The 111,803-nt window shown below is 69.1% G+C and carries 109 protein-coding genes and 11 pseudogenes (1 of these 120 only partly in view); 59 read left to right on the top strand and 61 right to left on the bottom strand.

The window, feature by feature from the left end; all coding sequences use genetic code 11:
- Window positions 1-457, top strand: the 3' end of a protein-coding gene (locus ACFWBY_RS11015; protein ID WP_385333125.1) for an FAD-dependent oxidoreductase. Its footprint begins 791 nt before the window's first position; the window shows 457 of its 1,248 coding nt (coding positions 792-1,248); its start codon lies beyond the left edge, outside the window; the stop codon is at window positions 455-457.
- 86 nt (window positions 458-543) lie between these two features.
- Here the strand turns inward: ACFWBY_RS11015 and ACFWBY_RS11010 are convergent, their stop codons facing one another.
- Window positions 544-699 (bottom strand): hypothetical protein, encoded by a 156-nt coding sequence (locus tag ACFWBY_RS11010; protein ID WP_385333127.1) that lies wholly within the window; start codon window positions 697-699, stop codon window positions 544-546.
- A 41-nt stretch (window positions 700-740) separates the two neighbouring features.
- On the opposite strand from ACFWBY_RS11010, the gene ACFWBY_RS11005 reads away from it, so the two are divergent.
- From ACFWBY_RS11005 to ACFWBY_RS10980, 6 genes are all read left to right on the top strand, one after another.
- Entirely contained in the window at window positions 741-2,177 is a 1,437-nt protein-coding gene (locus ACFWBY_RS11005) for an FG-GAP repeat domain-containing protein (RefSeq protein WP_385333129.1), read from the top strand.
- A gap of 171 nt (window positions 2,178-2,348) precedes the next feature.
- On the top strand, window positions 2,349-2,609 hold the full coding sequence (locus ACFWBY_RS11000; protein ID WP_385331750.1) for a hypothetical protein: 261 nt from the start codon (window positions 2,349-2,351) through the stop codon (window positions 2,607-2,609).
- Complete coding sequence (locus tag ACFWBY_RS10995) at window positions 2,606-2,986, top strand: hypothetical protein (RefSeq protein WP_385331753.1); 381 nt, start codon at window positions 2,606-2,608, stop codon at window positions 2,984-2,986. The genes ACFWBY_RS11000 and ACFWBY_RS10995 overlap by 4 nt, the downstream gene beginning before the upstream one ends.
- Before the next feature lie 210 nt (window positions 2,987-3,196).
- Complete coding sequence (locus ACFWBY_RS10990) at window positions 3,197-3,847, top strand: TetR/AcrR family transcriptional regulator (protein ID WP_385331755.1); 651 nt, start codon at window positions 3,197-3,199, stop codon at window positions 3,845-3,847.
- Entirely contained in the window at window positions 3,837-4,454 is a 618-nt protein-coding gene (locus ACFWBY_RS10985; RefSeq protein ID WP_385331758.1) for a hypothetical protein, read from the top strand. Before ACFWBY_RS10990 ends, ACFWBY_RS10985 begins: the two co-directional genes overlap by 11 nt.
- Window positions 4,447-5,055 carry a GNAT family N-acetyltransferase gene (locus tag ACFWBY_RS10980; RefSeq protein ID WP_385331760.1) on the top strand — a complete coding sequence of 203 codons (609 nt, stop codon included), beginning with the start codon at window positions 4,447-4,449 and terminating at the stop codon, window positions 5,053-5,055. Before ACFWBY_RS10985 ends, ACFWBY_RS10980 begins: the two co-directional genes overlap by 8 nt.
- 339 nt (window positions 5,056-5,394) lie before the next feature.
- Here ACFWBY_RS10980 and ACFWBY_RS10975 read toward each other — a convergent pair whose 3' ends face one another.
- Both ACFWBY_RS10975 and ACFWBY_RS10970 read right to left on the bottom strand, forming a co-directional pair.
- Window positions 5,395-6,021 (bottom strand): hypothetical protein, encoded by a 627-nt coding sequence (locus tag ACFWBY_RS10975; RefSeq protein WP_385331763.1) that lies wholly within the window; start codon window positions 6,019-6,021, stop codon window positions 5,395-5,397.
- Window positions 6,015-7,526 carry a hypothetical protein gene (locus tag ACFWBY_RS10970; protein WP_385331765.1) on the bottom strand — a complete coding sequence of 504 codons (1,512 nt, stop codon included), beginning with the start codon at window positions 7,524-7,526 and terminating at the stop codon, window positions 6,015-6,017. Before ACFWBY_RS10970 ends, ACFWBY_RS10975 begins: the two co-directional genes overlap by 7 nt.
- 225 nt (window positions 7,527-7,751) lie before the next feature.
- Here ACFWBY_RS10970 and ACFWBY_RS10965 point away from each other — a divergent pair, with 225 nt between their 5' ends.
- Window positions 7,752-8,060 carry a transposase gene (locus ACFWBY_RS10965; protein WP_385331767.1) on the top strand — a complete coding sequence of 103 codons (309 nt, stop codon included), beginning with the start codon at window positions 7,752-7,754 and terminating at the stop codon, window positions 8,058-8,060.
- Window positions 8,061-8,996: 936 nt separating this feature from the next.
- Here ACFWBY_RS10965 and ACFWBY_RS10960 read toward each other — a convergent pair.
- The 3 genes from ACFWBY_RS10960 to ACFWBY_RS10950 form a co-directional block, all read right to left on the bottom strand.
- Complete coding sequence (locus ACFWBY_RS10960; protein WP_385331770.1) at window positions 8,997-9,242, bottom strand: hypothetical protein; 246 nt, start codon at window positions 9,240-9,242, stop codon at window positions 8,997-8,999.
- An 840-nt stretch (window positions 9,243-10,082) separates the two neighbouring features.
- Complete coding sequence (locus tag ACFWBY_RS10955; RefSeq protein ID WP_385331772.1) at window positions 10,083-10,628, bottom strand: hypothetical protein; 546 nt, start codon at window positions 10,626-10,628, stop codon at window positions 10,083-10,085.
- Between the two features lie 319 nt (window positions 10,629-10,947).
- Window positions 10,948-11,262 carry a hypothetical protein gene (locus ACFWBY_RS10950; RefSeq protein ID WP_385331775.1) on the bottom strand — a complete coding sequence of 105 codons (315 nt, stop codon included), beginning with the start codon at window positions 11,260-11,262 and terminating at the stop codon, window positions 10,948-10,950.
- Window positions 11,263-13,281: 2,019 nt separating this feature from the next.
- Between ACFWBY_RS10950 and ACFWBY_RS10945 the strand changes: the two genes are divergently transcribed.
- Entirely contained in the window at window positions 13,282-13,614 is a 333-nt protein-coding gene (locus ACFWBY_RS10945) for a hypothetical protein (protein ID WP_385331777.1), read from the top strand.
- On the opposite strand, the gene ACFWBY_RS10940 is transcribed toward ACFWBY_RS10945, so the two are convergent.
- The 7 genes from ACFWBY_RS10940 to ACFWBY_RS10910 all read right to left on the bottom strand — a co-directional run bounded on the left by ACFWBY_RS10940 (window position 13,586) and on the right by ACFWBY_RS10910 (window position 17,794).
- Window positions 13,586-13,942 (bottom strand): hypothetical protein, encoded by a 357-nt coding sequence (locus ACFWBY_RS10940; RefSeq protein WP_385331779.1) that lies wholly within the window; start codon window positions 13,940-13,942, stop codon window positions 13,586-13,588. The two genes, ACFWBY_RS10945 and ACFWBY_RS10940, sit on opposite strands and share 29 nt — an antisense overlap.
- A 417-nt stretch (window positions 13,943-14,359) precedes the next feature.
- Window positions 14,360-14,542: a hypothetical protein gene (locus tag ACFWBY_RS10935; RefSeq protein WP_385331782.1), complete on the bottom strand. Its 183-nt coding sequence runs from the start codon at window positions 14,540-14,542 to the stop codon at window positions 14,360-14,362.
- 422 nt (window positions 14,543-14,964) lie between these two features.
- On the bottom strand, window positions 14,965-15,093 hold the full coding sequence (locus ACFWBY_RS10930) for a hypothetical protein (protein WP_385331784.1): 129 nt from the start codon (window positions 15,091-15,093) through the stop codon (window positions 14,965-14,967).
- A gap of 87 nt (window positions 15,094-15,180) precedes the next feature.
- Entirely contained in the window at window positions 15,181-15,318 is a 138-nt protein-coding gene (locus ACFWBY_RS10925) for a DUF1206 domain-containing protein (protein ID WP_385331787.1), read from the bottom strand.
- Window positions 15,319-15,400: 82 nt separating this feature from the next.
- Window positions 15,401-15,928 carry a hypothetical protein gene (locus tag ACFWBY_RS10920; RefSeq protein WP_385331791.1) on the bottom strand — a complete coding sequence of 176 codons (528 nt, stop codon included), beginning with the start codon at window positions 15,926-15,928 and terminating at the stop codon, window positions 15,401-15,403.
- Window positions 15,929-16,022: 94 nt separating this feature from the next.
- Entirely contained in the window at window positions 16,023-16,313 is a 291-nt protein-coding gene (locus ACFWBY_RS10915; protein ID WP_385409648.1) for a helicase associated domain-containing protein, read from the bottom strand.
- Window positions 16,314-16,921: 608 nt separating this feature from the next.
- Complete coding sequence (locus ACFWBY_RS10910) at window positions 16,922-17,794, bottom strand: hypothetical protein (protein WP_385331795.1); 873 nt, start codon at window positions 17,792-17,794, stop codon at window positions 16,922-16,924.
- A gap of 327 nt (window positions 17,795-18,121) precedes the next feature.
- On the opposite strand from ACFWBY_RS10910, the pseudogene ACFWBY_RS10905 reads away from it, so the two are divergent.
- From ACFWBY_RS10905 to ACFWBY_RS10895, 3 genes and pseudogenes are all read left to right on the top strand, one after another.
- A pseudogene (locus ACFWBY_RS10905) lies at window positions 18,122-18,271 on the top strand (3-isopropylmalate dehydratase large subunit); the annotation flags it as partial.
- A 539-nt stretch (window positions 18,272-18,810) separates the two neighbouring features.
- The gene (locus ACFWBY_RS10900; protein WP_385332146.1) at window positions 18,811-19,335 is read left to right on the top strand and encodes a peptidylprolyl isomerase; all 525 of its coding nucleotides are present in this window, start codon (window positions 18,811-18,813) and stop codon (window positions 19,333-19,335) included.
- Between the two features lie 525 nt (window positions 19,336-19,860).
- Window positions 19,861-20,118 (top strand): hypothetical protein, encoded by a 258-nt coding sequence (locus tag ACFWBY_RS10895; RefSeq protein ID WP_385331797.1) that lies wholly within the window; start codon window positions 19,861-19,863, stop codon window positions 20,116-20,118.
- Between the two features lie 83 nt (window positions 20,119-20,201).
- On the opposite strand, the gene ACFWBY_RS10890 is transcribed toward ACFWBY_RS10895, so the two are convergent.
- Both ACFWBY_RS10890 and ACFWBY_RS10885 read right to left on the bottom strand, forming a co-directional pair.
- Window positions 20,202-20,426 carry a hypothetical protein gene (locus tag ACFWBY_RS10890; protein ID WP_385331800.1) on the bottom strand — a complete coding sequence of 75 codons (225 nt, stop codon included), beginning with the start codon at window positions 20,424-20,426 and terminating at the stop codon, window positions 20,202-20,204.
- A gap of 65 nt (window positions 20,427-20,491) precedes the next feature.
- Window positions 20,492-20,599: a DUF6233 domain-containing protein gene (locus ACFWBY_RS10885; protein WP_385332148.1), complete on the bottom strand. Its 108-nt coding sequence runs from the start codon at window positions 20,597-20,599 to the stop codon at window positions 20,492-20,494.
- 289 nt (window positions 20,600-20,888) lie between these two features.
- On the opposite strand from ACFWBY_RS10885, the gene ACFWBY_RS10880 reads away from it, so the two are divergent.
- Window positions 20,889-21,176, top strand: coding sequence for a hypothetical protein (locus ACFWBY_RS10880; RefSeq protein WP_385331803.1), 288 nt, complete (start codon window positions 20,889-20,891; stop codon window positions 21,174-21,176).
- 556 nt (window positions 21,177-21,732) lie between these two features.
- The gene (locus ACFWBY_RS10875; protein WP_385331806.1) at window positions 21,733-22,611 is read left to right on the top strand and encodes a GNAT family N-acetyltransferase; all 879 of its coding nucleotides are present in this window, start codon (window positions 21,733-21,735) and stop codon (window positions 22,609-22,611) included.
- Window positions 22,612-22,685: 74 nt separating this feature from the next.
- Here ACFWBY_RS10875 and ACFWBY_RS10870 read toward each other — a convergent pair.
- Both ACFWBY_RS10870 and ACFWBY_RS10865 read right to left on the bottom strand, forming a co-directional pair.
- A pseudogene (locus tag ACFWBY_RS10870) lies at window positions 22,686-22,850 on the bottom strand (transposase); the annotation flags it as partial.
- Between the two features lie 89 nt (window positions 22,851-22,939).
- The gene (locus ACFWBY_RS10865; RefSeq protein ID WP_385331809.1) at window positions 22,940-23,563 is read right to left on the bottom strand and encodes a histidine phosphatase family protein; all 624 of its coding nucleotides are present in this window, start codon (window positions 23,561-23,563) and stop codon (window positions 22,940-22,942) included.
- Window positions 23,564-24,106: 543 nt separating this feature from the next.
- On the opposite strand from ACFWBY_RS10865, the gene ACFWBY_RS10860 reads away from it, so the two are divergent.
- The 3 genes and pseudogenes from ACFWBY_RS10860 to ACFWBY_RS10850 all read left to right on the top strand — a co-directional run bounded on the left by ACFWBY_RS10860 (window position 24,107) and on the right by ACFWBY_RS10850 (window position 26,455).
- On the top strand, window positions 24,107-25,660 hold the full coding sequence (locus tag ACFWBY_RS10860; RefSeq protein ID WP_385331812.1) for an alpha/beta hydrolase: 1,554 nt from the start codon (window positions 24,107-24,109) through the stop codon (window positions 25,658-25,660).
- An 83-nt stretch (window positions 25,661-25,743) separates the two neighbouring features.
- Window positions 25,744-25,989: pseudogene (locus ACFWBY_RS10855) on the top strand (hypothetical protein); the annotation flags it as partial.
- A 28-nt stretch (window positions 25,990-26,017) separates the two neighbouring features.
- The gene (locus tag ACFWBY_RS10850) at window positions 26,018-26,455 is read left to right on the top strand and encodes a hypothetical protein (protein ID WP_385331814.1); all 438 of its coding nucleotides are present in this window, start codon (window positions 26,018-26,020) and stop codon (window positions 26,453-26,455) included.
- Window positions 26,456-26,498: 43 nt separating this feature from the next.
- Here ACFWBY_RS10850 and ACFWBY_RS10845 read toward each other — a convergent pair whose 3' ends face one another.
- From ACFWBY_RS10845 to ACFWBY_RS10815, 7 genes are all read right to left on the bottom strand, one after another.
- The gene (locus ACFWBY_RS10845) at window positions 26,499-26,837 is read right to left on the bottom strand and encodes a hypothetical protein (protein ID WP_385331817.1); all 339 of its coding nucleotides are present in this window, start codon (window positions 26,835-26,837) and stop codon (window positions 26,499-26,501) included.
- Window positions 26,838-27,095: 258 nt separating this feature from the next.
- Window positions 27,096-27,701 carry a hypothetical protein gene (locus ACFWBY_RS10840; RefSeq protein ID WP_385331820.1) on the bottom strand — a complete coding sequence of 202 codons (606 nt, stop codon included), beginning with the start codon at window positions 27,699-27,701 and terminating at the stop codon, window positions 27,096-27,098.
- 172 nt (window positions 27,702-27,873) lie between these two features.
- Window positions 27,874-28,866, bottom strand: a complete 993-nt coding sequence (locus ACFWBY_RS10835) for a DUF4344 domain-containing metallopeptidase (RefSeq protein ID WP_385331823.1) — start codon at window positions 28,864-28,866, stop codon at window positions 27,874-27,876.
- 148 nt (window positions 28,867-29,014) lie between these two features.
- Window positions 29,015-29,242, bottom strand: coding sequence for a hypothetical protein (locus ACFWBY_RS10830; protein WP_385331826.1), 228 nt, complete (start codon window positions 29,240-29,242; stop codon window positions 29,015-29,017).
- A gap of 736 nt (window positions 29,243-29,978) precedes the next feature.
- The gene (locus ACFWBY_RS10825) at window positions 29,979-30,080 is read right to left on the bottom strand and encodes a helicase associated domain-containing protein (RefSeq protein WP_385331828.1); all 102 of its coding nucleotides are present in this window, start codon (window positions 30,078-30,080) and stop codon (window positions 29,979-29,981) included.
- A 560-nt stretch (window positions 30,081-30,640) separates the two neighbouring features.
- Window positions 30,641-30,790 (bottom strand): hypothetical protein, encoded by a 150-nt coding sequence (locus ACFWBY_RS10820; RefSeq protein WP_385409657.1) that lies wholly within the window; start codon window positions 30,788-30,790, stop codon window positions 30,641-30,643.
- Window positions 30,791-30,843: 53 nt separating this feature from the next.
- The gene (locus ACFWBY_RS10815; RefSeq protein WP_385331830.1) at window positions 30,844-31,266 is read right to left on the bottom strand and encodes an ATP-binding protein; all 423 of its coding nucleotides are present in this window, start codon (window positions 31,264-31,266) and stop codon (window positions 30,844-30,846) included.
- 82 nt (window positions 31,267-31,348) lie between these two features.
- Here ACFWBY_RS10815 and ACFWBY_RS10810 point away from each other — a divergent pair, with 82 nt between their 5' ends.
- Window positions 31,349-31,663, top strand: coding sequence for a trypco2 family protein (locus ACFWBY_RS10810; protein ID WP_385331833.1), 315 nt, complete (start codon window positions 31,349-31,351; stop codon window positions 31,661-31,663).
- Entirely contained in the window at window positions 31,660-35,751 is a 4,092-nt protein-coding gene (locus ACFWBY_RS10805; RefSeq protein WP_385409647.1) for a trypsin-like peptidase domain-containing protein, read from the top strand. The genes ACFWBY_RS10810 and ACFWBY_RS10805 overlap by 4 nt, the downstream gene beginning before the upstream one ends.
- A 654-nt stretch (window positions 35,752-36,405) precedes the next feature.
- Here ACFWBY_RS10805 and ACFWBY_RS10800 read toward each other — a convergent pair.
- The 5 genes and pseudogenes from ACFWBY_RS10800 to ACFWBY_RS10780 form a co-directional block, all read right to left on the bottom strand.
- Window positions 36,406-37,029: pseudogene (locus tag ACFWBY_RS10800) on the bottom strand (IS5 family transposase); the annotation flags it as partial.
- Window positions 37,030-37,879: 850 nt separating this feature from the next.
- Window positions 37,880-38,641: a DUF4253 domain-containing protein gene (locus tag ACFWBY_RS10795; protein ID WP_385331839.1), complete on the bottom strand. Its 762-nt coding sequence runs from the start codon at window positions 38,639-38,641 to the stop codon at window positions 37,880-37,882.
- 83 nt (window positions 38,642-38,724) lie between these two features.
- Window positions 38,725-39,129 (bottom strand): hypothetical protein, encoded by a 405-nt coding sequence (locus ACFWBY_RS10790; RefSeq protein WP_385331842.1) that lies wholly within the window; start codon window positions 39,127-39,129, stop codon window positions 38,725-38,727.
- A gap of 33 nt (window positions 39,130-39,162) precedes the next feature.
- Complete coding sequence (locus ACFWBY_RS10785; RefSeq protein ID WP_385331845.1) at window positions 39,163-39,588, bottom strand: DUF4259 domain-containing protein; 426 nt, start codon at window positions 39,586-39,588, stop codon at window positions 39,163-39,165.
- 373 nt (window positions 39,589-39,961) lie between these two features.
- Window positions 39,962-41,305, bottom strand: coding sequence for a polysaccharide lyase family 1 protein (locus ACFWBY_RS10780; protein WP_385331848.1), 1,344 nt, complete (start codon window positions 41,303-41,305; stop codon window positions 39,962-39,964).
- 542 nt (window positions 41,306-41,847) lie between these two features.
- On the opposite strand from ACFWBY_RS10780, the gene ACFWBY_RS10775 reads away from it, so the two are divergent.
- Window positions 41,848-42,414 (top strand): SigE family RNA polymerase sigma factor, encoded by a 567-nt coding sequence (locus ACFWBY_RS10775; protein ID WP_385331850.1) that lies wholly within the window; start codon window positions 41,848-41,850, stop codon window positions 42,412-42,414.
- Window positions 42,411-43,277, top strand: coding sequence for a hypothetical protein (locus ACFWBY_RS10770; RefSeq protein WP_385331853.1), 867 nt, complete (start codon window positions 42,411-42,413; stop codon window positions 43,275-43,277). Before ACFWBY_RS10775 ends, ACFWBY_RS10770 begins: the two co-directional genes overlap by 4 nt.
- Before the next feature lie 261 nt (window positions 43,278-43,538).
- Here ACFWBY_RS10770 and ACFWBY_RS10765 read toward each other — a convergent pair whose 3' ends face one another.
- Window positions 43,539-43,685 (bottom strand): hypothetical protein, encoded by a 147-nt coding sequence (locus ACFWBY_RS10765; RefSeq protein ID WP_385331856.1) that lies wholly within the window; start codon window positions 43,683-43,685, stop codon window positions 43,539-43,541.
- 321 nt (window positions 43,686-44,006) lie between these two features.
- Here ACFWBY_RS10765 and ACFWBY_RS10760 point away from each other — a divergent pair, with 321 nt between their 5' ends.
- Window positions 44,007-46,064, top strand: coding sequence for a pectinesterase family protein (locus tag ACFWBY_RS10760; protein WP_385331858.1), 2,058 nt, complete (start codon window positions 44,007-44,009; stop codon window positions 46,062-46,064).
- Between the two features lie 328 nt (window positions 46,065-46,392).
- Window positions 46,393-46,842 (top strand): hypothetical protein, encoded by a 450-nt coding sequence (locus tag ACFWBY_RS10755; protein WP_385331861.1) that lies wholly within the window; start codon window positions 46,393-46,395, stop codon window positions 46,840-46,842.
- Between the two features lie 50 nt (window positions 46,843-46,892).
- Here the strand turns inward: ACFWBY_RS10755 and ACFWBY_RS10750 are convergent, their stop codons facing one another.
- Window positions 46,893-47,162, bottom strand: a complete 270-nt coding sequence (locus ACFWBY_RS10750) for a DUF6207 family protein (RefSeq protein ID WP_385331864.1) — start codon at window positions 47,160-47,162, stop codon at window positions 46,893-46,895.
- Window positions 47,163-47,401: 239 nt separating this feature from the next.
- On the opposite strand from ACFWBY_RS10750, the gene ACFWBY_RS10745 reads away from it, so the two are divergent.
- On the top strand, window positions 47,402-47,617 hold the full coding sequence (locus ACFWBY_RS10745; protein WP_327280786.1) for a hypothetical protein: 216 nt from the start codon (window positions 47,402-47,404) through the stop codon (window positions 47,615-47,617).
- A gap of 52 nt (window positions 47,618-47,669) precedes the next feature.
- On the opposite strand, the gene ACFWBY_RS10740 is transcribed toward ACFWBY_RS10745, so the two are convergent.
- Window positions 47,670-47,954, bottom strand: coding sequence for an STAS domain-containing protein (locus ACFWBY_RS10740; RefSeq protein ID WP_385332154.1), 285 nt, complete (start codon window positions 47,952-47,954; stop codon window positions 47,670-47,672).
- Window positions 47,955-48,044: 90 nt separating this feature from the next.
- Window positions 48,045-48,611 carry a PP2C family protein-serine/threonine phosphatase gene (locus tag ACFWBY_RS10735; protein ID WP_385332157.1) on the bottom strand — a complete coding sequence of 189 codons (567 nt, stop codon included), beginning with the start codon at window positions 48,609-48,611 and terminating at the stop codon, window positions 48,045-48,047.
- A 301-nt stretch (window positions 48,612-48,912) separates the two neighbouring features.
- On the opposite strand from ACFWBY_RS10735, the gene ACFWBY_RS10730 reads away from it, so the two are divergent.
- The 8 genes from ACFWBY_RS10730 (at window position 48,913) to ACFWBY_RS10695 (ending at window position 59,780) form a co-directional block, all read left to right on the top strand.
- On the top strand, window positions 48,913-55,026 hold the full coding sequence (locus ACFWBY_RS10730; protein WP_385331866.1) for a DNRLRE domain-containing protein: 6,114 nt from the start codon (window positions 48,913-48,915) through the stop codon (window positions 55,024-55,026).
- A gap of 56 nt (window positions 55,027-55,082) precedes the next feature.
- The gene (locus ACFWBY_RS10725; RefSeq protein WP_385331869.1) at window positions 55,083-55,220 is read left to right on the top strand and encodes a hypothetical protein; all 138 of its coding nucleotides are present in this window, start codon (window positions 55,083-55,085) and stop codon (window positions 55,218-55,220) included.
- A 629-nt stretch (window positions 55,221-55,849) separates the two neighbouring features.
- Entirely contained in the window at window positions 55,850-56,161 is a 312-nt protein-coding gene (locus ACFWBY_RS10720) for a hypothetical protein (protein WP_385331871.1), read from the top strand.
- Window positions 56,162-56,354: 193 nt separating this feature from the next.
- Window positions 56,355-57,467, top strand: coding sequence for a tyrosine-type recombinase/integrase (locus tag ACFWBY_RS10715; protein WP_385331874.1), 1,113 nt, complete (start codon window positions 56,355-56,357; stop codon window positions 57,465-57,467).
- The gene (locus tag ACFWBY_RS10710) at window positions 57,464-57,799 is read left to right on the top strand and encodes a helix-turn-helix domain-containing protein (RefSeq protein ID WP_385331877.1); all 336 of its coding nucleotides are present in this window, start codon (window positions 57,464-57,466) and stop codon (window positions 57,797-57,799) included. Before ACFWBY_RS10715 ends, ACFWBY_RS10710 begins: the two co-directional genes overlap by 4 nt.
- Window positions 57,796-58,743 carry a hypothetical protein gene (locus ACFWBY_RS10705; protein WP_385331880.1) on the top strand — a complete coding sequence of 316 codons (948 nt, stop codon included), beginning with the start codon at window positions 57,796-57,798 and terminating at the stop codon, window positions 58,741-58,743. Before ACFWBY_RS10710 ends, ACFWBY_RS10705 begins: the two co-directional genes overlap by 4 nt.
- 303 nt (window positions 58,744-59,046) lie before the next feature.
- Window positions 59,047-59,271 (top strand): hypothetical protein, encoded by a 225-nt coding sequence (locus ACFWBY_RS10700; RefSeq protein WP_385331882.1) that lies wholly within the window; start codon window positions 59,047-59,049, stop codon window positions 59,269-59,271.
- Window positions 59,226-59,780 carry a hypothetical protein gene (locus ACFWBY_RS10695; RefSeq protein ID WP_385331884.1) on the top strand — a complete coding sequence of 185 codons (555 nt, stop codon included), beginning with the start codon at window positions 59,226-59,228 and terminating at the stop codon, window positions 59,778-59,780. Before ACFWBY_RS10700 ends, ACFWBY_RS10695 begins: the two co-directional genes overlap by 46 nt.
- An 80-nt stretch (window positions 59,781-59,860) precedes the next feature.
- Here ACFWBY_RS10695 and ACFWBY_RS10690 read toward each other — a convergent pair whose 3' ends face one another.
- Complete coding sequence (locus ACFWBY_RS10690; protein WP_385331887.1) at window positions 59,861-61,054, bottom strand: barstar family protein; 1,194 nt, start codon at window positions 61,052-61,054, stop codon at window positions 59,861-59,863.
- Between the two features lie 223 nt (window positions 61,055-61,277).
- On the opposite strand from ACFWBY_RS10690, the gene ACFWBY_RS10685 reads away from it, so the two are divergent.
- From ACFWBY_RS10685 to ACFWBY_RS10670, 4 genes are all read left to right on the top strand, one after another.
- On the top strand, window positions 61,278-61,412 hold the full coding sequence (locus tag ACFWBY_RS10685) for a hypothetical protein (protein WP_385331890.1): 135 nt from the start codon (window positions 61,278-61,280) through the stop codon (window positions 61,410-61,412).
- Window positions 61,409-61,738 (top strand): hypothetical protein, encoded by a 330-nt coding sequence (locus ACFWBY_RS10680; RefSeq protein ID WP_385331893.1) that lies wholly within the window; start codon window positions 61,409-61,411, stop codon window positions 61,736-61,738. The genes ACFWBY_RS10685 and ACFWBY_RS10680 overlap by 4 nt, the downstream gene beginning before the upstream one ends.
- Before the next feature lie 156 nt (window positions 61,739-61,894).
- A complete protein-coding gene (locus ACFWBY_RS10675) occupies window positions 61,895-62,284 on the top strand; it encodes a hypothetical protein (protein ID WP_385331896.1) in 390 nt (129 codons plus the stop codon).
- A 1-nt stretch (window position 62,285) separates the two neighbouring features.
- Window positions 62,286-62,432, top strand: coding sequence for a hypothetical protein (locus ACFWBY_RS10670; RefSeq protein WP_385331899.1), 147 nt, complete (start codon window positions 62,286-62,288; stop codon window positions 62,430-62,432).
- Window positions 62,433-62,564: 132 nt separating this feature from the next.
- Here ACFWBY_RS10670 and ACFWBY_RS10665 read toward each other — a convergent pair whose 3' ends face one another.
- On the bottom strand, window positions 62,565-64,106 hold the full coding sequence (locus ACFWBY_RS10665) for a PKD domain-containing protein (RefSeq protein ID WP_385331902.1): 1,542 nt from the start codon (window positions 64,104-64,106) through the stop codon (window positions 62,565-62,567).
- 552 nt (window positions 64,107-64,658) lie between these two features.
- Here ACFWBY_RS10665 and ACFWBY_RS10660 point away from each other — a divergent pair.
- Window positions 64,659-65,081: a hypothetical protein gene (locus ACFWBY_RS10660; protein ID WP_385331905.1), complete on the top strand. Its 423-nt coding sequence runs from the start codon at window positions 64,659-64,661 to the stop codon at window positions 65,079-65,081.
- 29 nt (window positions 65,082-65,110) lie between these two features.
- Here ACFWBY_RS10660 and ACFWBY_RS10655 read toward each other — a convergent pair.
- Window positions 65,111-65,484, bottom strand: a pseudogene (locus ACFWBY_RS10655) (hypothetical protein).
- A gap of 72 nt (window positions 65,485-65,556) precedes the next feature.
- Here ACFWBY_RS10655 and ACFWBY_RS10650 point away from each other — a divergent pair.
- Window positions 65,557-66,353, top strand: a protein-coding gene (locus ACFWBY_RS10650) for an IS5 family transposase (RefSeq protein WP_385332159.1) whose coding sequence is annotated in 2 segments (ribosomal slippage) — window positions 65,557-65,884 and window positions 65,884-66,353 — 798 coding nt in all. Because the reading frame shifts where the segments join, the coding sequence is not laid out codon by codon here.
- Window positions 66,354-66,382: 29 nt separating this feature from the next.
- Here ACFWBY_RS10650 and ACFWBY_RS10645 read toward each other — a convergent pair.
- Window positions 66,383-67,569 (bottom strand): annotated as a pseudogene (locus ACFWBY_RS10645) (IS110 family transposase).
- Between the two features lie 345 nt (window positions 67,570-67,914).
- On the opposite strand from ACFWBY_RS10645, the gene ACFWBY_RS10640 reads away from it, so the two are divergent.
- The 3 genes from ACFWBY_RS10640 (at window position 67,915) to ACFWBY_RS10630 (ending at window position 70,132) form a co-directional block, all read left to right on the top strand.
- The gene (locus tag ACFWBY_RS10640; protein WP_385331908.1) at window positions 67,915-68,370 is read left to right on the top strand and encodes a DUF3592 domain-containing protein; all 456 of its coding nucleotides are present in this window, start codon (window positions 67,915-67,917) and stop codon (window positions 68,368-68,370) included.
- Between the two features lie 659 nt (window positions 68,371-69,029).
- Window positions 69,030-69,440: a hypothetical protein gene (locus tag ACFWBY_RS10635; protein WP_385331911.1), complete on the top strand. Its 411-nt coding sequence runs from the start codon at window positions 69,030-69,032 to the stop codon at window positions 69,438-69,440.
- A 143-nt stretch (window positions 69,441-69,583) separates the two neighbouring features.
- On the top strand, window positions 69,584-70,132 hold the full coding sequence (locus ACFWBY_RS10630; protein WP_385331914.1) for a hypothetical protein: 549 nt from the start codon (window positions 69,584-69,586) through the stop codon (window positions 70,130-70,132).
- 34 nt (window positions 70,133-70,166) lie between these two features.
- On the opposite strand, the gene ACFWBY_RS10625 is transcribed toward ACFWBY_RS10630, so the two are convergent.
- The 4 genes from ACFWBY_RS10625 to ACFWBY_RS10610 all read right to left on the bottom strand — a co-directional run bounded on the left by ACFWBY_RS10625 (window position 70,167) and on the right by ACFWBY_RS10610 (window position 74,792).
- Window positions 70,167-70,984 (bottom strand): IS5 family transposase gene (locus ACFWBY_RS10625; protein ID WP_385409646.1). Its coding sequence is split into 2 segments (ribosomal slippage): window positions 70,167-70,639 and window positions 70,639-70,984, totalling 819 coding nucleotides; the frame shifts between segments, so codons are not numbered across the junction.
- A gap of 215 nt (window positions 70,985-71,199) precedes the next feature.
- The gene (locus ACFWBY_RS10620) at window positions 71,200-72,816 is read right to left on the bottom strand and encodes an IS630 family transposase (protein ID WP_385331917.1); all 1,617 of its coding nucleotides are present in this window, start codon (window positions 72,814-72,816) and stop codon (window positions 71,200-71,202) included.
- A gap of 230 nt (window positions 72,817-73,046) precedes the next feature.
- Complete coding sequence (locus ACFWBY_RS10615; RefSeq protein ID WP_385331920.1) at window positions 73,047-73,928, bottom strand: helix-turn-helix transcriptional regulator; 882 nt, start codon at window positions 73,926-73,928, stop codon at window positions 73,047-73,049.
- A 69-nt stretch (window positions 73,929-73,997) separates the two neighbouring features.
- Window positions 73,998-74,792, bottom strand: a complete 795-nt coding sequence (locus ACFWBY_RS10610) for an SDR family NAD(P)-dependent oxidoreductase (RefSeq protein WP_385331923.1) — start codon at window positions 74,790-74,792, stop codon at window positions 73,998-74,000.
- Window positions 74,793-75,633: 841 nt separating this feature from the next.
- Here ACFWBY_RS10610 and ACFWBY_RS10605 point away from each other — a divergent pair.
- Together ACFWBY_RS10605 and ACFWBY_RS10600 are read left to right on the top strand one after the other, a co-directional pair.
- Complete coding sequence (locus ACFWBY_RS10605; protein ID WP_385331926.1) at window positions 75,634-76,044, top strand: hypothetical protein; 411 nt, start codon at window positions 75,634-75,636, stop codon at window positions 76,042-76,044.
- Window positions 76,045-76,400: 356 nt separating this feature from the next.
- Window positions 76,401-77,288 (top strand): SMI1/KNR4 family protein, encoded by an 888-nt coding sequence (locus ACFWBY_RS10600; protein WP_385331929.1) that lies wholly within the window; start codon window positions 76,401-76,403, stop codon window positions 77,286-77,288.
- Between the two features lie 1,088 nt (window positions 77,289-78,376).
- Here the strand turns inward: ACFWBY_RS10600 and ACFWBY_RS10595 are convergent.
- Window positions 78,377-78,526, bottom strand: coding sequence for a hypothetical protein (locus tag ACFWBY_RS10595; protein ID WP_385331932.1), 150 nt, complete (start codon window positions 78,524-78,526; stop codon window positions 78,377-78,379).
- A gap of 2 nt (window positions 78,527-78,528) precedes the next feature.
- Between ACFWBY_RS10595 and ACFWBY_RS10590 the strand changes: the two are divergent.
- Window positions 78,529-78,708 (top strand): annotated as a pseudogene (locus ACFWBY_RS10590) (IS630 family transposase); the annotation flags it as partial.
- Window positions 78,709-79,785: 1,077 nt separating this feature from the next.
- On the opposite strand, the gene ACFWBY_RS10585 reads toward ACFWBY_RS10590, so the two are convergent.
- From ACFWBY_RS10585 to ACFWBY_RS10575, 3 genes are all read right to left on the bottom strand, one after another.
- The gene (locus tag ACFWBY_RS10585; RefSeq protein WP_385331934.1) at window positions 79,786-80,301 is read right to left on the bottom strand and encodes a hypothetical protein; all 516 of its coding nucleotides are present in this window, start codon (window positions 80,299-80,301) and stop codon (window positions 79,786-79,788) included.
- A gap of 253 nt (window positions 80,302-80,554) precedes the next feature.
- Complete coding sequence (locus ACFWBY_RS10580) at window positions 80,555-80,806, bottom strand: hypothetical protein (RefSeq protein WP_385331937.1); 252 nt, start codon at window positions 80,804-80,806, stop codon at window positions 80,555-80,557.
- Between the two features lie 197 nt (window positions 80,807-81,003).
- Window positions 81,004-81,132, bottom strand: a complete 129-nt coding sequence (locus ACFWBY_RS10575; RefSeq protein WP_385331940.1) for a hypothetical protein — start codon at window positions 81,130-81,132, stop codon at window positions 81,004-81,006.
- Between the two features lie 5 nt (window positions 81,133-81,137).
- Between ACFWBY_RS10575 and ACFWBY_RS10570 the strand changes: the two genes are divergently transcribed.
- Complete coding sequence (locus ACFWBY_RS10570; RefSeq protein WP_385331943.1) at window positions 81,138-81,722, top strand: DinB family protein; 585 nt, start codon at window positions 81,138-81,140, stop codon at window positions 81,720-81,722.
- Window positions 81,723-81,767: 45 nt separating this feature from the next.
- Window positions 81,768-82,563: pseudogene (locus tag ACFWBY_RS10565) on the top strand (IS5 family transposase).
- A gap of 29 nt (window positions 82,564-82,592) precedes the next feature.
- Here the strand turns inward: ACFWBY_RS10565 and ACFWBY_RS10560 are convergent.
- Window positions 82,593-82,736: an HNH endonuclease signature motif containing protein gene (locus tag ACFWBY_RS10560; protein ID WP_385331946.1), complete on the bottom strand. Its 144-nt coding sequence runs from the start codon at window positions 82,734-82,736 to the stop codon at window positions 82,593-82,595.
- 312 nt (window positions 82,737-83,048) lie between these two features.
- Between ACFWBY_RS10560 and ACFWBY_RS10555 the strand changes: the two genes are divergently transcribed.
- Window positions 83,049-83,519 carry a hypothetical protein gene (locus ACFWBY_RS10555; protein WP_385331949.1) on the top strand — a complete coding sequence of 157 codons (471 nt, stop codon included), beginning with the start codon at window positions 83,049-83,051 and terminating at the stop codon, window positions 83,517-83,519.
- An 89-nt stretch (window positions 83,520-83,608) separates the two neighbouring features.
- Here ACFWBY_RS10555 and ACFWBY_RS10550 read toward each other — a convergent pair whose 3' ends face one another.
- The 4 genes and pseudogenes from ACFWBY_RS10550 to ACFWBY_RS10535 form a co-directional block, all read right to left on the bottom strand.
- Window positions 83,609-84,031, bottom strand: coding sequence for a hypothetical protein (locus ACFWBY_RS10550; RefSeq protein WP_385331952.1), 423 nt, complete (start codon window positions 84,029-84,031; stop codon window positions 83,609-83,611).
- Window positions 84,028-84,863: pseudogene (locus tag ACFWBY_RS10545) on the bottom strand (IS5 family transposase). Before ACFWBY_RS10545 ends, ACFWBY_RS10550 begins: the two are co-directional and overlap by 4 nt.
- A gap of 81 nt (window positions 84,864-84,944) precedes the next feature.
- A complete protein-coding gene (locus ACFWBY_RS10540) occupies window positions 84,945-85,148 on the bottom strand; it encodes a hypothetical protein (protein ID WP_385331955.1) in 204 nt (67 codons plus the stop codon).
- Window positions 85,149-85,174: 26 nt separating this feature from the next.
- Complete coding sequence (locus tag ACFWBY_RS10535; protein ID WP_385331958.1) at window positions 85,175-85,783, bottom strand: hypothetical protein; 609 nt, start codon at window positions 85,781-85,783, stop codon at window positions 85,175-85,177.
- Between the two features lie 304 nt (window positions 85,784-86,087).
- Between ACFWBY_RS10535 and ACFWBY_RS10530 the strand changes: the two genes are divergently transcribed.
- Window positions 86,088-86,978 carry an RICIN domain-containing protein gene (locus ACFWBY_RS10530; protein ID WP_385331961.1) on the top strand — a complete coding sequence of 297 codons (891 nt, stop codon included), beginning with the start codon at window positions 86,088-86,090 and terminating at the stop codon, window positions 86,976-86,978.
- Window positions 86,979-86,982: 4 nt separating this feature from the next.
- Here the strand turns inward: ACFWBY_RS10530 and ACFWBY_RS10525 are convergent.
- Together ACFWBY_RS10525 and ACFWBY_RS10520 are read right to left on the bottom strand one after the other, a co-directional pair.
- Window positions 86,983-87,798: pseudogene (locus ACFWBY_RS10525) on the bottom strand (glycoside hydrolase family 43 protein); the annotation flags it as partial.
- 18 nt (window positions 87,799-87,816) lie between these two features.
- Window positions 87,817-87,972 (bottom strand): hypothetical protein, encoded by a 156-nt coding sequence (locus tag ACFWBY_RS10520; protein ID WP_385331964.1) that lies wholly within the window; start codon window positions 87,970-87,972, stop codon window positions 87,817-87,819.
- A 509-nt stretch (window positions 87,973-88,481) separates the two neighbouring features.
- Between ACFWBY_RS10520 and ACFWBY_RS10515 the strand changes: the two genes are divergently transcribed.
- Window positions 88,482-88,985 (top strand): hypothetical protein, encoded by a 504-nt coding sequence (locus ACFWBY_RS10515; RefSeq protein WP_385409645.1) that lies wholly within the window; start codon window positions 88,482-88,484, stop codon window positions 88,983-88,985.
- A 16-nt stretch (window positions 88,986-89,001) separates the two neighbouring features.
- Here the strand turns inward: ACFWBY_RS10515 and ACFWBY_RS10510 are convergent, their stop codons facing one another.
- Together ACFWBY_RS10510 and ACFWBY_RS10505 are read right to left on the bottom strand one after the other, a co-directional pair.
- Window positions 89,002-89,226, bottom strand: coding sequence for a hypothetical protein (locus ACFWBY_RS10510; protein ID WP_385331967.1), 225 nt, complete (start codon window positions 89,224-89,226; stop codon window positions 89,002-89,004).
- Between the two features lie 436 nt (window positions 89,227-89,662).
- A complete protein-coding gene (locus ACFWBY_RS10505) occupies window positions 89,663-90,388 on the bottom strand; it encodes a TetR/AcrR family transcriptional regulator (RefSeq protein ID WP_385331970.1) in 726 nt (241 codons plus the stop codon).
- Between the two features lie 112 nt (window positions 90,389-90,500).
- On the opposite strand from ACFWBY_RS10505, the gene ACFWBY_RS10500 reads away from it, so the two are divergent.
- Genes ACFWBY_RS10500 through ACFWBY_RS10490 form a run of 3 tightly spaced genes read left to right on the top strand, consistent with a single transcriptional unit; the run spans window position 90,501 to window position 92,762 of the window.
- Window positions 90,501-91,568 (top strand): alpha/beta fold hydrolase, encoded by a 1,068-nt coding sequence (locus ACFWBY_RS10500; protein ID WP_385331973.1) that lies wholly within the window; start codon window positions 90,501-90,503, stop codon window positions 91,566-91,568.
- Between the two features lie 28 nt (window positions 91,569-91,596).
- On the top strand, window positions 91,597-92,238 hold the full coding sequence (locus tag ACFWBY_RS10495) for a helix-turn-helix domain-containing protein (RefSeq protein ID WP_385409644.1): 642 nt from the start codon (window positions 91,597-91,599) through the stop codon (window positions 92,236-92,238).
- Window positions 92,235-92,762: a transposase gene (locus ACFWBY_RS10490; protein ID WP_385331976.1), complete on the top strand. Its 528-nt coding sequence runs from the start codon at window positions 92,235-92,237 to the stop codon at window positions 92,760-92,762. The genes ACFWBY_RS10495 and ACFWBY_RS10490 overlap by 4 nt, the downstream gene beginning before the upstream one ends.
- Before the next feature lie 468 nt (window positions 92,763-93,230).
- Here the strand turns inward: ACFWBY_RS10490 and ACFWBY_RS10485 are convergent, their stop codons facing one another.
- The gene (locus ACFWBY_RS10485) at window positions 93,231-94,682 is read right to left on the bottom strand and encodes a non-reducing end alpha-L-arabinofuranosidase family hydrolase (protein ID WP_385331979.1); all 1,452 of its coding nucleotides are present in this window, start codon (window positions 94,680-94,682) and stop codon (window positions 93,231-93,233) included.
- 477 nt (window positions 94,683-95,159) lie between these two features.
- A pseudogene (locus ACFWBY_RS10480) lies at window positions 95,160-95,510 on the bottom strand (transposase); the annotation flags it as partial.
- A gap of 198 nt (window positions 95,511-95,708) precedes the next feature.
- On the opposite strand from ACFWBY_RS10480, the gene ACFWBY_RS10475 reads away from it, so the two are divergent.
- The 5 genes from ACFWBY_RS10475 (at window position 95,709) to ACFWBY_RS10455 (ending at window position 99,855) form a co-directional block, all read left to right on the top strand.
- Complete coding sequence (locus tag ACFWBY_RS10475) at window positions 95,709-96,011, top strand: ATP-binding protein (protein WP_385331982.1); 303 nt, start codon at window positions 95,709-95,711, stop codon at window positions 96,009-96,011.
- Between the two features lie 172 nt (window positions 96,012-96,183).
- Window positions 96,184-97,881, top strand: a complete 1,698-nt coding sequence (locus tag ACFWBY_RS10470; protein WP_385332169.1) for an LPXTG cell wall anchor domain-containing protein — start codon at window positions 96,184-96,186, stop codon at window positions 97,879-97,881.
- 44 nt (window positions 97,882-97,925) lie between these two features.
- The gene (locus ACFWBY_RS10465; RefSeq protein WP_385331985.1) at window positions 97,926-98,165 is read left to right on the top strand and encodes a hypothetical protein; all 240 of its coding nucleotides are present in this window, start codon (window positions 97,926-97,928) and stop codon (window positions 98,163-98,165) included.
- A gap of 530 nt (window positions 98,166-98,695) precedes the next feature.
- Window positions 98,696-99,310 (top strand): RNA polymerase sigma factor, encoded by a 615-nt coding sequence (locus ACFWBY_RS10460; protein ID WP_385331988.1) that lies wholly within the window; start codon window positions 98,696-98,698, stop codon window positions 99,308-99,310.
- Entirely contained in the window at window positions 99,310-99,855 is a 546-nt protein-coding gene (locus ACFWBY_RS10455) for a hypothetical protein (protein ID WP_385331991.1), read from the top strand. The genes ACFWBY_RS10460 and ACFWBY_RS10455 overlap by 1 nt, the downstream gene beginning before the upstream one ends.
- A 1,067-nt stretch (window positions 99,856-100,922) precedes the next feature.
- On the opposite strand, the gene ACFWBY_RS10450 is transcribed toward ACFWBY_RS10455, so the two are convergent.
- Together ACFWBY_RS10450 and ACFWBY_RS10445 are read right to left on the bottom strand one after the other, a co-directional pair.
- A complete protein-coding gene (locus ACFWBY_RS10450; protein WP_385331994.1) occupies window positions 100,923-101,378 on the bottom strand; it encodes a hypothetical protein in 456 nt (151 codons plus the stop codon).
- A gap of 43 nt (window positions 101,379-101,421) precedes the next feature.
- Window positions 101,422-107,988 carry an RHS repeat-associated core domain-containing protein gene (locus ACFWBY_RS10445; RefSeq protein ID WP_385331997.1) on the bottom strand — a complete coding sequence of 2,189 codons (6,567 nt, stop codon included), beginning with the start codon at window positions 107,986-107,988 and terminating at the stop codon, window positions 101,422-101,424.
- Between the two features lie 1,396 nt (window positions 107,989-109,384).
- Between ACFWBY_RS10445 and ACFWBY_RS10440 the strand changes: the two genes are divergently transcribed.
- Entirely contained in the window at window positions 109,385-109,831 is a 447-nt protein-coding gene (locus ACFWBY_RS10440) for an RICIN domain-containing protein (protein WP_385409643.1), read from the top strand.
- Window positions 109,789-109,920 carry an RICIN domain-containing protein gene (locus ACFWBY_RS10435; RefSeq protein WP_385332002.1) on the top strand — a complete coding sequence of 44 codons (132 nt, stop codon included), beginning with the start codon at window positions 109,789-109,791 and terminating at the stop codon, window positions 109,918-109,920. The genes ACFWBY_RS10440 and ACFWBY_RS10435 overlap by 43 nt, the downstream gene beginning before the upstream one ends.
- A 29-nt stretch (window positions 109,921-109,949) precedes the next feature.
- On the opposite strand, the gene ACFWBY_RS10430 is transcribed toward ACFWBY_RS10435, so the two are convergent.
- From ACFWBY_RS10430 to ACFWBY_RS10420, 3 genes are all read right to left on the bottom strand, one after another.
- Complete coding sequence (locus tag ACFWBY_RS10430) at window positions 109,950-110,162, bottom strand: hypothetical protein (RefSeq protein WP_385332005.1); 213 nt, start codon at window positions 110,160-110,162, stop codon at window positions 109,950-109,952.
- A gap of 35 nt (window positions 110,163-110,197) precedes the next feature.
- A complete protein-coding gene (locus tag ACFWBY_RS10425) occupies window positions 110,198-110,509 on the bottom strand; it encodes a hypothetical protein (protein WP_385332008.1) in 312 nt (103 codons plus the stop codon).
- A gap of 175 nt (window positions 110,510-110,684) precedes the next feature.
- On the bottom strand, window positions 110,685-110,936 hold the full coding sequence (locus tag ACFWBY_RS10420) for a hypothetical protein (RefSeq protein WP_385332011.1): 252 nt from the start codon (window positions 110,934-110,936) through the stop codon (window positions 110,685-110,687).
- Window positions 110,937-111,803: the final 867 nt, after the last annotated feature.

Genomic DNA, 111,803 nt, shown 5'->3' with positions numbered 1-111,803 from the left:
ACTGCAGGCCGCGCTGCTCGGCCGATTCCGCGAGCGGGGCTGGGCCGAGCACACACTCGAGGTCATCGCTGAAGCCGACCCGCACAGCGTGGCCGGATTCCGCTTCAACGCCGCTTCCACCCGCGCGGAGGATCTCGCGCCCTGGCCTGCGGGTCGTATCACCGCGCTGGGCGACGCTGTCCACGCCACACCGCCCACCGCCGGAATGGGAGCGGGCGCGGCCATCCGCGACGCCGCCAGCCTGCTCACGCACCTCAGCGCCGCCGCCGACGGCACCGCCACCCTCACCGACGCCGTGGACCATTTCGAGGCCGGCATGCGCCAGCGCGGCAGCGAAGTCCTCACCCTGGCCATGAAGACTGTCCGGTGGATCCTGGCCACCGACACCACACTCGGCGCCGCAGCCACCGTCGTGAGCACCCCGATTCTGGCCGCAGCCGCCCGGCTACGTCACTGACGAGCCGCGCGACGCCCATCCCCTGCACTCAGAACAAGGTGTCGCGCACGCGCACGGGCTGGTAGCCGGTGGGTCCAAGCTGGCCATCAGGAACCCTTCTTCACAATGCACACGCTCGCGTCCGGCGCGGCGCGGCGCGGTGGCGGCCGGCACCGCGGCCGCGGTGATGTCGCCGGTGAAGGGTCGTCGCCGTCGAGCAGGTCGATCACCTCGTCGCCGGTGAGCTCGCGCGTCTCGTCCATGCCCTCATGATGCCGACCCGCCCGAGGCCGGCTCAGGCGTCTTGGCCGAGGCCAGCGGCGGTCAGGTCCTGCTCGCGGAGCTGGGTGAAGTCGACGTCCAGCTTCCCGAGGCCTCGTTCAAGGACCTCCTCCCGGTGGGCGACGTCGGCGGCACCACCAAGCCCGAACTCCTCTCACTCACCTTCGACGGCGTGCTCACGCTTTACGAGGCGGGTGTGAAGAGCACCTCGGCGCCTCTGTGGTCGGGCCGCGGCTGGCAGATCTACAACCGGCTCATCGCCACCGGCGACCTGACCGGCGACCGCCGCCCCGATCTGCTGGCCCGGGACCCCGCCGGTGACCTGTGGCTGTACACCGGAACCGGGACGGTCAGCAAGCCCTTCAACTCCCGGGTCAAGGTCGGCTCCGGCTGGGGGGTCTACGACCAGGTCGTGGGCGCCAACGACGTCGACGGCGACGGCATCGGCGACGTCCTCACACGTACCCTGGCCGGCGAGCTGTGGTTCCACAAGGGAGCCGGCAGCGCCACCGCCCCGCTCAAGCCCGGCGTCAAGGTCGGCACCGGCTGGAACACGTACAACGTGATCACCGGCTCGGACGACGGCGACGGCGACGGCCGCAGCGACCTGCTCGCCCGCAACCACGACGGCGTGGAGTACTGGTTCAAGTCGATCGGTGGCGGCAAGTTCGCCGCACCCGCCTACTTCGGCAGCGGCTACGAACTCAACAAGTTCATCGTCGGCGCGGGCACCACATCGCTCTTCGGCAAGGGCCAGAACGTGATGACCCAGGCCGACAGCGTCCTGGCCAAGTACTACGCCCTGGCCAACGGCGACTACCTGTCGCCGCCGGTCGCGGTCGGCAAGGAGACGCCCGGCTCCCGCAACACGTACGCCACGGGCCTCAACAGCCACAACCACGCCAGCTACGTGCAGAACATCGGCACCGACCTCTACGTCCGCGGCGTGAAGGTCGGCACGTCGTGGAACTACACCATGATGGCCGGCCCCGGCGACCTCACCGGCGACGGGAAGGGCGACCTGGTCAGCCGTGACTCCGCCGGCGTCCTGTGGCTGCACCCCGGCGACGGCCTGCTGTACACGAAGTTCGGCACGCGCATCAAGGTCGGCACCGGATGGAACGGCTACAACACCCTCGTCGGCGCGGGCGACTACTCCGGGGACGGGCGGCCCGACCTGCTCGCCCGGGACACCGCCGGCGGTCTCTTCCTCTACAAGGGCACCGGCACGGCCAGCGCGCCGTTCGCCGCCCGGGAGCAGGTCGGCAGCGGCTTCAACCAGTACGACACGCTGTTCGTCCCGGGTGACATCAACGGCGACAGCAAGGGCGACCTGATGGCCCGGCTCCCGGGAGGCGACGTGTACACGTACACCTCGACGGGCAAGACCGGCACCGCGACCTTCGCCCCCCGGGTGAAGTTCGGCACCGGGTGGAACATCTACAAGAACATGCTCTGACCCCCGCGGCCCCGGGCCGCTGAGAGCGACGGCGCGGGTCCGCCCGCCGGCCTCGGCCGGCGACCGGGCCCGCGCCCGACTCGGGCCGGCGCGTGAGCCGGCCGGGAGCCACCCCGGGACGGCGGGGAGGATCGTCTCCGCGACGCGGAGCAGGGCGCGCCGCCCGCGCACGTGCGGGCCCGCCGCCTGCGCGAGGAGGCCAAGAAGGTCGAGGCTCTACGCCGACAGGGCTACGCCCCAACCACCTCTCCCACGCCCGCGCAGCGCCTGGGCGCCGTCACGGCGGCCGAAGCCGACCAGGAACTCACGACGGCCGCCGACAGCGGCATGGCCGCCTTGGCCCTGCCTGACCTCATCCCGCCGGCCCCGCCGCCCGACGACTGGAACACCCCAGCCTCCCTGCGCCCTGCGACCTGGGAAGAGAAGCGATGACGAGCCGGCTGCCGCCGCGGGAGACCGATCACTACACACAGCTCGCGGACCCCGCGGTCGTCACGACCCGCGCGCTCCTGGCCGCCCGAGAGAACATCACCGACACGATCGACGCCAGGGCGATGATGTGCCTCCACGGCCCGGCAGACGTCGGCAAGACACTCGCTGCGAACGTCTGCCAGCGCGAGCTCGAGCGGACCCGAGGCGAGGAGGTCTGCCGGGTCGCCTCCGAGCCCGCCCCACGGACAGGCCGCGACCGCCCTGACCAGGAGGTGCTGCGCTGGTCGTTCAGCAGACTGGGCAGTTGGCGGGGCTCATGGCAGGTCGTTGAGGCACTCAGGCCGCACGGGACGACCACAGGTGTCGTTGGTCAGTGAATCTGCGCATCGGGCAGGCTTCTGACCGGGGGTTGCGCAGGTCGGCTGAGCGAGTTGCAGGCTGTGCCACTCATTGAACCTGCTCAGAGAACCTGCTCAGAGTCTGGGCGCACCAGTCGCTGATCCACCAACGAGTCGGCCGATCCGGCTCACGAGGTGGGTGTACCGCTGGGGTGTACTGACAGTACACCCCAGTGGTACTATGCGATCATGCCTCTTCCACGTTTCGATCGCCTGCCCGCAGAGCGCCGGGAGCTAATCCTGGGAGTGGCGCGCCGGCACTTCGCCGAGCACGGCACTGAAGGCGCCTCCTACAACCAGATCATCGAAGCCGCGGGGATCTCCAAGACCGCCGCTTACCACTACTTCGACGGCCGCGAGGACCTGCTCACCGCGGTCCTCGACGGGGTTTTCCATCGGCTGCTCGACGCCCTCGGCCCCTGGGACCCTGCCCGCGACGAGGACGACTTCCGGTCCCGGTTCGCCGCCGGCTCCGCCGCTCTCGCCACCCACCTGCGGGACCACCCCGAGGACCTGGCCCTCGCCGACGCCGCCATCGGGCGCACCCACGCGGGCCCGTGGCGCGACTGGTTCGGCGCCCTGGTCGCGGACGGTCGGCGGCTCGGGGTGATCCGTACCGATGTGGACCACGGGCTGATGGTGTCGGTGACCGCTGCGGTGATCCGGGCCGCCGACGCCTGGGCCCTGGCCCGCATGACGACAGAGCCCCTCGCCGAAGCCGCGGACTCCCCGGAAGGCGAGGCCCCGGCACAGCTGTGGCGCCTGCTGCGCGGCCTGTGGGGCGGGGCAGTGACCATTGCCGCCACTACTGCCGGAGAGGAACCGAACGATGCGCGCTGACCTGCGGATCTCCTGGGAGGTACCGGCCACCCCGCCCGGCCTCGCCGGGCGTCTGGAGCGGTTCATGGGCCCGGGGAAGTCCCGTTCCGAGTCCGCGGTGGAGACCCTCGGCCTTCTCGGCTGCGCCCTGCTCCTGGCCGCCGGCCTGTGGAACTCGGGGACCGTGCGCGACTGGTCCACCGCGCAACTCGTCGTGGTCGCCCTGGCCGGACTCGACCTCATCGGCGGAGTGCTGACCAACGCCACCAACGCCGCCAAGCGTTGGTACCACCGGGCCGACTCCGGGGCCAGGCGCGCCCGGCTGCTGTTCGTCTCCGCGCACCTGATCCACCTTGCCGCGATGGGGCTGTTCGTCCTGTCCGGCGACCTCGCCTGGACGCTGACCAACGCCGCGCTACTCCTCGGCGGTGCGGTGGCCGTGGAATTCGCGCCCGTGCACCTCAGACGTCCGGTGGCGATGGCTCTGTTGATGGCGGCCGTCCTGGTCAACCTATTCTGGCTGCCGGTGCCCGCCGCGATCGCCTGGTTCGCACCCCTGTTCTTCCTCAAGCTGCTCGTCTGCCATCTGGTGCCCGAGGCCCCGCTGGAGCGGAGGTGGGATGCCTGACGGCCGGGCCGCCGCGCCTTCCTGGCGGATCGACACCGACCCCGATCCGGCCACCTGCGCCGACCTGCTGGCCGCCGCATTCGCCCGGGAGCCCACCGTCTCCTGGATCTGCGGTGGCTCGGCCCCCGCACGCAACCACTGGTTCCGGGCCACCCTGCGCACCCACGCCGGTCTCGCCGGGGCCCGCAGGACCGCGCTCGTGGGCGCGGACGGTCGGCTCCTCGCGGCAGCCGTCCTCACCCCGCCGGACGCGACCCCGGCCGCCGGCGCCCGCACCCTCTGGGCGGCCCGTACCGGACTGCGGTGCGGGCCGCGCGCTCTCGGCCGGACCCTGCGCTACCTGGACGCCACCGACGGGGGCGCCCCCCTGGGGGCCTGGACGCTGGAGTTCGTCGGAGTCCGTCCCGACCTGACCGGACGCGGCGCCGGCCGCCTCCTCCTGGACCACGTCCTGGCGACCACACCCGCTCCCCACGACCTGTACCTGACCACGGCGGACCCGGCGAACGTCCCCCTCTACCACCACTTCGGCTTCGCCACGCTGCGCCAGACCCCGCTGGGGCCGCTGAGCATCTCCTCCATGAGCCGCGCGGGGAAGTGAGGGGAAGCGCGGGTCGGCGGCCGACCGCCGGGTGGACATGTGCGTCGTGGCGGCCGAGGAGCTGCGGGCGGGCCAGGGGTCCCGGTGATCGCGCCGATGACCGCTTCGGTGGTTCCCGGCGCCGGCCGCAGGGGCTGATCGGGGTGATTCCGGGTGGTAGGCGCTGGGGCCGGTGATGGGGGTTGGGTGAGGCTGGCCAGCGCCGAGAGCGTTCGGAGAGCCCAGTCGGTCAGGCAGTTGTGGGGTGAGGCGGTCGAGACAGCGGTGTGAATGAGCTCGCCCGGCGGATCAGCAGGACACCACGCTGGCGAAGGTAGTGGTGAGGGAGCAGACGGCGCCCTACGAGCTGCGGAACAGCGGCTGGCCCTCCCGCAGCCGGCGGCAGACCCGCTGGTAGCTCGGGCGGCGGAGCTTCGGCGGCAGTCCCTGTTTGGCCCGCTTCGCGCCGCCGTCGTACACCTGCGGAACTAGGATGTCGCGGGCGGCCCGGAGTTGCTTCTTGGGCGGGTTGTAGGACTCCACTTCCACGTCCAGCTCGCCCGTGTTGTAGGAGGCGGACTTGTCGTACAACACCAGCGCCCGGGCGTGTACCTCGCCCTCCACCTCGAAGGTGAAGTCGTTGTAGTGGCCGTAGACGATGCCCTCCGCCCGCAGGTCACCCCCCACGTACACCGAGCCCCAGGAGACCAGGTCGCGCACCACCAGGTCGCCGAGCACCACCAGCATGCCGATGTCGGAGACGTAGTCGTCCAGGAAACCGTGCACGATCAGGTCGCCGTCGACGACCAGCGCGATGTCGAGGTCGAGGTCCTCAGGGACCACCAGGTCGCCCGCGTGGTACTGCCACGCGATGCCGGTGTTCCGGAGGTAATCGGCCATGTTCGCCTGGAAGCCCAGCCGCTCGACCACTGCGGAGGTGTCGGCGAGCCGGTCGAACCGGGCCCGCCAGGAGGACATGGTCAGCAAGGGGTCTCCGTTCCGGCCCGGAGTGCCCGGACCTCCAACTGCTTGCGGGCCCGCGCGGCGTCCGAGGTGTCCGTGCCCGCGGCGATGGCGGCGAGCACGGGCTCGGGCAGGGCGGGGTTCTGCAGCATGCTGTATTGGCGCACGCCCGCCTCGGCCCAGGCCAGCAGGATCTCGACCGGGGTCGCCGGGTTCTTGGCGATGTCGTTGAGGAGGCTGGTGTCCTCGGCCCGGGCGGGGTCGCGGACGAATTCGGCGAGCGCCTCCGGCGGGGTGTGACGGTTGGCGACGGCGCGGCGCAGGTAGTAGATCGGACTGCGGACCATGGCGGCGAGCACGTCTCCCAGTGGCTCGGTGTGTTGGGCATCGTCGATCGCCGCGAAGCTCTCGCGCTCCGCCTCGCCCGACACCGTGCCCGCGCAGTACGTCAGCCCGAACCCGACCAGCAGGTCCGGCGGCCAGTTCGGCTGGTCCATCGCGTTCCCGGGATGGAAGTACGGCCACAGGTCCAGTGCGTGCAGTGCGCGCAGTGACTCGGGCGGGGTGGCGGGGTGTTCCAGTGCCGCGTACACCAGGCGCTGGACGTCCTCCTCCTGCCCGAGCGCGATGCTCGCACTATCACCGAACGAGTGCGCGATCGTATCGATCAGCCGGGCGAGTGCCTCGGGCGGGGCTGTCGTGTTCTGGGCGATCGCGCCGAGCACGGCCAGGCTCGGGTCGTCGGCCAGTTCGGTGAGCTGCTGGACGGGAGTGAACGCGTTGGCCGCCACGGCGGCCCGGACGCACGGTTCGGCGTCGGCCGCGAGCAAGGCCAGCACGGCCGGGGTGCGGTTGCGGTCCTGTTGGGCGATCAGCTCCCGGACCCGGGTGTCCGGGTCCTGCGCGAAGGTGTTGAGCAGCGACTCGAGTTCAGGTGCTGCGCGCTTGTGGACGGCGGTGCGGCGCACTCCCGGGTCCGGGTCGGTGAGGTCAGCGTCGCCGGCGTAGCCGAGTGCGGCCACCACCCGGCGCACCCGCGCGTCCGGGTCGGTCGCCAGGGCCCGCAGATGCTCCGGCCGGGCGCCGACACGCCGGGCCAGGGCCAGCCGGACTTCGCCGGAGGCGTCGGCGACCAGCGACGCGGCCACCTTGCGCGGCAGTTTCTCGCGCCCGGCCAGAGCCCGGCGCACCGCCGCCGATCCGTCCTGGGCCAGCGCCTTGATCGCCGCTTTGGGGGTCGCACGGTGCACCGCCGCCACCCGCCGCACCGACTCCTCCGGGTGGGCGGCGAGCTCGGCCAGCCGCTCCGCCGAGGTGGCCGGGTGGGCGGCGAGGGCGCGCAGCACCCCGAACCAGTCCGGGCCGCCTGCGATGGCCCGGATGGCCACCTCCTCGGCCAACTCGGCCGGCAGGCCTATTCGGGACGCCACGATCCGGGCCGGCCCCGGAGCCTGCGCTGCCAGCTCCCGCAGCCGTGACAGCGGTGTGGCCGGGCGCCAGGCCTCCGTGACGTCGTCGTCCATGTCCATCTGCACCCCTTCTTGACGCGCCGCCCCGGGCGGGTGGCCTGGGCCGTGCACCGGGCTGCCCCGGATACGACCGAGGGTCGCTTCGGGGGATGGCATCGACGTCTCCGACCTGGGGACGATCCTGGCACGGGGGTCTGACAGCGCCTCACCCAGTCCTCTGGGCTTGATCCGCTTCGACGGACATCTGAGATCAGGGGCTTCAGCCCCGGAAGGATGATGTTCGTCATGGAGAGCATGGGGAAGAAGAAGCCGAGCCCTCGCCGCTCGTTCACTTCGGAGTTCAAGGCCGAGATCGTCGATCTGTGCCGGCGTGGTGATCGCTCGGCCGGTCAGGTCGCCAAGGACTTCGACCTGACCGAGACCGCGGTCCGTGACCGGGTCCGCCAGGCCCAGGTCGATGCGGGCGAGAGGGAGGGTCTGACCAGCAGTGAACACGAGGAGCTGGCGGCTTTGCGGCGGGAGAACCGCAGGCTGCGGGAGGACGTGGAGGTCCTCAAGCGTGCGACGGCTTTCTTCGCGACGGAGACCCGGTGAACGTGGACCCGTTCATCGAGGCGAAGAAAGCCGCAGGTCACAGCGCCAAACGGGCGTGTGAACTCCTCAAGGTCTCCCGGACCGCCTACTACGCCCGCCGCACTGGCACCCCTGGCCTCGCGAGGAGAACAAGACAGCGCGCATCCCGCGGTCGGCGGCCTCCCTCGGGCCCTACCCCCATTCGGATTTCGGAACACTGCTGGCACTCGGCGGCGCTGACGGGTGGCTCATGAGCCTCTGGGATCCGGCCACGGGGGAAGAGGTGTACACATCCCCGCCCGACCACACGGGAAGGGTCAAGGCCGTGGTCGCGGTCGATACGGGACGGCGGATGCCCTTCGTGGTGTCCGCATCGTTGGACCGGACGGTCCGGATCTGGAACCACGCCGGGCGCACGTCGGAGCTGGAACTGACTGCGACGCGTTGACCGCCCTGGCCACCCACGTCCGCCTGGCGCCGTCCGGTGTCGGGAACGTGGTGCAACACCTGGACCGTGAATGCCGCAGTCGCGTCTCGGGCCGGTGGCGACCTGGGGGGGTGACTGTGTGCAAGAGACCGAGACGGCGCAGGTGGGCCAGGCAGCAGCGGGATCAACCCAGCCGAGCCTGGCCCGGAATTGCCTCTCGCACGCATGCCGGACCCTCCCACCAGCCGGTGACCCCACTCCACAGCCGCTCTACGCGCCCGGCCCACACCACACCGCCTCACCGGACCACGGTTACCGGCCAGCGTCCAATGAGGGCGCGGGCCGGCCTACCGGGTCGCTGGAGCAGTCCCTGACCGACGCCATGGGCCGACTGCTCTTGGAACTGTGCTGGCACCGTGCCGGATCTGCCCTCTTCCGGAGACGGAGAGAGTCTCGGGCTCGTCCTCTTGTAGCGGCCCCGGACTGGCCAGAGAGGCGCTCCGACGCTTCCTGTGCCTGTTCCAAGCATTTCACCGTTGGTACTGCAGAGCGTCGGCACCTGCGGCGATGACTTCGGCGAGCCGGTTGGCGAAGTCCGCGTTGCATCCTCCGAGCCGGACGAAGCCGTGGCCTGCCACCGGCCCGTCGTTGCTCAGGGAGGGAAGAGTCATGTCTGCGCGCGCGAGCGCCGCTTGAAGGTTGGCGACGGCGTCTTCGCCGGCCTGGTAGGCGGCGTCCTGGCACCGCTTGTACCGGATTCGTTCGGCGTGGCTCATCTCGTACACCATGTTGCTGACCTCTCGATTTAGACGTGGGTGTGGGGCGCCGGAGCGCGTTGTGTATTCGGTTCAGCGAGTCGGCCCCATCGCCGGGTGCGCCAGCCCTTTGCGCACAAGGTCCGTGGCCGCCGCGGCGCTGATCGACTGAGCAGTCCGCACGCCGCGGAAGCCGACGGCCCCGTTGCTGGGCAGGTCATGACCATTGCCCACGGCACGCTGCTCGGGCGTGCCGCAGTGACCGGACGCCGGGGATGCGGGGGGTGAGGCTCGGGCCGCCTCGCGGGGGGCGGGTCCAGGCCCGGCCCGCGAGGGGACAAGGGTGAGTAGCCCGTCGGGCTGAGTTTGCGTACGGCCCGTGACTATCGCTTTCGATCTTCGTTTCAAAGGCGCAGGAGAGCACCCCTTTGACGTGTGGGAAGGACCGGGTTGGCCAGGTTTTTAGCGGCTGCCGCCGTTGTTCTTCGTGGGTGGCGCCCGTGTGAGGCTCGACCGACTTGTGTCGTCGTCCGACAGTGCCGTTTCCGATGTGACGCGCGCGCCGGCTTCCCCCTCTCGCGCTTGGTCGGTGGACTCATCTCGCCGATGGCACGGCTGTCAGCCAGCCAGACTGCACCGACGGTACGCACGTGCGCCCAGCCCTCCTGCGGGAGCTCACTGGCCCTTGCCGAGCAGGTGATCGGAGAAAGCCCCCGTCCCGCAGGCGTGACATCGCTCGGCGTTCCGATGCAACCGGGGTCCACCGCCGCTCACGGTGACCGGAACCCGTTGCCCGAGCCGGGGGCCTTGACAGCGACTTGCACGAGTGGCCCGGCCGCACGCGTACGACCGTTATGCGTCTTACCCGAATCGGTGACCGTCGGACGGAGAGCGGACAGCCCTGTTGTCCGCCGCGGGGTAGCCGGGAGGGGCCCAGTCCTGGCTGCGTCTGGCCGCGGCCGTCTGTTTGAGCTGAGCGGGCGCCGGGTTTCGGTGTCGTGCAGCGGCTTGGCGTGGCGGTCGGGTGAGGGTGATCTGGCGGACCAGCTGTTGGAAGCAGGCCAGTGCTGCGACGGCGGGGAGGGCGGACGCCGCCCCGGCGGCGATCGTTCTGGGCGCCTGGGCCACGCACAGAAGTGTGGCCAGGGTGGAGAACAGCAAGACGATGGACCAGGAGTGGAGCGCGCGGCGCTGGTGCAGAGCGGATCTGAGGATGGACAGGGAGGCGACCATCCAGGGGCCGTAGATCAGCAGGGGCCACCAGCTGACCACTTCACGGGCTGTGTGGGGTGCGGCGCTGTGGCGCAGGGCGTCGCAGATGGCCAGCCCACTGAGGATGCTCACCACAGTGGCGATGGCGGCGACCAGCGCGGCGGTGAACAGACTTCCCGTTTGCAGCAGGGTCACTACCGGCGACTTCGATTGGTTCCGGCGGTGCCCGCCGGAGGCTTGAGCGGGCGGACGCTCGGTAGGGCTGTGCGGGAGCCCTGCGACGAACCCGATGGTCCCGGCCGTCTCACCGATGCCGTCGAAGCCGACTCGGGTGAAGGGTTCCGGCTGAGCGGGTGCAGCGCTCTCCTGGAGAAGGACGGAGAGTTCCTCCGATGGATCCCATGGCGGATGCGCCTCACCGGGTCCGCCGGGGGCTTGTTGGGGGGAGTGGTGCTGTAGGTGCTCGGGCCGGACCCAGAAGGCGGAGGTCTCCGGCTGGGCGTACCCGTACGGCTCATACACGGGAGCTGCCGCCCGAGCACTCGCCGACAACCGTTGCGGATGGTGTCGCCTTCCCCGACCGTCTGTCGAACTCGATCTGGATCATGCTCATCTCATGGAGGAAGTCCTCAAAGATCGAGGAGGAGTAGCGAAGATCGATTTCCAGACTCTCGTGTCCCAGCGTCGCGTTCCGCATCTCGCCACAGTGGGTTGAGGGTGGAGTGAACATCCACTTCCCGATCCGAGTGCCCCCGGAGTGAAAGCTGCCTCCCTGTCCGTCTTCCTCTGCAGTCCTGCGGAGGGAGACGGGGAGCTTTGCTGTTGTCATATTCCATAAACGCTCTCGGTGTTGTTCTGGGTGTGTGCCATTCGGGTGATGGTGGTCGACGAATAGGAGTTGACGCTGTCCTCTCGGTTTTGTAAACCGAACAAGAGGGCAGCATCCGCGCGCTTTTCGCCCCGCGTCCGCCGCGACGCTGGAGACGATGAGCTTCGGCTCGACGCAGGCAGCGCGACGGGCCCGTCACTCATGGGATCCGTTGCGCACCCGCCGGGGCGGCGGATGGCAACGTGCGTACTCCGATGCGCCGGCCCTGCTGCGTGCCGTGCACCCGCCGACGGCAGCTCTCATGCACGGCGGGCTTCAATATGCATATCGTCGGCTCCCGCCGCATGCCGTCACGCCCCCTCTGTCTCACGATGTTGAGCCCCCATCGCCGGCTCCGTCGACCTGCTCCCGCGTAGCGGACGGCCCCGTCGCCCCACAGGCGCGCCGATCCTCGCCCTGTGGTCCGCCGGGTCACCTGCCGGCCTCCTCTGGCACCCCAGCCTCCGACTGATCATCGGCTAATAGGTCGAGATGCCGAGTCCGACATTGCTGCGCATGGCTGCAATCAGAAGAGAAGGCGCAACTCTGCATATGCCCCTGCGTTATGCCGAGGGTCGCCAGGACCTCGGCCCTGCGCGTGCCCTTGACCCTTAGCCTTCGAAAGGACCAGCTGTGGGAAGCATCCTCCTATGGATCGTGTTGATCTCCACCGCACTAGGCACAGGTTGCACCGCACTGACGTCATCCGGGACCGGCCGACTCTGGCATGTGGACACCCTCGAACTAAGGCGCCAGCAACGCTTCGAGCGCGTTCTGTCCCTCCATGTACACGCCGTTCGGCTGTCTCGTCCGGCAGTCGCGGCGCCGGCACGGCCGGGGGAGGAGCCCGGCAGCGTCTCCCCTCGTGAGTGCAGGGGTACTCCAAGTAGTCCATGAGCCGTGTCGGCCACTCTGCCCACCAGACCGTTAGGGCAGAGCGCTTCGCCGGGAGCCGACACCTCCCGCTGGACGACTGCACCTCGGACGGCTCGCAGGCGCCGCCTTTGCTCCGCGGGGCGATGGCGTGGCACGGCTTCCAGAACACCCCTGGGGGCGCCGTGGGATGCCTGCGTCCCGGGTAGGTGCAGGCTCTGGGTCGTGGGGAGGCCTCGGAGACGGCCTCGGTGAGAGTGCGCCAAGCACCCTGCCGTCGGCGGTGACAGCGCTTCGCGCGCCGTGGCCGGAGAACCCGACACGCCAGGCCGGTGCACCATCCAATTCCGCACCCAGTAGGCCGCTCCGCAAGCACTCCTCGTCAGGCACACCAGGTCGAAGGGCGGCTGATATCGCCGAAAAACCCCGGCAATCCGTACATTGCCGCGCGCGTTAAAACCCCGGCAATTCGGACGCGGAAAAGGTGCACAAAACCCCGGCAATCTGCGCATTATCCGTTTCTGGCTAATGAATGAAGAAGGCTAAAGGCGGCGGTAGCCTGTCGCATTGCTGCTCGATGTGCCCACCCCTGATCTAGATGTTGAAGGAATGCCGAAACGTGCCTGAACCGAAAGAATTATCATCCGCTTTTTGCCGTAGGGATCCGCCTCGACAGTCAAGCAAGAGATCGGCCCCTTCCTCGGGGCGCCCCCGGCAGAAAGTCCTATCCCCGACAGCGCGCACCAAGGGGAGGAGCCCATCTAGCCCCCGTCCGCGTCCGCGAGAAGGGTTGCGTGAGGATGGCCCCCAGTAGAGACCCAGCCGCTCGCCGCCTGTGGTCGGCGGCAACACGATTGGCATGCTCGGTCCGGGCGGCGCTGATGCAGGTCACACGCCGTGTGGCTGAAGCAGGCAACGCCAGCGGAACCAACCCGCACCGCACGAACACCACCTCGATTCACGTACTTCAGGATGAGTACAGGGCAGGTTTCTTCCTGCCCCTGCCTCCTCCATCGAGCGCTGCGAGCGACGACCGCGAATGCCCGTGGTGCCGATCTCTTGGCAATTGCGAGTCTCGTGGTCGGTCCGGGCCCAGTCGCTGAGGCCATGGCGGAACCCAGGACCCCGCAGCCCGCCCGGCACACCCAGGCCTGGCGGTTGATCGATGCTTCGGGCGCCGACGATGGTGTGCACACCACAGTCGTTGAACTTCCCGCCCACCTGCCGCAGGATGCCGACGAGATTCGCCGGCAGGTCACAGACCGGGGCGTGAGCTGGCCCTGGACATCCAACGACCCGCTCATCGCCGCCGCCGGGATCATCGGCAACGACCCGCGCACCGCCACCCCCGCACTCGGCGCCCACCTCCTGGAGGAGGCCGTGGCCGCCGCCGTGCCCGCTCTGGAAATCCTCACCGGAAGGAAGAGCCGATGCCCGTGACCGACAACGAGCGCGCCAGTTCCGGCGCGATGGCCTCTTCGTCCACCGCGGCCTCGCCACCACTACCGACACCGGCCCGGCCCGCGACCTCATCACCACCTGGTACGCCAAGGACTACGACCCCGACCGCCTCACCGAGTACACCCAGCGCACCTTCGCCCCCGAACACGGCCAGCACCCGGGCCTCCTCGACCTCTACACCGCCACCGGCGCCGCCGACATCGCCACCGACCTCCTCACCGAGCCCGCCCCGGTCACCACCACCCAGGTCCAGATCCGCATCCCCGCCGACCAGCCGGCCACCGCCCAGCCCGAGAAGGCGATGCACGTGGACGGCGTCGGCTGCCGCGCACGCGGTCGGCGCGAGCGGCGACCAGGGCGTGCCGCACGCCGCGCGGGTCCCGGGGGTCGGGCACCTCAGCCAGTCGCTCCAGCAGGCCCGGGATCTCCTCGGGCCCGGCCTCGGGGATGCCGACAGAGTTGGTCAAAGGCAGGCAGGATCGGCGATGATGCGTCGGCAGGCACGGTCCTCCAGTCGGATCACGGGGCGTCGAGAACTCCATGATCTTGGAAGCCCGCGCCTGCCACGTTCCGGCGCCCCACCAAGCCGACAGGTCGCCACGAACCGGGCCCCACACGAGAACGCTGAAGCCCTGCCAGTCGGATGTTCACCATCCGGACTCCAATGGGGTTCTGCGTCGCAGCTGGACCCACGGACTCGCTGCACAGGGCCCCGACACCGGGGTCAGCACCGCAGCTCCGCCGCGCGCTCGCACATCACCTCCACGGCGTCGGACAGCTGAGGACGCGGCCCGGGGTGGCCCTCCCGGATGAGCTTCACCGCGTGAAGCCGCCGACCACTCCTGATCAGCTCGTCCACTTCTTCCCGGACCACCGGCAGCAACGCGTCCCAGATCGAGTTCTCCATGCGCCGATCCAAGCAACTCACCCTCTCCCACCGCCACCGTATTGACGGTGCGCCCCGCGCGAAGACCCGCTCAGGGAACCCGGGGTAATGGCGGGCGGGCGATAGCCCCACCGTGGCCCCTCACATCGACGCCCAGGGAGGCCCGTGCCTGCTCTGAATCCAGACCACCGCCAGCACATATCGGGGTAACCCGCTCAAGCCACGACTACGCCGAGGCCCTGCTCCCGCCGCCCGCACGCATCGGCGCCCGCGGGCCTCCATCCTGGCGTGGCCCTCCCCGGGGCCGGTGCGCGGCTCGCTGAAGTGGAGAGGTCAGGCGATGGCCTGGGGTGGTTGTGGGGCGAATGCCGTTACCCGGCGCGGACAGGGGGCACCCATAGGTCCCGTGGCCGGTCCGCGTGAGCGGGCATGGCCCGCATACCTCAGCCCTGTTGGTCCGATTCCGTGGCCATCCGCATCAGCGAGTCGACGGCGCGCGGGTCTGTGACTCCGTAGAGGGCGCACAGGTCCCGCACATCGCGGGGCTTGATGGCGCGGCGTCCGTTCTCCAAATGGCTGATTTTGGGGGCGCCCACGACCGCGGCCGCCCGGCGCCCGGCGCTGGGAGATCAACAGGCGTTCAGCCACCTGCGTATCAGTCAGGGGTCACCCACGCCCACGATGGCCAGCACGGCGCCGAACACGCCGACGAGTACCCGGCCATAGGGCCATTCCAGCACGCGCGCGGTGTAGTCCTTCGACGCCTGGTCACCGGCGCGCCGTGCCGGGGTGTGCACCCGTCGCGGTGATGGGCGATGTCCGGGTGTCCGGGCGGGCGCGGCCGGCAGGCGGCTGGAGCTGGCTGGAGCTACTCGACCGTCAGCGAGCCGCTCGGCGTTTTGTCTTCGCCTGTACACGGTCTCGGAGCAAGGCCTGATAGTAGGCCGACTTCTGATCGCCGAGGTTGAAGTACTCGCAGATGTCGGCCACCGCGTCGGCGTCCTCCGCGCTGCCGCTGAGGCCGATGTGAACGAGCACGCAGAAGCCCTCCTGCGCCATGGCGCGGCACTCGTCACCCGCCCACTCCACAGGCGACGCGCCTCTGCAGTCCGAACCGGCGGCCACGCGAACCAGCGTGTCCAGAAACTCGCTTCGGACCGTCGGTGACACCTCGCCTGCCAGGGCAGCAAGGATGACGCCGACGGCTGGCGGGGTGCACTCGTTGATGACAGTGCCGTACTCGACGTGGCCGTCCAGGCTGTAGCCGAATGAGTCCCGGAGTGTCTCGGCAGTCAGCAGAGTCTCGAACAGCAATGGCAGGTGCTCTGCCGAGTCACCGCAGATGCACCTCAACGTAGTCCAGTCGTGCCGCGCCAGTTCAGCGCGTACCAACTCGCTGACAGCCATACCCCACCTCATCCATCAGCGCTGCCCATCACCAGGCCCGTCGTGGTCGGACCGGCCCGCCCGGCCAGCGTAGAACCCCCAGAACCGACCGGTCCTATCGTGCCCTGCTCAGACACACGCTTTGACCGGCAACATCAAGTGAGACAGCCCCACCGAAGCGCTGCTGAGAGGCAACATCAAGTAAGACTCCATTGGAGAGTCGTCTCACCAGTGCCATCTCCTGCGCCTTCCGCGCAGCGACCCGGGCGTTCTTCAGCCAGATCCCCACCGGAGCGCCCTGGAAGGCGGCGTCCAGCGGCGCCGGGAGGTGCCCGTGCTCGGCCGCCCACCCGCGCGCGGCCGACAACCCCTCCGCCCAGGCGACGTCGAAGTGGGACCAGACCATCCCGAGCTCCTCTGGGTGCCGTCGTTTGCGGGTGCTCCGCGTCGTGAGCGTCTTGTCGCCGTGTTGGTGCCGTTGTTGCGTCGTTCGTGTCCGCCGGGTGGGGGGGCTTCGGCGGGTCGTACGAGCTGCGCCTCGGTGTGGAAGAGGCGGAGGAGTTGGGCGGGGTCGATCTGATTCGTTGGGCGCTGCGCAAGGCCGGCCGGTCGTTGGGGTGGTCGCGGCTGACGTTCGGTGGTTCCTTCCCGCAGGTTGCGGTGGCGGGTGTGGTGGACCGGCGGGAGACTCCCGAGGAGTTCGCCGCAGCTGTCCAGGAGTGTCAGTTGGCGCGGGGGAGGGCCTCGGCGGAGGTGATCGGGCGGGCGGTCCGGCACCGATGCCCTGCTGCTCCATGTCTGCGCGAGGGCAGGAAGGTGCCGAGGCGGGGGCCGCGTTCGTGGCAGTGGCGGTGCGGGGGACAGCGGGTCAGATGCCCGCTAGCACGGCGCTCAGGGGTCTCGCGCTCGCTGACACGAAGGCGGTGCCCGGCCTTGCTGTACTGACACGGGGTGGCGTTTGGCCTTGTCGGGCGCTGCTACGAAACCGGTACTCCGCACCCCACGGACGACGGTTCAGGAACCGTAGGTGATGGACACCTGTGCCGATCCGGTGGCGGGGCCGGAAGTGCCGCCCGCCCGGACGAGGTTCGACCCGCCCCCGCCACCGCCGGGCCCGGCGGTGCCGTCGGCGTTGATCAGGAAGCAGCCGCCGCCTCCTCCGCCGCCGTGCCAGCCGCCGCCACCACCGCCCCCGCCGAATCCGCCACCGCCCGTGCCGCCGGTACCGGGCGTGCCGTCGGTGCCGGCCCTGAAGCCCTCGGGGCAGGCGGCTCCGCCCTTGCCGCCGAGGGTCTGGGTTCCGCCGCCACCCCTGCCGCCGCTGTCAGGTCGCTCGCCGCCGGGCTTCCCGGTGTCGCCCGCGTCTCCGCCGGTGGCCTCGCGGACGGGGTATCCGGTGAAGCTGGAGCCACCTCCGCCGCCCCCGCCGCCGGCGGCGACGATGAGGCGGGGGTCGGTGCCGGGAACGCCGGTCAGGGCACAGCTCGCGCGCGCCGAGCTGCAGGTGCGGACGTCACTGGCACCGCCGCCGCTGCCGCCGGGGCGCTGACCGGTGACGGCTCCGCCGCCCGTGTCGACGTTGACGTAGTAGGTGGTGCCGGGCACCACGGTGAGGGTGCCGGTGACGGTGGCACCGGTCCCGCCCGCTCCGCCCTCGATGGCGGACCGTCCCGGCTCGCCTGTGGCGGTGACGGTCAGTCGGGTGACGCCGGCCGGGACGACGAACCGCTGGTTGGCGCCGGCGGTGAAGGTCTTGGTCACGGGCGCCGCTGCGGCGGGCGCCGCGGGCACTACCAGGGCCGCCGGCAGCGCCGCGGCGGCGAGCAGGAGCGCGGCCCCTCGGGCCGTGCGCCGAGGGCGTTCGGATCGCTGTGGGGTCAAAGTCACGATGGGGACTCCTGGACAGGGCCGTGGCACCCACCCCCCGGGGCGCGCGCGGACGTAGGTCGATGGTCCGGCCCCTGCGCGGGACCGTCCGCCGCGGACCGTCCGGGCCGCAGCGGTCAGGCGTCACGCTCTCCCTCAGTCTCCCCGTTTCCCGATCCGCCCGCCTCCCGGCGTCCCGGTCCGTCCCAACGTCCCGGATCCCGCAAGGACGGAGCGAGGACGCTCCAAGGACGCCCCTCTTTACGTTGATCAAGTCCTCGGCTTGGCGCCCATGGGTATTCCGACCGGCAGAGGTCGGCAGATCTCGGCCTGACGGAGAGGACAGCGATGGGTAGGACGCTCGCGGAGAAGGTCTGGGACGATCACCTCGTCCGGGGCGTGGAGGGGGAGCCAGATCTTCTGTACGTCGATCCGCACCTGCTGCACGAGGTGACCAGCCCGCAGGCTTTTGAGGGTCTGCGTGCTGGCCTCCGCAGGAGGTGGTGGACGGGGTGGTGTTGATGTCGGAGCACGGCGCGTTCGGGCCGGTCGGCCGATCCGAGCATGAGCCGGCCGAAGGAGAGCGTGGCGCCGGGGACATCGGCCGGTTCTTGTGGCGGGGCGACGTCCCGTAGGCGTAGTCCCCGCCCGGGCGACCGTTGGTGCGGCGGACGCCTACACGCCAGTGGCTCCGTCGAGCAGGGACGTCAGCTGGAGGGCGAGGACCTCGGGGTCGGCCGTGCCGGCCTCCTGCCGTTAACCATTCCCGCGGACCAAACCCACGCCCTAGACTGCGACCGCTCCAAAACCTGGCGATCATCGGGAGGGCGTGCGAGATGAAACGGGCACTGATCAGCGCATTCGCGGCCGTGGCGTTAGTGGTGTCCGGGGGGAGTGTCGCCACTGCTTCCGACGGCGCTCCGCCGCGGACCACGCACGGCCCTTGCAAGTACACACAGACTCCGGACGAGCCGCCGGCGCGCTCCGTTCCGCTGCCGCCGGACCCGCGGCGTACCCCCGGTCGTGGCACGGTTGATATGGCTGTTCCGACCAGCCAGGGCCCGCTCCCGCTGCACTTGGACCGGGCCAAGGCGCCGTGCACGGTCCAGAGTTTCCTGCACCTGGCACGGCATGGGTTCTACGACCGTACGGTGTGCCACCGTCTGACGGCGTATCCGACGCTGAAGGTCCTGCAGTGTGGCGACCCGACCGGTACCGGTGAGGGCGGGCCCGGGTACAAGTACAAGGACGAGCTGCCGGTGGACCTGCCGCCGGCACCGACCGATCCGACCGGCGCGCGCCGTCTCTATGGGCGCGGCCTGCTGGCGATGGCCAACGCCGGTCCGGACACGAACGGTTCACAGTTCTTTGTCGTTTACGGCGACTCCGCGCTGCGACCGAACTACACGGTGTTCGGCACGGTCGGCGCCGACGGCCTGACGACACTGGACGAAGTCGCCGCCGGAGGTATCGAGCCGACCGTGGAGGACCCGGCGCCGGTCGACGGCACACCCGTGCTGCGGACTGAGCTGCTCCGCGTCCGGCCGTCCTGCCGGCATTGACGCACCGCGGCGTGGCCGCGTCCTCGATGAGGGTGCCTGGCGTCTGTGGCCTCACCAGGCGGACTACGCCCGGCCGGGCGAAGCGTCTGGGTGCGGAAGCGGAGGGATCCGGACCTTGTGCCCGGACTACGCGAAGCGCCAAAGGGCGCAACCAGTGGACTCCGTAGGGTGCCGCCCATGGACATCGCACCCATCGTCCGGTCCCGGCTCCATGCCGGGGCCGGACTCCGCGACCGCGCAGAGCCAGATGCCGGGCCATAGAGCTGGTGACTGCCACAGCCGCCGGAGAAGACCGTCTGGCCTGTGTGCAAGGTTTACTACCGGCGCCCGTGGGCTGCGCCTGGCCCTGAGCGGATGTACGGATTCCGTACCCGCCTCCCCACACCCAGAAGACCATCGGGAGGGAAGGGATGGCTGAAGGCGGGTGTCGTTTTCCGCTGAAGGTCGGTTGTCGCTCGTGTAGGCGCACCCCGAGACCGCTCGGCGTCCGTTGTGTTGTGCGGTCCGGGGACACCTTCTACGCCGTTGCGGGTCGATGACGTGGGCGCCCGTATGGAGGGCCACGGGACCGGGGTACGCGCCCGACTGATCACGTATGACCCGGACGGGTACCGGTCGACGCTGACCGGGTGGAAGGACGCCACCCCGGTGAGCGCGGCCCTGACCAAGACATCCATGGTCGGCTGGACGTGGAAGGGCGGGAAGAAGTTCGCCCACGGCACGAAGCTGTGCGTCGAGTTCAACATCGTGCAGGGGGAGCCGTGCGCGGTGATCCACCGATAGCCGGCCCCTGCGGCAACAACCGCTGACCGGCACCGCAATGCGGGCCGCCCCCCCTGACCGGGTGGCGGCCCGCACTGCTGCGCTCACTCCTCGCCGGTGTCCGGGATCCAGACGGCCGGCCCGCCGCCGCGCCACTCGATCAGCAGCGGGTCGTCCAGGCGGACTCTGTCCGGGTCCAGGCCGGCTCGCCGCAGGAACTCCAGAAGGTCGGCGGGGCCCAGGGCGCGGCCGAGGATCTCGCCGTCGCAGCGCACCCGGCGCCCGCCCTCGGCGTCCGGCGGATAGACGACCACGCGCAGGGGGCTCATCCCTCCACCCTGCCGGTAACCACTCGCTCCAGCACTCCGAGGGCGACGTGAGGACGGCACTGGGGTCAGCCGGGTACGCCCTCGGCCAGGGCCCGGCGCGCCTCCTCGGTACTCAGGGGCGAGCAGCGTTTCGCTGTGTCCCAGCAGTCCCCGGCGTGGACGCGGACCGGCAGCCGGCCCGCGCCGTCCGTGCTCGATCAGCCACGCGGGCGGCTTGCGTGGCGGGCGCCGCTGGGCGGCGAGGGCCTCCCGCTGCTCGGCAGCGCTCAGCGCCCCGCTCGGCCCGGCCGAGCTCGCCCCGCGAGACCAGCGGCGCATGCCGCCACCGTGCCGCACACGGGGCTGTCCGGTGCGCCGGACGGGCCCGTCGGCCCTTCGGATGGATGACGTTGCGAGTCCGGACAGGGCCGGGTCTGCCCGTACGGACGTAACCCGCCGGGGATTCAAGATCGTTGGCTGGGCATGAACAACACCAAGCGCGCACTTGCAGCCGTCGCCCTCGTTGGGGCCGCGTCCTTCGGTGCTCTCGCCTCTCCTGCCGGCGCCGCAACCGATCCCGTCCCGCCCACCTCGGCTGCACCGGACTCGACCAAGCTCGACATGACCGAGCTGGTGAAGACCCCGGGGGACAGGCTGCAAGATGATCAGTTTGATCGAGAGCGCACGACTGTCGCTGACAAGATCGTTGCGGATGTCCAGGAAGCAAGGGAAAGCGGCCCTGTGACGGACGACGGAAGCATCGTCGAGTAGAACGGCATTTCCAGTGGCCCCGCAGTCCTTGCGCGTCTTGAAGCGGTGACACAGTCGGCAGAGCGATTGCACGTGTCGTCCGTACGCCCGGCGCCCCGGGAAGAGGGCGAGTCGTGAGGAGGCCAAGGGGTGACGCTGAAACCGCCTGTTGAGCCGATGCTGGCGTAGGCCGCAGAGATGCTGTCCGGCCCGGGTGCGCTGGCGGGCGGCGCCGCCTTTGAGCAGAAGTTATGGACACCGTAGGCAGCCGTCCGTTGTCCGTCGGCGAAGTAGAGGTCGGTCGCGGCAGGATCCGGGTTCGGTGTCGCCCCACTGGCGCTGGATGCTGATCAACCGTGCTGGCCGCGGCCAGCATCAAGTGGCTGTGACCAGCACGGTCGCACCGGCCTTCAGTTAACCCTTTGCCGAGGAACCGATGGGCCAGCTAAGTTCGCCCAGCCGTCCACGTCGTTCCGGACCGGCACTGTCGACCAGGAGGTGTGGAGCACATGCGCAGGAGTGCCCAGCAGTTGAGCCCGCGTACTGAGCTTTGCCACCTCCTCACGACGGAGACACCTTGTCGCTTCGCATCACCCCACTGACCGACCCCGCTCACGGGGCGCACAGCCGACGCCTTGTATGGCTGGCGTCCGACGCCGATTCCATCCCTGTCGGGACGGCCTTTCTGCGCCTGTTCGATGGCGGACAAGAGCACCTGGCCGAACTGACCCTCCACGTCCATCCCGTGGAGCGCCGCAAGGGCGTCGGTTCCCGACTCCTCGACGTGGCTGTGGCCGCCGCCCGGGACAACGCCCGACGCTGCGTAAGCGCGCAGGCAGAGGCCGGATCGCCCGGCGACCGCTTCCTGTCGGCCCGCGGCTTCCGCAAGGTGCTCACCCTGAGGTTCGCCCGCTTGCCACTGGCCGACGTGGACCCCACCGCCCTCGCGGAGATCATCGAACGTCTGCATCCCGGCTACCGGCTGGCGTCATGGCCAGGAACCGTCCCCGACGCCCTCGCCCAGACGTTCGCCGCCTCACGCCGGGCTATGGACGACATGCCCATGGAAGACACCGACCACGGCACCGTTGCCTGGGACGTGGACCGGGTCCGGGCCGCGGCGAAGGCCGTCGATCAGCGCGGCGACCAGCTGCACACCGTCGTCGCTATCGACACCTCCAACGGCTCGATCGCCGGGTTCACCGAACTCGTCGTCCCCGGCAGCGGCAAGGGCGACGCCCAGCACTACGGCACCGGCGTGCTGCCCGAGCACCGCGGACACGGCCTTGGCCGATGGATGAAGGCTGAATCGATCCGACAAGCCCACGGGCGCTATCCAGACCTCGGCGGCCTTCTGACCGATACCGCCGACAGCAACACGCACATGAGACACATCAGCGACAGCCTCGGTTACGTGCCCACACACACGACACTCCAGTACCAGCTCGCTCTGTAAAGACGAGCGGACGGGCCGGACCTGGGCAATGCCTAGTCCGGCCCGTAGGCACTTTCACAGCGGGCCCTAACGAGCTCGTCGGGCAGGTCTCGCCAGGGCGAGCCGGTGCGGTACTTCCACGCAATGGCCGCGAGGGTGCGGCGGTGGTCGGCCCACCGCCGCCCACGGACTGGATCGGCCGGCATCAGCGGCTCGATGCGGTCCCACATCACATCAGTGATCACTAACCGGACAGACATATCCGATCAACTGACCGACGCACTGGGACGACACGCTTGAGGCCCTCGCCTGGAGCGATGACCCAATGCACTTGGCTCGGCGGGAGCATTCAGATGTGCAAGTCGGGCGGAAACCCGGTCCAGCGCAGTTCGGTGGGCAGATGCCGCATGTCGTTGGAGATGAGGACGGAGGCTGGCCGACCGGGCGCGTATCGGATGACCGTGAGTGCGGCGTTGCCGTGGTTGAGGCCGAGCCAGCGCCACTTCGGCGCGTGCATGGCCTCCCGGACGAGCCAGGCGACCAGGAAGTTGTGGGTGACGACCAGTTCGTGCCGGTCCTCTTCGGCATCCACCGGCCCAGTGAACAGACCCAGCGCCTGCCGCGCCAGCGCAGGCCCGTGCTCCCGCTCCTCGTCGGGGACATCAGCGAGGAAGCGGAGGAAGAAGTCGGCTGATTCCGCCGGCAGCTCGTCCCTCACCGGCATGTAGGGGACGTAGTCACCGGCAATGTCGGAGACGGTAAGGGGGACGTTCTTCAGGTGGTCGCCAATCAGCCGCGCGGTCTGCTCAGCCCGGGGCAGTGGACCATGGTGCACGGCTGAGAAGGGAATATCCCGGAGGCGTTGGCCGAGCAGCGTGGCTTGTCGACGGCCGCCCTCTGTCAGCCCGCTCTCGTCCGGCGATGCCTCGCCGTGCCGGACGAGATACAGGTATCGGGTGGCTATGCCAGTCATCACAAACTCCTCTGCGCCCGCTAACGATCTTGTGCATCCATGGACGCTGCCGCCTCCAATGTCGGTTCCATCTGCCGTCAAAGAGACACGCTCTAGCGCCCACGAGCGTTCTGGGTGGGTAGGGGGATCACACGGGCTTGGGCACGGAGGGCGTCGTTCTCTCCTCTGCCAGCAGGGCTTTAAGGGAATCGTTACCGCTGCTCGGAGGCAGTGATGAGGCCGGCCGAGACTCAGCGAACTGTTGGCGAGGTATCGGCCGGGGTACGACAGACATACTCAAACCTCGAAAGCCACATGCAACGAAGTGGCGTCAACAAGCGAGAGTGGCGACTGAAGTGCCGGCCGGACTGGCACATAACAGCACGTCGCAGGCCTTCCATGCACAGCGCGTACGGCGGGCGCGCGGGCGCACACCACAGGATCCCAAACCGCACCGGCGTCGATGGCCACCGGCGGACTGGCCTGACAGCCCGGTCTGCGGGTTCGGGAGCGGGTGCCTATGGTGGGTATGGGACGGCCCGGGGGTCAGCTGAGGAGGGTGTCGTGCGCCACCTCATCCACAGCCGCAGGTCGCGGACGCCCGTCCGCACGGTCGGCGTGGTGTGCGTCCTGGCCCTGGCGGGCCTCGGAGCCGCCCCGAGTCCGAACCCGACCCCCGCCGCGCCGCAGATCCGCTGGGGTGCTTGTCCGCTGCCCGCGGAGGACGTGCCCGCCGGGATGCAGTGCGGGACCATCGAGGTCCCGCTCGACCACGCGAACCCGGCCGAGGGGAAGGTCGCGGTGGACCTGGCCCGGATCCGGGCCGTTGGGCCCGGGAAGCGTCTCGGCTCGCTGCTGCTGAACTACGGCGGGCCCGGCGCCTCCGGCATCGAGGACCTGGCCGCCGATCCCAAAGCCCTCGCCGACCTGGGAGAGCGGTACGACCTCGTCGCCTTCGACCCCCGCGGGGTCGGCCACAGCGACCCCGTCACCTGCCAGGGCGAGAGCCCGGTCGCGGCGGAGCTGGTCACCACCGGCGAGATCGACGTGGCCGAGCTGCTGGCCGAGATCCGCGCCCAGGCCCAGCGCTGCGCGAAGGACTCCGGCCCGGTCCTCCCGTACATGGGAACGGTCCATGTCGCCCGCGACATGGACGTGTTGCGTCAGGCCCTCGGCGAGCCGAAGCTCAACTACCTCGGGTTCTCCTACGGTTCCCGGCTCGGCGCCGTGTACGCGGCACTGTTCCCGCAGCGCACCGGCCGCATGGTCCTCGACGGTGTCGACAACCTCACCGGGTCGCTGGCGGAGCGGGCCCTAGCCACGGCGCGGGCCCGGCAGCGGGCCTTGGGCAGCTTCCTGACCTGGTGCGCCCAGCGCAAGGGCTGCGTCTACGGCACCGACGCCCACGCCGCCGACGAGAGGGTGGCCGCTCTCATCGAACGGCTCGACCGCAAGCCGCTGGCCGGCGACGACGGCGAGGAGCTCAACGGGGTGACGGCGTCGACGGCCATCAGCCAGGGCCTCTTCGCGAGGGCACTGTGGCCCGACCTCGCCGACGCGCTGGCCATGGCCGAGCGCGACGGCAACCCGGCGGGCCTGCTCCGGATCCTCGACCCCTATGCCGCACCCGAGAGTCAGGAGCAGGAGGAAGAGGACCCCGATCCGATCCCTGCCGACAATTTCGGAGCCTCCATCATGGCCGTGAACTGCGCGGACGAACCGGACAGGTCCCTCGACGAGGGCTCCCCCGCAGCCGCGGAGAAGGAGGTCGCACGCCTGGAGGGTGAGTTCCGCGAGGCGTCGAAGGTCTTCGGGCCGCACCTGCTGGGGCTGGCGCTCATCTGCTACGGCCGCCCCGCCGGCACCGATTTCATCCGGAAGATCGACCACCCGGGCGCCCCGCCGATGCTGCTGGTCGGCACCCGCGGCGACCCGGCCACCCCGTACGAGTGGACGGAGCAGACCGCCGAACGGCTCGGATCGGGAGTGGTCCTCGCATACGAGGGCGAGGGACACACCGGTTATCTGTTCTCGGCCTGCGTGCGCGGCTACGTGAACCGCTTCCTGCTCGACGGGCAGCTGCCGACCGGGGCGCAGTCCTGTCCGCCCGAGGGCTGACGAGGGCCTGGGAGGCCGGCCGCCCGGTTCGGGCGGCGGGTGCCTCTGCCCCTCCCGCTCCGTCAGCTTCCGGACCCTGACCGGTGGTGCCATCCCGCCTCCCCTGCTGGTTGGAAGCGACATCACTTCCAACCAGCACTACGAGCAACCCGGCGAACCTATGCGGTCACAGCACTAGCCGGACGCGGCGCGAGCTGGCCAGAGACTTAGATCTGTCCGACCACCTCGGATACCCGGACCGGTTCCTGGCTCTGCTGGGCCGGCTGTGGAACCTGGGGGAGGACGATTTCAGCGTCTGGGGGCCACACCTGGGCACGCTGCGTTCCGATATCGAACGCCACGTGATCCGGTTCCCGGGTGACTGGTCGACCGAGACCCTTTCGAGCAGATCGGTGCGTTCGAGGCCGCGCACCCCCGCCCCGCTTCGGGGGGTTCGTCGAGGGTCTGGCTTCCGCCGAGGCCCTCCCCGACGAGCAGGCGCAGCGCCGCTTCGTCGAGCTCGCCAACCGGCATCTGCAATTCGTGGGCGCCAAGCTGAGCCAGGACGGGGAAGCAGACGGCTACCCCCACTATCCAGCTCGTCGAGCACGGCCGCGGCACCGCACGCCGACCGCGCAACCTCATCTTCGCCACCCTGGGCAGACCCGACATCCGCTTCACCAGCGCCCTCCACAACGACATCGAGGTAGCCGAACGCGCCGACGAGGTGCTGGTCTACGACCGCCCCGTCGGCAAAGAGGGACTGCTCTGGCGGCACCTCCTGTCCTGGTGGCAGGAAACCCGGAATATCACTGATCAGGAGCAGGCGGCGCGGGCCCTCTACAGCCGCATGGAGGCTTCACTGCCACCAAAATCCCCAGGCCAGAAGAATCTGTTCTGGCACTACCACCACACCAACCGGGACCGCTTGAACGACGTTCCCGCCCTCCTGCCGGAGATATGGCTGCTCTGGGACCCCAAGACCCTGGGCGAACGCGGCGCGCACGCCATGCAGAACCTCCGGATGGACTTCCTCATGCTGCTCCCGGGCACCCGGCGGGTGGTACTGGAGGTCGACGGCATGCAGCACTACACCCGCAACGGCGGAACCGAGCCCGACAGCGCGAAATACGCCGCCACCATGTCCGGGGACCGCGACCTGAAGTTCCGCGGCTACGAGGTGTTCCGGTTCGGCCACGACGAACTCCGCGACCGCGACCAGCCCTGCTCGCCAGCTTCTTCACCACGCTCCTTGACCGCCCACCCACCGGTCCGTCTCGGGTGCCGCTATCAGCCTAGGGCTGATCTGGGCTCCACTGTTCTGGTCAAGGCGCCGGCGGCGCAGGCACTTGCAGGTGTGAGCGCCGAGCTCGGAACGGCAGGCAGGAGAGTTCGGGGGAGAACAGCCTGCTGGTGCCGTGGACGGCGTAGCCGGACCGGGCATGGAAGGCGGTACTCAGCGCGTGAAAGTGAACGCGTCGATACCGTCCGTGCTTGCGCCGATCTCGTTCAGCAGCGACATGTCCGACCGCGTGGAGGTCGACGTCGGCTCTCCTACCTCGGTCCAGGACAGGGCCTCGTCGTCGATCGCCGCGAGCTTGGCTACTTGCTCCTCGTTGAGCCTGTACGTCGCCGCGAGGGCCACGCGCCGCTGGGCAGCCTTGGCGGCCGCCTTGGCCCTTGCTACGGCTTCGGCGGCGGCGGGGTCGTACACCTGGAGCATGGTCTGTTCGCCGCCGACTTCGTTTCCGTAGGCGTCGATGCCCTTGACCTGAACGGAGACCGCCGCGCCGTGGGTGAAGGTGCCGGGCCGGGTGTTGTTGTTGGAGTCGATGGTGACGGACCAGTCACTGGAGGGGGCGTCGGCGGTGACCTTGAAGCCGTCCTTGCGGGCGGCTCCGGCCGGGGCGTTGTCACCGGTGCCGTGCTGTCCGGCGGTGACCTCGATGCTGACGATCCGGGCGGGCCGTCCGAAGTAGCCGCGCATGATGCCGGAGATGGTGATCTCGGAGCCGTCGGCTACGGCCTTGTTGGACTTGATGGACACGGAAGTCTCGGACACTCGCTGTTCCCCTGTTCCCCTGTTCCCCTGTTCCCCTGTTCGGCGCCGGTGTGCGGATATTGATCTTGCTGGTGGAGCGTTGCCCACCGCCTCGGCGCCGATCCCGCGATAGTCCCCGGAACCCTGCTGCGCGACTACGCGGACGAGATCGACGGGGTACGCGTCATTTACCTCATTGACCGCTGCGGATCTCGTCGATGCGCTTCGCCAGAGCCTGTGTCTCCGCGACCAGCCGCCCGTGCGCCTTCTTCTGCTCCTCGGCACCCTGGGCCCTGAACGCCCCGCTGAAGTGGGGTTGGAACTGGGTCCACCAGCCGTAGTCCAGCATTGCCCACGCCTGTGGGCAGAGGGGGGCGCGGGTCTTCGGGAGATAGCCGCTGTCGACCAGGGACTGCTGGTACTTCTTCGGGTCGCTGCCCTCCAGGTAGCACAGGAAGTTGAAGGCCCGCTGCTGGGTAACGGGGTGGTCGCTCGACATGCCCTCCAGGGTCGGCGTGCCTTCCTTGCGTGCGATCTCGTCGAAGAGGATCGCGGCGGCCAGCGAGGGGCCCGGCCCGACCTCGTTGACGGTATAGAAGGACGCGAAGCCGTCCGCCGCGTCCTCTTCGAGACCGAGGTTGGCCAGGAGGAGCTGGCGCTGCAGGGCATGGCCCATCTCGTGGCCGAAGATGAATTCGGTCGACAGCACGGTCAGGTCGTCGGTGTTGTACTCGGACGCGGGGAACGGGGCGGGCCGTTCGACGGTCTTCACGACGTCGGCGAGGGCCTTCTCGATCTCGGTCAGGAACGGTGGCGGGACGAAGATCGTCCTGCCGTCGGGCTGGGTGACGGCGTCGGTGACGCCGGGCGGCACGGCGGCGGTGACCTTCACAACCATGTCGTGCGGGAGGGTGAGCGATCTGTTCACCCAGTCGGCCGTACGCTCCAGCACGCGGGAGTTCCGGATCAGTGCCACAGCCTCCCGGTCCTCCGGTTTGACCGTTTGGGCCTCGTAGACGACGGTGACCCTGCCGGAGCGCGCCGCCTGGGGGCGGGGCCCTGCTCCAGGCCCCTGCCCGGCGTCGCGGGCCTCGCCGCTGCACCCGGTCGAGACGACCCCGGCGAGGAGCAGCACACCTGACAGGACGATGCGCGCCCTCTTCGAGCGACCGGCGGTGTTCGGCATCCTTGATCGGCTCCCGTCGCGTGTCCCCGCACTGATCCTCCGGCCGTCCGGAGGCGGGTGCCCGTCGAGCCGCCCGTACGGGGGACCGTTCGCTGTGTGGGCGACCTTCGGGAGGCCGCCTGGTTCGACCCGTTCGACAATCGCAGCATCAGGGATCTCCGACGAAGACGACCAGGTACGCGCCGTCGCAATGAGCGACATCATGCTCCCGCTCGACCCGCACCGCTTCCTGTTTCTGCCCGGGCCCACCACCCAGGAGGACGACCGCCGCAAACAGGTGGACCACCTGATACACGCGGAAGGCGCCATCGGCATCGCGCTCGTGGAGGTGGCGTACGACGTTGCCGACCAGTTCGTGATCCACCACCCAGAACACGACCCCTGGAAGCACTGGGAACCGACAGGCCCCGGCCAGCCGATGCCCCGGGAAGGGCAAACGCACTCTGCCCCGCAGTACATCCTGCGATACCCTGTTTTTCCGCCCAATCAGAACATTGAACGCCGCTGGACCGTCGAACACCCACCCCCACGCCCCCGTCTGTGTTGCACCCCTGACCTGCGGTGGCAGGGGTAGATGGCCGTCCGGGACCGCTGTTGCACTCCTGCGTTCTGCGGGAACGCCCTCCGACGCCACCAGCTGTTGGATAGCGTCCCACCATGTACATGGCAGCCGAATCGAGGTGTCCTTCCGGCGCGTCGGTCATGAGGCGGTGGACTCCTTGCTCCTACGGCGAGCAGGGCAGTCGGCTCCGCTCCCTGTGGCCGACGCAGACGACAGGGGGTGCGCGCTTCCGGGCAAGCACCCCGGCCCGCGATGAACGCGTCACTCGAAGCGGGGACGCGACTGCGCCACCGCTGGTCCCACCGGCCGGCCGCGTAGACCAGCGACTGCAACGCACCCGCTCGGCCGTGCAACACCGGCGCTGCAACGCGCCTACGCGTTGCACCCTGACCTGTGAAAGCACGAGACCACAGCCACCAGGGACCTGTGTTGCAGCCCGTGTTGTACCGCCGTCCGGTGCCAGAAGGCAAGACGAAGGCCCCGGGGGTCACGACGTCCCGGGGCCTCCACTTCGCTGACCTCACAGCTCAACGACGAACGAGGTGGCGTGTCACGCCCGGTCCATGCCCAGCTTCGCGAGGGCGGCGAGCTGGTCTGCGGTGAGCTTGCCGCGCCGGCTCTTGGTGTTGGAGACCCACACGCCCAGCTTCACGACCACAGGCTCGGCCCAGTGGGCCTCGCAGGATCGTTGCGAGCTACGCACTTTCACTGGTCGTCGACAAGCGGTGTCGGGAGTCATTGAATCTGCGCAGCGGACATGCTGCTGACTGGTGTATGCAGTTTGGGTGAGCGGGTTTCTGGCTGGTTGGCTCACTGAATCTGTACAGGCTTGGAACGCTCCGGCCGTGTGACCTGCGGGTTTTCTGCAAGCGGCTGGCCGCGGCGGGCCGGACCGTGTTCTACGGGGGCGTCGCCTACTCCGTCCTGTCCTTCACGGCGGGCGGCTCCGACGAGCAGGGGTGACCAGCAGTCCAGGGACGTCACCACGAAGGCCCTCGAGCTGCCGGCGGGGCAGTGGCTCGTGGGCGCGGCCGGGGCCGGTATCGCCATCGCGCGCCATCGCGGGCGTGGTCCGCCGTCCGCGCGGCCCTGCGCACGATCGCCAAGCACCTGGACCTGTCCGAGGTGCCGAATGGGGTGGGCCAGGCCGTCGAGGCGGTGGGGGTGCCCGTGGTGCGGTGCTTACACCGCCCTGACGAAGCAACATGAGGGCTACTCGGCGATGGCTGCCGCCCACGACGCTGTCGGCGCGTGGCTCGCCGGGCACGGGTACGCCCGCGGTGCCTCGTCCGCCGCCTCGGCGAGCTCGTTGACCAGGTTCGCCGTGGTCGTGTAGCGGACCTTCAGACCAGCCTCGGCGATGGCGGCGCCGATCCCGATCAGCAGGTGCGATTTCCCGGTGCCGGAGTCGCCGATCAGGCAGGGAGGCTGCCGGCGGTGACCCAGGCCGGATCGCCGAGCGTGTTGACCTGCTCGGGTGTGACGTTCAAATTCTTCTCGAAGTCGAAGTCCTCCAGCCGCCTGGAGCGGGGGAAGTTCGCTTCCCTGACCAAGCGGAGCTTCTTGCGTTCCTCCCGGTGGGCGCATTCGGCTTCCAGCAGGTCGGCCAGGAAGGCCTTGTAGCTGGACCGCTCCTTCATGGCGGTGGCTGCCACCTGCTCCCATCGGGTGCGGATCGTAAGCAGGTGCAGGGCCCGGCAGGCTTCGTCGATGACGGTTTCGACTGCGCCTGGGGCGTCGGTGTCCTGCCGGGGAGAGGGGACCAGCTCGCCGGTGCGGTGGTGGGAGTGCTCCCGCGGGCAGCGACTCGGAGCCTTGCAGGCCGCCTTCCTGCCCATGATTCGGAGCCCTCAGGGTGGCGCATCCGGACGGTTGGCGGCAGTGGGGACGGGCATTAATGGGGCGACGGAGGGGGAAAACATGGGTGAGGCGGATAGCGGCGACTGGCTCGACCTGGCCGACGCGCTGAGCGCGCTGCACGAGCAGTTGGGAGAAGCGCAACTGCGAGCGGCCGACAGCCCGATCAGGCTGTCCGTCGAGGAGGTGACCGTCGAGTTCGGCATGGAGCTCCGCCGGTTGGCCCGCGGGGACGGCGCCTTGCGGTTCGGGGTGGTAAGCGCGGGCGGCGGAGTGGAACGTGCGTCGGTCGGCACGCACCGCGTCACGCTGCGGCTCAACGCCCGTACAGAGTCCGGGGAGCCGCTGGATGTCGATGACAGGGACGACGGCGAGTGAGCGCTGCCGGCCCTGATCCCCGGCGCGTCGTCCAGGTCAGGTGCCGACCGGCCTTCGGTACGGGATACGTGATCGGGCCAGGGCTTGTCCTGACCGCGGCCCACGTTGTGGCAGGAGCGCCCGGTCCGGAAGGCGAGTCCCCAGGGGGCGGCCCCGAGGTCCTGGACGTCGATTCCCCTCGCGTTACCGTGCGCGCACCCGGCGCGGAGGCCGTCGACGGCAAGGTGGTGTGGCGGGTCCGGAGCGACGCGGGGGACGCCGCACTCGTCGAGATTCCGGTCACCGCCGATGCCGCGACCATGCCGGGTCCCCCCACCCGGTACGGCGAGTTCGTGTCCGCTCTGCCGCGGCAGCCGGTAGAGGCCGTCGGCTTCCCGCGCCTGCAGAAGTACGGGTCGGTGCGCGACCAGGAGCACTTCGCGGGGAATGCCAGCCCGCTGACCGGACTCGTCTCGGGACACTACGAGGTGGCCAGCTCCACACCGCTGCCCAGGCCGCGGCCCGAGGAGGACTCGGCTTCCTGGGCAGGGATGTCGGGCGCCGCGGTGTTCAGCGGTGGCCTGCTCGTCGGCGTCGTGCGCAGCGACCGCCGCGCCCGTGTGGGCGCCCGACTCACCGCCACGCCCGTGGCGACCCTCCTCGCCGACCGGCGGTTCCGGGAGATCGTGCGGGGCGCGATCGGCTGGAAGCCGCAGTGCGAACCGGCAGAGCTGGCTGGCGTCCTGGAGTCCCCGTACCCCGACCGGGACATCCGGTCGGTGGCCTCACTGCTGCGCGCGGAGGCCGAGACGGTGGGCTTCCACGGCAGGACGGCGGAGATCGAGGAGCTCGCGGCCTGGTGCCAGGGCACCGAGCCGCTGTCATTGCGCCTCTTAACGGGCCAGGGCGGGCAGGGCAAGAGCCGGCTGGTACGGCGGTTCCTGGCCGAGCAGCGCGCCCGCGGATGGGCGGCGGGCGTGCTCCGGCGCGACGGTACTGCCCAAAGCACGGTGGGTGGGGAGCCGTTCGCTGCGGTGGCCCGAACCCGGCGGCCCGTCCTGGTCGCCGTCGACTACGCGGAGAACCACCTCGCCGAGGTGCGGGCCCTCATCGGGCAGGCGCGGGCAGCGAGTGGCCCGGTGCGTGTGCTGTTGGTCACGAGGGAGAGCGAGGCCCTAGCGGTAGGCCGCGCCGACGCTGATCCGAGCCTGCGTGAACTGTTCGCCGGTGCAGAGGAGCTGGCGCTGCCCGTGCTCTTCGCCACCCCGGAGGAGCGGGCTACCGCGTTCGAGGCCGCCGTACGCGACCTGGCCGCCGCGCTGCCGGCCGTCCCGAGCCACGAGGGGCCCGACTGGGCCGCGGCCGCCGCACACGTCACCGTCCCGGAAGCGCTGGCCAGGGAAAGTGGTTCGGTGCTCGGCGTCCAACTCGCTGCGCTCACAGCTCTCTTGGAGCGGATCAGCCGCCGCGCCGCGGGTCCCGACGAACCGGTCGAGCGCACCCTTTTGCGCCACGAGGAGGCGTATTGGTCGGCGGTGGCCCGGCGGCACGGACTGCACCTCGACGCCGCGGCCCTGCGCGGTACTGTCGCGGCCCTCGCCCTGGTCACCGTCTCCGGCGAGGAGCAGGCGTGCGACCTCTTCACGACGATGACCGGCACGTCGGCCGCGGCTGGCGACCGCGCCCTCGACGGCGCCCGCTGGCTCGGGGAGCTGTACCCGCGGGGCGGTCGCGGCGGCATCCTCGGCGCCGTCCAGCCGGACCGTCTCGCGGAGTTCCTGCTCATCGACGCCTGCGCGCAGCGGCCCGACCTGCTCGCCCGCATCGTGTCCGTCGCCTCCCGCACTGGTAACCCGCAGGAGATCGCCCTGATCGAAGCGCAGTTCGGCCCCGACGGGACCAGCTCGTACGGCCAGATGAAGGCTTTGCGAGCGGCCGTGCTCGCGGCACGGGCGCAGGCTGCAGCCGGCGGGGCTGCCGGGCCGCTGCTCGACCAGATCGAGCGGACCGCGAGCTTGCCGATGGTCACCGACGAGACGCTGCGGTGGACCGTAATGAACATATTCGCCTCCTCGGCTGTGGTGGGCGCGGACGACTTCACCACGGACGCGGAGGGGCGCTCGGTGCTGGCCCGCGAGGTCCTGATCAACGCGCCGCTGGACCCGGCGGCGGCCGCTCTGCAGGTCGCCGGCTTCCGCAGGGGCGCGCACGGGATGGTGCGGCGAGACGTGCTTGACGAGGCCTTCGCGCACGCCACGTTCGCCTTCCTCCTGTCCCGGTTGGGCCGGGAGGAGGAGGCACTGGAGGAGAGCGCCCGCGCGCTCGCCTGCCACCGTGCGGTGCCGGGCGCGCGCGAGCACCTGGCCGACCATCTCCACGCGCACGCCGAGCGGTTGCGCCGCCTTGGCCAGAACGCCGAGGCCGCGGAGTGCCTGCGGGAGGAGGTGGAGCTGCGCGGGAGCGCCGAAGAGCTGCCGTTCCAGCTTCCCTTGGCGTACGAGGCGCTCGTCGAGGCGCTGCTGGCGGCCGGGCGGACCGAACACGCGAGGGCGTACGCCGAACGCGCCGCAGCCCTGCTGCGCCCGCAGGCCCGAGTGCCGTCGCGGGAGCAGGCCCAGTGGTACGCCCGCGCGCTCAGCGGCCAGGCGGACGCGCTCGCCGCGGACGGCGCGGTGGACCAGGCACTCGACTGCTGCGCGCGGGCGGAGGACTTCCTCGACATGCTGCCCGCGGCCACCGCCGTGGCCCTGGCCGGCGTGCGGGCGGCGCTGTCCACCCGGTGGGCCGAGCTGACGGTCGCGGCAGGCGGCCGGGAGGGCGTCGCCGCACGCTGGCGGCTGGCCGCCGAGCACTGGCTGCGGGCCGACGGGCCGTACCGGGGCCGGGACCCGATGGCGCAGGCGGCGATCTGCCTGGTCAACACCTCGGTCGGCCACAGTGCGGCGGGCGAGCACGCGGCCGCCACCGCGGCGGCGGGCGAGGCGGTACAGCTTGTGGAGGGCCCCCGCGGAGTGGTGCTGCGCAGGGACTACCCCGCCGTGTGCGAGCAGGTCCAGGTCCGCCAAGTTGCCTCGCTCGTCGACGCTGACCGGTTCGGCGAGGCGCTGAGCGAGGCCGAACGGCGCTGGTCCCGCCTCGCCCCGGCCGGAACGCAGGCGCGCAGCATTTCGGCCGACTCACTTCGTCACGTGCAGCACGCCTACGCGAGCGCCGAGCGGTACGACGACGCGTTACGGGCCGGGCGCATCGCCGCGCTGGCGATCGACGCGCTGGAGACCTCGCCCGAGGGCACGAGGAGCGACCAGGAGGCCGCCACAAGGGCCATCACGCTCACCGAACTCAGCGGCTGCCTCGCGACGGAAGGCCACCGCGGAGAGGGCGCCCGGGTCGCCGCCCGCGCGGCGACCATGTGGCGCCGATTGTGTGCCGCCCGCCCCACCCTCACCCGGCATCTGACCGAGTCCCTGATCAGCCAGGGAGAGTGCCTGCGCCTGTCCGGCCAGTACGCCGAGGCCGCGAGCGTCTTCGCGGAGGCCGCCGCGACGGTGCGGGACGCGCCGGGAGGTGGGACGGTGAGCCGAACGGCCCTGGGCAAGGACCACGACCCGGCGCCCGCCCATTCGCCCGAACCGCGCGCGCAGCTCGCCCGGTTGCTCGACCGTCAGGCGTGGTGCGCGGAGCAGGCCGGGCGCATCGACACCGCGCTGAACGCGTACCAGGAGATCGTCGAACTGCACCGGCGGGCCGACGACGCGGCGGCGCTCGCCTCGGCCCTCACGAACCTGGCGGTCACCGCGCAGCGGGCGGGCGACCCGGGTGCGGGCCTGGCCGCCGTCACGGAGGCGGTGGCGCTGTACGGGCGTCTGTACTACCCCGACCCGGGTCCGCACGGCCGCGAAGTGGCCAGGACCTTCCTCGTGTACGCGGAGTGCCTGCGCCGCTCGGGCCGACCCGCCGACGCCGTCGCGCCGCTCATGAACGCCTTGGGCATGGCCCGCGACGCCGCGGACGACGGCATCGCAGAGGCATGCCGTTCCTCCCTACAGCTCGCCTCGGCCGCGGACCCTGAGGGGGTCCGGGCCGCGATCGAACGGTTTCTCGGCACCTGAGGTCCCGCGAATACGGTGGCGAAGAAGACCGCGCGGCGTCAGGCGGTGACCGTGCCCAGCAGGCCGCTGACGTCGACGGACAGGCCGGGGCGTGGCAGGCGGCGGACGGGGAAGGGAGCGGCCCGGTCTCGTCAGCGGTTCAGTCGGCCAGCGCCGGTGCCCAGACGAGGTCTACCTGGCCAGCCTGGAATCAACGGAGACCATCCGGCCGTACGGGGCGGTCTGGTGCAGATCAGCGAGGCCATCGAAATCCGTTTCGTGCCGGCAGCAGTCACCCGCACACCGGGGTGTGGCCGCGTCGTCACCTGCGGCCCTTGGGTGGCCTCAGGCCCTGCCCTGCCTCGTCCTCGAAGCACAGCCGGGCGTCCAGATCCGCCGCCCTCATTTGCTACGGGCCACCCGCCCCGAGCTTGCACGGGGCACCGCCCGCCCCTTCGGACAGGAGGGCCTGCCGGCCCCCCGCGGCCAGCGCTTTGCGCCAGCGGTTCACCGACATCCGCGTCACGCGAAAACGCCGGGCGACCTCACCGCCACTCGCCGCGGCCTCGATCAACACCGCGGCCTCCGACCCAACCCGCTCCCGCCGAGCACGCTCCTGCGCCGTCAGCCCGCCAGCATCGGGATACCTCACCCCTCCGGCATGGCGCAGATCGAGCACCGTTCCACGACGTTGCGGTGCTTGTAGACCTGCTTGTTGAATGCCGGCGGTCGGCCGCCGCGGCTGCCTCGCCGAGTCCGTTTGCGGACTTGGTTGGACCGTTCCGGGATCGTGTGCGTGATGCCGCGGCATCGCAGCCAAGTACGGATGTTCCTCGAGCTGTAGCCCTTGTCGTTGATGTTCCCGCCTGTCAGGACGAACGCGAGGGCTCGGCCCGTCCCATCGCAAGGTGATTCTTGCTGGTCAGCCCGCCGCGGGACCGGCCGAGGGCCGGGTTGCGGAGCCCCCTTTTCGGGCCCCGGCCGCGTGCTGGTGGGCACGGACAACGGTGGAGTCCACCGACACCAGCCACGCGATGTCGCCTGCCGCGTCTGCTTGCGCCTGCGCGGCCTGGAGCATCCGCTCGAATGTTCTGTCCGCCGCCCAGCGGCGGAAACGGGTGTGGCCCACGCCCCGTACCGGTCGGGCACGTCCCGCCAGGCGACCCCGGTCCGGAACTTCCACACGATCCCGTTCAGGACCGTCCGGTCGTCCAGCCGCGGCCGCCCCAGCGCAGGCTGCGGGAGCAACGGCTGCACGAGTTCCCACTCGGCGTCCGACAGTTCATGGCGACATATCACCCGACCGTGATCCACAACGCAAGATCAATTTGACGGCAGACCCTAGACGCCCAAGATCAATCTCAACCCGCCGTACCGATGGTCCCCAAGGGCCGGGAGCACCGCTGCAGGCACCCTTGACTGGCCGGCCGGCTCACTGGACGGTCGCGCCGCCCCGGCCAGCCACCGTTGCCGACAGCAACCGAGTAGTGAACGAAGAGCAGCACTGGCCGATTTCCCGGCTCTGGCCGCAGTTTCGTAAGCCGGTTCGCCCGCCCGGCCTCGGCTGTAGTGGATGCCGTCTTGGATCATTGGTGCGTCTATCCGAGTGCCTTCCGGATCTCCCGCGAGCCAGCGACGCACTGTGGGGGTAGGTCGTTTCGCACGAGGCGACCTTGGGATCCGTGAGGAGATCAGCCATGTACGCAGTGGTTCGACGGTATGAAGGGGTGACTGATCCTGCCAAGGCGGGGCGCCGAGTGGAAGAGGGGTTCGTACCTCTCCTTCGCCAAGTGCCTGGATTCGTGGCCTACTACTGGGTTAACGCGGGGGGTGGAGTGATGCTCTCTACCAGCGTCTTTGAAGACCAAGCCGGGGCCGAAGAGTCAGTCAAGAGGGCCGCTGACTTCGTACGGGACAACCTCGCGTCGCTGCTACCTGAACCTCCCCAAGTCACGGCCGGCCAGGTTGTGGCTGCTGGGTAACGGCCTCCGGAGTGGTTCTGTATCCACGCGCCCCCCAGAACAGACTGCGGTTCGTTCTCGTCGAAGTTCATCCCACCTGTTCACGAGTGCCGCTGATCAGGCATGAATGAAGCTCTTGAAGATCATTTCCCACCAGCCGGGTGATCGTTTCCCAGGTGAGGGACGGATCAGTCCCACCAAAAGTCCCAGCGGTGAGCACCGGTGATCCGCTCGGCGTACCCGGCCAATGTGTACGGCCTGCTTCCCTGCCAGATGTTGTCCGGGCAGAACGCGAAGTGCTCGGCCGCGACCAGGAGGGCCTCCTGCTCGTCTACTGGTGGCGAGGCGACGCTGAGGTGCAAGGTGTCAAACCCGACCGCGACGACACGGGCGCCGAACCGGTGCTCCCAATCGCGGACGACCGCGGAGGCCTTCGCCGTGTCGTTGTCGTAGTTGCAGGGACCGAACCAGCCCGCAGCCGTCAGTGCCTCGGCACCGGACGCTGCTGCGACCAGCCCCAGACGTGTCTGTGGGCGGTCGCCGAGGAACGCCTGCGCGAACTCGCTGGCCAGTTGATCGGGGCTCGGTGCCGTCTCCCGGCCGGGCGCGAGGCCGGGCCAGTCCTGCCCGAAGGGGGTCGTGACAGCCAGGCGCCTTTTGACGTCGAGCGCGTCGTCGTCCTCCTCGTCGGCGGTGTAGGTCGCCCACCACTCTGCGAGGAGGTCGGCAGGGTCGTGGCTTGCCGGGGAGGACATCCGCTCGGGGAAGACCTCCCCGGACCCCCATGGGCGGAATTCGCCATCGTTGGGATCCAGCGCATCGAGCAGAAGCGGCCACATTCCGGAGCGTGTGTGTTCGGCATGCATCCGCGTCCACAGCTCAGCCGTGGCCGGCCCGTCACTGAGCCACAGAGGCTCTACATCTCCGTCGCCTTCATCGGACGTGATCATCCGACCAGGTGGGACCAGGCCCTCAAGACTCGATCGGGTTTCAGGGTGCATGGGCCGGATGCCAATGCTGCGACCAAGGGGCATCACTGCGAGGGTCCGACCACTCGATCGCGGAACTGCTGGCAGGCGTGCCAGCCTGAAGTTTGCCCTGGAGTGATCAGGTCGCCTTCCGCGCAGTCGAGCACCTTGCACCGCAGTGCCTCGGCAAGCCGGAAGACGTGTGTCAGCACGTCATCGCCGGAGCCCCGAACGTGGAGCATGATCGAGTCCACCGGGTCATATGAGCCGATGTTGAGTTCGATGGACCAAGTGGGGCCGGAAAGTTCACCCCAGGCGGGGTCCGAGAGATCAGCTTCGGGACAGGCCAGGGTGACAGCCTCAAGTACATCGTGCCGCCGACCGAGCGGGTCCGGAGCGAAGCCGGCGGGGATCTCGTGCATCGAGGTGATGTCATCAGGCAGGCGGACGAGAAGCACGTCCCAGCTCATGGTGGCCTTCCAGGTAGTAGCGGTGGCGGCGGGTCAGAGAAGGCTGAGCTGTTCTCCCGAAGGCTTTGGCCGGAGCACCTTCTGCAGGCTGCAGATGTTTGCTCGCCAGGGACCGCCATCCGACTCCGCCCATAGCTCCATCAGCTCGGACGGCTCGGTCATGACGCGGTCGAGGGCCTGAAGAGCGAGATCGCGCAGGCCAGTGAGATCAGAAAGGGGCTCTTCCGGCCCATATACGGGATCGGCAGGCTCACCCCCGAGGCACTGCGCGGCGACAAGGGCGGCGGCGGCTACGGCTTCCTCGGATTCTGGTGCTTCGAGGCAGCCCGCGGCTTCGATCACCCGTGTGAGAGTGCCTCGGACGATGCCCTCGCGTTCGCCTGCAGCTGCCTCATCAAGCTCGCCGCCAAAGTCCGCTGCGGTGTCGTTGTCGAAGGGGCCGACGTCCCAGGTGCCCATGGTCTCTCCTGATCATGATGTTGACCGGGGCATCGTGACAGAGGGCACTGACAGCAGCCGCGGAATCCAGGGATGAGATCGCTTCCCGCGCTGGTGGACGTGACTCACCCGCAAGGAGGTCACCCCAACCGAAGCCGTCGAGGCGTCCCAGGTAGCGGCCGCCGCCGCTCGTGGACCATTTCCGCCGGCTTCTGGCCACCGATAACAAGTTCGTGCGGCCTGCGTGAACCGGCTTGTGGGCTGTTGTCCGGCAGACGCCGTGAGGGGCCCGGGAACACATCGGCGGGCCCTCACCGTCCGTGGCGGCGGACCGCGCGGCGCGGTACGCGAGGGCCGGGGGGCGTCGTCTCCCGGCCCTCGCGTGTCTCGGGCGCTACTTGAGCACGCCCGCCCCCGTCGTCGTCGCCAGCGACGTCGGAAGGTTGATCGCCGAGGGCTCCAGGCCCGTCGTGAGGGTCGGTGTCCAGCTGACCGTGGTCTTCAGGTCCTTGGACGAGGCGGCGTTGTAGGCGGCGACGAGGTCGGTCACCGTGCCGTTGACGAGGTTGCCGGAGCCCTTGACCGAGCCGGTGCCGTCACCGCTGAGGAGCTTGGCTGCCTTCGCGCCGGACGGCAGCTTCCAGTAGTTGTTCTCCGCGACGATCTGAGCCTTGGCGCGGGAGTTGATGCTGTACTGCGGCGTGTACCCGTTGAGGGGTGTGACGTCGTAGTAGTTGTTGTAGATGTGGATCTGGCCGATGCGGGCCAGCGGGGCGCGCTGCATGATGCCCTTCCACACGTTGTGGTGGATGGAGACGCGCAGCTTGCCGACGCTGTCGGTGTCGCTGCTGCCGATCAGCATCGTCTTGTCGTGGTTGGTGAACTGGTTGCGCGAGACGGTCACCAGGTCGGATCCCTTGGTGATGTCGAGGGCGCCGTCGTGGATCTGGTACTCGCGGCCGAAGTGCTTCGGGTTGGCACTGTCGAAGTGCGGCGCGTCGGTGAACGTGTTGTGGTCCGCCCACACGTGAGTCGCGCCGCGCAGGGACACCGAGTCGTAGTTGGAGTTCCAGTTGCCGTCGTCGCCGTCGGTCGGGTCCCACTGCGGGAAGCAGTCCTCAGTGGCGGCGAAGGTCAGGTTGCGGACGATGACGTTGTCCACGTTCTGAATCTGGAGCATGGCCCCGGTGAGGCCCGCGTTCGTGCCGGGGACGCCCACGATCGTCGTGTTGGCGGGGACCTTGAAGACCATGTTCTTGCCCTGCTTGGCCTGGGCGGCGGCGCGTGCCGTCTCCTGCGTGCCGGAGGGCAGCTTGGAGCGGCCGTAGGTGGCCGGGTCGTAGGCCTTGAGGTAGGCCGACAGCGAGTAGCCGGTACCGAGGGCGTAGTCGGCGCAGGTCAGCTTCTTTCCGCTGCCATCGGTGTTGGCGTCGATCATGCCGTTGATCTTGATGAGGCGGGGCGTGGTGTCGGAGACCGAGCCCAGCGCCTTGACGAGCTGCGCACGGGTGGAGACGGTGAAGGCGTGGGCGGCGTCGGCCTTCGTGCCACCGGTGGTCCCCGTACCGGAGGACGCCCAGCCGTCCTTCGCGGTGAGCGTCTGGTGGTACAGGTCGGCGGTCCCGGCGTTGGCGTTCATCACGACAGCACCAGAGCCGACGCATACGGCCACGACGGCCGCGCAGAGGACGGCGCCACGACGGGATCGGAGGGACCGGCGGTGGGAGCGAGTAGCCACGGGGCTTCCTTACGGGGAGGAACGGGGTTAACGGGGTTACGCCCTGTCAGTGGCCGCCGACCCTTGAAAGGTTGCCGCGTGCGGGAAGCTTGTTTTGCAGGCCTGACCTGACCTGGCCTGGCCTGACCTGGTCAGGTCAGGCCAGGTCAGGTCCGCAACCGAACCTCATTCGGGACCAAGGGTCACGAGTACACATCCCGCCGACCCGAGCCCCACATAGGCGGGTGGAGGTCAGCTGCCGAAAGTGGCTACCTCTGGCTTTGTCTGCGCGTCCAGGAAGCCATCCACGGTCCCGGTCCGGTCGCCGCATCGATTCAGCCGATCGTCTTGACGGCTGCGGGCGCCCCCTGTGCGCCCGTGCTGGGACCTCTGCCCGCCGACCGAGACCGGGAGTGCCGTCGGGTAACAGACGTGGCAGAGCAAGCGCTTACTCACTGCTACTCTTGCGGATCTCGTCCGGACATTCACATGTCGCACACATGACAGGCACAGGCGCCCGGTTGGTTCCGGGGCCCCGAGGTCGCTGCGAGGAGACATCGCCCGTGGCCACAATTGTCGATGACGCCGCCTCCGTGGAGTTCCATGCCTTCTTCGAGCGGCACCACGCCGAATTGGCCCGGCTCGCACACCTGTTGACCGGCGAGGCGGATGCCGCCGACGACCTGGCCGCGGATGCGCTGCTCGCGCTGTGGCACCGCTGGGACCGGGTGCGGGCGAGCGGGCAGCCGGTGGCGTACGCGCGTGGCGTGGTCGCCAATCTGGCCCGGGCCCGGATACGCAGCGCGGTGCGCGAGCGGCGGCGTGTCGCGCTGTTCTGGGCGCAGCGGGAGGAGAAGACAGAGAATCCGGACGTGGCCGGGGTGGTCGACGTACGAGGGGCGCTGCGCAGGCTGCCGTTCCGGAAGCGGGCGTGTGTCGTGCTGCGCCATGCGTTCGACCTGTCCGAGAAGGACACCGCGCTGGCCCTGGGCGTGTCGGTCGGTACGGTGAAGAGCCAGACCTCGAAGGGGATGGCCGAGCTGCAGCGGCTGCTCGGCACGCAGGACGCTCCGCGTAAGGTGCACGCGGCGATGGCGCGTACCGGGACGGCCGGAGGAAGGGACCGATGACGATGCGGGGGGACGTGGACGACGAGCTGCGCGCCCGGCTGCACGAGGCGGCCGGGGCGCACCGGCCCGACCGCGCGCGGATCCTGGCACGGCTCGAACGCGGCATGGCGCAGGAGGACCTGCCCCGTTTGCGTGCGGCCCGCCCTCCGCGGTTCGGCTGGTTGCGCGCGGTGGGCGTCACCGCGGCGGTCGCGGGGATCCTCGCCGCAGGCGGCTACGGCGTGGCCTCCCTGGTGAACGACATGCCTCCGCAGCAGACGGTCGCGGTCCCGCCGATGCCCGCCCCCACCTCCACCTCCACGCCCGCCCCGTCGACGGACGCGACGCGCCGGGCTCCCTCACCGGTGGACCCGACGCCCGTGGATCCGGCGCCCGCGGACCCGACACCGAGCGCCTCCCGCGAGCCCCGCGAGCCGGGCGTCTCCCCGCCGCGTACGCCCGATGCCGGCGCGCCCGCCGCCGGTGAGCAGGACGGGCCGCTGTGGTCGGACGGCTCCGTGGACCCGCACAGCAACGACTTCTGGGCACAGAGCAACGTCACCCTCAAGACGCGTGAGGAACTGACCACGCTGACCGTCGAGTTGCGGATCGCTCAGACCGGCCAGGTCACCTCCACCGGTGCGTGGCGGTCGCTGCCCGAGGCGGACTTCACGCTGACGATCGCCGAGAAGGACGGTTACCTCGTCCACACCTGGGTGCTCAAGCAGGGTCGTACGGTCCCGGCCGGCCAGTGGGTGTTTGCCGGGCAGTACAACCACGCCAGCGGCGGCCGGGACGCCCGGGACGACCGCTACGCGGCCACCGCCCGGACGCGGAGCGAACAGCTCGCCGTCTCGGGCGACTTCGCCCGGCACGACGACTGATGACGACGAAAACGCAGCAACCTTTCCCCATCCGTGGCGACCAGAGGGCGCAAGATCTTCCCCACGCAAGGAAGGGGCATGACTGCCTGAGCTGAAAAGCGCGTCCGCCACCGTCACCGGGTCACCGCGCGCCGGGCGGCGGTGCAACACGGGCTGCAATACGTGGTGCATCAGCGGTCCCGGCCGGGAACCCGCGGCCCCGTCACCGCAGGTCAGGGGTGCGATACGGATCGGGTGTTCCAGCGAATGCCCAAAGGCCGGCTACCGGCGGCGCGGGATGGTCACCCGGGCCTCCGCCAGGACCATCCCGGTCGCCGGGTTGGGGTACACGGGAACGTACAGGCCCCAGTCGGCCTCACCGACGGTGGGCCAGCCTCCGGCCCACGGGGTGCCGGTGGTCACCAACACGTGACCGGCGAGTGATGTCCGTCCAGTCCTCCAGCCACTCCCTGGCCTTGTCCGGGTCGTGGTCGTGGGGCACAGGGTCCATGGGGCGGTCAGGGGCGGGCTGCGAAGAGGCCCTCCAGGCGTGGCTCTCTTCAAGGGCAGCGGATCGGAAGGAGAGTACGGGACCGCCCAGCGGCGGACCCGGGGCGGGGTGCGGCCTTTCGATGCGGGCACCGGGCGGGCGGAACGGGCGTCGTGCCCCGGACACGCGGCAACCTTTCCGCCCGCGGTGGCAACTGGCAGGTGTACGCCCCACAACCATCCTCCCAAGGACAGTGAACAATGGAAACCACGCAGCCCAAGGCACGGCACCGCAGGCGCAGACTCGGCCTGACCGTCGGCATCCCGTTGGCCACGGCCACCGCAGTGGGCATGTCGTACGGCGGAGCCTTCGGAGTGTTCGGCGAGGACGCTCGGCCGAATGCCGCGGCCGCCACAACGGGCCCGGCCTGGGCCCGTGAGGTCGCGGACGGCTTCGCCTCGGTCAACGCGCTGGGACAGAACGGCACCTACGGCGGCCGGGACGGCGCGATCGTCACCGTGAAGACCCTGGCCGACCTGGAGAAGTACGCGACCGCCCCGAAGCCGTACGTCATCGTCGTGGCGGGCACGATCACCATGAACCCCAAGGGCAAGGAGATCAAGGTCGCTTCGGACAAGACCATCGTCGGCGCAGGCACCTCGGGACACATCGTCGGCGGAGGGTTCTTCCTGGGCCAGGGCGTCCACAACGTGATCATCAGGAACCTGACGATCCGTGACTCCTACGCCGGCACGTGGAACGACAAGGACCACGACTGGGACGCCATCCAGATGGACGGCGCCCACCACGTGTGGATCGACCACAACAACCTGCGGAACATGGCCGACGGACTGATCGACAGCCGCAAGGACACCACATACGTGACGGTGTCCTGGAACCAGCTGAAGAACGACAACAAGGCCTTCGGCATCGGCTGGACCGACCACGTCACCGCCGACATCACGATCCACCACAACTGGTTCCACGAGACCGAGCAGCGCAACCCGTCGACGGACAACGTGGCACACGCCCACCTCTACAACAACTTCCTGCAGGACGACCCGGACTCGTCCATCACCTCCTCCTACGGCAACTACGCGCGCGGCGGGACGAAGATGGTGCTGGAGAACAGCTACTTCGAGGGGATGAACAACCCGGTCATCAAGGACGGCACGGCCGCTCTCGTGCAGCGCGGCAATGTCTTCGTGGACACCACCGGCCGCAACGAGAGCGGTGGCACGGCCTTCGACCCCACGACCTACTACCGCTACACCCTCGACGCGGCCGCCGACGTCCCCTCGAAGGTGAAGTCCGGCGCCGGCCCGCGCGCCGCCATCGGCAGGGCGGCGGCGCCCGCTTCTGCGGCGGCGACCACCCTCACCGTGGCCAAGGACGGATCCGGCACGTACAAGACGGTCCAGGCCGCGGTGGACGCCGTACCCGTCGGCAATCCCTCCCGCGTGGTCATCTCGGTCAAGCCGGGCACGTACCGCGAACTGGTGAACGTTCCGGCGAACAAGCCGCACGTCACCATCCAGGGCTCGGGCGCGAGCCGCAAGGACACGGTGATCGTGTACGGCAACGCGGCCGGCACGCGCAAGCCGGACGGTTCGGGCACCTACGGCACACCGGGCAGCGCCACGGTCGCCGTTCGGTCGGACGACTCCCAGCTGCGCAACCTCAGCGTCTCCAACGACTTCGACGAGGCCGCGAACCAGTCCCTGGAGGGTCACCAGGCGGTCGCCCTGCTCACGGCCGCGGACAAGATCGTGCTGGACGGCGTCATCGTCACCGGCGACCAGGACACCCTGGAGATGGAAACCGCGGCGCCGGACAAGCCCGGCCGCGTCTACGTCACCAACTCCTACGTCGTCGGCAACGTCGACTTCATCTTCGGCCGTGCCACCGCGGTGATCGACCAATCGGTCATCACCCTCAAGAAGCGCTGGAACGGTACCTCGGCCGGCTACATCGCCGCCCCGAGCACCCCGGCGGGGCGCAACGGCATCCTCATCAACCGCTCCACGGTCAACGGCGATGTGGCCGCGTCCTCCTTCCAGCTCGGCCGGAACTGGCATCCCGGTGGTGACAAGACGGTCGACCCCCAGGTCACCGTCCGCAACTCCACCCTCAGTGCCGCGATCAAGAGCACGCCCTGGTCCGACATGGGCGGGTTCTCCTGGAAGGACGACCGCTTCGCCGAGTACATGAACACCGGTCCGGGCGCCGGCCCGAAGAGCACCGACCGGCCCCATCTGACCGACGCCCAGGCCGCATCCCACGAGGTCTCGCACTGGCTGGGCGGCTGGACCCCGTAGATCGGCGGGAGAAGGGGGCCGGGGGTCGCGCAGCTCCCGGGCCCCGGATCCGCGGGCAGGCCCGAGGCGGCTGCATCCGCCGTCACTGCGGGAGTTGCATGGGTCGGTCACGGCGCTGACGTGCTGTTTGACCGATCGCGGGAGACGGATCGGTCACGCCCGGCCTGCCGATCGGTCACGGGTTCCGCTGGGCAAGCCCTCGGCAGGGAGGGCTTGCCCAGCGTCCGGATCGCGTGACGGGACGGGTTCCCGAGGTCGTGGCGTCACCGGCTGGGACGCGGCGGCCCGGAGCCGGCCGACGCCCCCTCCCTGGCCGTAGACCGGAGCCATGACACGAAACAAGCTGCAAGAGGACATGGACGGACTCCGGCGCAGCGACCCCGACGACATGTGGCACGCCCTCACCCGCCTTCACGCATCCCACCCCGAACCGGTCGACCGCTTCGAGTCGTTCGAGCGGCCTGGGGTACTGCTGTCCCTCGCCAATCCGGATGACGTCCTGTTCCGGGCGCGGGTGGAGCTGTCCGGGGGCGAGACGACCAGCTCGGTCCGTACGGCGCCGGGCTACGCAGTGCAAGGGGAGATGCTGGAGATCCTGGTGGGCAAGCGCCACGACCTCGCCCTGCACCCGGCCCACGTCTACGGCCTCACCCAGCTCCTGCGCGACGCTACGGCCGCCATCGGCGCCCGGAGCACATCCGAGGGCGGCCGGTGCTTCCACTGCGACGGCACCGGCCGTGCCCGCCCCCTGTGGGATCCGGCGGCCGGGCAAGCCTGAGGTGACCCTGGGCAAGCCCACCACGAGGGGGGCTTGCCCAGGCACTGCGGCTACGGGCCGTCCCGCCCCGGGCGCAGGACGTCGGCGTAGATCCGCGCCCGGACACCGGGCTCGCCGGGCTCCCGGCGTACGGGGGCGATACCCGAGGTCGCCCAGCGCTCCTCCAGGGTGGCCATGACGGCCTGGACGGTGTCCTCGTCCCCGCCGGTGATGTCCAGTACCACCAGGCCGGGCTCCGCGATGTGCTGCTCGTCGATCGGCTTCATGACCGCTGCGACGGCGGTGGAAGCGGGGCGGTTCGCCGGCGAACCCAGCTCCACCCGCGCGAGGGAGTGGAATCTGCGGGCACCGCCCGGCCGGACACTCGCGCTGTCGTGGTGCGACCCCGGTCGCGGCCTCGGTGGCCAGGGCCGCACCCCGTAGTTCCGAACGTACCCCGCCGCCGAAGCCACCGGTGCGGCTGTCCGTGAGAGGCCGCGATCCGCTTCACGGGGGGCGGGCGTCACCCGTTCGCGCGCGGCCAGGTGCTGATGGGGAGGGCGGGGAAGAGGCTGGGCGCATGGCTGCCAAGCTGATCGTCTACCCGCCCGACGAGCAGGGATGGCGCCGGGTGCGCTACGACGGCGTCGCCATCGGGGTCGCGCACCGCCCGTCCGACATCCGGGTCTTCCTCGCCGACGCTGGACTGGAGAACGCCGAGGACGTCGACCTCACCGACCCCGACTTCGTGGAATGGCGAGGCGCCGGCCCCGAGGCGTGGGACCCCTCCCCCTGAAGCACCCTCCACACCGGCGGAAATGCTCCTCCCTGCCGAGCCGCAGCGACGGCTAGACGCGGGGCAGCCAGCCATCGGCGAAGTCGGCGCGCTCCCGGGCGCGCTGCGCCTTCTCCTCGAGGAGCCGGCGGAAGCCTGCCAGGGCGTAGCGCTCCCCGGTGCCCGCTCTGGGTCCGGGGATGCCGGCCACGGTGGCCATGCACTGCTGGGGCTTGGCGCAGCGGAGGATGCCGACGAGGGCGTTGAAGCCGGAGAAGTCGCAGAAGGTGACGTCCTGGAGGTCCAGGATCAGGTGGCGGTAGCCCTTTTCGATCAGGGCCAGTGGCTGGTCGCGCAGGTGGGGGGGCGGTGGCTATGTCGAGTTCCCCGGCGACGTGGGCCAGGACGAGGTCGCCTTCGGTGTGCTGTGCGGTGAGGCGGAAGTCGGTCACGGTCGGCTCTCCGTCTCGCCGGCGGGGGCGACGGTGTGGGCGGTCGCGGTCGCGCTGAGACCGGTTGCGGTGTCGGCCAGTGGGACGGACAGGGCCAGGAGGGCGACGTCGTCCCCGGCGCCGTGGGGCATGGTGTCGAGGAGGTCGACGGTGTCTTCTATGACCGCTGTCGCGCTGACGGGCGCGGTGCGGGCGGCGAGGAAGCGGGTCAGGCCCCCTTCTCCGATCATGTCTCCGCCCAGGGTGCGGGCCTCGGTCAGCCCGTCGGTGTAGAGCAGCAGGCCTTCGCCCGGGGCGAGATGGGAGGTGTGGGAGGCGAAGCGCGCCTCGGCGAGCGCGCCGATGAGCATGCCCCCCTTGGGGTGCACCTCTTCCACCGTCCCCTGCCCGCGCAAGTGGTAGGCCGGGGGGTGCCCGCCGGTGGCCAAGGTGACGGTGAACCCGTCCTCCTCGTGGGGCTCCAGGACGCCGAAGACGGCGGTGCAGAACCGGGTACCGACGGCCGGGTCCAGGAGCAGCGCCGTGTTCAGGGAGGTGAGGACTTTGTCGGGGTCCGGGTCGATCTGCGCCCGCCTCGGAGTAGGTGCAGCATGGCGGCTTCCTGTCCGGCGCCCGCTCCGACGCGCACCTTTAGGTAACGCTTAATCAGTTACTTGTCGGCTGCCTGGCGTTCCGTCCCTGTTTCAGGCGTTGAACCCCTCGTTATGTTTCGTCTGCGCTAGATGATCTTCCAGCGCTCAGGAATATTTCCATGGGGGGATTGTGTACTTTCGTAATAGGTCGGGAACGTCACGGAGACGTTCTCGTTCGGTGATAGGCGCTCCGGGGAGACTCGGTGTGACTGCGGCCGGGCTGGCTTTGTTGATGTCGGTTTCGGCGCTGCAGGGTTCCGCCCCGGCGCTCGCCGCGCCTCAGCCCGAGGCGGGCCAGGCTGCAGCCGCTGTGGCGGCTGCAGCTGACATTGCTTCCGCGCGTGTCGCGGCCCGCCTGTCAGGCAAGCGGGTCGAGTCTCTGTCTGAACGGACGGAGACATCGACGACGTGGGTGAACAAGGACGGATCGCTGACGAGCGAGGTCGCGGCGGGCCCGATCCGCTTCAGGGAGCCGGCAACCGGCACGTGGCGCGATGTGGATGTCGACCTCACTGCCGCATCAGATGGTTCTGTGGTGTCGAAGGCGCATCCGCGGGGGCTGAAGCTCGCGGGTCAGGCCGGGGCGAAGTCGCCACTGCTGCGCTCTGTCCCTTCAGCAGCTGCCGGCACCGACTTGGTGACCCTCGGGCAAGGCGAGGAGCAGATCACGCTGCAGTGGCGTGGTGCCCTGCCTGCCCCGAAGCTGGACGGTACTCGGGCGACCTACGCGGAGGCGGTGCCGGGCGCGGACGTCGTCGTTGAGGCAACCCGTACTGGATTCGAGCAGTTCGTCGAACTCCGGGCAAAGCCTGCGGCCGGCTTCTCCTACACGCTGCCGTTGAAGGCAAAGGGCTTGAAGGTCGAGGAGCAGGCCGACGGCAGTGTGCTCTTCACTGACAAGAAGTCGAAGAAGACGGCGTCGATGCCGGCGCCAGTCATGTGGGACGCGAGCGTGGACGCGGCTTCGGGTGAACACACCCGCCGCGCCAAGGTCGCCATGAAGGTCGTCAAGACTTCCGGCGGTGTCGACCTGCTCATCACACCCGACGAGGGATTCTTGGGCGACCCGGCCACGAAGTACCCGGTCACTGTGGACCCGTCCACTTCCTCACTGGGCAACCTCTTCGACACCTACGTCCAGCAGGGCGAGACCGTCGACTGGTCCAACGACACCGAGCTGGACTTCGGTAACCCCGGCACAAAGAACGCGAACGGCACCTGGCGTACCGCCCGTTCCTTCATCACCTGGAACACGGCACCCATCGCGGACGCGCTGGTCTCCAGCGCCCAGCTGTCGCTGTGGAACTTCCACTCCGGCAACACCGACTGCACCGCCCAGCCGTGGGACGTGTGGACCGCCAATGGTCCCACCACCGCCTCCCGCTGGACCAACCAGCCGGCGATGGTCACCAAGATGTCCACCTCCAGTGAAACCAAGGGCAATCCCGGCTGCGCCTCCCAGCCCGACGGCTGGATCAACGCCGACGTTACCGGTCTGGTGCAGCACTGGGCGAACAACAAGTGGACGTTCTCCAGCATGGGCCTGCGGGCCCCTGACGAGAACAACACCAAGCAGTGGAAGCGCGTCAACTCGGCCAACGCAGCCGCGAACGTGCCCAAGCTGACCGTCACCTACAACTACCGCCCGCGGACCGGAACCAACCAGGAGGCCGGTCCGCCGTTCTTCTCCTACGGCGGCGCCTACACGGTCAACACCGTGACCCCCTCTCTGCGAGACACCTTTGCCGACGCCAACGGCGACACCGTCCAGGGTGCGTTCCAGATCTTCGACGCTGCCACGGACACGCAGGTCGGCGACGTACTGCGCTCCTCGTTCGTTTCCTCAGGCCAGGTAGCGTCCGTGACCGTGCCGGCGGGGACCCTCACGAACGGCAAGACGTACAAGTTCCGGTCCTCGCCCTACGACGGCACTCACTACAACCTGGGATGGTCGGCCTGGAAAACCTTCCAGGTCGATACCACCGCCCCCTCGGCGCCCACCGGCATCACCTCTACCGACTACCCCACCACCTCCTGGGTGAAGGGTGGCGGGCAGGCCGGAAACTTCATCGCCACGCCGCCCGCGGGCGGCGACCACAACTGGCTGGAGTGGTCCCTCGATGGCGCCACCTGGACGAAGGTGGCAACCGGTGGTGCAGCCACGGCAAAGACGATCTCCGTCACCCCGCCGCAGGACGGAACCCACACCCTGCAGATCCGTGCCGTGGACAAGGCCGACAACAGGTCAGAAGCCGTGTCGTACGTCTTCCACGCCGGTCCGGGCGGCTTTGTTCAGCCCACAGCCGGTGAGCGGACCGCCCGCCGCCTGACGCTGGCAGCGGAAGCCGATGGTTCCAAGTACGACCAGGTGTCGTTCTCCTGGCGACGTTCGGAAGCCGATCCGTGGACGTCCATCCCGCCCGGGCACGTCACTTCCGGCGGATCTCCGCTGACCGCTTGGCCTATCACCATGACCGGAGGGAAGAACACCCCGCTGGTCTGGAACGCGACCGACACCGTCGACCCGGACGGCACCGTACAGGTGAAGGCCGACTTCAGCGGCCCGGGCGGCGCCGCCACGTCCCAGCCGCTGACCACGATCATCGACCGGAACGCGGAAGGCGCGACCACCGAGGACATCGGGCCGGGCACGGTCAATCTCCTCACCGGTGACTACACCCTGCAGAGCAGTGACGCGGCAGCCTTCGGGCTTTCCGTCACCCGCAGCGCATCCTCGCGCCAGCCCGCCAAGGGAACGCAGGAGGGTCAAGCCGCGATCTTCGGAAAGGAGTGGACCGCGGGTATCGCCGATCAGGTCACCGCATCGGCTTACTCCCACGTGCGCCGCGTCTCCGACACCGCGGTCACCGTGCTCAGCAGCGACGGCACCAGCCTGCACTTCGCCGCCAACGCGGCCAAGACCGGGTGGCTCTCCCAGCCCGGCGCCGAGGGACTGACCCTCTCCGGTAGCGTCACCGGCACCTTCACCCTCACTGACACCGCAGGCACAGTAACCCAGTTCGCCAAGGCGGACGCCACCTCGACGACGTGGCAGGCCACCACCACCTACAAGGACGGCACCTCCAACAGCACCACGACCGTGGTGTCCGAGACGGTGACCGTCGACGGCAAGAAGCTGGCGCGCCCCAAGTACGCCGTGGCCGCAACCCCCGCGGTCACCGCCGCATCCTGCGCCGCCACGCCGGCAACCAAGGGCTGCCGCGTCCTGGAGTTCGTATACGCCACGGCCACCACCGCGACTGCGGGCACCTTCGGTGACTACGCCGGCCAGGTACGCGAAGTCAAGCTGTGGAGTACCGAGCCCGGTGCCGCCACCGCGACCAGCCGCTGGATCCAGCGCTACCAGTACGACGACAGTGGCCGGATGCGCGGAACATGGCATGACGAGGTCGCGCTCGGCACCTTCACGGAGTACGGCTACGACAGCGCGGGCCGTGTGACCTTGATCCGACAGGGCGCCGACCTGCCGTGGACCTTCACCTACGGCACAGCAGGAACCGGGTCATCCGCAGGCGATGGCATGCTCTTGAAGACCTCGCGCCCGGCCCTGAAGCAGGGAACCGCAGATGTCCAGCAAGGCACGGCGTCCACCAGCCTCGCGTACGAGGTGCCCATCACCGGCACCAAGGCTCCTCATGCCATGGGCCTCAACGATGTGAAGGCCTGGGCGCAGACAGCAGCGCCGACCGACGCGACCGCCATCTTCCCCGGTGACACCGTACCGGCGGCTCACGACGGTGCCGCACTCACCGCGACCAGCTACGTCCGTGCAACGGTCGTCTACCTGGGGGCCTCGGGGCGCACCGTGAACACCATTGCCCCAGGCGGGCACATCTCCACCACCGAGTACGACCGGTTCGGCAACACCGTCCGGCAGCTGTCTCCCGCCAACCGGTCCGTGGCCCTTGGCCTGACCGCTGCCGACACGGCGGCCCAGGCAGACCTCGGTATCGCAGGCCTTCCCAGCGCGGAACGCGCGACACTGCTCTCCACCGCATCGCTGTACAGCCAGGACGGCATCCGCCACCTTGAGCAGTTCACCCCGCTGCGCCGCATCGACCTGCGCGACGACCTGAAGTCCGGCACAACCCTGTTGGTACCCGCCGGTACCTCCGCGGTCGCACGGCCGTGGACGGTCAACGAATACGACGCCGGCCGCCCGACCGACGGCTCGGCAAAGCTCAAGGACGTAGTCACCCGGAGCACCTCGGGCGCACAAGTCCGCGAACACCCCTCCGTGCAGGGTGACCCGGTCGCCGTGCAGAACGTGTACGACTGGGCCAAGGGCAACCAGACCCAGATAGTCAAGGACCCCGCCGGCCTGGCCCTGGCCACGACGACGGACTACGACACGGACGGCCGCCCCATCCGGCAGATCCTGCCGGGCAGCAACGCCTCCTCCGCCTCCACCCGCGTGACCACCTACTGGGCGGCCACGGGGACGGGCGCGTGCAACGGACGACCCGAGTGGGCCGGCCTCATCTGCTCTACCGGCCCCGGGGGCGCCGTCACCGGCGGCGGCTCCAACCCGAGCCAGCTTCCCGCCGCCACCACCGAGTACAACTGGCGCGGCCAGACCGCCAAGGTGACCGAGACCGCCAACAGCGTGACCCGGACCACCGTCACCACCTACGACAACGCCGGCCGTCCGAAGACGATCGCAACAACCGGCGGTACCGGCCAGGCAGTTTCCGCCACGACGATCGGGTACGACACCGACTCCGGACGCGAAACGACGTCATCCACACCCAGCGGAGCGGTCACCAAGACGTACGACAAGCTCGGCCGCCAGATCTCCTACACCGACACAGACGGAGCCACTACCTCCACCGAATACGACCTGCTCGACCGCGTCGCCAAGACCTCCGACGCCGCTCCCTCCACCACCACCTACACCTATGACCACGCGGTGGAGCCCCGCGGCCTGGCCACGGCAACCACCGACTCGGTCGCCGGCACCTTCCAGGCCGCGTACAACGCAGACGGCGTCATCACCACCGAGCGGCTTCCCGGCGGCTACACCCTGAACGTCACCGTCGACTCCTCGGGAGCCTCTACCCAGCGGACCTACACCCGCGACAGCGACCAGGCGCTCGTCTACTCGGACCGGGCTACCAAGCAGGCACAGGGCCAGACCTCCACACACACCGGCTGGTCCGAACAGCAGTTCCGCTACGACAAGGCCGGCCGCCTGACCGAGGTCGCAGACACCTCCGACACCATATGCACGCGCCGTACCTACGGCTTCGACGCCCACACCAACCGCACGTCCAAGACCACCGCCGCAAGCACGCCCGGCGCAGACTGCCCCACCGGCGGAACCACCACCACCTCCACCTTCGACAGTGCGGACAGGCTCGTCGACCCCGGCTACACCTACGACGCCTTCGCACGAACCGTGGCCAAGCCCGGCACCGACAGCATCGACTACTACGCCAACGACCTGGTCCGACGCCAGACCACCGGAACCAAGCGGCAGACCTGGGAGCTCGACCCCAAGCTCCGCTTCCGCTCCTCGACCGTCGAAACCCAAGCAGCGGGCACCTGGACGACGACCGAAACGAAGAAGAACCACTACAGCGACGACTCCGACAACCCGCGTTGGATCGACGAGGACGCATCGGCCTCGACAATCACCCGCTACGTACAGTCCCTCAACGGCTCGATGGCCGCTTCCACCGGCAAGACCGGCGGCGTCGTGCTCAACCTCGCCAGCATCCACGGCGACGTCGCCCTCCAGCTGCCGCTGGACACCTCCGTCGCGCCCCGCGCCTATGACTCCGACGAGTACGGAAACGCACGCACGGGCAAGAACACGGACCAGCGCTACGGCTGGCTCGGCTCCGAACAGCGCTCCACCATGCAGACCAGCGACGCCCTGCTCATGGGTGTCCGCCTCTACTCTCCGACCGAGGGTCGATTCCTCTCCACCGACCCCCTGTACGGGGGAAACGCAAACCCCTACGAGTACTGCCACGGCGACCCCGTCAACTGCACCGACCTGACGGGACAGTGGTCCTACAGCACCTGGAGCGCCTGGTGGTCGCCCTACAAGCACGTCAAGGTCTACACCACGCGCAGTGAGGCCGGCTGGCTGGCCTTCAGCGCGGGCGCTGTCGGACAGTTCCTCGGCATCATCGAAAACCAGCTGCCCGGTAAATACAAGAACCTCATCAAGGCACTGCGCTACTACGCCTGGTACATCGCTAGCGTGAGCGGCTACGCATGGAAGCGAGGCAAGGGGGTCATCATCTTCACCTACTTCACCTCGGTCCCATATCCTCACGTGGCCATTCCGACGGTTTGGCCCCGAGGAGGTTGGTAAAAATGTTGAACACTCCCAAGGCGAGATGGAAGGCAGCCCTCGCAGGGGAGCTGCTCATGGCAGGCATCCTGGCCGCGCTGGCCGTGTATGCGGGACCGGAAGCACTCTGGCTTTGCCTGATCTTCGCCGGAGGCGCCATCTCCTTCCTCACGGATGCATGGCGGCGCAAGCAGACTGCGGACCGAGGAAACTAACCGGGCTCAGTTAGCGCGAGAGCACGGGGCACAACCGGTGGGGCGGACTCGAGTGCAAAGGTCCGCCCCACCGGCATGCCAAACGTAGGAACGTGCCAGTCTCACCCAGGGCTGGTTCAGCGGACGGAGCAGACTTGGCCGAGGACGACGCCGAACGCCAGGCGATCCTGGGTCTGGCGGAGGACTGCCAGTCCCCATCGTCGTCGGAATATGGTACGGACAGCGGGCGAGTCCCCTCTATCAGAGCTGTGAGGAGCGCTCCGCCGTCTGCGAGATCGCCTCTGCCAGACTCCGGCGCGGGCCTGCCAACACACGGGGGCGGCCCGCGCCATCGTGCTGATGTGCGAGGGGTTGACGCGTCGGCCTGGTTCCGTCTGGGGACGGGCGGGATGGAGACTCCCATTTTGGTGCGTGCCGGGACGGCCCTGGCCGGGTAGGCGCAAAAGGTAAGGTCAAGGAGGTACTTTCCATACAGTTTGAGGTGGTTATGCCGCATCAGATGCGGGTGGGGGTTCGACTGGTGACGGCCGCTTTGCTGGTTGGTGGCCTTCCAGGCTGCAATCCGGGGGTGACGGCCGGCGGTGACGCGAAGCCGTCCCTGCCCGGGCAGGGACCGGCGGGAGTGCAGAGTGCGCCAGCAGCGCCGGGCGCTTCCGGGTCTGTCGACGACGACGGTGGCCCGCAGCCAGCTCGGCGGGCTGAAGGCCGCCGCCCAGCAGGCGATGACCGGTTATAGCAGGGCCAAGTTCACGCACTGGGCCGGGCAGGGTGATGGGCGTGACACCCGGGAGGTCATCCTCGAGCGGGCCGGGAAGGACGTGAAGCGCGACAGCGAGTGCAAGGCCGTGGCGGGTACTTGGGTCTCCGTGTACGACGGGATCACTGTCACCGATGCGGGGAAGCTCGACATCGATCACATGGTGCCTTTGGCGAACGCTTAACGTTCGAAGTAGGCGGAGTTGTGACCGGTGCATCAATTTTGCGTGAAGCGGGCACGGCGGTGACCTGGTCGGCTACCGCTGGGGACATCATTCGTTCAGGTGACGCTGGGCCCTATGACCTCGGGCGTGCGGTATCAGACGCCACGATGTTGCATCAGGTGCAACTGTGGGAGCGGCTGTGCGGACTGTCGATGTGCCAGGTGCGTTTCGGCTGATCGTCCCGGGAAACGTGCGGGCGCTGGATCCGGCGCCGGCGATGTTCGACGCGATGCTGCGCGGGCGGGAGCAACAGCAGCGCAGCCGGCTGCTGACGAAGAAGACGATCGGGGACCGGCTGAGCCTGGTGCGGCGGTTCGCGCTGTTCACAGGGACGTATCCGTGGGAGTGGACGCCGGAGGACGTGGAGGCGTACTTCTCGCACCAGATGTCGGGTGACTCCCCGCTCGCGCATTCGACGGTTCGCGGGCAGCAGGGTGACCTGCAGATGTTCTGCGCGTTCGTCAGTGACGGCCGGTACGGGTGGGCGGCGGCGTGTGAGGAAACCTTCGGCACGGTGCCGGTGCAGGTGTGCCACGACTGGAACACGGCGGACCACGTCGCAGGGTTCGAGGGGCGGCCCGGACGCCGGGCGCTGACCTACGACGAGTTGCAGACGCTGTTCGACGCCGCGGACGACCGAGTCGAGCATGCGAGGAAACGGCGCCGCAAGGGCGTGCTGGCGGCTTGGCGGGACGCGGTGCTGGTCAAGCAGATCTACGCGTACGGGACGCGGCGGCGTGAGACGTCGATGCTGGACCTGCCGGATCTGCGGCATAACCCGCGGGCGAAGGCGTACGGCCGGTTCGGCGCGCTGGAGGTACGGCACGGCAAGGCCTCGCGCGGCAGCCCGCCCAAGCGCCGCACGGTGCTGACAGTGCCGGAGGTCGACTGGGTCGTCCCGGTCCTTGAGGAGTGGGTGGACGAGGTCCGGGCCGGCTTCTCGCCGAGCGGGCACACGGCTCTGTGGGTGACCGAGCGGTGCGGGCGGCTGGGGGTGCGGCGCATCGACGAGGTCTTCGCGGTGATCCGCGACCATGCCGGGCTACCGCAAGAGCTGGAGCTGCACTGCCTTCGGCACACCTACATCACGCACCTGATCGAGTTCGGCTACCCAGAGCGGTTCGTCCAGGAGCAGGTCGGCCACGTCTACGCGTCGACCACGGCGTTGTACACGTGGGTGTCGGATGAATACCGCAACCGGCTGCTGGAGGCGTCGCTGGCACACCGTCTGGAACGCATGGACGGAAAGGGGACGGGGCCGCGGTGATGAAGCGGATGGCCTTCGAGTGGAACCTGCGCCGGCTGATGGCCGAGCAGGAGATGTACCAGACGACGGACATGGTGCCGCGGCTGGCCGAGTACGGGGTGCACCTATCCCGTGAGCAGGTGTTCCGGCTGGTCACCCAGCCCCCGCAGCGGTTGTCGATGGATACCCTCGCCGCGCTGTGCGGGATCCTCGGCTGTACCCCGGGGGACCTGATCACGGTGAAGGAGGTCCGCCGGCAGGTCGCCAAGCCGGCCACGTCGGGCGAGAGCGCCCCGTCGGGCGCGGTGCCGCCGGCGCGGCGAGTGCGGGTACGGCGCCCGGAGGGTCTGTGAGCTTCCACCCCGGCGAGCCGCGTCCGCAGTGGGCGGAGCTCGCCGGCCGGATCAGGGCGTTCCTGCCCGAACTCGCAGGTGAGGACGCAGAGCGGATGGTCGCCGCGATGACCCCGTCCGCCCGCGGCCGCATCCGCGTCCACCTCACCCGCCATCCCGACGCCCTGGTCAGTGGCGCATCCGACGCGCCGCGCTCCGTCCAAGCCCTGATCACCACGCTCGTCGAGGCCGGGATCCCCGACGTCCGGCGGCCGGCCTGTCTGCGGTGCGGACGCGTGCGCCCGCTGCGGCGCGCGGTTCCCGGCGGCCGGGTCTGCCTGGGCTGCGAAGGGATCCTCGCCCAGCAAGGCGACGTCGGACCCTGCGCGGTCTGCGGCGACACCCGCCCCCGGCCCACCCGTCGGATTTGCGCTCGCTGCCGCCGGATCCAGGCCGCCGCCTCCAGGTCGTGCTCGGCCTGCGGCAAGCCCGCCCCAATGAACCCGTGCGGCACCTGCCGCCCGCGGCCGCCGGCACCGTGCACGTTGTGCGCCGTCAACGCCCCGGTCGGCGCCCGCTGGCCGCTCGGCCCGGTCTGTAAACCCTGCTACCGGGAAGCCCGCACCCACCCCGGTACCTGCCCGGCCTGCGGGAAGCAGCGCGTCCTGATCGCCCGCCAAGCCGGTGCCCGCGTCTGCGGCCCGTGCGCTGGCCACCCCGACCCCTACGCCTGCCCCCGCTGCGCGAACCCCCGCTCCTGCAACATCCGCGGCCTGTGTGACCGGTGCACCCTCCACGACCACCTCACCGGCATCTTCGACGGCCAACCCGCGGGTCCCGACAGCCAGTACACGACGATGCGCACCGCCCTGGCCAACTGCGACCGGCCCGCGACGGCGCTGAACTGGCTGCGCAACTCCCGCTCCGCCGCTCTCCTGGCCGACGTCGTCACCACGGGCCGGTAGCTGACCCATGAGGACCTGGACGTCCTGGCCACCGCCGGGAGCCGGGGCGGTGCCCGGACCGTTGAATACCTGCGCGGAGTCCTGCTTGCTTACCAGGCCCTGCCCGACCGTGACGAACTCCCCGCGCGAGTCGAGCGGTACCTGGTCCGCCTCCTCGCCCGCGATCCCGGACACGATTGGCTGCTGCGGGCCTACGTCCGCTGGTCGCTGCTGCCCCGGGCACGCCGCCGTAACGCTCGCACGCATGCCTTCGCGAACCGCCTGCGCTGGGCCCAGGCGAGGATCAGCACCGCGGCCGCCTTCTTGACGACCATGCGAACCGCCGGGCTGGCCCTGGCCGAGGTCACCCAGCACGACCTCGACCGGTGGCTGGCCGACGGCCGCAGCACTCGCTACGACGTCCGCGACTTCCTCATCTGGGCCGCACGCCGCGGCCACAGCCGCGACTCACCGTCCCGGTCCGTCCCCGGCCTGACCCCGCCGTGCTCGACGAGGACTCCCACTGGGAGATCCTCCACCAGTGCCTGACCGACACCGAGCTACCGCTTGACGTCCGCACCGCTGGCGCCGTCCTCTACCTCTTCGGCCAGGAACTCACCCGGATCGCCGCCCTGCCCGACGACGCCATCAGCGTTCGGGACGGCGAGGCCGTGCTCCTTCTGGACCGCGTCCCGATCCGCCTGCCCGAGCCGCTGGCCCTGCTCGCCGCCGAGCTCACCAGCCGCCAGCCGACGCCGGGCTGGGCGACGGCCTACCCGAGCCGCTGGCTGTTCCCCGCCGCCAGACCCGCTCGGCACCTCACCGGCGCCGCTCTCGGACGTCGGCTCGCCGACCACAACATCCCCAACCGGCCCGCCCGCGCAGCCGCTCTCGTCCATCTCGCCCAGGACATGCCCCCGGCCGTCCTCGCCCCGCTTCTCGGCATCCACATCGGCACCGCAGTGAAGTGGCGCCGCCACGCCGCCACCGACTGGACCGCCTACCTCGAAGCCCGTAGCACCAGCCGTGCACCGGAAGACGGTACGACCGGGCCCTGAAGGCCTGGCCGTTGCCCCACTCCGTTCCTTCTCCAGTCGGGCGCTGTCTTCAAGGGACCCGGAATTGTCCGTCGCCTCCCTCACTGGAGCACAACGGTGACACCCTTCTCGCGCAGGACGTTTACGGTCACCTCGAAGTAGGACAGGCCGCCGAGGTGGTGCAGGACGTGTTCGGCGAGGGCGTGGCGGGCGATGTCGGCGTGGTGCCAGACGAGGGTGAACGGGGGGACGACGGAGGGCCCGCCACACAGGTAGTCCGCCACCGAGTCCAGCCCTCTGCCGTAGTTGGCGCCAGGGCCGAGCAGAGCTTCGCCGAGTGCCAGGAGCAGGCCGCTCCTGTCGGTGGCGTGCTGTCCGTCCAGGTGGTACGTCCCGCCGGAGAGGCCGTGCGGCCCGTAGGGGCCGAGGCGGGTGAGGTGCAGCCACTCGGACCGGCCCTCGGCGTCGAACTGTGCCCACTGGTTGGGCCGCGTGGGAACACCGTCGGACCAGATTTCCCAGACTGCGCGGGCGGCCAGGGTGGGGCGGTCGTCACCGGGGTCGGTGATGGTGACGTCGATCAGGGCTCCGCCGAGGACGGATGGACGTGCCTCGACGGTGTCCAGGTCGAGGTGGTACCCGGTCATCGTCCGGCCGTGGCGATCGAGGCGCCAGAGCGTGATCGGGTCGCCCTTCTGCGGAAGGGGACGACGCAGCAGGGCCACGAGCGGTGCGGCGGGTTCGCAGCCGATCAGGTGCACGGGCTGGGTGGGTCGCTGCGGGCGCGGGGTGAACAGGCCGTCAATGGAACGGCAACTGTCCGATGGGCTGTCCTCCTGGATCGAGGGGAACCACAGGTCGAACCGCGGACTCGAAGGCAGCCGCTTGCTGCCCCAGTAGTCGTCCTCCCTGACGCCGGTGCCCACGACGATGTCCACGCGCCCGGGATCGCCCGGCGTGGGCCACTGGGCCAGGACAGTCGTGTCCTCCAGGTCCCAGAAGCGGGCCGGCCCGTCGTTCGAGGGATCCACAGGCTCGATCGAGAGCATTCCGTCCCCCAGCAGCCGCACCGCTTCGGGGCTGTCCGCCACGGCCTGGACCAGCAGACTCTCACGCGGGCAGCCGCGCAGCGTCAGAACCTCTCGCGGCTGCGGAGGCGGGTTCACGAACAGGCCCTCGACATCCGCGCACCGCCCCCACAGCAGGCCCTCCTCCTCACCTTCGGGGTCCTCCCGCACCAGGAGATACCGGACGGGGAAGTCCCGCTCCCACCCCACATGTTCCTCAGACCGCACGCTTCTCCATTGCTATCAGACTGTCTTGGCGCACCAACCCTATGGCTCACTGACGCCGAAGCTCTCCGAATATCGCGTGCTTGGAATGACGCTCCCCGCCAGCTGGGGCCGGTTCCTGGACGGCCGAGCGTCGCAAGGAGTTCGCGAACGACCTCACGCACCCCCAGCTGCCGGCGGTGTCGGCGGCAACGAACCGCGCCAAGGGCGACCAAGGCCCCGACGAGTGGCAGCCCCCGCCAAGACCTACTGGTGCACGTACGCCACGGCCTGGACGAACGTGAAAAGCACCTACCAGCTCACCGTCACCCAGGCGGAGAAGACCAAGCTGACCGCAATGCTGGAGACCTGCCCCTCATGACCCACCAGCCAGACGACAATGCCGGCCTGGGTTCCGGCGGCAGCTCCGACGGGTCCGTTCCCCTGACCTCCCACGTGAAGGCGGGACCCGGCGGGGCGATGACCGATGAGGTCGGTGTCATCACCGGCGACGTCAGCGTGACGACCGAGGCCGGCCCGGACGACATGGTCCAGGTCCGCATCCAGTACACCGGCGCGGAGGAGTGGTACACCCTCACCGGCAGCCCGGCTCCGCTCCCACCGGACGGTCCTGCCGCGTTCCACGAACGCGTCGTCGAATCCGTCCAGGCCGGCGGTGCAGCCGAAGTTCCCAACGCCATTTCTTGAATACCGGCCCGCCCGACGGCCAGGCTGCGGCATCGTCGTGTTCCGGGTAGCCGCAGGCAGCGGACCGCCTGGTATGGCCGGCGAGGAGGGCGTTGGGAGCAGGAGAGAGACCTGGACGACGGAGGAGTTCGGTACATCCATGCGGGAGCGGTCGGAGTGCTCCTCGCCGACGGCACCATCCCGGACCCCGTCTACTTCGACAGTGCCTCCGGTTCGCGAGGCGAAGCCGTCTCGCAGTGGAGCGTCTACGACGGCCACTGGCCCCACACCCCGCGCGCGGCCGCGCTGCGCGCGGTGTGCTCCTGCGGCTGGACCGGCCCCGAACACCGCCTCGACTGGACAGCGATCGGCGACCAAGACCTGGTGGAGGGCGGGGGCAAGCAGGCGGATGCCTGCGACCGCGACTGGGAGGGACACACCACCCAGGTCGAGGCCACAACTGTCCCCCTGCCAGAGACGGTCACTACGCTGCTGGCCCGGCTGGAGGAGGAGATCGAGCTGCTGACGAAGACCGATCGCGGCGGTACGCGCGGCCCGGCGGCTTGAGGTGACCGCGGAGCGGGTCGGCTACCGGGCCGCCCGGGACACCATCATCGACTTGGACACCGCGCAGGCAGCCGTGCACCTCGGCCTCGACGAGAACGCGGCACGCAAGCTGATGGCCCGCTTCGGGCGCTGGAGCCCCTACCGCTGACCCGGTCACGGCAGCCGGGACAGTCGCCGCTCGCGTTGCGGCGGTGGTCTTGTAGGCGGTCCGCCGGCGTTGGCCCGGGTGTCGTGCACGGGGTGCGGCCGTGTCGGGCCGCCTCCCGTGCCTAGCGGTGGATCAGTTGTCCATGTAGATGCCGAAGATGTCGACGATGAGGTCGATGTTGGAGTCGCTCCGGTTGAAGAAGTCGATGACACCGGTGTTGCCGCGACCCGCCTGAACCAGGTTCGGGACGGTCTTGTTCGCGGTGAAGTTCAGGTTCGACGAGGTCGGGATCGGCACCTCGACGTTGGTCCCGTTGTTGTAGTCCGCGACGGTGTTCGGGTCCGGAGCGACCGCGAGGAAGCCGGCACCCTTGGGGTTGGTCACCGTGGTGTTCAGGACGAAGCCCGTGGTGTGCGGATAGCCGTCGCCGAGTCCGAGCGCGCTGTAGTAGCGGCCGGGCAGCGGCTTCTTGGTCTCGCGGGTGTCCTTCACGCGCTCCGGCTCGAAGGGGAGGTACGCGCTGACGCTGTCGGGGCTGTAGTAGCCGACGACGTCGACGATCACGTCGGCCGGGTTCCAGCCGCCGTTGCGGATGACGATCCTGCCGTCGACGCCGATAGGGACGATCACCGAGTTGGCGACGGTCTGGCCGGTGGTGAAGTTCAGGTTGGAGATGTTCGGCTGCGGCTGCCCGACCGGAAAGACGGTCAGGTGCCCGTCGCTCCTGGGGTTCGTGACCGTCACGTTGAGCGCAACGGCCGTGGCGTTGGACGGGATGCCGCGGGTGCCCGCTATCACGGTGCTGAAGGCTTTGTAGCCGCCGACCTGGCCCTTGCCGGTGCCGAGGCCGGTGCGGGTGTCGACGAACCGGTCCGGGCTGATCGCCGTGTAGCCGCTGGCGGCGGACTGGGTGAAGTAGCCGGTGACGTCGGCGATGAGGTCGACCGACTCCCAACCGCCGTTGTAGAGGTCCACGTAGCCATTGGCGCCGACCGGCACGATGACCAGGTTCGGGACCGTCTGGCCGGGCTCGTAGTTGAGGTTCGAGGTGGTCGGGCGGTTGGTGCCCTCGGCGAAGGCGGTGACGTGGCCGCCGCTCTTCGTGTTGGTGACGGTAACGTTGAGGGCCACCGCGGTCACACCGGCGGGGATAGTGCCGTAGCCGCCGACCTTGACCCGGGCGGAGGTGTACGGGGCGACCTTGGCCTTCGGCGCGCCGGTGCCGTCACGGGTGTCCAGCAGGCGGGTCGGGTAGTACGGGGTGAAGTCCGAGCCCTCGGTGGTAACGGTGACCGAGTTCTCGGCCGATGTCTGGTTGACCGTGTCCGTCACGGTGACCTTGACCGTATACGTGCCGACCTCGCTGTACACGTGCTCCGTGTTCACCCAGTTGGAGCCGTTGGTGTTCGCGTTGCCCGTCGAGCCGTCACCCCAGTTGAATTCGATCAAGACGGGGGTGACCGCGCTCGTGACGTCCATGTCCAGCCGCAGCGACTTCGCCTTGAATGTGGCGGCCTGAAGGGCGACCGCGAGGTTCGGGTTCGCGTCCGAGGCCGCCAGCGTGCCGGCCGCCTTGCCCTTGCCGGTGGCCAGGACCTTGACCGAGCGGTCGGCCGGGCTGTCGAACGTGGTGGTCCTGGCCTCGATGGCCGAGTCCAGGTCGGGCTTGGACACCCCCTGCACCTTGCCCGACGCGGGGTCGGCGGCGTGGGCCAGCCCCGGAATGAGAGAAATGCCTGCCGCGAGGATGGTCGCGGATGCTACGAGTCGGCGATGAGACACCGAGCCCCCCAAATGTCTGTGAGCCCCGGAAGGGGGCTGAAAGCCCGCTCACACTACAGAACGCCCAGCCCGTGGATCACTCGGGTTTATCTGTTTGCTCATGCACTGATTGGGTCCTGTGGTCCGATTCCTCCGGCCTCGTCACGGCCGGCCGGTCTAGCGTCGGGAGAGGACGGTCGGTGTGAGCGGCTGAGACCCGAGGTGAGTGGAGGGGCGCGTGAAGGCGGGGGTGCGCAAGTGGGAAGCGTTACGGGAGTTCGCCCTGGGACTGCCGCAGGCGCGGGAGGAGTTCCCCATTACCTTGTTGGTGGCCCCGCAATGAGGCGCCCGGCCTCCGGAGTTGGCATGACTTTCCCCCCTGTCGACCGCATGTCTTGGGGGGTGCCCCTATCTCTTTGGTCAAGGTGGCCGGGTGCTGGTTGGGGCGTCTGGAACGATGTGTCTGTGCATGCTGATGATCAGGTTGGCGAGGGTGTCTCTGCGGACCTCGCGGCGTTTCTCCGGAACGCTGATGACGGCCGTCCGGTGAAGATCGTTCCCTCTGTCTGTGGCGGGTGCGACGGGCGCGTGTTCTTCGTGCTCGTTGACGATGTCGAGGGCGGAGCCGAGCGGGTGTGCGCTGGTTGCGGCATCCGCGCGTTCATCGCGGATAGCGAGGAGTTCTGGGAGGACGCGGATCCTGGCGAGGCCGGCTGCCCGTGCGGGAGCGAGGAGTTCGAGACCGCGGTCGCGTTCTCGCTCGCAGGCGACGAGTCGGCCCGCTGGGTGACTGTCGGGCTGCGGTGCCAGAAGGACGGCTCCGTTGGGGTCTATGCCGACTGGAAGATCGACTACGGCCCCACGGATCATCTCCTGACCATGGTCTAACTGATCGTTTCAGATTGAGGATGGGCCGGTCACTCGTCGTCAAGCCGCTGAAGTACCTGCGTGAAGTCACCAGCGTCGAGCAGGCCGGCGAGTACCTGGGTCATGTTGTCAATGCCGAGGTCCCGGACTATCAGGCCGTCAGAGCACCAGAAGTAGCGGCCGCCCAACCACTCGCCTGTCTGGGACCACCTCTTCATCAGACGCTCGACCTCAGCGAGAGTGAACACGGTTGCACTCCAGCGGGAGCCGTCTGTGGCCAGTCGTACCTCTACGTCGACGTTGCAGACGGCATCGAGATCTTCGCGGCGCTGGGCAAGAAGGATGCCTCGAACCGATCTGTGCGGACGCGGTACCAGGGTTCATCCCAACCCTGCTCAGTGGCATCGTTCCCTGCGTTGTTCACCCGGGGAGTATGTCGATCCACCTCGGCGTGCTCAAGCGCGTTCTCTGGCAAGCTTCGGCCTCGTGACCGTGAATTTTCGTCCCCGATGATCTCTGGGACCGGATAGCCCCGCTATTGCCGGTGCGCCCGCGGCGGTACCGCCATCCCGGACGGCTCCCGGTGCCGGACCGGGTCGCCCTGGCAGGCATCGTTTACGTCCTGCGAAAGGGCGTGGCCTGGCGCGATGTACCAAGCACAGTCGTGGGCTGCTCCGGGGTGACCGCTTGGCGCCGACTGCGGGACTGGGCCGAGGCCGGTGTCTGGCCCCGCCTTCACGCTGCACTGCTGACCGAAATGCGCCGCGCCGACCTGCTGGAACTGGACGACTGCGCCGTAGACGGATCGCACGTCCGGGCCCTCAAAGGGGGGCCCATGTCGGCCCCTCGCCGGTCGACCGCGCCCGTCCCGGCTCCAAGCACCATCTGATCGTCGACCGCCACGGAACCCCGCTCACTGTCACACTCACCGGCGGCAACCGCCACGACGTCACCCAGCTCTTGCCCTTGTTGGACGCAGTGCCGCCGATCCGAGGAGTACGAGGCCGTCCCCGTAGCAAGCCACGGCGCTTGTACGCGGACCGCGGCTACGACTTCGACAAGTACCGCCGCCTGCTGTGGAAACGCGGCATCAAACCGATGATCGCCCGCCGCGGAGTCGCGCACGGCTCCGGACTCGGCCAGGTGCGTTGGGTAGTCGAGCGCACCTTCGCCTGGCTGCACCAGTTCAAGCGCCTATGCATCCGCTACGAGCGCCGAGCCGACCTCCACCAGGGCCTGCTCGAGCTCGTCTGCAGCATCATCTGCCTCCGACGCCTCCGCAGATCATTCTGAAACGGTCAGTAAGTCTGCGGAGCGCGGCCCTAACGGGCGGTTTCGTAGAAGGTTCCGTCGCGGAGCATGACGAAGAGGACGTCGGCCCGTCGTCGGGCGAGGCAGAGCAGGGCCTGGGTGTGGTGCTTGCCTTGGGCGATCTTCTTGTCGTAGTAGGCCCGCGATGCCGGGTCGCCCAAGGCGGCGAACGCGGAGAGGGGGAAGGCCCGTTTGAGCTGCTGTTTCCTCTTCTGGAAGGTTGTTCGCCGCGGATCGAGGACCCTGAACTGCGGGTCGCGGGGGCGAATCCGGCGTAAGCGGCGAGGTGGCCCGCGGTCGGGAAGGTGCTGCCGTCGCCGACCTCGATGAGGATGCGGGCTCCGGTCCTGACGCCGATTCCCGGCATGGACGACAGGACCTTCGAAAGAGGGTGGGCCTCCAGGAGTTCCTCGATCCGTCCGGCCAGCTGTTTCCGCTGGTCAAGCACGGCGGTCAGGGACCCGGCCAGGCTCGGGACGATTAGCGCGGCCGCCTCGGTCCCCGGAACGGTGACGGTCTGCTCGTCCAGAGCGGTGAAGATTTCCTCGACCAGCCTCTCGGCCATCCTCGGTGCCTTCGGCCGTAACAGCGTGACCAGCCGCCGCCGTCCGGCTTTGCGGATCTGGGCCGGCGACCCGAACCGCTCCAGCAAGGCCAGGACAGCCGGGTGTTGCAACCGCGGCCCCAGTACCCGCTCCAGCGAAGGGTGGATTTGGGTCAGCAGGCCGTGGAGCCGGTTCGCGACCCTGGTGACCTCGCCGGCCAGGTCGTCGTCGAAGCCGACGATCATCTCCAGCTCGGCGATGGTCTCGTCCTCGCCGTCGATCGCCCGCAGCGTGTGGGGCATCGCGCGGGCCGCGTCCGCGATGATGAACTCGTCCTTTGCGTCGGTCTTCGCTTCACCTGGGTAGAGGTCGGCGATCCGCCGCATCGTCAGCCCCGGCAGGTAGGCCACGGGGCAGCCCATGTCTCGGGCCACGGCCAGCGGCAGGGCGCCGATCGAGGCCGGCTGGTCGACCACGACCAGCACGGTTCCGTGCTTGGCCTTAAGTTTGGCGAAGAGCTCGCGGAGCTTGGGTTCGGTGTTGGGCAGTCGCTTGTCGAAGGCCTTCTTGCCGGCCGGAGTGACGGCGGTGGCGTGGTGTTCGCCCTTGCCGACGTCCAGGCCGAGGAAGACGTCGATGTCGCCGGTGTCGATCACGTGCAAGCCCCTCCGCTCACGCTTTCGTCCGGCCTTGCCTCGGCGCCGAGCTGCCACATCCACGTTACGGAGAGCTCTTCCGGCCTGGGTGAAGCCGGTGCTCAAGCCCCTCATCAGTGGTCCGTCGATGCCTCCGGGCCCGGTGACACCACCCCCCGGATCATCAACAACAAGGGGGGGAAGTCATGCCCGGACCCGAAGGCCGGTAGCCCCATTGCGGAGCCATGAAAAAGGTAACGGGGGGCTGCGCTGAGGGCCGTCCCGGCCACACGCCTGCCGCAAGGGGATCGCCGCACTGGCATGCTGTCAGGACTTCTTCGGCTCCAGAATCGAGACGACCCTGTGTCTGCTTCCCAGATCCTCTTGCTCTTCGCATCGGTCTTCACCGCCGCGGGGTCGGTCATCGGCGTCGTCGCCTCCCTCAAGATCCGACGCGTCCGGTTCCTGCTGAGGGAGGGCAGTACTGCGCGGGGCGTGGTGACCCGTCATGAGGAGACCCGGATCGCGCCGGCCTCTGATGCCGGCAGCACCAGCCGGAGCGTCGGAACCACCGTGTACTACCCGGTCATCACTTGGAGCACGGGCGACGGCCGCGCAATGGAAACCAGGACGAACATCGCTCGACCCAAGGACAGGACCCTTCCCGTCGGTGCCCGCGTCGAGGTCCGATACGACCAGGCAGACCCGTCACGCTGGACCCTCCCGGCCGAGGGCACCGCCTTCTGGTGGCTGTTCAGCGCACTGGGCGCGTTGTTCGTCGCGATGGGGCTGGGGTTCGTCCTAGGGAGCCTGTCGTAAGGGGCCTTGACGTGCGAAACGTTCGCGAACCACCCGGGTCCGTACACCTGGAGTCATGAAGAAGCAGCTCTACGGCTCAAGACCAGCTAACAGAGCCCTACTAGACGGGTGCACGGCGTGCTTCCGCCATGTACCCAGGTGTGAATGGGCGCAGTGATGGAGCTGGTTGGGCGTCAGCCGGGGCGGGATGGCTATCCCTGTTCACGCTGCGTAGCGGTGGTGATCATGGCTGTCATGGGGTGACCAGGCTGCTGCCGTCAGGCGCCGATTGCGAGGATGGCTGGCTGTCATGGGCGTGCCTGTTCACAGAAAGGCATCCGCATGCTTCTGAGCTGCTGCTGATGGGCGACCTGCGAGTTGCATCAGGGGGCGACAGCCTTTTGCCCGGGCCGGGGAAGGCATTGCTGCTGGCAGTGAGGCTGGGTTGCGTAGCCGGGTGTCGCTTCGCTGGTGAAGGATGCTGTCGTTTCGCGGTGAGAGTCTGGTGTCGCCCGTGTAGGCGTGCGGGTGAGCGGTTGGGTCAGGCACTGGCCTGGTTCTGAGCTGCCGAACGTTCCTGACGTTTCCCCGGCGCGCCGGGGGTTGCCCTATCCGGGCCGGGGGGCATGCTCAGGGAGTCTGGAGCGAGTCGGGCTGGCATCGCGGTGCGAGGGGGCGGGATGCGGACCGAGGAGATCTGCCAGGTTCTGGAGCGCCTGAACGGGGTCGACGTGACGGTCGCGGGAGACGGCCACGTGATCGTGCGTGTTCCGGCGATCCGTGACGGTGTGTGTCTGGAAGCCTCGATGGTGGAGAGGTGTGAGCCGTTCTTCGCGCCATACGGCGACCCGGAAGTCGAGTTTGTGATGACGGGTGAGGACGGGCGATTGCCGCTGATTATCGCCCCCACTGATGTTGTTTTCCGCCCGGCGAGTGCAGAGCAGCTTCTGGATTCTGCGATTCCGTACCGGGTACGCAACGCCCCGGATTTGGTGGCCTACTCCGAGATGGAACGCGGCGCGGAGAATCTCGCCTACCTGTGCGAGAACAACGCCATCAAGAAGCTGGACCGGCTGGCTGGGGGGGCTTGATGGTGCGTTGCTTCATTGCCGGGGCCATCCGCTTTGGCCTGCGGCCCACGCGGACTATTGCGTGGTGGCACGCCGCATGGACAGCTGGCGGCGGCGACCTCCCGCTGCCGCCGTTCCGCCCAGACCCCCACTGGGACGAGCTGATGCGGGATGCCAAGCGGACAAGCCTTCTGGCAGCCCGAGCACCCGAAGACGACCAGGACGACGCCGCGTCGGTATCCGGGCTTACTCTTCAGGACTTCCGTCGGACCGGGCCGGCGCTCACCTTCGGCCAGCTTGATGAGGTGTTTCTGACGGCGTGGAAGGCCCATATGCGCGCTACACCAGCGAGGTTGGCAGCGACTTTGCTGGACGGAGTGGATGGGGCTCGGGCCACGGTGACGCTCTACCCTGATGGCGGTGGCAGCATCGACGTGCGTGTGGAGCCCAGAGGAGTCCTCCAAGCCCTGCTGCAGTTGCGCCTCCCGTCTGGTGGCGAGGAGTTGGTGGTCGACGAGATCCGCATTGCGGAATCGGCCAGGCACTCGGTCCTGTTCCAAAGGCTGATGTTCCGCGCGGATGAGGTGGCGCGGCTTCTCGGTGTCCGCTCAGTCACGCTGACGGCCACAGATGTCGGTCGCTATGCCCTGCTGACCCTGGGCAGGCGTCCCAGCGATCGCTACCGCGGCAGCGAAGGAGCGTCCGGCGAATAGGCGCGCTGTCTTCCGTGCGCCGGTCATAGCGGTCCTAACAAAGGCGTTGGACGTGTCGGTGGGTGATGAGACAGGTGGCGAGTCCGAGGAAGGCTTCGTGGATGTCGTCGCGTCGTTCCCATCGGATCCGTAGCCGGCGGAAGCCGTGGAGCCAGGCGATGGTCCGTTCCACGACCCACCGGTGGACTCCGAGTCCGGATCCGTGTGGGACGCCGCGGCGGGCGATCACGGGTTTGATGCCTAGGGCCCAGACCAGGCGGCGGCATTTGTCGTGGTCGTAGCCGCGGTCGCCGAGCAGGCTGTCGGGTCGGTTGCGGGGCCGTCCGACCAGTCCGGCGACCGATGGGATCTTCTTCAGCAGGGGTATCAGCTGGGTGACGTCGTTGCGGTTGCCGCCGGTCAGCGAGACGGCGAGTGGGATGCCCTGGCCGTCGACGATGAGGTGGTGCTTGCTGCCCGGACGTGCTCGGTCGACCGGGCTGGGCCCGCTTTTGGGCCCCGCCGAGCGGCCCGGACGTGGGAGGAGTCGATCACCGCCCGCGACCAGTCCAGCTTCTTCGCGACCCGCAGCTTCTTCAACAGCACCAAGTGCAGTTGGTCCCAGACTCCGGCAGCGTTCCACGCGGCCAGACGCCGCCAGCAGGTCATCCCGGAGCCGAAGCCCAGTTCCTGCGGCAGGTACTCCCACTGGATCCCGGTATGCAGCACGAACAGGATCCCGCAGAGTGCCTGCCGGTCCGGCACCCGAGGGCGTCCCTCCACCTGCTTCGGCGACGGCTCAGGCAACAACGGCTCGATACCCGACCACAGTTCATCCGACACGATCCACGGCCGCGACTGACGTTTCCCCACGGCCAGACAACGACCATCCGAACCGAAAGGCACATGATCAACAGCTTCTGTTAGGACCCCTTAGCGGCTCAGCGCGGTTCCTTTGGCAGCAACTTCCGCCGCAGTCCGGCCATCGCTTCTGGTCCGAGGTAGTCCTCCATCCCGGTCTGCAGTCGTGCGCACATGTCGGTGGCGCGAGCCAGGTCTGCGCGGGCCGCGGCGATCTCCTCCCGTAGTCAACTTTCCGTGCGAGCCCGCGCTGCCGGGGGCTCTGCACCAGCTAGCGATCGGATGTCACGAATCTCATGCCGGCGCACGTCATGGAGGCGATCGGCTAGGGCAGAGACGAACTCCAGCGACCGTTCTCCGCCAGCGTCCCGGCCGATCTCCATCAGGCCGCGGATGCTGTCGGAGGGGAGGAAGAACAGAATCGTCGTTGAATACCGGCTCTGTGAGACCTGCTGGCGCCTCCGGGTCACCAGCCCGGACTTGGCGTCCAACAGCAGTGCCAGTTCAGGGTGGAGGCTGACGTCGATGGTCGCCAGCAGTGGCCGGGAGGCTGCCTGAATCTCCTCCAGCTCCATCAAGCCCTGCGTCTGGCCGTCCAGGAGTCGGACGACCTCCTCCGCCTTCTCGATGTAGCCCGTAGGACCCCCAGCTACCTCGGCGTCCGACAGGAGACCCTCGACGAGCCTCAAGAGGCGCTCGCCCCTGAGCGCGAGGTCCTGAAGTGCCATCACCATGCGAAGCAGGTTGGCGGCGACGTCTACGTCCCGGGCCGTGCCCCGTCCGTTAAGGAACCGCGTGGCGTAGGTAGATTCGAATGCTCGGATCCGGTCCCGGACTTGAGTCAGGTCCGCAAAGGCGTTGGGCGAGACGACCTTGCGCTGGACGATGGAGAAGAAGATCTCGATCTGGTTCGTCCAGGAGGCGTGCACGGGGGTATGGACCATGAGTGCGTTCGGGAACGCTGTGGTCAGACGGTCGATGGCCTTTCTCCCCCGGTGGGAGGAGCCGTTGTCGACGACCCAGAAGACGCGTCTGGCGCTCGCGTAGGGCTCGGTGGTCATGACCTGGGTGACCAGGTTCATGAAGGGCACGATGCCGGTCTTCGGCTCGCAGCGGCCGAAGACCTTCGCGCGGTGGACGTCGTAGGCGGCCAGGTAGGCCAGCGCACCTCCGCGGCCGTACTCGTGATTGACGCGCATCGCGCGGGCCCGGCCCGGGGCCAGCGTCGGGTGGCAGCGGCAGCGGGCCTGGACGGAGGTTTTTTCGTCGCTGGATACGACGTACTCATCCGGGCCCAGCGGGACGCCCTCGAACGTGCGGGCATACAAGTCCAGGACACGCTGGGCCTTGGCGCGGAAGTCCGGGTCGCGGATGAAGATCCAGGACCGGTACTGCCAAGGCTTGAGCGCATCCTCGCGCAGCCAGCGCCGCACGGTAGACGCGGAGACGGTCTCGGTGATCCCGCGAGCGGTCAGCTCGGCGGCCAGCTCCTGGCACGACCAGCGCGACAGCGGTACGCCGGTCTCGGCGGGTAGCTGACAGGCCAGCGCCTTGGCTTCGGCGACCTGCACGGGAGTGAAGCGGGCGGGGCGCCCTGAGCGCTTGCGGTCGGCCAGGGCCGGTAGTCCGCCGTGGGTGAACCGGCCGCGCCAAGCGCGAACCGTGTCCAGGTGCAGGCCCGTGTCGTGGGCGATGCGTGCGTTGGAGCGCCCCCGTGCCGCGTGCAGGACGATCTGCGCGCGGACCCGCAGCCGGTACTCGGTCTTGTGGCCGTAGGCCATCTTCTTCAACCACTTGCGCTCGGTGGCGGTCGGGACTATCGGGCAGGCCGGGGCAACGGGCATGGGGGGCGGGCCGATCGGGAGAGGTGGATCACGCCACCCCGTCATCTGCTGCACCCGCCTCGGCGAGCAGGGTTCGCCACGCAACACGGATCGGTGCGCGGATATCCGTCGGGACCGGGCCTGCCGGTCTGCGGTGCTCTGCTCGTCGATGTGCTGGTCGGGGCATTGACCGATGGCGCGTCTGACGCCGCTTCAGGTCGCCGGCAGTGAGGCCCGGACTGCCCGGAAGGTCAGCGCGCGCGGTCGTCGTCCGGCATGGGGGAGGGAGTCTCAGTGGCCCAGGCCAGCAGCATCCGCAGGGCGTCGTGCGATGGGCTGCCCGGCTCGGCGGCATATGTGATCAAAGCCTGATCGGGGTCGTCCGTTGCGCGCAGGGTCTCGTAGGCCAGTTCCAGATCGCCGACCACCGGATGGTGGAATCGCTTGGTTCCCGAGGTCTTGTCCTGCACCGGGTGTTCGGCCCACCAGCGACGGAAGTCCTCGCTCTTCATCGACAGTTCGCCGATCAGGCTCGCCAACCGGGGGTCCTCGGGGTGCCGTCCCGCGTCCATGTGGAGGTAGGCCACGTTCTCGCGGGCGCAGGAGGTCCAGTCGGCATACAGTTCCCGGGACGTCTCGTCGAGGAAGGTGATCCGGGCGATGTTGCGCTCGGCCCGGTGCAGGGGCGCGTAGTCGCCGAAGAGGGCGGCCGCTGCTGTGTTCCAGGCCAGTATGTCCATGCGTCGGCCCATCACCATCGCCGGTATGTCCACCAGGTCGTCCAGCAATCGCTGGAGCATGGGGCGCACGCGTTGCGGCTGGGCTTGGCGCCGGGGAACGTGCCGGGCGGAGGGCTGCGGTCGGGCGAGGCGGTGCAGGTGCCGTGTGGCATCCCCGTCCAGCCGCAGTGCGCGGGCTAGGGCGTCGAGTACCGCGCCCGAGGGGTTGGGCACGCGGCCCTGTTCCATCCGTGTGTAGTAGTCGACGCTCACTCCGGCGAGCTGCGCGATCTCCTCGCGGCGCAGGCCCGCGACCCGGCGCCGGCCTCCGAAGTCCGGCAGGGCAACGTCTTCAGGGTGCAGGAGGGCGCGGCGGGTCCGGAGGAATTCGCCCAGGTTGATAGCTGTGCTCATACGACGATTGTGGCCGGTCGTGATGGGTGGCTGCCTGGCCCTGCCGGGGCCAGGCAGCCACGCCCGCCGTCAGGAGGCGGGGATGGCGGTCACCAGGCCCCCGTCGACGGCGATGTCCTGGGCGGTGATGTACGAGGACCGCGGGGAGAGGAGGAAGGCCACGGTCTCGGCGATGTCCTGGGCCTGGCCGAGCCGCCCCAGCGGCACCTGGGCGCGGATGGCATCGTGCGAGGCAGGGTCCGGGTTGGCGGCATCGAACATCTCGGTGACGATGTAGCCCGGGCTGATCGAGTTGACCCGGATGCCGCGCCCGGCGAGATCACTGCCCAGCGTGCGGGCCAGATTGTGGACGGCGGCCTTGGTGGCCGCGTACACCGGTGCGACGGCCAGGCCCCGGTGCAGTGTCCACGAGGCGTTGATCACGATGGAACCGCCACCCGCCGCGTCGAGCAGCGGCAGAACCTTCTGGACCGTGAAGAACACCCCCTTGAAGTTGACGTCGACGCTGAGATCGAAGTCCTGCTCAGTGACCTCGCCACTGCGCTGGAAAACTCCGACCCCGGCATTGGCGAACACTCCGTCCAGACGTCCGTGGCGTTCACGGATCAGGGCAGCCAAGCGGCCGAGATCGGTGAGGCTGGCGGAGTCGGCTCGGACCGTGAGCAGCCGGGCACCCTGGTCGGACGCCTTGTCCAGTTGTTCGGCTGCGCGGTCGAGGCGGGCATCGTCGCGGCCGGTGATGACGATATGGGCGCCGGCTTCCAGGAGCAGACGCGCGGTGGCCAGGCCCATTCCGCTGGTTCCGCCGGTGATCAGGACGACACGGTCGTGGAAGCCGGTCACATCGCTGTTGCTGTCGGTCATGGCCACAGCTTCGCCACAAGCTTTCGGGCCAACCAGGCCCAGATCAACCTGGGTCTCCCAGGCCCCCCTTCTGCAGGCGGCCGAGACAGCCTCCACCCCACCGCCTTGGACGTCCAACGATGCGCACACACCGCCCGGCCCCGGAATCAACCCCCGAAGGACTTCCGGAGCCGACCACTTGGCAAGCGCCTGCTCAGCTTGCTTCCGGGTCCGCTGCGGACCGGAAAGGGAACCTCTGATCTGCATCAAATGGCCCCAGAGCTGGAGGGTCGCTCCGCATCGTTGGGAAGCATGATGCTCCAGCAGCAAGTCCGCAGGCGGGTCCGCGCCTACTGGCCGGCCGTCTTGGTCCCTCTCGGGTTAGCGATCTCGGCCTACGGCAACCGTGCCCATCCCGCGTCTTGGGCTGCGGTGCCGGCCTTGGGTGGCTTCGTCATCACGTTCTGCGGGTTCCCGGCGGTGAATCGATTCGTTGACGCCGACCCGCTTCGCGGAGGCCTCCTCAGGGTCGTCATGGTGCTTTGGGTCTTGGCCCTGCTGACGAGTCGCCCGGTGTACACGGTGGTCAAGGCCTTCCAGGGAACCGGGCAGCCACGTGACTACTCCGGTGCCGTCGCCTCGTTGGTCGTGATTTTTTTTGCTCCTTCCGCTCGCCGTGCGTTGGGCGGAACCGAAAGACTTCCCTATCCGGAGGCTCGCTGGCCGGATCAGGCGGACCGCCATCTTGCGAACTATCGCGAATGGCGCTGGCCTGTGCGCAGCTGCATCGTTCTTTGCCGCACGACTCCTAGGCTCCGCGAATCCGCCATTGATCTCGGCCGTTTTGACCCTTCTGGTCGCCATGGCCGTGGTCACGCACAAGACCTTCGGGCGGACACGGAAGCTGTGCACGCAGACCCACGTCGCCACGCAGACGCTTCTCCGCGATCTCGCCCGACTTGACGAGAAGCGCAGAGAAGTGACGGGGCGCTCAGCCAAGCCGTGGCTCCCGCTGAGGCGCGCAACCTCGTCGATCACTGATGAGCAGAAGACGGCACGCGATAGCTGGGACGCTCTCAAACTCAACCTCCGCACGACCATCGATACGGGGTATCGACTGTTCGGAACGCCGCTCCTTGCAGACAGCGCCGTCGATGAGCTGGAGAAGAAGGTGCTCGGTGACATCGAAGGTGCAGGCGTCACCCAGATGGCGCGTGATGATCTGGAGGCCGTGATGCAGGCGTGCGCCGTACGGATCGATGTTCTGGCCTGACACGGCGAGCCAGCGGGCGGGGAGAGTAGACGCCCTTCTTGTTGCGTAGTTGGCCCGCAGCCGCTCCAGCCGCTCCAGCCGCTCCTGCTCCGTCGACTTCACCCCGTCCGCCACCGCACAACCTCCCGCGCACCCAACCTGCCCGGAGCCGGAAAGCCCAGCCAGCTGATGCTAGAGCCCCTGACCGACCTTTCGCCACAGAAAGGATCAAGAAGACAAAAGCGGATCTAAAAGGCCATTTTTTTGTCGCTCATTCCTTCCGCAATGACGCTTGGCCACCTCCGCTGACCTGGAGCGCTTCCCTCCAGCCTGAAATCTCGTCGATCTCATAGCGGGGTGACGCCTACGCTGCCTCCATGGCCAATTCGAAGACCAGCGCGACCGATTGCGACAGGCTGGTCCAGCTGGTGGCGCCGCCGGCCGCCCCGGTGGACGCCCACGGGGATTGGGCCCTCGTGGAGACCGTGATCGGTACCCGGCTGCCCGACGACTACAAGCGACTCGTCGAAACCTACGGCTGGGGAGAGTTCTGCGACTTCCTCTACCTTCGGACGCCGTTCGGTACGAGCAAGCACAACGGCATCGAGTGGCAGAGCGCCCACTCCACGGAGTCTCCCGAACAGGACCGCGAGCGCTATCCGTATCCGCTGCACCCGGCTCCAGGCGCGCTGCTGATCTGGGGCACCACGATGGATGCTGACCGCATGTGCTGGCTCACCGACGGGGCTCCCGAGAAATGGCCCGTCGTGGTGTGGAGCAGTGAGGGCTGGTACGAGACGCACGCCGTGGGCGCGGCGGAGTTCATCGAGAGCTGGGCCTGCGGACACGCCGGCTCTGGAGTGCTCTCAGACATGGAGCCGGACCTGGCGCCATGGTTCAACGCCTTCCGTCCCCGTACCCACCGCTGCCTGCGCCTGTCCGAAGGCCCCTTCTCCCACCCCGAGCGCCTGGAGCTCCTGCGCAAGGCACTGGCTCCCACCACCGACCGGGGCTCGTGGCGCCCCATAGACGACGAAATGGGACAGGATCACTTCGCGACCGTCGACGCCGACTGGTTGCTCACCTACGACGCCTCCCGCCCCCACCAAATCCGGATCGACTTCCCACCCGAAGACAGCGGACAGGTCCAGCAGCGCCTCTTCGCCGCTGTCCACCGAATGGGGTGCGAGGTTCTTCGGATCACGACTGCGTCCGGAACACCGCTCCCGGCCCGGGACACGGCCACGGACGAAGACGAGGGGTAGCAAGAGAGCCAGCCTGGACGCGGGCCGCCTGTCTGGCGTAGCCATCACGGAAGCGCGGTCAGAACCAACTGCGGTGCTCAGTCACAGTCTGGTGGCACAGCGACGCGACGGCGGGGCTGGTGACGCCGTGGGCCGCGCGGCACAGCTCCCGCATGTCTCCGGCGCCCGTTCCGGGTGCGGGCCGGGCGGGCCGGTGCGGCGCCGGGGCCTTCGGCCGCGGCTTCGCCCTGGTCTTCGGGTTCGCTGCGGGAGCCTTGGCCCGATTGGGGGCGGTGGCCCGGCGGGGCGGTGTCGGTGCTGGCCGGGCCGTCCGGCGGGGCTGGGGCGGGGTGGCTCGGGTCTCGCGGGTGCTGCTGCGGTCCTTGGCGGCGGGGCTGCCGGGGCCGGGCGCATGCTCCTGCTGGGGTGCGGGGCCGGCGGGGGCGGGGGGCGCGGGTTCGGGGAGGGGGGAGAGCGGCAGCGCTGTCCCGGGCTGTACGGCGCGAGGGTCGGCCGGGTGCTTGTAGTCGGCCGGTGCCGTGGCACGGACGCCGACTGGGGCGGGCGCGGGGTTGATGGTGACGCATCTGGGGGCTGCGAGTAGGGCGGCGAGGAGCAGGGGAAGGGACCAGCGGTGCATGGCTGTCACCGTGCCGCATACAGGCCGTTCAGCGCTGCGGCGGCTGGCTGACCGGCGCATCCTGCCGTTGGCCGGGCATGAAGATCCTCGCAGCGCAGTCAGCGGCCCGCGGTGCCCGCCATACCTGCGGTGCCCGCCGTACCGGCCACGGCCCTGGCCGCCGCTCCCGTGCCGGGGGGTGTGGCGGGGGCCGGCGGGCCGGTGTGGGTGGTGGCGGCCGTCCCCACGCCCCCGGACAGCGACACCGGACACGGCGGTTTCAGCCCGATGTCTGCTCGTCCGGGAGGCATGCGCCGACGATCCAGGTGCCCAGCCTTCTGTGACTTAGCGCTGTACTTGGCCCGTCTGGCCAAGTAGGTGCTCAGGAACTGGGCAGGGGTAGAGGAAGCAGGTCTCTGCGCCGTCGGGGGAGGGGGCGGAATGGTGCGCGGGGGCGGACGACGGAGCGGAGCGCGGAGGCCTTCGCCGCCTACCTCGCCGACTGGCAGCCGCTCGACCTGTCCGCCGCCGTGAAGGGCAGCACCGTCCCCGTGCTGGTCCTCGTCAGCGAGTACGACCTCGCGCTCACCGCCGACTTCATGCGGGCCACCTGGCAGGTCTCGTACCCGAACTGCCGCATCCGCTCACTGCCATCACCCGAACCACACCGTCCAGACCCGGGCCCTGCACGCCTACCTCCGCTGGCGCAACGCCAACGCCCGCCACCGCGACGTCCTGGCCGCCGAACGCAAGGAACGCGCCCGCATCCGCAGCGAGAGAGGCATCCGCTGGGGCGGACGCCCCGCCGCCACTGCGGCCTGAACAACCCGGCGAACCTATGCGGTCACAGCACTAGCTAATTAGGGGTGTTCGGGGTGTTCGGGGTGTTGCCGCCACCTGGGGTCAGGGGAGTACTCGGGGTGCTGGGGGTGTTCGGAGTGTTCGGAGTGTTCGGAGTGTTCGGCGTGCTGGGGGTGGGGGGAGTATTCGAGTAGACGGGGTTCCCGCGAGAATCTACCTCGGTAACGCTGTTGGTTGTGCAATTGCTCGGGAAACTGAATAGCTCACCGGTTGCCGGATCCCTCATCCCATAGCATTGAATGCCCTCGCCTGCGAGTGATTGCGCCCCAGCCTTCGGCGTCTGAGTAGCTGCTTCAGCGCTCGCCGCGCCTACCGCTCCGGTAAGTATCGCGGCAACGCAAGAAATGGTGGCGATACGAGGTATGCGCTTCAGGATGTATTTCGCCATGATGATGTTCCTCTCCAGTGAATGGTCGCGTTTTCCAGAACGCGGCAAGCCGTTCCTTAAGGCCATGCTGTCTCCTGTGAGGAATCAGCCAAAGCGACGGAAATTCGGGGCTTGACAAGCTCGATGCGTGAGGGTGTAACCAGTGCTTGGGCGTGAGCTGCCATGGCGCGAGAGATCGGGGGCCCGTACGCGGACCGCGGGCCGAGCCGTCGGGCCGCGCCGTGTTGTGCGCGGTGGGAGCGCCTTGATGAGGTCGTCGCTGCAGTCCTCGGCGGGCCCAGAGCGCGAGGTTCCTGCCGCGACGCGGCGCACGTGCTACGTCTCGTGTGCGAGCCAAATCCCGCGAACACGACGTCGCCACCGAGACCAGCATCGACCAGATCGCCCGCTACCTCACCATCTGATTCAGACAGCCCTGCGCCGCGGCGAAGTCGGAGCCGAGCCCCGCACCGAGACCGCGCAGCTCCTGCGCAACGCACACGCCGCATGGCTCGAGCTCGCCAAGGAAGACCCCGAAGGCGCGGTGGAGCTGAGCGGCGCCATGGCCGAGATGCTCGGGAAGTTCGGGTGGGAGTCCCGAGCGCAAGACGTCATGCGACGGGCCGAAAGGGCCCTGGGCGCCGGCAGAGGTACATCCGCAGTTCGACCGGTCAGCGGTGGTCGCGTGGCTGCTTGCCCACGACAAGATCGGCGTGCCCATTGGCATGACGTCGGCCTCGCTGGTCGTGGTCGGCCTCGGCTTCCTCGGCCAGGACCAGATGCGGGCCATCGAGCCGGAACCCAGACGTACGGCGCCCAGCTGACGGGGACCAGTTGTCCGGCTGGTCCACGGACGCCGACGCCGATGCGCTGGCCGAGATGGCGTCCGGGGCGATGCCGGCCTTGGTTCTGGGCTTGGTCCTGGTGGTGGGGTGCGCGGCGGGTTTGCGCGGGGTGGCCCTGCGCGGCGGGGTGGGCTTCTGGTGGGCCCGGTAGGGAGCGCCCGCGCTCTGCCGGTCCGCCGCGGCGGCGGGGGCAACTTGGGCGGGGCTGGGCGCACGCTGTGCGGGGTCGGTGTGGGGCTCGGCTGTGGGGTGGGTGCCGGGCAGGGGGGAGAGGGGCAGCGCTGCCGGGTCGGCGGCGCGCTGGTCGGGCCGGGCGGGGCCCGGGTGCTTGTGGTCGGCCACCGCCGCGGGGGAGGCCTTCGCGGCCGGGCCGGGGGCGGGGTGGACGATGACGCAATTGGGGGGCCGCGAGCAGCGCGACGAGGAGCAAGGACAGGGACCAGCGGCGCATGTGATCACGCTCCCGCACCCCCACCCGCCCACGCCCCACCGGCTCCGCTGCGCCCCTCGGATGGGTGAGCAGCGTAGGAGTATGCGGGTGGCTGTAGGCGGGGTGCGACGGGCACGGGCTAACGGACAACACCGCCGTGGGGTTTCACCGCTGTTGGGATAGCGGCGTACGGCGAAGAACCGTCCGCCACCGCGTCTGGCCGAGCCGGTGCCTGCCGCCAGCGACGGTCATGAGCTGGTCGATGGCTGCGAGTGCCATCGGGTGGTCGGCATTCGGGTGCTGCGTCGTGCGCATCTTCCCGAGCAGCCCATCGTCCTCGTCATTTGCTCTGCTGGCCCGGTCCTGGTGACTGTCCATGATGAATTCCAGCGCGGCTTCGGCTCGGTCATTGCTCATGTCCAGGACAACCGCCCGCCTGGGTGTTGCCGCGGCCTGGGCTGCCTCGTGTGCCCCATCGCCCTTCGCGAGTGCCTCGCGGGCCCGCAGCCGAATTTACCGTGTTCGTACAGCACTACCAGTCCCTGGAGTAGATCGCTGATACGCCGGGCAGCTTGGACGCTCCTCTGAGTCGCCCAGGAGACTAAGAGGTTGTCTCACGTGGCAAGTTTCGCGAGCTTCTTGTAGCAGGTCAGGGCGGCGGCCATGGCCAGGCCTCGGCTCTGCCAGTCGTTGCGGACCACGTACGGGATCTTGAGACCACGAGCAGTCCATGGCAGGCTCATGCCGCATGATCGATGAATTCGCGAAAGACAACCTGTACGGGAGACTGCGGCGGGACCGCAAGTCGCTGCTCTGGAAACTCGACGGCTTGTCCGAATACGACGCCCGCCGACCTTTGACAGCGACCGGGACCAACCTCCTCGGCCTGGTCAAACACGTGGCCAGCGTCGAGGCCAGGTACTTCGGCGAGGTCTTCGACCGCCCTTCCCCGGAACCGCTGCCCCGGTGGCAGGACTCCAACGGCAGCGATCTGTGGGCGACCGAGCACGAGACCCGCGATCAGATCATCGGGTTCTACCGGCGCACGTGGGAACACTCGGACGCGACGATCAACGAGCTTCCCCTCGACGCCCCCGGCCACGTGCCGTGGTGGCCGGAGCCTTATGCCGACACGAACCTGTTCGCCGTCATGGTCCATGTCCTCGGCGAGTCCATCCGGCATGCCGGGCACGCCGATATCCTGCGCGAGGGCCTCGACGGCCGGGCCGGGTTGCGCGCCGAACACGAGAAGCAGATCGACGAGGAAGCCCGTGCAGCCTACTGCGCGAAGATCGAGCAGGCCGCCAGGTCAGCCGCACCAATCAAAGCTTAGAGGTTGTCTCACGTGACGTGATGTTCGTGCGGCATGCTGCCGGTCGTGGGTGCTGATCTATCGGAGCGTCTGGTTCCTGATGAACTCTGGCAGCTGGCCGCCCCGTTGCTGCCGTCGTTCGCTGCTCGTCCGCAAGGTGGTGGGACCGCTCCGTGTGACGAGCGGGCCGTGTTCACGGCAGTGGTGTACGTGCTGACCAGCGGCTGTGCCTGGTGGTATCTGCCGCCGACGTTCGGCACGTCGCCCGCCACCGCGCATCGCCGCTTCACGGTATGGACCGAGGCCGGCCTGTGGCGTCGGCTGCACCGGGCAGTGCTGGACGAACTCGGGGCCCGGGGCGAGGTGGACTGGACCTCGGCGATCGTCGACGCGGCCTCCGTTCGCGCCAAAAGGGGGGATCGCTGACCGGGCCGACCCCGGTCGATCGCGGCAAGAAGGGCAGCAAGCTGCACGTGCTGTCCGATGCCCAGGGCATCCCGCTCGCCGTCGCCGTGTCCGGCGCGAACATGCACGACAGCCTCGCCCTCAAGCCGCTCATCCGCGGCATACCCGCCGTCCGGTCCCGCCGGGGACCACGGCGGCGCCGACCCGTCAAACTCCGCGCGGACAAGGGTACTTCTCCGCCGAACACCTGGCCTGGCTGCGCGAGCGCGGGCTCGTCGCGCGCATCGCGCGACCCGGCATCGAGTCCGGCGAACGCCTCGGTCGGCACCGCTGGAAGATCGAACGGTCGATCGCCTGGCTCTTCGGCTACCGCCCGCCTCACCGTCCGATACGAACGAAAGGGCTGCACTTCCTCGCCTTCCTCGGCCTGGCCGCCGCCCTGACCTGCTACAAGTAGCTCGCGAAACTTGCCACGTGAGACAACCTCTAAGGCGGCGTCGACCTCGCCCCGAAGTCCTCGCGGGTCTTGAGCCGATGACACGGACGGCAGAGCGGTTGGACGTTCCCGTCCGTGTCCGTCCTGCCCAACGCGAGCGGCCGAGAGCGAGTTGGTCGGCGCAATGCCCTCACCTTCCAGGTGGGGGCTTTTTTGCTGCGGGCCAGGTCAGGCAGCCAGCATCACATGCAGGTTGCTACGGCTTGCGAACGGCGGCCAGATTGGCGCTGACGGTGACTCTCGCGCCACTCTGTCGGTTCTCAGAGGGCGGTTCGTAACTCTTTGAGTAATTATGTGGCCGCGTCGGCCCGCGTCGAGGACGGAGTATTGTTCGAGACCGTCGTGGTCGAGAACTCCCCGGATTGGCAGACGACATGGTGAGGGTCGAAGAGCTGGAGGCCGCGCTGCCTTCGATGACACGGTGGCGTGTGCCAGGCGGACAGTGCGTGGACTGGACCGTCCTCGAGGTGGGCCTCGGGACGGCGCTGCCCTCGGACTTCCGCTCTCTGGCGGAGGCGTACCCGATACTTGTCATCGATGATTTCCTCATGGTGTCCCTTCCGGCGCCCGGCGCCGAGGCGCCATGGGCGTCCGCGTCCAGGGACGACGAGATCCTTCAGGATCTGTACGGGATCGGCGACACCGAGGACTACGTTCCCTTCCCGCAGCCGGGAGGCCTGATCTCCTGGGCGTCGTCCAATTCGGGGGACATTTTCTACTGGAGGACGAGCCCTGCGGATCCGGACGCATGGCCGGTGGTCGTCCGCACGGACAACGCCGACTGGATCGAGTTCCCAGTCGGTGCCGTCGAGTTCCTGGCCGGCGTGTACGGGCGCACCATCGACGTGCCCGGCATGCCCAGGAACTTCCCCAGCGACAACCCGACGGTGCTGGGCCTGAGCGACCGCATCGACTGATCGGCAACTCAGAGGGCTCTATGTGAAGTTGATGCCCGTGTTGCCCTTTCGCTTGAGGCGAGCGGCCTGGCCGCGGGTTCGCTGGGCGGCTATGGCCGCGGCTGGGTGAACAAGCCCTGTTCGGTCTCGACCAGAATTCCGCGTTCGACCAGCCGCTTGAGCTTCAGGCGGACGTTGTTGATGTTGTTGGGCGCGATCTCCATGTCCATCGCCTCGCACACCGCTCGCGCCCGCAGCGCGGCGTCGGTTGTGGCGAACACTGCCGTGATCTGTTGGTAAGCCGGACGGTCCGGCCGCTTCGCGGTCGGCGGCGCGGGCGGCCGCGGATCGGGCAGCTCGAGCAGCGTCTTGCGGGTGATCCGGATCTCCTCGGTCACCCTGCCGAGCCCGTCCAGCAGCGCGGTCAGCTCGGCGATCTGCTCCCGGGCCGTCTCGGCCTGCGCGGCGATTTCCCGCTCCCGCTCCTCCAGGCGCGCCAGCACCACCCCCAAGGTCAGCTCTCCGCCGGTCATGCGCCGCGCCAGGTGGGGGCGGAGGTCCCGGTCAGCATCCTCGACATGCGGTCGCTTATGGCCCAGTACACCCTCGACTCGGCCGAGGTGGGCCGATGCTCGTAGTCACGTACCAGCCTGCGGTGCAGCATCAAGATCCCATTCGCCTGCTCCACCACCCATCTCTTGGGCTGCGGGACGAACCCGGTGTCGCCGGGATTGCGCTTCACGACTTCGACCTCGATGCCCAGCTTCGCCCCGTGGTCGGCGACGGTGTTCTTAAACCCCTGGTCCCCAGGGCCTTCTTCACGGTGCCCGGCTCCGTGCTGGCCACTACTCTGTCGAGCAGCGCGATGCCGGCGGCGTTGTCGTGGACGGAGGCGGCCAGTACCACCACCGCGATCAACAGGCCCAGCACGTCGACGGCCAGTCCGCGCTTGCGGCCGGGCACCTTCTTGTTCGCGTCCCGTCCGGTGGTTTCAGCCGGGACTCCGGCGGCGGCGTGCAGGCTCTGGGTGTCGAGCACCACCAAACCGGGGTCGGCTAATCGGCCCTTCTTCTCCCGGACCTGCCAGCGTAGAAGGTCGTGGATGGTCTGGTCGGTGCCGTCGTCGCGCCACTTGTAGAAGTAGTACTTCACGGCGCCGGCGGGAGGCAGGTCGTGGGGGAAGTAGTCCCACTGGCATCCGGTACGGGACTGGTACAGCAGGGCGTTGACGATCTCCCGCATGTCGTAGTTGCCCTGGTGGCCGCTGACGGAGCGGTGTCGGGCCTTCCAGGCGCTGACTACGGGCTCGATCAAGGCCCGGCGCTCGTCGGATAAGTCGCTCTTGTAGGACTGGCGGCCGCTCACGGGAGACACTCCAGCACGGCCGAGTTCGCTGGTCAGCGTGATGCTGCAGTCCCACAGGTTCCAGCGACGACAGATACGACATCAGGTCGCATACCGCCCACCGCTGTCGTCCAGGCAGTCCGCGGTCGCGGCGTTGCGGACGGTCTGGACGGTGTCGAGCGCGCCTGCGAGCGCTGTGGCGTTGGTGGCGGTGGCGGGTGCTGAGACAGCCAGGGTCAGGGCGCTGGCGAGCAGGGCGCCTGCCGCGAATGTTCGGGTCCGGTACGCGGTGCTGATGGTGGTCATGTCGCTTCCTCGGTCGTCGGTGCGGGTCAGCCCGTGATGTTGACGGGGCGGTAGGCGTGGTAGCCGTCGCGGCCGTTCACGCCGTAGGAGTGCTGCTTCCAGCGCGTGCCGGCGCCGCCGCCCGCCTGCTCGTAGGACTTGTAGACGGTGTGCGCGCCGTTGGCCCAGCCGTCGAAGATGACGACGTGCCGGTTGTTCGCGCTGCTGCTGTTGGCCTTGATGACCAGGTCGCCGGGGGCCAGGTCCTTCATGGCGATCCGGCGGGTGAAGCCGTCGTTCTTCAGGGACACCGTGTTGGGGCCGGGCTTGGACAGGCCCAGGGCCATCGAGACGTATCCGGAGCAGTCCTGCCGGTATCCGTCCTTCCACTGCTTGGTCTGGCTGTAGGGCACGGGGCGGCCGTTGTTGGCGGTCAGCCAGGTCTTGGCCCGTGCCAGGACCTGCGCCCGGCTGATCCGCGGTGCCGCCTGGAAGGCGGGGGCAGTGGCATGTCCGGGCGCGGAGGCCGCGGTGACGGCCGCCCGGTCCGGGAGCTGCGCCGCGGGAGCCGACGGCGACGCCAGTACGAAGGAGCCCACGCACACGGCCGCGGTCAACACCGCGGCGCTCCAGCGACGGGTGGTGTTCTTGGACATCTTGGATCTCCGACTTCTCGTAGGGGGAATCACGCCGGTCCGCGCTTTGGGGCTGGGGATTCACAGGAATCACGCGTCCCCGCCGGGCGACACGTCAGGGTGCGGCGAAGGCACCCTCAGGTGACCGAGGGCTGCGGAACCGGATGCCGAGGAGTCTGCGGGGGTGGGTCGCGGCATCGCAAGGATGTCCCGGTTGCTTCACGGATGTCGGGATCCCTAAGGTTCTGACCTGCTGGGACACGACCATCCCGGGACGAGCGCGGCCCGCCGGGAGCACCCGGGGCGCGGGCCGGAAGGGGCGAACATGACGGGCGTCGGCGGGCAGCAGTCCACCCCGGGGCAACAATTGGGCAGCGCGCTGAAGAACCTTCAGCAAGGGTCGGGCAAGACCCTGCGCGACCTGGAGTCCGAGGTGATGATCAGCGACTCGTCCCTGTCCCGCTACTTGCGCGGCACGACGGTTCCTCCGTGGGCCACGGTGCGCGATCTGTGCCTGGCGCTGAAGGGGAACCCCGCGGACTACAAGCAGCTGTGGGAAGCGGCCGATCGATGCCAGGTCAAAGCGCCGCCCGCGAGCGCGGCCCCCGGGGGAGGCTCCCGGGGGCGCCGCCTGCGGGGTGTGTTCGTCAGCCGGACAGGGAGCCGCTGGCGGTGGGCCGCGGCCGGGGCCTTCGCGGGCCTGCTGCTCGGCGCGGTCCTCACCTGGGTCGCCGTATCGAAGGACCCCGCGGCCAGATGGAACGCGGCGGCGGGGCCGGCGGGGGCGGCGACGGCGCCGGACGTCGACAAGAAGGACGGGGCCAAGCAGGACGAGGGCACCCCACAAGGCCTGGACGACCAGATCCGGATTTTCGTCAACCGCGCCACGGGCAATTCCCTGGACCACAGCCTCGACAAGGGGCTGCGCTCGTTCGCGCCGAATGGCATGAGCTACCAGCGGTGGACTGTTCACACAGATCTGGACGGCACCAGCGAACTCAAGAACCACGCCACCGGTGCGTGCCTGGACAGCGCAGACACCGGTGCCCGCGCGCTGGCCTGCGGCGAGTCACCGTCCCAGAAGTGGTCGGTCACCCATTGGTCCGATGCCTCGGTCCAGGTCAGGAACCAGAGCACGGGACAGTGCCTGGCGGACGGCGTCGCCGGGCTGCACGCCGGGGCCTGCGACCGCTCGGATGCTCAGCGCTGGGGCTGATCCCTCACCCCGTCACCACGGAGCCCCGGACCACGGGGCGGCCACCCGCGAAGTCCAGGCGGGCGGCGTACAGGACGCGCCGTCGTGTACCGTCCGGACTCCAGCCGTGGAAGAGGATCCGGTCCCGCCCGTCGGGACCGGTCACCACGTCCTGGCCGCCCGGGCCGAGTACGGTGCCGCCGAAGGACTCCGTGGTCATCAGCGGGGCGTCCGCCTTCGTGTACGGGCCGGTCAGCCGGCTCGCCACCGCGTAGCCGGTCTTGTAGGCGGGCCCTTCGTAGGAGTCCGCCGAGTACAAGAGCACGAACCGGCCGCCCCGCTTGACGAGGGTGGGCGCCTCGACGAGCGCGCCCTCCCACGCGCGGTCCTGCCGGAGCAGCCGGACGGGCTCGCCCGTGGTGCGCGTGCCGTCGGGGGACACCGGCTGGAGGTGGATCCAGGTGTCCATCCCGCAGCAATTGCCGTCGTTCTTCCACAGCAGGTAGCGCTGACCGTTCTCCGTGTGGCTCGACGGGTCGATGGCGCCGCCCAGGCCGGCTGGGCAGACCAGTGGGCCGTCCCCAACCGGCGTGAACGGGCCGTTGGGGGAGGCGGAGAGCGCTGCCCCGATGCACTGACGGCGGCTCGCCCGGTCGCGGGCGGTGTAGTACAGCGTGAAGCCGTGGCCGTTGTCGAAGACCTCGGGCGCCCACACCAGCGAGCGGTTCGGTTCCGCCCAGTTACCCGGTTCGGGCAGTGGATCGGCGGCCATCGTCCAGTGGACCAGGTCCCGCGAGGTGGCGTGCTGCAGGTACTTGCCGTCGCCGTTTGTCGCGTAGGCGTGGTAGGTACGGCCTACCTACACGACGTCCGGGTCGGCGAAGTCCCGGTCGAGCACCGGACCCGCCGCGGCGGCCCCCGCCGGGGCCGCGACGAGGGGTCCGATCGCGGCCAGGGCGGCGGCCGCTGCTGCCGCGAGGAGCCGTCCGGTCTTGTGCCTGCCCGCATGCGTCATACGGCATCCAACGAGCCTTTGGACGACGGGTTGCGCGGCGGCGCTCAGCCGACCTGGAGCTCGCCCATTCGGCTCCATCCGGTTGCGCCCTCGATCGTGGTGCTGACGATCGACGGCGTACGGGTGAACAGGGGCGCATCGACTCGGCGGCTTCCACTCCTTAGTCCTGACCGTGGACCTGGTCGTCCCCCCGAACTCAGCCGCTGGACCTGGGGGGACGGTTGCACGTCGGGGCGTGGCAGTACGCCGGGGACGGGCTCACCCGGATGGGCGGGCCGCAGCCTGTGGAAGGCGGCCTGGCTGCACCCGTCCGGCGTTGTGTGCGGGCCGGGAGGCGGGATGGGCGGCAGGCTGGGGCGTGGGGGCCGGTGCGCGGGGTGGAGGTGTGCGGTTGTGGTGCTGAGGCCTCCGGTTGCGCCGATGCTGGCGAAGGCTGCCGAGACGATCCCGGGCCTCGGTCCGGTCCGGGTCTGGCTTTTGAATAGAAGTTCGACGGGCACCGGCTGTTGGTGTTCACGCCGGCCGGTCCGGGCGGACGGGTGCTCCTCGTCCTGGGCCGCCACGACTCCACGGGTCGACTGCGCACCGTCGGCCGGACGACCGCACTGCGCCCGGAGCAGGCCCGCCAGGTCGCTGAGCACCTGGCCCCGGCCGGCCCCGGGCATCCGTGGGAAGACGTCCGGTTCGCAGCGTCCTGGGGGGCGCGGGAGGCTCTGGACACCACCCTGGTCCGTCCCGAGCTGGTGGCGGAGATCAGCGCGGACCGGGCGGTCGACCGGGGCGGGGTGTGGCGCCACCCGCTGCGCTTCAAGCGGCTACGCCTGGACATGGGCGCGCAGCACGTTGCGGGGTTCGGCTGCGGGGGCCGGCTGATACAGCCTGGGGCGGCCTCGGTCTGGCGAGCACCAAGCTCTGCTGCTAGAGCGGCACCTCACAGCGACCCGCCCTCCGACCGGCGGCCGTGTGGCCGGGTAGAGGGCGGCGTAGGGCCAGACGCGGCGCGTTCTCGGTAAGGGCGGGATCCGGTCGTCAGTTTTCCTTGGCGATGGCCATGCCGAGGAAGATTCCCGCCAGCAGTGCGACGCTGCCGGTGACCATCACGGACCACGTTCCCGCGTGTGTTGCACTGAACGTCGAGGTCATTCCCGCCTGTGTGGCTGCTTGTGTGGCCTGCGCTCCGGCCATGGTCGCCTCCTGGACGGCCAGAGCCGTTTCCAGCTCCTGGACCTTGCTTTCCAACTCAGACTGTTCCATCGTGCGATTCCTTTCTCACGGTGTGCCGGACTGATTCCGGCATCCCCGGTCCGTCGCTTCCCCACCACGTGGACACATCGCGCCTGCCCATCCCCTGCACCCGTATGCGTCCGGGGCGCATGCCCTCGCCGGTCAGGCAGCGGGTCAGGGCAAAAGTGGGCTGGCGCAGCTCGGCACGCCCGGCGGGAAGGTGGGCCGCGCCGAGCCTCAGTCGCGACACCGTGGGCGGGCTAGAGCGCGTGCTGAGGTCCGCCGACTGCCTGAGCGAGTCTGACCTTGGCAGCCCCCGCCGTGCAGCCCGTAGCAACTCCGCTCTAGCCGCTGTACGCCTCCCTGAGCGCCCCGCAGGGCCGTGAGTTCTGGGAACGCGCAGCGGCGTGTCGCAGTTGGCTGTCAGCCGCAGCTGCGTTCGCGACCGGTCAGTTTGATGCCCCGCTCACTGGGGGATCAGGGCCGCCACACCATCGAAGATCCGCTCCAGGCCGAAGTCCAGCGGACTCCCCCCCTGCGGAGCGAAGGCGCCCGCCGCGATCGCCTCCGTCAGGGCGGGAAAGCGCTCCTCGTGCCGCTCCAGGACTTCGGCCGTCAGATGTGCCCACTCTTCGTTCGCCGACTCGTCGTGGTCGACGTACTGCTGGGCGACATTGCGAATATGGCCTACGAGCAGGAGGAACGTGTCATGCCGCTGGGTGGCCGACAGCCCTGTTTCGGCCAGTGCGGCCAAGGCCGTGTCCAGCCAGCCGAGTTGATGAGGGCCCATGATCTGGCGGCGCATGCCGGTCGCCGTCAGGATCCACGGGTGGCGGCGGTACATCGCCAGGCACTGCCGGGCCCACTCGGTCAGCTGCGGGCGCCAGCCGCCGGGGATGTCGCCGACCGGGACCGGGGGGCCGATCGCGAGGTCGACCATCAGGTCGAGGAGTTCCGTCTTGCCGGGAACGTACCGGTAGAGGGCCATCGCGGTGACGCCGAATTCCTTGGCCACCCGCGCCAGCGAGACTGCGTCCAGGCCCTCCCTGTCGGCGATCCCGATGGCCGCCTCCGCGATCCGGCCCGCGGTGAGCGAGGGCTTCGGGCCCCGGCTCGGCAGCTCCTGCTCGCCCCAGAGCAGCGCGAAGCTCGCCTTCACGCCGACCTGTTTCCCGACCTTCTTCGTGGCCACACACGCCTCCTCCGCCGATTCCCGTTGACACCTCACTCTAACTGTTTATAACGTATAGCCAACCGCTTACGGCATATACAGTTTCGCTGGAACGGACACTCAAGGAGTCGTCATGCTCGCCACCATCGTCGCCACCTCCGCAGCCACCCTCCTCGCCGCGCCGACGGCCGGCGTCCTCGGCTACCGCGCTTTCAAGCGCTCCCGCAACGCCTCCCTCATGAAGATCGACGCCCCGAACGGCATCGACGAGCAGGGCTTCGTCCGCATCGGCGGCATCGAGCAGTGGATCTCGGTCCGCGGCGAGGATCTGGCCAACCCGGTCATCCTGGAACTGCACGGCGGCCCCGGAGCCTCGACCGCGATCTTCGGGCCGCGCACCAGATCCTGGGAGAAGCACTTCACGATCGTCCGCTGGGACATGCGCGGCGCCCTCAAGACCCTCGGCCGCGGCGGTCCGGAGGGACAGGGCGAGATGACCTTCGACCGGATCTACGCGGACGCGATCGAGGTCACCGACCACGTACGCACCCGCCTCGGCGCCGACAAGATCGTCCTGCTCGGCCATTCCTACGGAAGTGCCTTCGGCCTGCGGCTCGCCCGCGAGTTCCCCGAGCGCTACTCCTCATACGTCGGCACCGACCAGAACATCCACGACGCCGGCCGCGACAACTCCGTACACCAGGCCCTGCTCAACCGCCTGCGCGCTGCCGGAAAGCGTAAGGAACTGGCGGCAGTTGGGGCGCTCCACCCCGATGAGCAGCAGTGGACAGCCCGCGAACGCGCGATGCACGCCAAGCTGCTGGCCACCAGCGACCCGCTGACCCTGGACACGATGAAGAAGATCGTCATGGGGTCCCTGTGGTTCTCGCCGCTGCACTCGCTGCGAGAGCTGGGGCTCTTCGTCAAAGGCATGACCCTCTCGGAGCAGATCACTCAGGCCACCGCCGGGTTCGACGACTGGGCGGACGGCACGAAATTCGAGCTCCCCTTCTTCATCCTTCAGGGCGAGAAGGACGTCCTTACGTCGCCGGAGCTCGCCCGCCGCTTTTTTGACGACGTCCAGGCGCCGGTCAAGGGCTTCGCGGTGATCGAGGACTGCAGCCACTTCGCGGCGTTCCGACGGCCGGAGCGGTTCCTGGAACTGCTGCTGGCCCACGTACGGCCGCTGGTCGCCCGCTAGTGCTGCGTTCCTCAAGTTATGGGTATGAATGCTCTGTTGGGGTGGCTGCTGGGGGTGGGTTGTGCCGGGATTGCTGCGGGCTCGGGCTGCGTCGGGCCCGGATGAGGAGAGGGTGATCGCCAGGCTGGCAGGAGCGCGGAAGGCGCCGGCTGATCTGGTGATGAGAGCCCGGATCATCGCCCTGAGCTGGGACGGTCTGCGGGTAGCGGCGATCGCAGCGGAGCTGGGCTGTCATGCCAAGACGGTGCGGTGGTGGTTCCACCGCTTCAACGCGCTGGGGGTGGAAGGGCTGGAGGACAGGCCGGTGGCTGGCCGGCCGCGCCGGATCACCGAGGCTGAGCGGTCGAGGATCATCGCGCTGGTCAGGCAAGCCCCGCAGGGGCGCTTGACCAGGTACGAGGATGGCGAACTGGCTGCGGAGGACGAGTCGGGGGCACCTGAGTGGACACTCGACGCCCTTGCTGAGGCTGCCCGCCGCCACGGGATCGAGGTGGGCCGGTCACAGGTCCGCAGAATCCTGCTGGCCGAGGGTGTCAGATGGCGTCGTACCCGTTCCTGGATTCGCTCGAAGGACCCAGATTTCGAGGGAAAAGGACGCGGGTTGTCGGCCTCTATACCTGCCCGCTCGACGGTGCGACGGTCATCTGCGCCGACGAGCTCGGGCCGGTGATCCCGCGTACGTTCCCGCCGGCGCCGGGCTGGTCGCCGGACGGACACCGCATCAAAGCAGAGCTCGACTACGGCCGCGGCCCGGAGAAGACCTGGGTCTACGGCGGCCTGCGCGTGGCAGACGGACAACAGGTCACCATGACCGCACCCTCCCGCAACAGCGTCTTCTACCAGCAGTTCCTCGAGCTGCTTGAGGAAGCCAACCCCCGTGGGGACATCTACGTGGTCACGGACAGCGTGTCCTCCCACAACAGCCTCTCCACCCGGACCTGGCTCGAGGACCACCCGCGTATCCGGCACGTCTTCATACCCGTCGGCGCCTGCTGGCTCAACCTCCAGGAAGGCTGGTGGCGCATCTTCCGCAAAGCCGCACTCGCTGGCCAGACCTTCGCCGGCCCAGACGAGATCACCCAGGCAACCGAACTTGCAACCTCCCAACTCAACGCTCGCGCGAAGCCATGGGTCTGGGGCAGACCAACACCGTCCACCCGCCGACTACGCCGCCACTATGTGTACTGCCTTTGAGGAACGCAGCGCCGGGCGCCCCCTGTGGCGATCCGATGGAACTGGCCTCGAACGCTCTGCTTCTGGACGCTGCGGAGCAGGGAGACGACGGTGACGTCCAGTGAGAGAACGGAATCGAGTCTGGGCCCCGTCCAACGGGGAGTGGTTTCCGGGCGCGAGGAGAACGCGAGGTCGTGCAATCTGGTGTGGATGAGGGGAGCCAGGGTCTTCCCGAACGTGCGGATGTTGTCGTAGTACACGTTGTCCTGGCCGACTGAGAACCACCGCCCGTCACCCACGCCAGCGAGGGAGTCGAAGATGCCGGCAGGAAGAGGGCTGGGGCCAGGTTGCTGGTCTATGTGTGCGATCTTGCCGATGCGCGGCTGGGGTTCCTCGGTGCGGTGAGTAGGTGGAGTTGCCCACGCCGTAGACAGCTCGTCTACGCGTCGGCGGACCGCGCTCCATCGCGATCATCGTGGATCAGGCGGGTCAGCGCTGCAGGGTGAGCAGACCCGGCCGGTACGGCAGGCTCGGGTAGTCGGTGCCCGCCGGTGTGTTGGTGGGGAGGCCCTGGTAAAGGAACTGCAGGTTGCAGGGATCAATGGTCTTGGTCTGGTCGGGGTTGTTGCGGACCAGGTCACCGTGGCTGACGCCCTTGGCCCAGGTGGAACCGCTGTTGGCCTGGCCCGCGAAGGGGCTGCTCTCGCTGCCGGCTTGGACGGTCCACGGACCGTTCAGGCTGGAGGCGGTGAACGAGCGGAAGTAGCGGTTCGTACCCTGCGCCTCAACGATCATGAGGTACTGGTTCTGGCCCTGGACCTTGTAGACCTCCGGCGCCTCGAACAGAAGGTCCGTTGTGTCGCTCATGACCGTCGTGTACGAGGAGCCGAAGCTGCTGGGGAAGTTCCCGATCGGCATGCTGGCCCGGTAGATCTTGCCGTTGTCAGCGGCGAAGAACAGGTACATGTTCTGGTCATCGGCGATCATGGTCGGGTCGATCGGGGCGTCCTTCTGGCCCTGGGGGCCGACGGGGAGGCTGCCGGTGAACAGCGGCTGCGAGGCGGACCAGCCGTTGGGGTTGGTGGGGTCGCTGGACGTGCGGTAATAGAGCGGCCACTGACTCCACTGGGACACCATCACCCAGACGTTCTTCGGCGCGAAGTAGAACACTTCGGGCGCCACCGCGGGATCGTTCATCCCGGTCTGGGTGGCCGTTGCCATGTCCGACCAGTTCGCGAAGGGACTGAACCCCGTCGAGCCCCACGACGTTCCGTTGGAGGTCGTCCCGTAGACCAGGTGCTTGCCGTTGTACGCGGTGGTGCTGAAGTCCTTCAACGCGACCTGCCCGTTCGCCGGCTCCGCCAGCGGACCCGTCGATGTCCAGCGGTAGGTCGACGGAAGAGCGCACGTGCCGGTGCCGGTGCCGGCGTCGGCGACGGGAACGAGTTGCCACTGCTGGTTGCTGCCGCCCCAGTCGGTGTACTGGACGATCTTGCCGCCGTCGGCGGTGGAGGCGCTCTGGACCTCGAGGGCCTTGCTGCTGTGGCGGTTCAGGAGGCGGACGTAGCCGCTGGCGGAGTCGGCGAGGCGGAACTGCTGGTTGGTCGCGTTGAGGTCCCTCCACTGGACGACGTCGGCGCCGTCGGCCGAGGACCAGCCGTAGTCGTCCAGGACCTTGCCGGAGTTACGGTTCAGCAGCCGGTAGTAGCCGCTGCCGGAGTCCAGGAAGCGCCACTGCTGGGCTTCGTTGCTTGACCGTGTCCACTGGACGACGGGCGAACCGTCGGCGGTGGCGAAGTTGTAGTCGTCCAGCGCCTTGCCGCTGTTGCGGTTCACCAGCACGTACCACTTGCCGGTGTCGACCGAGGCCGCCGAGGCGGACGACGGGTTCACCATCGCCAGGAAGCCGGCCACGAAGACCATCGAGAGCAGGGCGGCCATCCGCGGCCGCCATCCTCGCCGTGTCGAGGTTCGTGGAGCTGTATCGAAAGCGTTCATCTGCACCCTCCTAGGGGCGACTGGGCAGGGTCGGTTCTTCCCGCTGCGTGCGGACCGGGCACGGCATGTCCGCGGCAGCGGCAAGACGTGACCCCTGCGGGGTGGGGGTCACCGGATCTCCGGCGCACTGTTAGCGCTAACAACTTGAAAGCCGAACATCTGGTGTGTTCAGGGAGAAGACCATGGGGCATGAAAGGTCGTCAAGTACCGTGTCGCAACCGGTCTGCTAATGAGGTGTCATCAGAATCTCGTCCTTGTCAGGGTTGTTGACGAGCTGGATGTGAGCGCTCACACTTTTGGCGCGGGCGGCAGATAAAGTAGGCACGTCCCCCGGTCAGGAGTGCCGGGACCCGCCATGCCCCATGGGAACAGCCCTGCGCCAGGCGGGCTTCCTGGGCCGACTGGGCCCCTTCGCGGCCCCAGCCAGGCGATGGTCCGCTCGACCACCCACCGGTGGACTCCGAGTCCGGACCTGTGCGGGACGCCGCGGCGAGCGATCACCGGTTTCACCCCTGCCGCCCAGACCAGGCGGCGGTACTTGTCGTGGTCGTAGGCACGGTCGCCCAACAGGCTGTCGGGCCGCTTCCTTGGCCGTCCGACCAGGCCGGCGACCGATGGGATCTTCTTCAGCAGGGGTATCAGCTGGGTGACGTCGTTGCGGTTGCCGCCGGTCAGCGAGACAGCGAACGGGATGCCCTGGCCGTCGACGATGAGGTGGTGCTGGCTGCCCGGACGTGCGCGGTCGACCGGGCTGGGCCCGCTTTTGGGCCCCGTCGGGCGAATGGGACCGGTCGAAGCAGCTTGGTTGTCACCTGCGAGGCCCCGGCTTGCTCAATCGCTCGACCGGCAGCCTTTTTGGTCACTCGGAAGCGGGGCGGGTGAGGCGGACCATGGCGCGGTAGAGGGCGGTGGGTGTAGGGGCGTCGGGCATCGGGGGCAGGGGGCTCCGGGTTGGCGTAGGAGCGGAGCATGTGGGCGACGAGGCGTTACCAGGCGTCGGGGGGCGGCGTCGCCGGCGGCGTTGACGAACTGGGCTATCTCCCGCTGCCGGGCGACGGCGCTTCGGCCCTCTTCCAGGTGATCAATCGGAGGTATCTGAAGTCGATCACGATCCTCACGACCAATGTCGAAAAGCGCACACGTTCCGGCGAACCTGTGCCAGGCGGCGCCGAAGCCTCACAGGTTCCGGCAGAAACCTGGATGCTGCATGATCGAACGATGCTGATCGAGCTGGAGAAGGTCGCAAAGGAGATGGCAACCTTTCCGCTTTGAGCGGCCACTTAGGGGTGTACCGACGAGGGCGAGCCGCGGTCAGCGGCGCTATGCCCTCTGTGTCAACACCCGATCGGAGCCCCACGTGTCACCAGACGACCCGAGATCCCCCGAGCAGCCGATGCTTCGGGGTCGCACGCCTCGCCGTATCCGGACGCTCCGGCATTTGGTCGTGGGGGCGGTGGCGGTGCTCGCCGCCTCGGCCGGTGTCGGCTCCCTGGCGCCCAGCGCGGGCGCCGCACCGACCGTCCGCATCAGTGTGGATGCCGGTACCTCCTTGGGCACGGTGCCCAGCAGTGGTGTCGGCCTCAACACGGGCTTCGGCGACGAGCACATGGGGGACCCCAAGGTGACATCGCTGATGAAGGCCGCGGGAGTCCGGCAACTGCGCTATCCCGGCGGCTCCGGCGCAGACGAATACCACTGGAAGACCCACACCTCCGGCGACGGCAGCGGCTGGATCCCCTCCAACACCAACTTCGACCACTTCATGGCCACCGCGAAGGAGGTCGGCGCCCAGCCGATCCTGACCGCGAACTACGGTTCCGGCACCCCCCAGGAGGCCGCCGACTGGGTCAAGTACGCCAACGTCGACAAAGGTTACGGCGTGAAGTACTGGGAGATCGGCAACGAGGTCTACGGCAACGGGCACTACGGCAACGGCAAGGGCTGGGAAACCGACACCCACGCCGACAAGAGCCCGAAGGAGTACGGAAAGAACCTGGTCGCCTACTCGAAGGCGATGAAGGCCGTGGACCCGAAGGTGAAGATCGGAGCGGTGCTCACCACCCCCGGCGGCTGGCCGGATACGGAGAAGGCTCCCGGTGACAGCGCCGACTGGAACCACACGGTGCTCTCCATCGCGGCAAGCTCGATCGACTTCGTCATCGTCCACTGGTATCCGGGCGGCACCACCACGGCCGACCTGCTGAACACCCCCTCGCGGATCGCCGGGGCCACGTCCTCGCTGCGCTCGCTGATCGCCAAGTACGCGGGCTCGCGCGCCGCTTCGGTGGAGATCGCGGTCACCGAGACCGACGCCGTCGGCTCGCCCGCCTTGACCAGCCAGGCCGCGGCCCTGTTCGCGCCGGACACCTACATGACCTGGTTCGAGCAGGGTGCCACCCACGTGGACTGGTGGAACCTGCACAACGGCTCGGGCGAAGCACCCACCACCGTCCTCGGCGAGACCGACTACCAGGACGGGGGTGTTCTCTCCGCTGGAACCTGCGCCGGGGGGAAGTGCGAACCGCCGCGCGACACGCCCTTTCCCACCTACTGGGGCATCCGCTCGCTGACCGCACTGGCGCAGCCCGGCGACACCATGGTCAAGTCGTCCTCGGGCAACCCGTCGGTTGCCGTGCACGCGGTGCGGAGCGGCAACGGCGGTCTGAACGTCATGCTGATCAACAAGAGCCCGCAGAACGCGGCGCAGGTGTCGCTCTCGTACGCCGGATTCACTCCGGCCGCAGGGGCGGTCACGACCGTTTCGCATGCCAAGGGAGATACTGCCCTGACGACGGCGGAGCGGGGCACGGCGGTCGCACAGACGCTGCCGCCGTACTCGATCACGACTCTTCAGCTGAAGCCCGCGTCGGGGACCGCCGGCGCTGCCAAGCCGACGCCCGCCCCCACGCCGACCGCCGCCACGCCGGTTGTTACCGCCTCCGGCACGACCGGCACCCGTGCGCAGGCGGAGCGCGGCGTACCCGTCGGCCAGCCGACCCCGAGCAGCACGTCCGGCGGCCTGGCGTCCACCGGGGTGAGCAACACCATCGCCTACAGCGCCCTCGGTGGCCTGCTGGCCATCGCCGCCGGAAGCGTGCTGGTGCTTCGCGGACGTCGCCGCAGGGCTTTGCACGGGAAGTGAGACCGCATGAGTGACCGACGGCCCGGCAGCAACGCCACCCACCCGTGGCGCGCCGGGCCGTCGGCCTCCGCGCCGGCGTCGGCGGTCAGGTAACAAACAAGGCCGGGGTCGTTGACCTGGACCTGGTCTACCTCGGCGCCGGTCCCGGCCCGTGGGGTGGCCCGCAGGCGGCTGCGTTCCGGGCCACCGTGGAACTGCCGCGTGAGGATTTCGCGATCTTCGGGGACCTGGCGGTATTGCCCGGGGTCAGGGCGTCGAACGGCGACTCCACGACGCCGTTCTGACCTTCCGGGACGAGACCGGGTCGGTGCTGTTCGCAGACTCCACCGATGCCACCATGCGGGGCATCTACCGGAACTGGCGCTACGTCTGGCGCACCGCAGGAGGCAGCGCCGATCGCTGCGCCCCGCCCGCTGCTGATCTCCGGCCTTTTGCAGACCGGTAGCGCCGCCCCGGACACGTCCGTGGGCGCCACCTGCACCACCGGCGCCGACGGTGTCTGCACCGCGACCGTCCCGCTGGGGAGCTACTGCTGGCAGGAGACCCCAGCACCGCACCGCTGGGAGCACTCCCATTCGTAGGCACATGAAGCCAGCCCCGCGCGGTGCGCGTCAAGACACGCGCCCGCGTTCACCTTCCGTAAGCGGACTTCCCCCTGCCCCACCGCGTACGGTCGACGGGCCCGTCCGGGTCGATCTCCCCACGGACACCGCCTGGTCCCTTCGGGTTCACCCCGAGGGGACCAGGCCGGCGTTTCCCAACGGCCGTGAAGCCAAAGGCCCGAGCCGACCCCCGTCAGTAGCCGACGTGGAAGGTGGCGTCGGCCTTCTCCGTGGTGGTGGCGATCGGGTCGTTCACCGTGAACGACCCGTTCGGCAGGGAGAACGACGTTCTCGGCCCGGAACCCGCCCGCCCCGTCCTCGACCCCCGCGGCGAGGACTTCATCCGCGAGCACTGGGACATGTTCATGGGCATAGCCACCTACAGCCTGCGCAACCCCCATGACGCCGAGGACGCCGTCATGGACGCCATGCTCATCATGCACCGCAAGATCGAACGCATCCTTGTCCATCCCAACCCGCTCGCGCTGGCCCTTCGGATCCTCAACCACGCGATCATCGACTCCCTGCGGCGCGCGGCCCGCCTGAGCGGCAACGAGCGTCCGGTCGCCGAGCTGCCCACCACCACCTACCTGATGGAGCTGGGCCGCTACGACCGCCTGGACCGCGCGATGGAGGATCTCGCCGCGATCGCACCGCTGCAGGCCCAATGCCTCCAGCTCTACGACCTGCTGGGCCTGTCCTACCCGCAGATCGCCCAAGCCCTGGGCATCACCGAGACCGCCGCGAAGACCAACGCCTCCAGAGCCAGGAAACGCCTGGAGATACTCATGCTCACGGAACTTCCAAAGGAGAAAGGGGACTCCTGATGCCGGAAGACCTCCTGAACCAGCAGGCCGGTACCGCACACGAACCCACCGCCCACGCGGAGGACGACGGGACCAAGGACCAGCCGTCCGCGGACCCGGCACGGGCCGGCACGGGAACGGAGGCCTCCGCCGAGCTGATGGCCCACCAGGCCGAGGCGATCCGCGCCCAGGTGGTCGGCCGCAGCACCGAGGACTTCATGCAGCGCCTGGCCGCCCGCATCGCCGCCGAAGCCCGCCGCCCGTCCCGTATCCAGTACGCCCCGGTGGCGATCGGCGATCCCGGTCCGCAACCGTACGGCGAGGAGCCGGCCGAGCTCACCCAGCTCGCTCCGCCTCCCACCGGCCCCGCCCCCCACACCGTCCGTCCCGGCACCAGCACCCGGCCCCGCATCCGCCGCGGCGGGCGGCGCCGACCCGAGCCGATCATCACCGTCCGGAAGGGGTGCTCCCCGTCCGGATCCGGCGGGCATGACGCTACCGACCGGACTGGCCGCCGCAGTCTCACGACAGTCTCAACCCTCCTGCCCTGCAAGCAATCTGAGTGACCGCCGGATTCCTGGGGTCGGCTGGGCGCGGGAAGTCGCGGCAGGCCGGCGCGCTGGACGCGGCCACGACGGGCAGACTGACGCTGCCCTCGGGCCGGGGCTATCTCCTGGATCCCGGCCTCGGAGCGTGACCTCGTCGCTGAGGAAGGGCAGGTCCGTGTCATCGAGGACGGGGACCGCTATGTCGTGGCCCGCCGTGACGGTGTGCGCGAGGTGCTCGAGTCGACGGACGACCGCAGCGGGCGGGCCCTGCCGGTAGAGATCTGGGACCACGGCCGACGCGTGCGCGTGGAGTACACGTCGCTGCCGTCGAGCGCCACGGCTGCGCTCTCGTCGGTCACGGAAGAGTCCGGCTACCGCCTCATGGTCGTTGGCGCCGGCGCAACGCACCGGCAGCGCAAGCTCTCAGGGGGAAGGGACGCCGCCAAGGGGCGGGAGATCCGCCCGTCACAGCGGTCCGCCAGCGCCGACTCTCCCGCACAAGTGCGGACGAATGAGAAGAAGTGCTGCGCCCCTCCTCCGGGACTCGGAGGCCCGTCGTGTCGGCCCCGGTGGTGTTCAAGGCGGTGGTCCCTGCGGACGCGACCTGCGCTCGCCCTCCTCGCCAAGGTCGGCCATGCTGATCACGGGCAGACAGCACGAACTCGCCTTGCATGGCTCTATAGACGACCACGCGCAGAGCAGGGCTCATCCCTCCACCCTGCCGGTGCCCGGCCACTGCAGCACTGCGGGGGCGACGCTAGGGCGGCACTGCGGGCGGGTCGCAGGGGTGGACCGAGGTCGGTGCCTCTCCGGACGTCGTGGCCCCGGCGCACCTCGTCGGCGGTGGAGCGTACTGACCCCAAACAGCAATGTCGGCCTTCGAGACCACAACCGGGTCTCGAAGGCCGACGTCACGCGACTGGCCGTATCGGCCAACAGCGTCGTTGAAGCGGCGGGTCTTCATGGAAGGCTGACGTGCCGATATCGAAGGAACGTGGTGATTCCTCATTGCGAAAAGCCGCATTTGATGAACCCACCGCCCGTGGATGGGGCAGTGATCGGCTATCGCCTTTCCGCTGCCCCATCTACGGGGTCGATGTCGCCTTGTTTCTGGTGAACCGGTCGCTGAAGCTGCAGACCTCATCGAGGTCTATCGAGGCGCACAGTTCGCCGCTCTTGAGGACGCTCAGCATGATGCTGCAGTCGCCCTGGGCGATTCCGGCGAAAGTCACTCCGATGGTGTCACCGCGCGGTGCTTCCTTCGACATTGCGACGAACCCGCCCGGAGTTCCTTCGTCAACGTAGAAACCCCAGCTCCCTTTCCCCGTTCCGGCGGGGCAGCCCTTCGCGAGCGAAGGGTCGAAGCGCAACCCCTGTGAGGTGAAGGTGTGGTCCGCCTCGAAGGACAGATGGGCGCCGGCTGCCGTCGTCCAGTCTCCCTTGATGTCGTCTACTTCCGCCGTGCCTTTGGCCTCTCCTGAACCACCACAGGCAGAGAGGAGCAGGACGATTGCCAGGAGGAATGGTCGACGGCCGCGCATGTTGGCTCCAAGCTATTCCGAGGATCGAGATGTGGGTGAGTTTCTAGTGTGCGTAGCATCCGCACATGTTGAGCGGAACCCTCTCCTGCCACGAGAAGTCCTGCGTAACGGCGGCGCCGAAGGTCTTTTCGAAGAGGGGATTCCAGGTTCTGGGGATCGCGTGCGTGGCGGAATTCCAGTCGCTCTGGTTGTGGACGGTGAACTGTATTCGCATTTCTCCCTTGCTTCTGTCCACGCCGCTGATGCGGGCAGTCCCGGAGTAGGTTCCAAGGAATGCGTCGGCGCTGTTGGCGTGACCGAGCTTACCGTTGGTCAATACGCTGGAGATGTCGTTGTAGATACCGCGTACCGTGTTGGCCCGATACCAGGGACTCCCCGGTTCCGGACCCCTGTCCTTGTATCCGAAACTCATGGGCTCCTTTGCGTTGGGTGCATCCATTCCGCTCTTCAGGGCTTGTCCCAGAAGCTCTGACCGGGCCTTGCCCACCCATTCGTCACCCGCCAGCACTCGGGTGAACGTGTCACCGCCGCGGAACTTCTGGCTGGGCCCGAGCGGGTATCCGCCACCCCAGAGCCATCCGAAGAACAGGCCCCGCGACGTCTCCCACGAGTTGTACGGACCCCCTTCGTCTATGATCCCGAACTTTTCCCGCGGAGCCGTGAACAGCGGGGCAAGGGCGGGGTTCCAGCCCAGGGGCATGGGGTTGAAGATATCGCCGCGACCGAACGAGTTGCCGCTCCAGCTTCCGCGGCCTCCGAGGCCGCCTCCGCCGCCGCCGCCGCCTCCGCCGCCGCCGCCTCCGCCGCCTCCGCCGCCTCCGCCGCCTCCGCCGCCTCCGCCTCCGCCTCCTCCGCCGTTGTAGTGTTCCTCGACCTCGTCCTCCGGCATGTCCTCGATGTGCTTGCCGTTGGTCCAGCCGCCGCCACCGCAGTAGCCGGCGTCGCCGCAGCTCTCGAGACCGGTCGGGTCGCTGAAGGTGACCGGGCTGTTGTTTGCGTAGCTGTAGCCGTTGAGGGACTGGTGCTGGTCGACGCTCAGCACGGGGTCGACGCTGAGGAACTGGCCGAGGGCCGCGTCGAATTCACGTGCGCCGACGTGGGTGAGGCCGGTGTTGGTGTCCTCCGGCTTGTCGAGGAACCGCTTGTCGTCCAGCCAGTTGGTGGCGGCGGGTCCGCGTGCGGAGCCGAAGGGGGTGGTGTACCGCTTGGACACCGTCTGGGTGTCGTCGGCGGAGACCACGAGGGAGGACGTTCCGTGGTGGTCGCCGGCCACGAAGGACAGCTTGGCGGTGCCGGATTCGTTGCTCAGTACCGCGACCTTGACGCTCGAGATGCTGTAGGAGCGGGTGGCCCACTTCTTGGCACCCTTGAGGTGCACCTCGTTGGAGCCGGCGTAGAGCACCGTCTCGCCGGCGGGGTCGCGGCGGATCAGGAGTTCGCCCTCAGCGTCATAGACGTAGTCGGTGGCGGTGGCCCCTTCGGTGGTCTTGGTGAGCTTGCCCTCCGCGCCCCAGTTCAGGGTCTGGGAAGTGGTGCTGCCGGGGGTTTCCGCGCGCTTGGTGGTGTTGCCCGTCGCGTCGTACGTGTACTGCGGGGTGATGCCGGTGCAGGTGGCGCCGGTGGTGGTGGCCGCCAGCGTGTGCGGGCGGGCCGGGTCGTAGCAGTAGGTGCGGGTGGTCGAGGTGCCGGTGTTGGTCTTCTCCGTGGCCCGCTGGCCGGACGCGGTGTAGGTGTAGCTGTTCCAGTAGGGGGCGGCGCCGTCGAGGTTGGCGGCGGTCCGGCCCGAGACGGCGCAGTCGGCGGTCTTCGGGGTCCAGGCCTCGGTCATACGGCGTTGGGCGTCGTAGGTGAAGCACTGGTTGTCGGCCTTGGTGAAGCCGCTGAGCGGGGCCGAGTCGAAGATCGACAGGACGTTGCCGGCCTGGTCGTAGTTGTAGGTCAGCTCCTGGATCATGCCGTTGTGGGTCTGGTCGTTGACTGTGGACTTGAGTAGACGGCGGGTGCCGTCCTCGTAGGTGTTGCCGATGAACGTCTTGCGGACACCGGCGGCCGCGGAGCGGGCCAAGGTCAGCTGCTCGATCTCACCGATGGGGGAGTAGGCGATGTTCTGGACGTAGTCGGTGGCGCCGGAAATCCCCTTCGGCAGGCCGAAGTCGTTGTAGTTCACCTGGACGGTCTCCGACGGCAGGCCGGCGGCCGTCGGCGCGGAGCTGGAACCCAGCGTGCCGTCGAGCCGGTAGTTGACCGTGGTGTCGGTGGAGGCGGTGATGGCGCCAGAGGTGACCAGCGGATCGTCGGAGGGCAAGGTCAGGCGCGTCGTGGCCGGACGGCCCAGGGTGTCGTAGGCGGTAACGGACTTGGTGTAGGCCTTGCCGGTGACGCCGCCTTCGTAGCGGACGGATTCGCTGCTGGCACCCTTGCGGATGGTGTCGTACGTCCACGCCGCGAGCTTGTTGGCGTCGGACTTCGGCGACTTCCACAGGCCCGTCTTGCGGCCGAACTCGTCGTAGCCGTACTCCAGGACCGTGTTGCGGGCGTCCTTGGAGGAGGCGATCTGGTCCAGGACGGTGTACGTCGTGGTGGCCTGCCCCTTGTCGGGGTCGGTGGTGCTGACGGAACGGCCGAAGAGGTCGTAGCCGTAGGTCCACTTGGCGTTGTCGGGGCCGGTGACCGTGGCCTGCTTGCCGTCGACCGTGTACGTCTGCTTCACGCTGGTGTAAGGCGTGACCGGCGCGGTGCCCCCGTACTCGGCGTCGTTCGGCGTCGTGCCGCCGTACGTGCGGGTCTCCGTGGCCTGCCCGAGGCCGTTCGTGATCGTACGCGTTGCGTTGCCGCCCTGGAGGGCCGTCGTGGCGGTCGAGTCACCGGTGTAGCCGGTGGTGGTGGTCTGCTTCTGCACCCCGTAGACGAGGAGCGAGGAACTGATGGTGCGGCCGAGGCCGTCGAAGACCGTCTGGGTCTGCTTGGGGGTGCTGCCGTACTCGGCACGGGCGTACGTACCCTCGGGCGCCTTGTCCTTGTCCCAGATGTCGGCGTACGTCTCGTAGGCCAGCCCGCGCGAGTCGTAGCGGGTGTCCGTGAGGATCCGGCCGCCGTTCGGTGACGGGCTCTGGGTCTGCAGCGGGCGCAGGAGCGCGTCCGAGATCGTGTAGACGGTCTTGTAGTTACCGTCGGCGGCGAGGCTGCCGACCGAGGTCCACGGCTGCTTGCCGCGTTCCAGGAGGTAGCCGTACTTGACGTTCGGGGTCTGGGACTGGCCGCGGTTGGGCAGCCAGGTGGCGGTCAACCGGCCTAGGGCGTCGTAGGTGTTGAACGTCGAGCCCATGTTGGCGTCGATGGAGCGCACGGTCGATCCGCGCAGGTCCAGGTAGGTGTACGACTTGTGCTGCTGCCCGTTGGAGGCGAGCTTCGGCGCGGTCTTCACGGTGACTTCCAGCGGTCCGGCCGCGGCGGGCGTGTAGCTGGTCGTCGTGGTGTTGCCGGCGGCGTCGGTGACGCTCAGCGGACGGCCGAGCTTGGCCGCTGCCGTGTCGTAGGTGGTCTTCGAGACAGTCTGCCAGCCGGCCGCGCCGGCCGGGTTGCGGTCGGCGGTACCGGCCGCCGCCGGGTAGGCCTGGGCGCGCCCGGTCCAGGTGGCCAGACCCAGGGTCGGGGTCTGGCTCGCCGTCCAGCCCGTGGCGGCGGTGTCGTCGTAGACGGTGGCCGTGTCGGACAGGACGTCGCCGCGGGTGGCCGAGTTGGCGGGCAGCGTCAGCTTGTCGTCGGTGACGGAGCACAGGGCGCCGACGGTGCGGGTGCGCGAGGTGCGGTTGGTGATGCCCTTGGCATCGTTGCGCGCGTACCAGGTGCGGGTGCACGTCTCGTCGCCGGTCTTGGCCGTGTCACCGGAGGACGAGACCTGCGTGGTCATCCCGTAGACGTCGTCGTAGGTGGTGTCGGTGCGGGTGGTGCGCCAGGTGCTGGACGCGGTGAGGAAGGTGTGGGCGTACGTGGTCCCCGTGCGGACGTAGTGGGCCTTGGCGTTGGCGTACGACTTCTGCTGGCTGGCGGTTTCCTTGCTCCACGGGTCGGTCACCGATACGGAGACGGGAGTCGCTCCGTCGTAGGTGATCTCCTGGCGCTGGAAGCCCGAGTACTGGTTGTCGTCGTTGATGTCGGGGATCGTCAGCCCGGCCACCGGGACGGCCGCGACCGTGGAGGTGCGGGTGGCGCCACCGGCCTTGCGGGTGTCGCCGCGCATGCCCTGCATGAAGACCTTCACGGTCTTGGAACGGGTCTTGCCGACGGCTCCGGTGGAGGCGGTGACCTTGCCGTATCCGCGCCAGTCGGACCAGGTCCGCTCCTTCTCCGGGGTCAGCGGGTCGTCGTTGTGGTGCCAGCCGGGGTTCGCGTACTCGTAGGAGTTCTCGACGAGGTCGTTCTGGCCCGACGGGTCAGCGATGGTCACCGCGGTGACGTTGTACTTGTGGAACCAGTCGAGCTGGGGGTCGCCGCCGTTGATCGGCCAGTAAACGGGGTAGCAGGACAGGGAGTTGTCGTCCTCGGCCACCGGCATCTTCGTACCGCGCACGCACTCGGGGTTGGAGAGCGTGACCGTGGTGATCGCGCCCGTCTCGGAGGTGATCGTGTTGATGCGCGGGCGGTTGAGCGGGACGATGTTGTCGCCGTCGACGTCCACCCGGTTCGGGCGCATGTGGTAGGTGAAGTCGACCGGGGGAACGTCGACCGTGCCGCCGTTCTTGCCCGTGCGCTTGATCGACTTGAGGACCAGGCTCTGGTCGCTGGTGTCACCCAGGTCACCCGGGTCCAGGTACTCCTGCGTCAGGTCGTAGGTGTCGACCAGCGCGTAGTTGTCCGGCTCCAGAGCCGTCGACCACGCGTACGTCTTCACGTTCGTCATCCGTTTGCGCGTGAAGAAGGCGGGACCCGTTGCCTTGCAGTCGGTGACGCCCGCGGCGCAGACCGAGTCGAAGGGGACGTCGGGCCAGTTGTCCGAGGTGTCGTTCGTCAGGCTGGTGCAGTCCGTCGCGAAACAGCGCTCCTCGTAGCCCAAGGTGAGCTTGTGCGAGGGCGTGCCCGTGAAGAGGGTGTCGGCGCGCTGGCCGTAGCGGATCTCGGAGAGGGTGCCGCCGCGGTCATAGGCGGCGAGTTTGGTCTTGTCGCCGTTCTTGGCGTAGTTGTTGGTCTCGGCCGCGTACCAGTAGGTGGCGGCGTTGCCGTGGACGTCCTGGATCAGGTCGAGGTTCCAGCGCCAGGCCTGGACCTCGGAGCGGCCGGCGAAGGTGGAACCCTTCGTGTATCCGGGCTCACCGGAGTCGTCACCGAAGACGGGTACGGTCCAGGTGGAGTTGGTGCGCTCGGAGCCGGCGCCGGGGAGCTTGTTCAGGCCGAAGGTGTAGGTCGTACCTTCGCCGGTGATCACCTTCCAGTATTCGCCGTCGTTGTCGCCGTTGTCGGCGCCGGTGCCCCGGATGACCTGGGAGGCGTCGTCGCCCTTGAGGTGCCACTTGCCCGTCGTGTCGTCCATGACGAGTTCGCTGGACTTGCCGTTCAGGACGAGGGAGGCGTTCTCGTACTTCCAGCAGAAGTCGTTCTTGTCGGTCTGGCCGTCGTCGTCACACGAGCCGTACTTGCGCTCGATGTGGGAGGACGTCAGGTCGAAGCCCTCGCCGATCTGGGAGCCCTGGTTGTTGGTGTTCGCCGTTCGGCCGTCGATGGCACTGCTGCTGTACGAGAACGACAGCGCGGGCACAGGCCCTGAAGCGGCGGGCGGGACGGCCACCGTGTACGACCAGGTGAGGCCACCACTGGAGGTTCCCGATCCCCAGGTGGAGGAGGCGGAGAGCGGGGTCGCCGCGAAGTTCCCGGCGCCCTTGGGCGAGGCGGTCTCCGTGGCCATGACGGCGAAGACCGCCGGAGCCTGCGCCGGGGCCTTGTCCTTGGACTTGGCCGCGGACGGGGTTCCGGCGGGGAGCGCGGTGACATCCGCTGTCACCGTCTGGTTCTTGATGCTGTTCGCCGAAGGCAGCGGTGTCGTCTTGCGGCACTCCGCCTTCTCGGGGGTGGTCAGCGCACACGCGGGCAGGCTGACGAGCCCGAGGCGGGTGGACCAGCCGCCGCCGACCGCGGAGGCGAAGGACCCGTAGTCCACGGTCAACTGCGCCGGTCCGTCAGCCGTGTTGGTCGCAGTGAACAGGACGCCGGTGATGCCGGCCTTCTCCGCAGCCTTCTGGTCCAGCACCTTGACCGTGGACTTCCGACCGTCGCTCGCCGGAGTCGTCGCGGCGGGTGCGGCCGGGCCCTGAGGAACCGACGGGCTCAGCAACGGGCTCTTGACCCGCGCCGTGGACCGTACGTCGACCAGCGGGCGGGAACCCGACCGCGCGGCCGAACCCTCCAGCGTGGCCGCCTTGGGCCAGTCCGCCTTGGCGTCGGCGCGGGCCCGGTCGGCCTGGACCTTGTTCTCGGCCTTGTCCTTGGAGACGAGGTCGCGAGCTTCCTTGGCGCCCTGGGCGTTGACCGCCCGGACCTTCGCTTCCCTCGGCTTGGTGATCTTCGGGGCGCCGGGGAGATCGGCCGCCTCCGCGACCGGGGTCAGTATCCCTGGCACCGCGAGGGAGAGAGCCAGGGCCGCTGCCAACGGCAACCTGTGGCGGATTCCTCCGCCTGGTGAACGGCTGGACATCAACGCTCCATCTGAATTTGGGTACGGGTATGGGTATGGGTATGGGTGGACCGTGGCCGGCCTGAGGGGGCGGCCACGGCCAAGTCAGTGGGGGATCCGGGCCGTCAGCAGCCCGGGCGCAGGACTGTCGCCGGAGACCTCCGGGGCGTCCTTCACGGCGCGGGACCGCAGGCGCGTGCCCTTGATCCCGCCGGGCAGGAAGCCGCCCCGGCGCCCTCGGTGAGGCCCTTGCCGACCGAGGACTCGCCGCTCCCCGCCGCTGCCCGCCGCGGCCGCACGGGCCGAAACGGTGGTCTGGCGATCAGGTCGCTGCCGTCGCGTCAGCCGAGACACCACGCTCCGACGACGAACGTCGGCTTTTGGGTGGGATCGAGCTCGGACGCCTCGGCCCCGGCGTCGGTTCCTGTGGAGCCGCGGACCCCAGGAGGAACCGGTGGCCGTGCGCCGGCCGATGGCACGGACCTCGTAGCCGTCCGGCTTGTCCGGCAGACGGGCGTCGTCGAACTGCGCCTCGGCCGCCTCTGTCTGACGGCATCAGTCAACTTTCCCAAGTGACACTGGATCTCCGATCCGGCGTGCAGTGAATCTGGCCGCGCCCCTGCGGCAGACCCTTGGAGTGGACTCCTCCGGGCTAAATGCTGGTTAAAGCTGCCGGACACGGGCGGTGACCGAAGCGCACCCAGGACCCTTGCGCACCGAGGCGCCGACTACAGGACCGGGATGCGACCGGCGATCAGGACCAGGTGGACGGCGCCGCCAGGCGGGAGCGCTCCACCACCGTGTCGAGTCGTGAATGTCCGCGAGAAGTACCTGTTCGCCGTCCTCGCCTCATTCCTCGCCAGCACGGCGGCTGCGACCCGGCTGAGTCTGCGGCCCCGGGCGCCGCCGATGTGCTGACGGCGGACCCGGGCTGGGAGGGCCCGGCGCCGCGCGGCGAATCGGCCGGATCGAAAGTGCTCGGGTACGGGTTGTTCATCGCTCGACGTGGGCCCGCCCGCCACGCCGCCTTCTTCCCGTTCCATGTGCTGCGCGAGGGCCTGCATGCCCGTCCCCGCGTAGGGCCGCGAAATGGCGGGCTAGAGGGCGCCTGCTCCCAGGGCGGCGAGATGCCTCGGGCCGGGGATCAGAACAGGCACTGATGCGTACGCGTCAGTCCCATTGGGTTCCGTGCGCTGGAAGTCAAGGAAGTCTGCGCCAGTTGTTCATGGCGGGGATCCGCTCGTTCCTAGGCTCGGTGGTGTCCGGTTAACTGTCGGGTTTTTCAAGCAAGTTCGTTGTGGCAGTCGTTACCTGCGAGCCGCACCAACAAACGGGGGAAAACATGGGTATGAATCGCGCCAAATCGGTAGTCGCCGCCGTCACTGTGGCGGCTGGGCTGGTGTTTGGCCTGGGAGCCACTCCGGCGTCGGCGTATGCGGAAGGCCACAACGTCACGATCAAGAACGGTGCCAGCGGGCAGTGTCTGGAGGTCGCGGACTGGCGCACTGACAACGGCGCGCCAGTTCGGCAGTGGGGATGCACCGGTGGCGCCGACCAGCGCTGGGACATCGTGCCCACCTGGTCCTACTCAAACGTATCTGTGATCAGGAACGTGTACAGCGGAAAGTGCCTGGAGATCGCCGACTGGCGTACCGATTACAGCGCACAGGCTCGGCAGTGGAATTGCAGCGGCGGAGCCAACCAGCATTGGGGGACGGTGACGGAACGTGACAGCACGGACCGCCCGTGCCGATCAGGAATGAGATCAGCGGTCAGTGCCTGGAGATAGCCGGCTTCAGCACCGCTTGGGGCGCGCAGGCCAGCCAGTGGGGCTGTAACGGCGGCGCCAACCAGACCTGGAGCTACTTCATGGGATAACGATCGGGCTCGGGCCAGCTGACTTGTGCCTACTTCTTCGGGGTGGTCAGGGTCTGGTGGGCGTCGCACACGTCGCAGGCGCTGGCGATGGCGTCGCGCGCGACCATGAAGCGGGCTTCCTCGGTGGAGAGGTGGCCGCCGGTTCCGCCTGCGATGGCCCAGGAGCCGGGGCGGTGCAGGCGTAGTCCCGGGTCGGTGCCTGGCGTGGCGGAGGGGCGCCATACGCGCTCCCCGATCCACATCTCCGAGCCGGCCGCGACCGGTTCGCCAAGGGCGGTCAGCGCGGGTGCGGCCGGGCCGCGGCCGGAGCGGGCTGCTGGCGGCGCAGCATGGGAACGCCCTCGTACGACGTCCCGGGGACGGGTCGTACGCGGTCGCTGGGAACGTCGACCGCGATGAGGTCCTCGGTCAGGTCCTGGCCGGTGCTGGCGGTGCGGCTGGCCCAGGCTCGCAGGGCCACCACGTACACCCACCGCCCGGTATCGGTCTGCCACCTGCGCACGAGGCGCCCGCCGACCTCGCCGTCGGGAAGGAGGACGCGAACGGGCGGGAGCCGGGCGGGCGAGTGGCGTCGGGCGGGATCACTCATGGTCGGGTGCGGGCGAGCCGCTCGTCCCGCTCGTGCTGGCAGCCCAAGCAGAGGGGGTTGCCACCGTGGCCGTAACGGCAGGTCTGAGAGTGGCACCGAGCGCAGGGTCCGGTCTGGCTGGGTGCCCAGGTGACAGGGACGGCCTTGGGGCGGGTGGTGGTGGGGGCCTGCTCGCTCATGCTGCACTCCGGTCCACGGCCTCGGGGGCATGGGTGAGGGCGGTGCGGCGCAGCTCGCCGGCGCCAGCCCGCCAGTGGGCGGGAGAGGCCCAGTAGGGGTGGGTGGCAAGGCGGAGGTCCAGGAGGACCAGGGCGCGCCGCAGCGCGGCCGTGCCGGTCCCGGCGGGGGTGTGCGCGAGGGCCGTGTAGGTCCGCTTCCGCGTCTGCTGGAGAGCGACGAGGTCAGCGGGGAAGTAGTGCGGTGTCACCTCTTAACTAAAACATGTGTTCGATTTTCTTTGCGAGTCTCCCCGGGTGTCACCGGCCGTAGGTGTGTCGGCACAGCGCTGTGATGGTCGGGCTGGTCACGCCGTGCGCGGAGCGGCACAGCGCGGCCATGTCCCCGGCCCGCACTCCGGGTGCGGGGTGGCCAGGGCGGCGCGGTGCAGGCGCACGGATGCCGCTGGCTTTGGCCGTGCCCGTGGTCTTTGGCCTGACCCTCGTGGTGGGGTGCGCGGCGGGTTTGTGCGGGCTGGCCCTGCGCGGCCGGGTGGGCCCCTGGTCGGTCCGGCGGGGCGTGGTGGTGTTCTGTTGGTTCGCTGCGGCTGCGGGGGCACGTTGGGCGGGATCGGGCGCACGCCGTGTGGGGTCGATAAGGGGTTCGGCGGAGGGGTGGGCGCCGGGGAGGGGGGAGAGGGGCAGTGCCGCCGGCTCGGCGGCGCGCTGTCCGGGCCGGGCAGGGCCGGGGTGTTTGTGGTCGGCCGCCGCGGCGGCCGGGGAGGCCTTCGCGGCCGAGCGGGGGGCGGGGTGGACAGTGACGCATCCGGAGGCCGCGAGCAGCGCGGCGAGGAGCAGGACAGAGACCAGCGGCGCATGCGATCACGCTCCCCCACACGGGCCCCAGACCGGCCCAGACGGCCCCGCTGCGCCCCTCGGATGGGTGATGTGGCGGCTGTCCCGCCGGACCGTGTCGCGCCGGTCGGGGCGATCCTGGAAGGGGGACTGCGAGGGAGGCCCCGGAGATGGTGCTCAGACCGCCGGTTGAGCCGATGCTGGCGCGGGCCGCGGAGTCGGTGCCTGGCCCGGCTGCGCTGCGGGCAGGGGTGGCCTACGAGCAGAAGTTGGACGGTTCTCCA

Origin of the sequence: Streptomyces sp. NPDC060049 (genome assembly GCF_042736715.1) — a bacterium.
In the GTDB taxonomy this organism is placed as follows: Bacteria; Actinomycetota; Actinomycetes; order Streptomycetales; family Streptomycetaceae; genus Streptomyces.
This window is presented reverse-complemented; position numbering and strand designations above follow the sequence as displayed.

What these genes read in the sequence shown, in the direction of transcription:
- ACFWBY_RS11010 (WP_385333127.1), bottom strand. Translation starts at nt 699, where the DNA reads ATGGACGAGACGCGCGAGCTCACCGGCGACGAGGTGATCGACCTGCTC.
- ACFWBY_RS10995 (WP_385331753.1), top strand. Translation starts at nt 2,606, where the DNA reads ATGACGAGCCGGCTGCCGCCGCGGGAGACCGATCACTACACACAGCTC.
- ACFWBY_RS10990 (WP_385331755.1), top strand. Translation starts at nt 3,197, where the DNA reads ATGCCTCTTCCACGTTTCGATCGCCTGCCCGCAGAGCGCCGGGAGCTA.
- ACFWBY_RS10985 (WP_385331758.1), top strand. Translation starts at nt 3,837, where the DNA reads ATGCGCGCTGACCTGCGGATCTCCTGGGAGGTACCGGCCACCCCGCCC.
- ACFWBY_RS10980 (WP_385331760.1), top strand. Translation starts at nt 4,447, where the DNA reads ATGCCTGACGGCCGGGCCGCCGCGCCTTCCTGGCGGATCGACACCGAC.
- ACFWBY_RS10970 (WP_385331765.1), bottom strand. Translation starts at nt 7,526, where the DNA reads ATGGACATGGACGACGACGTCACGGAGGCCTGGCGCCCGGCCACACCG.
- ACFWBY_RS10965 (WP_385331767.1), top strand. Translation starts at nt 7,752, where the DNA reads ATGGAGAGCATGGGGAAGAAGAAGCCGAGCCCTCGCCGCTCGTTCACT.
- ACFWBY_RS10960 (WP_385331770.1), bottom strand. Translation starts at nt 9,242, where the DNA reads ATGAGCCACGCCGAACGAATCCGGTACAAGCGGTGCCAGGACGCCGCC.
- ACFWBY_RS10950 (WP_385331775.1), bottom strand. Translation starts at nt 11,262, where the DNA reads ATGACAACAGCAAAGCTCCCCGTCTCCCTCCGCAGGACTGCAGAGGAA.
- ACFWBY_RS10945 (WP_385331777.1), top strand. Translation starts at nt 13,282, where the DNA reads ATGGCGGAACCCAGGACCCCGCAGCCCGCCCGGCACACCCAGGCCTGG.
- ACFWBY_RS10935 (WP_385331782.1), bottom strand. Translation starts at nt 14,542, where the DNA reads ATGGAGAACTCGATCTGGGACGCGTTGCTGCCGGTGGTCCGGGAAGAA.
- ACFWBY_RS10920 (WP_385331791.1), bottom strand. Translation starts at nt 15,928, where the DNA reads ATGGCTGTCAGCGAGTTGGTACGCGCTGAACTGGCGCGGCACGACTGG.
- ACFWBY_RS10915 (WP_385409648.1), bottom strand. Translation starts at nt 16,313, where the DNA reads ATGGTCTGGTCCCACTTCGACGTCGCCTGGGCGGAGGGGTTGTCGGCC.
- ACFWBY_RS10900 (WP_385332146.1), top strand. Translation starts at nt 18,811, where the DNA reads ATGGCTGTTCCGACCAGCCAGGGCCCGCTCCCGCTGCACTTGGACCGG.
- ACFWBY_RS10890 (WP_385331800.1), bottom strand. Translation starts at nt 20,426, where the DNA reads ATGAGCCCCCTGCGCGTGGTCGTCTATCCGCCGGACGCCGAGGGCGGG.
- ACFWBY_RS10880 (WP_385331803.1), top strand. Translation starts at nt 20,889, where the DNA reads ATGAACAACACCAAGCGCGCACTTGCAGCCGTCGCCCTCGTTGGGGCC.
- ACFWBY_RS10865 (WP_385331809.1), bottom strand. Translation starts at nt 23,563, where the DNA reads ATGACTGGCATAGCCACCCGATACCTGTATCTCGTCCGGCACGGCGAG.
- ACFWBY_RS10835 (WP_385331823.1), bottom strand. Translation starts at nt 28,866, where the DNA reads ATGCCGAACACCGCCGGTCGCTCGAAGAGGGCGCGCATCGTCCTGTCA.
- ACFWBY_RS10815 (WP_385331830.1), bottom strand. Translation starts at nt 31,266, where the DNA reads ATGGGCAGGAAGGCGGCCTGCAAGGCTCCGAGTCGCTGCCCGCGGGAG.
- ACFWBY_RS10810 (WP_385331833.1), top strand. Translation starts at nt 31,349, where the DNA reads ATGGGTGAGGCGGATAGCGGCGACTGGCTCGACCTGGCCGACGCGCTG.
- ACFWBY_RS10795 (WP_385331839.1), bottom strand. Translation starts at nt 38,641, where the DNA reads ATGATCACGTCCGATGAAGGCGACGGAGATGTAGAGCCTCTGTGGCTC.
- ACFWBY_RS10790 (WP_385331842.1), bottom strand. Translation starts at nt 39,129, where the DNA reads ATGAGCTGGGACGTGCTTCTCGTCCGCCTGCCTGATGACATCACCTCG.
- ACFWBY_RS10785 (WP_385331845.1), bottom strand. Translation starts at nt 39,588, where the DNA reads ATGGGCACCTGGGACGTCGGCCCCTTCGACAACGACACCGCAGCGGAC.
- ACFWBY_RS10770 (WP_385331853.1), top strand. Translation starts at nt 42,411, where the DNA reads ATGACGATGCGGGGGGACGTGGACGACGAGCTGCGCGCCCGGCTGCAC.
- ACFWBY_RS10760 (WP_385331858.1), top strand. Translation starts at nt 44,007, where the DNA reads ATGGAAACCACGCAGCCCAAGGCACGGCACCGCAGGCGCAGACTCGGC.
- ACFWBY_RS10755 (WP_385331861.1), top strand. Translation starts at nt 46,393, where the DNA reads ATGACACGAAACAAGCTGCAAGAGGACATGGACGGACTCCGGCGCAGC.
- ACFWBY_RS10745 (WP_327280786.1), top strand. Translation starts at nt 47,402, where the DNA reads ATGGCTGCCAAGCTGATCGTCTACCCGCCCGACGAGCAGGGATGGCGC.
- ACFWBY_RS10730 (WP_385331866.1), top strand. Translation starts at nt 48,913, where the DNA reads ATGTCGGTTTCGGCGCTGCAGGGTTCCGCCCCGGCGCTCGCCGCGCCT.
- ACFWBY_RS10725 (WP_385331869.1), top strand. Translation starts at nt 55,083, where the DNA reads ATGGCAGGCATCCTGGCCGCGCTGGCCGTGTATGCGGGACCGGAAGCA.
- ACFWBY_RS10680 (WP_385331893.1), top strand. Translation starts at nt 61,409, where the DNA reads ATGACCCACCAGCCAGACGACAATGCCGGCCTGGGTTCCGGCGGCAGC.
- ACFWBY_RS10635 (WP_385331911.1), top strand. Translation starts at nt 69,030, where the DNA reads ATGCGGACCGAGGAGATCTGCCAGGTTCTGGAGCGCCTGAACGGGGTC.
- ACFWBY_RS10630 (WP_385331914.1), top strand. Translation starts at nt 69,584, where the DNA reads ATGCGGGATGCCAAGCGGACAAGCCTTCTGGCAGCCCGAGCACCCGAA.
- ACFWBY_RS10620 (WP_385331917.1), bottom strand. Translation starts at nt 72,816, where the DNA reads ATGCCCGTTGCCCCGGCCTGCCCGATAGTCCCGACCGCCACCGAGCGC.
- ACFWBY_RS10615 (WP_385331920.1), bottom strand. Translation starts at nt 73,928, where the DNA reads ATGAGCACAGCTATCAACCTGGGCGAATTCCTCCGGACCCGCCGCGCC.
- ACFWBY_RS10610 (WP_385331923.1), bottom strand. Translation starts at nt 74,792, where the DNA reads ATGACCGACAGCAACAGCGATGTGACCGGCTTCCACGACCGTGTCGTC.
- ACFWBY_RS10605 (WP_385331926.1), top strand. Translation starts at nt 75,634, where the DNA reads ATGGCCGTGGTCACGCACAAGACCTTCGGGCGGACACGGAAGCTGTGC.
- ACFWBY_RS10600 (WP_385331929.1), top strand. Translation starts at nt 76,401, where the DNA reads ATGGCCAATTCGAAGACCAGCGCGACCGATTGCGACAGGCTGGTCCAG.
- ACFWBY_RS10595 (WP_385331932.1), bottom strand. Translation starts at nt 78,526, where the DNA reads ATGCGGCAGTTCGGGTACGAGACCTGCCAGGTGGCCCGCATGAAGTCG.
- ACFWBY_RS10580 (WP_385331937.1), bottom strand. Translation starts at nt 80,806, where the DNA reads ATGAGCAATGACCGAGCCGAAGCCGCGCTGGAATTCATCATGGACAGT.
- ACFWBY_RS10575 (WP_385331940.1), bottom strand. Translation starts at nt 81,132, where the DNA reads ATGAGCCTGCCATGGACTGCTCGTGGTCTCAAGATCCCGTACGTGGTC.
- ACFWBY_RS10570 (WP_385331943.1), top strand. Translation starts at nt 81,138, where the DNA reads ATGATCGATGAATTCGCGAAAGACAACCTGTACGGGAGACTGCGGCGG.
- ACFWBY_RS10550 (WP_385331952.1), bottom strand. Translation starts at nt 84,031, where the DNA reads ATGACCGGCGGAGAGCTGACCTTGGGGGTGGTGCTGGCGCGCCTGGAG.
- ACFWBY_RS10540 (WP_385331955.1), bottom strand. Translation starts at nt 85,148, where the DNA reads ATGACCACCATCAGCACCGCGTACCGGACCCGAACATTCGCGGCAGGC.
- ACFWBY_RS10535 (WP_385331958.1), bottom strand. Translation starts at nt 85,783, where the DNA reads ATGTCCAAGAACACCACCCGTCGCTGGAGCGCCGCGGTGTTGACCGCG.
- ACFWBY_RS10530 (WP_385331961.1), top strand. Translation starts at nt 86,088, where the DNA reads ATGACGGGCGTCGGCGGGCAGCAGTCCACCCCGGGGCAACAATTGGGC.
- ACFWBY_RS10520 (WP_385331964.1), bottom strand. Translation starts at nt 87,972, where the DNA reads ATGACGCATGCGGGCAGGCACAAGACCGGACGGCTCCTCGCGGCAGCA.
- ACFWBY_RS10510 (WP_385331967.1), bottom strand. Translation starts at nt 89,226, where the DNA reads ATGGAACAGTCTGAGTTGGAAAGCAAGGTCCAGGAGCTGGAAACGGCT.
- ACFWBY_RS10500 (WP_385331973.1), top strand. Translation starts at nt 90,501, where the DNA reads ATGCTCGCCACCATCGTCGCCACCTCCGCAGCCACCCTCCTCGCCGCG.
- ACFWBY_RS10495 (WP_385409644.1), top strand. Translation starts at nt 91,597, where the DNA reads ATGCTCTGTTGGGGTGGCTGCTGGGGGTGGGTTGTGCCGGGATTGCTG.
- ACFWBY_RS10485 (WP_385331979.1), bottom strand. Translation starts at nt 94,682, where the DNA reads ATGGCCGCCCTGCTCTCGATGGTCTTCGTGGCCGGCTTCCTGGCGATG.
- ACFWBY_RS10475 (WP_385331982.1), top strand. Translation starts at nt 95,709, where the DNA reads ATGTGGGCGACGAGGCGTTACCAGGCGTCGGGGGGCGGCGTCGCCGGC.
- ACFWBY_RS10455 (WP_385331991.1), top strand. Translation starts at nt 99,310, where the DNA reads ATGCCGGAAGACCTCCTGAACCAGCAGGCCGGTACCGCACACGAACCC.
- ACFWBY_RS10450 (WP_385331994.1), bottom strand. Translation starts at nt 101,378, where the DNA reads ATGCGCGGCCGTCGACCATTCCTCCTGGCAATCGTCCTGCTCCTCTCT.
- ACFWBY_RS10440 (WP_385409643.1), top strand. Translation starts at nt 109,385, where the DNA reads ATGGGTATGAATCGCGCCAAATCGGTAGTCGCCGCCGTCACTGTGGCG.
- ACFWBY_RS10430 (WP_385332005.1), bottom strand. Translation starts at nt 110,162, where the DNA reads ATGTGGATCGGGGAGCGCGTATGGCGCCCCTCCGCCACGCCAGGCACC.
- ACFWBY_RS10425 (WP_385332008.1), bottom strand. Translation starts at nt 110,509, where the DNA reads ATGAGTGATCCCGCCCGACGCCACTCGCCCGCCCGGCTCCCGCCCGTT.